Source organism: Burkholderia sp. E168m22, from assembly GCF_001319805.1.
In the GTDB taxonomy this organism is placed as follows: Bacteria; Pseudomonadota; Gammaproteobacteria; order Burkholderiales; family Burkholderiaceae; genus Burkholderia; species Burkholderia orbicola.
In genome coordinates this window covers 1-113,562 of sequence record NZ_BBSK01000050.1, presented here as the reverse complement: position 1 = coordinate 113,562, position 113,562 = coordinate 1, and the positions used below count along the sequence as shown (strand labels likewise).

The window sequence follows — 113,562 nt, the reverse complement described above, 5'->3', positions numbered from 1 at the left end:
GACGTGCTCGTAGACTTCGTCGGACAGCACGACGATGCCCGTGTCGCGCGTGAGTTGCGCGAGGCGTTCGAGATCGTCGGCGGAGAACACCGTCGCGGTCGGGTTGTGCGGCGTGTTGACGATGATCATCCGCGTGCGCGGCGTGATGGCCGCGGCCACCTCGTCCCAGTTCACGCGGAAATGCTCGGGCGACAGCTTGATCGCGACCGGCGTCGCGCCCTGCAGTCGCACGATCGGCGCATAGCTGTCGAACGACGGCTCGAAATAGATCACTTCGTCGCCGGGATGCACGAGCGCGCTGATCGCCGCGTAAAGCCCTTCGCTCGCGCTCGCGATCACCGTGATTTCGGTCGCCGGGTCGTAGCGCGCGCCGTACAGCGCCTCGGTCTTCTCGGCGAGCCGCTCGCGCAGCGCGATCACGCCGGCCATCGGCGCGTACTGGTTGTGACCGTCGCGCATCGCGCGCGCGACGCCTTCGACGAGCGCCGGATCGGGCGCGAAATTCGGCGCGCCCTGCGACAGGTTCAGCGCGTCGTGTTGAGCAGCCAGTTGGCCGATCACCGTGAAGATCGTCGTCCCGACGTCGGGCAGTTTCGAACGGGGCGCGGTGGCGCTTCGCATGACTTCTCCTCCTGATGTCCTTCGGGCGGGCCGCGCCGTGCGCGGCCTGCATCTGCCGCATGATTTAGCCCGAGCCAATATCGGCGGACAATCGAAAGTTCGTCATGGCGGCCATGCATTTTTCTCATGGCTCGCCCGGAGAAGGGCCTGGCGGCAAGGCCGGCCTGCGCGCCTGATATGCGAATCAGGCATTTCCCCGAGGAAAGCTACGCGTCCGCGGCCGCGAGGTACGCGAGCAGCACGGCCCGCAGCTCACGGCGCTGCGCGGCGAAATCGAGCGCCGGCCCGAGCGTCAGCAGCGCCTGCGACAGGCCGCCATAGCAGATCGTGTGGGCCATCCGCGCGAGCCCGTCGAGCCTTGCGGCCGGCGGCGGGTCGGCCGCTTGGGCCAGCGCGTCGCGCCACAGCGCGACATAGGCGTCGTAATGCCGGCGATAGGCGGCGAGCGGCGACACCTGCCGCTCCAGTGCGAGCAGCGCGCCCCACAGCGCCGCGTCGGCGGCGATCGTATCGACCTGGAGGTCGACCAGCGCGACGGCGAGTTCGGCCCGCGGCGCACCGCGCAACCGCTGCACCGTGTCGCGCAGCCGGTCGGCCAGCGCCAGCACGCGGCGGTGGATGCAGAGCGCCGCGAGGCTCTGCTTGTCGCCGAAATACTCGTAGAAGGTGCCGATGCTGACGCCCGCGACGGCCGCGATCTCGCGGATCGTCGCCTTCGCGTAGCCGCGTTCGAGCAAAAGCTGAACGAACGCCTGTTGCAGCGCGTCGGAACTCGCCTGCGCACGCGACTGGCGCGGCCGGCGGCGCAACGCGGGCGCGGGTTGCGCCGCCGGTGAGCCGGGCGGCGCCGGAACCTGAACATGTCGCGGCGGCATATTTGCTACTCTGAATTCAGCAGGGAATACGTTTTACCGGAAGCCGGCATCCGCGGCAAAGCGCCCTCCGCGCGGCATGATGCCGGCTGACCGCGAAGCATGAGACCGGAGACAAACCGGAGACAACCGCGATGACCGACTCGACTCACGCCGTCACGAACCAGTTCGACGAACTCGTCGACTATAACCTCTTCGCGACGGATCTCGCGCTGCGCGACGCGCTCGCCCGGGCCGGCGCCGACTGGGCCGTGCCACAGCTCGACGCGTACGGCGCGCGGCTCGGCAGCGCCGACACCGCGCAACTCGCCGACGAAGCGAACCAGCACACGCCGGAACTGCACGCGTTCGACCGGCGCGGCCGGCGCATCGACCGCGTCGACTTCCATCCCGCCTGGCACACGCTGCTTGGCCAGTATCGTCACGAAGGCTTCGTGTCGCTCGCGTTCCGCGAGTCGCGCCGCGGCCGCTGGGCCGCGACGGCCGCCGGCTTCTACCTGCATGGCCAGATCGAGGCCGGCACGCTGTGCCCGGCCACGATGACGCAGGCCGCGATCCCCGTGCTTCAGAAGGAGCCCGCGCTGTGGGACCTGCTGCGCGACAAGCTCTACAGCGACGACTACGATCCGCGCGACGTGCCGGTCGCCGACAAGCGCGCGATCTGGTTCGGCATGGGCATGACCGAGAAACAGGGCGGCTCCGACGTGCGTGCGAACACGACGCTCGCCACGCCGGTCGGCGCGGGCGGGCGCGGCGGCGAATACCGGCTGCGCGGCCACAAGTGGTTCTTCTCCGCGCCGATGTGCGACGCGCACCTGGTCGTCGCGCGCACCGAGGCCGGCAGCCCGTCGTGCTTCTACGTGCCGCGCTGGCGGCCGGACGGCACGAAGAACGCGGTCGAGATCCAGCGGCTGAAGAACAAGGTCGGCAACCGCAGCAACTCGAGCAGCGAGATCGAGCTGAACGACGCGTGGGGCATCATGCTCGGCGACGAAGGCCGCGGCATTCCCACCATCATCGAGATGGCTACCTACACGCGGCTGAACTGCGTGCTCGGCAGTGCGGCGATGCTGCGCCAGGGCGTCGTGCAGGCGATCGCATACACGCGCCAGCGCCATGCGTTCGGCCGTGCGCTCGCCGAGCAGCCGCTGATGCGCACCGTGCTCGCCGATCTCGCGCTGGAGAGCGAAGCGGCGCTGTCGCTCGCGATGCGGCTCGCCGATGCGTTCGAACGCGACGACTCGCCGCGCGAACGCGCATGGAAACGGATCGTCACGCCCGCCGCGAAATTCTGGGTCTGCAAGCGCGCGGTCGAGCTGACCGGCGAGGTGATGGAAGTGTTCGGCGGCAACGGTTACGTCGACGACGGCCCGATCGCGCGCCTGTTCCGCGAGGCGCCCGTCAACTCGATCTGGGAAGGCTCGGGCAACGTGATGTGCCTCGACGTGCTGCGTGCCGTATCGCGCGAGCCCGACGCGGCCGCCGCGCTATTCGACGAACTGGCCGACCTCGGCGCGGGCGAACCGCGCATTCGTGCCGCGCTCGACGGATTGCGCGCGATGCTCGCCGCCCCGGCCGACACGCTCGAAGCGTCGGGCCGCGTGTTCGCGCAACGGCTCGCGGTCGTCGCGCAGGCGTGCCTGCTGCGCCGCGATGCGCCGGCGGTCGTCGCCGACGCGTTCGTCGCGACGCGGCTCGGCGCCTCCGACTGGGGCCGCATCGCGGGCGGCTTCGATCCGCACGCGATCGACGTCGCCGCGCTGCTGCAGCGCGCGTACCCGGCCTGACGCCGGCCCGTTCACCCAAATCGCATTCGTTCGCCCGCCCGGAGCCTCGATGAACCTCGTCGCCGCCCTCGACCGCGCCGCCCGTGCGACGCCCGACAAGCCGTTCCTCGTCAGCGAATCCGCGACGATCACGTATGCGGCCGCGCGCGAGCGTTCGCACCGCGCGGCGGCCGTGCTGAGCGCGCTCGGCGTCGCGGCCGGCGACCGTGTCGCCGCGATGTGCTTCAACACGCCGGCTTTCGTCGATCTGATGTTCGGCGCATGGCGGCTCGGCGCGGCGTTCGTGCCGATCAACCACAAGCTGCAGGCGCCGGAAGTCGACTACGTGCTCGAACACAGCGGCAGCACCGCGCTGCTGTTCGACGTGGCGCTCGCGCCGGTGGTCGAGCGGATCGTGCATCCGGCGCGGCGGCTCGTGACCGAGGGCGAACTCGACGGCGTGCCGAATTTCGACGCGATGTGCGCGACGATGGACGGCCTCCCGGGCATCGAGCCGGCCGACGACGACGTCGCGCAAATCCTCTACACGTCCGGCACGACCGGCCGCCCGAAGGGTTGCGTGCACAGTCATCGCACGGTGACGCTCGCGGCGATGCAGGCGGCGCTCGCGACGGGGATCGGCCGCAACGAGCGCACGCTGATGGCGATGCCGATCTGGCATTCGTCGCCGCTGAACAACTGGTTCGGCGGCACGCTGGTCGCGGGCGGCACCGTCGTGCTGCTGCGCGAATACCATCCGCTGCGCTTCCTGCAGACCGTCGAGCGCGAACGCGTGACGCTGTATTTCGGTGCGCCGGTGTCGTATACGCTGCCGCTCGACACGATCGACGGCTTCGCGGCATTCGACCTGTCGAGCGTGCGCGCGTGGCTGTACGGCGGCGGCCCGATCGGCGCCACGCAGGCCGAACGGCTCGCGCAAGCGTATCGCAGCCACGCGTTCTTCCAGGTGTACGGGATGACGGAAACCGGCCCGGCCGGCACGACGCTGTATCCGGACGAGCAGATCGCGAAGGCCGGCTCGATCGGCCGCCAGGGCGGCCCGGGCGTCGACCTGCGGGTCGTGCGGATGGACGGCGTCGATGCGCAGCCGGGCGAGACCGGCGAGATCTGGCTGAAGACCGATTGCATGATGCTCGGCTATCTCGACGACGCGGCCGCGACGCGCGCCGCGTTCGCGCCGGACGGCTGGTATCGCACCGGCGACATCGCGCGGATCGATCAGGACGGCTACCTGTTCATCGTCGACCGGCTGAAGGACATGATCGTCACCGGCGGCGAGAACGTCTATTCGAAGGAGGTGGAGGACGTGCTCGGCGCGCACCCGGACATCGCCGAGGCGGCCGTCGTCGGCGTGCCGCATCCGGACTGGGGCGAAACGGTCGTCGCACACGTCGTGCTGCGCGCGAACGCGGCGCGCGATGCGGATGCGCTGCGCACGTTCTGCGGCGAGCGACTCGCCGCGTACAAGATTCCGCGCGAGTTCACGTTCGCGCAGGCGTTGCCGCGCACGCCGACCGGTAAGTTGCAGAAGTTTCTGCTGCGGGTGCGGGGGGACTGAGTATCCGGGATTGAGTCAGCGCACGTGTAACTCGCGCACTCGTACCCTCCTTGAACAATAAATTACGGATAACGAATCATACTTGTCCGATTGATCAACGGTTCTTATCTGGAATAGCGTCTCGGGGCAGGACATTCCGTTTACCGAGACACGGCCGTGGTTGAGCAACGTCGACCAGCAATCAACAATGCCGACAGCATTGCAGGACACGTAATTTACATGCCTAAATTTATTGTTAGCCTATACCTGATCACATCTAGTCCGGTATTCGCATGCATCGCCAGCGAGAACTTCGACATCTACTTTTCGAGAGATAGCTCGCACATCTCGAACGCCGAAATCGTCCGCATTGCAAAATGGACAATCGACCAAAAACTCAATTACGCGAATCACCTGACCAAGGAAACAACGCTGATCAGCGGCCATGCCGAGGAAAGTGAACCGGAAGCACTGGCCCTTGCGCAATCAAGATTGCAAACCGCGTATGCGCTGTTGGAGCAACTCGGTTTTTTACGCGGCACCATCAAGAAGAGCGTCCGCGTCTATTCGCATGGCGACGTCGACAATGGGCGGCGTGTGGAAATTTCCTTCCTGCCCGATTGCCCTAACAAGTGCTGCGACGGCAAGTAACGTCATCCGGCCGCCATCACGGTGATGCGGTATCGACGTCCGCATGCGGCGCCCCTGTTGCACCACTGCCAGCAAGATTCCTATGTCCTGTCGGCCGTGTCCCACCAAAGAAAAAGCCACCGGACCCGTCGGTCCGGTGGCTTTTTACATGAGGCGCGGGGCGACGCGTTACACCGCCGCCCGCGCGTCACATCACATCATGCTGCTTACTTGCCGCCGATGCTCTTCAGCGGCTTCCAGTCGCCCTTCTCGACCTTGTACATCGTGATGCCGCCGTTCTTCAGGTCGCCCTTCGCGTCGTACGCGACGTGCGTCGACGTCACACCGGCCATGTCGGTCTTCGCGAGCACCGGCAGGTACTTCGCCGGATCGGTCGAATCGGCCTTCTTCATCGCGTTCAGCATCGCCATCGCGCCGTCGTACGCGTACGGCGAGTACGTCTGCACGTCTTCGCCGAAACGCTTCTTGTACTTGTCGGCGTAAGCCTTGCCGCCCGGCATTTCTTCCAGCGGCAGGCCGGCCAGCGATGCGATCGTGCCTTCGGCCGCGTTGCCCGCGATCTTCAGGAACGTCGGCGTCTTCACCATTTCGCCGCTCATCAGCGGGGCGGTGATGCCGAGCGTCTTCATTTGCTTGACCATCGGCGCTGCCTGCGAATCCGCGCCGCCGTAGTAGACGAGGTCCGGCTTCGCTGCCTTCAGCTTCGTGAGAATCGCCTTGAAGTCGACGGCCTTGTCGTTCGTGAATTCGCGGTCGACGATCGTCGCGCCGCCGGCCTTCGCGGCCTTCTCGAACTGGTCGGCGAGACCCTGGCCGTAGGCCGTGCGGTCGTCGACGATCGCGATCTTCTTCATGCCGAGATCCTTCGACGCGAACGTGCCGGCCACCGAGCCCTGCTGCGTGTCGGACGTCATCATGCGGAAGGTCGTCTTGTAACCCTGCTGCGTGTATTCCGGCGCCGTCGCCATCGCGATTTCCGGAATGCCCGCGTTCGCGTAGATGCGCGAAGCCGGAATCGTCGTGCCCGAGTTGAAGTGGCCGAGCATGCCCTTGATGCCGTCGTCGACCAGCTTCTGCGCAACCGTCGTACCCGTGCGCGGGTCAGCCTGGTCGTCCTGCGTGTCGAGCACGAACTTCACGGCCTTGCCGCCGATCTTCGGGTTCGTCGCGTTGAAGTCTTCCAGCGCGAGCACGATCCCGTTCTGCATATCCTTGCCGTAGTGCGCCTGCGCGCCCGTCATCGGCCCTGCGTAACCAATCTTCACGTCATCCGCATGAGCCGTCCCCGCCAGCGACATGACCGCGACGAACGTCGCGCCTGCCACCTTTTTCATCGTGTGTTGCATAGCATCTCCTTGGTACCAGGGTAAATGAAGCGGCTTCGGGATCGCCTGGCCGCTTCCTTTGTTTGATCCGAACGGCAAGGATGATCAGCCGATCGTCATCAAATTCGCATTGCCGCCCGCCGCGGCCGTATTCACGCTCACCGAGCGTTCCGTCAGCAGCCGCTCGAGCGCGTAGTCTTCCGCATCGCCGTTCTCGAACGCGCCCGCCGACACGCCCTGCACCGACACGATCGGGCCCGGCCGCTGCGCGACGTCCTTCACGAGCGTCTGCAGTTCGTCGCTGTCGCCTTCGAACAGCACCGCGTCGAACGGCGCGTCGGCCTGCTTGCGCACGGCCGCGTGCGCCTTCAGCGACGGCGGCAGCGCGGCGACCAGCGCCTCGCCCGCCGCGCCGGCGAACAACGCACGGTTGCCCGTCGCCAGCACCGCCGCGAACTGCGCACGCGCGCCGCCCGGCGTCGCCGCGACACACAGCACCGTGCCGCGCGGGCCGAGTGTATACGTGTTTCGCTCGCCCGTCGGGCCGCTCAGCACCGCGGTCGCGCCGGCCGGCACCTGCGCGAGGTAGCCGTCGCAACGCGCGGCCAGCGCCGGCTCGCGCTGCTCGATCAGCCAGTCGCGCAGCATCGTGAGCGCCGCCGCCGGGTTGCCGCGCGCATCGCTTTCGGTCGCGCCGTCCGCCACCAGCGACTGCGCGAGCGCGCGCGGCAGGCCCGACGGACGCGTCGCGAGCAGGCGCTGCAGGTACAGCGCGCCGCCGGCCTTCGGGCCCGTGCCCGACAGCCCTTCGCCGCCGAACGGCTGCACGCCGACCACCGCGCCGATCACGTTGCGGTTCACGTAGATGTTGCCCACGTGCGCATTCGAGATCACGTGCGCGATCGTCTCGTCGATCCGCGTGTGAATGCCGAGCGTCAGCCCGTAGCCGGTCGCGCGGATCTGCTCGAGCAGCTTGTCGAGCTGGCTGCGGCGGTAGCGCACCACGTGCAGCACGGGGCCGAACACTTCACGCTTCAGCTCGTCGATGCTGCCGATCTCGATCAGCGTCGGCGGCACGAACGTGCCGTGCGCGCACGCGTCGGGCATCGGCAGTTGCGTGACCGCGTGGCCCTTGTCCTTCATCGCCGCGACGTGCGTGTCGATCGTCTGCTTCGCCTCGGCGTCGATCACCGGGCCGACGTCGGTCGACAGCCGGTCCGGGTTGCCGAGCGCCAGCTCGTGCATCGCGCCCTTGAGCATCGTCAGCGTGCGGTCCGCGACGTCGTCCTGCAGACACAGAACGCGCAGCGCCGAACACCGTTGACCAGCCGAGTCGAACGACGACTGCATCACGTCCGCGACGACCTGCTCCGCGAGCGCCGACGAGTCGACGATCATCGCGTTCTGGCCGCCCGTTTCGGCGATCAGCGGAATCGGCTTGCCGTCCGGGTCGAGGCGCGCGGCAAGCGTCTTGTTGATCAGGCGCGCGACTTCGGTCGAGCCGGTGAACATCACCGCACGCGTGCGCGGATCGGCGACCAGCGCCGCGCCGACGGTCTCGCCGGTGCCCGGCAGCAGTTGCACCGCGCCGGCCGGCACGCCGGCCTCGCGCAAGAGGCGCACCGCTTGCGCGGCGATCAGCGGCGTCTGTTCGGCCGGCTTCGCGAGCACCGTGTTGCCGGCGGCGAGCGCCGCGGCCACCTGGCCCATGAAGATCGCGAGCGGGAAGTTCCACGGGCTGATACAGACCACGGGGCCGAGCGGGCGGTGCGTGTCGTTCGAGAATTCGCCGCGGATCTGCGCCGCGTAATAGCGCAGGAAGTCAACCGCTTCGCGGATTTCGGCGATCGCGTTCGGCAGCGACTTGCCAGCTTCGCGCACGATCAGGCCCATCAGCGTGTGCATCTGCGCTTCGAGGAGGTCAGCGGCGCGCACCAGGCAATCGGCGCGTGCGTCGACCGGCGTCGCCTGCCAGATCGGCGCGGCGGCCACCGCGTGCGCGAGCGCCGCGCTCACGTGCTCGGACGTCGCTTCGCTGACCGTGCCGACCACGTCGCGCTGGTCGGCCGGGTTACGCACGTCGCGCGCCGGGGCGTCGGCGAGCGCGTCGTCGGCGAGCATCGGCGCCGCGCGCCATGGATGGTGCGCACTCGCGAGCAGCGCGGACGACAGCGACGCGAGACGGTGTTCGTTCGACAGGTCGAGGCCCATCGAGTTGGGGCGCTCGTCGCCGTACAGGTTGCGCGGCAGCGGAATCTTCGCGTGCGGCGCGCCGAGCGGGACGACCTTCGACGCTTCGTCGACCGGATCGGCGACCAGCTCCTTCACCGGCACGGTTTTATCCGCAATGCGGTTCACGAACGACGTGTTCGCGCCGTTTTCCAGCAAACGGCGCACGAGATACGCGAGCAGCGTCTCGTGCGTGCCGACCGGCGCGTACACGCGGCACGGACGATTCAGCTTGTCGCGGCCCGTGACTTCCTCGTACAGCGGCTCGCCCATCCCGTGCAGGCACTGGAATTCGTACTGGCCCGGGTAGTAGTTCTGGCCGGCCAGGTGATAGATCGCGGCCAGCGTGTGCGCGTTGTGCGTCGCGAATTGCGGGTAGACGGCGTCCGGCGCTCCGAGCAGCTTCTTCGCGCACGCGAGGTACGACACGTCGGTGTAGATCTTGCGCGTGTAGACCGGATAGCCTTCGAGGCCGTCGACCTGCGCCCGCTTGATCTCGCTGTCCCAGTACGCGCCCTTCACGAGGCGGATCATCAGGCGGTGACGGCTGCGGCGCGCGAGATCGATCAGGTAGTCGATCACGAACGGGCAGCGCTTCTGGTAGCCCTGCACGACGAAGCCGATGCCGTTCCAGCCCGCGAGCTCCGGATCGAAGCACAGCGCCTCGAGCAGGTCGAGCGACAGTTCGAGACGGTCGGCCTCTTCCGCGTCGATGTTCAGGCCGATGTCGTAGCGGCGCGCGAGCAGCGCGAGTGCGCGCACGCGCGGCAGCAGCTCGCTCATCGTGCGGTCCTGCTGCGAACGCGAGTAGCGCGCATGCAGCGCCGACAGCTTGATCGAGATGCCCGGGCCTTCGTAGATGCCGCGGCCGCCGGCCGCCTTGCCGATCGCGTGGATCGCCTGTTCGTACGACGCGTAGTAGCGCTGTGCGTCCTCTTCGGTCGTCGCCGCTTCGCCGAGCATGTCGTACGAGTAGCGGAAGCCGCGCGCTTCGTACTTGCGGCTGTTCGCGAGCGCTTCGGAAATCGTTTCGCCGGTGACGAACTGCTCGCCCATCAGGCGCATCGCCATGTCGACGCCCTTGCGGATCAGCGGCTCGCCGCCGCGGCCGATCAGGCGCGTGAGCGCCGACGACAGGCCCGCTTCGCTGTTGGTCGTCACGAGCTTGCCGGTGATCATCAGCCCCCAGGTCGCCGCGTTCACGAACAGCGACGGCGCGTGGCCGACGTGCGAGCGCCAGTCGCCCTTGCTGATCTTGTCGCGGATCAGCGCATCGCGCGTCGCGCGATCGGGAATGCGCAGCAGCGCTTCGGCGAGGCACATCAGCGCGACGCCTTCCTGGCTCGACAGCGAGAACTCGTGGATCAGCCCCTCGACGCCGCCGCCCGAGCTCTTCTCGCGCAGCGCCTCGACCAGCTTCGTCGCGAGCGCCTGCACGTCCGCCTGCAGGTTCGCGGGCAGGCGCGCCTGGCCGAGCAGGAACGGCACGCACTCCGGCTCCGGACGGCGGTACGCAGCCGTGATCGCCGCGCGCAGCACCGATTGCGGCTGCACGTTCTGCGCGAACTCGAGGAACGGATGCGGCGAGTTGTCGTCGTCGCCGTCCGTGGCCTGACCATCGGCGAGCTCCGTCACGCCGCTGTGGCCCGACAGCTCGGGCGGCAGCTGGCCGTGCTCGATCCGCTCGAGATACGCGAAGATCGCCTGCTTGATCAGCCAGTGGGGAGTGCGCTCGAGACGCGCCGCCGCGTCTTTCAGGCGCGAGCGGAGAAGGTCGTCGACTTTGACGCCGAGAGTCGTGCTTGCCATGGTGGGTTCGTGCGCCGGTGCGAGCCCGGCAATGTGGTGTAAGAGGATGCGCGAAATCCTACGGCACGCAATAAAAAGGTGCAACCAAATTGAGAGATAGGTTGCACCCATAAGTTAGTCAATATAATCAGCCACTTATGTGGTTGCAACCTAGGGGTTGCCCGTGGTCCGAGGATCGGTGTTTTCCCTGATCGAGACGATTCGACACGCGTGTGCAACCTTTCGCCTGCGCGGACGCGGCCGGAAACGGGTTGCACTGGGGTGGGACGCGGCGCGGTGCCGGTGTCGGGTAGGCGACGGAGGGGATTGGGCACTGGCGCCCAGGTGTTCGGGTCGGGCAATGCGGCGGACGAGGGTTCGGGTACCCGGCGGCAGCCCGGGTGCCGGATATCCCGCAACGCCGCGCGACGGCCGCGCCGGCGCCGCTCAGATATCCAGCGGATCGACCTCGACGCTCCACCGCAGCACGCCCTTCAGCGCGCGCAGTTCCGGCTGCCATGCGCGCAGCGCGTGCTGCAGCGCCGCCCGCGACGCGCTTTCGAGCAGCAGCTGCGCACGGTGGACATTCGCGACCTTGACGATCGTCATCGGCACCGCGTCGTACACGGTCACGCGATCGGCGCCCGGCAGCCCGGGCAACGCGGCCGCGGCCTGCAGCAGGAACGCGAGCGCCGCGTCGAGCGTGCGCCCTTCGGCGCGCAGCAGCGCCTGGTAGACGAACGGCGGCAGGTGCGCGTCGCGGCGCTCGGCGAGCGTCGAATTCGCGAAGCCCACGTAGTCCTGCCGCCCGAGCGCGTGATACAGCGCGTGACGCGGGTAGCGCGTCTGCACCATCACCTCGCCCGGCAGTCCGGCGCGCCCCGCGCGGCCGCTCACCTGCATCAGCTGCGCGAACAGCCTCTCGCTCGCGCGGAAGTCGTGCGAGAACAGCGCGGTATCGGCATTGAGCACGCCGACGAGCGACACACGCTGGAAGTCGTGCCCTTTCGCGATCATCTGCGTGCCGATCAGGATGTCGACTTCGCCCGCGTGCACGTCGGAAAAAAGCGCCTGTGCGCTGCCCTTGCGGCGCGTGCTGTCGGCATCGATCCGCAGAATCCGCGCGCCCGGCACGGCCTCGGCGAGCGCCTCCTCGATGCGCTGCGTGCCGCGCCCGAGCGGCGCGATGTCGACGTTTCCGCACTCGGGGCACGAACGCGGAATGCGCGCTTCCCAGCCGCAGTGATGGCAGCGCAGCGCATGCTCGGGCTTGTGCAGCACGACGTACGCGCTGCAACGCGGGCAGCCGGCCACCCAGCCGCATGCGTCGCACGCGAGCTGGGGCGCGTAACCGCGCCGGTTCAGGAACACGAGACTCTGTTCGCCGCGTTCGAGCCGCGCCTTCAGCGCCGCGACGAGCGGCCCCGACAGCCCGCCCATCGACGCGCGACCGCGCCGCCGTTCCTCTTCGAGATCGATCAGCCGCACGGTCGGCAGCGTCGCGTCGGCCACCGCGCGACGCGACAGCGTGAGCCGCGTGTAGCGCCCCTGCTCGGCCTGCCACCAGCTTTCGAGCGACGGCGTGGCCGAGCCGAGCACGACGGTGATGCCGAGCTGCTTCGCGCGCCACACGGCCAGGTCGCGGGCCGAATAGCGCAGCCCTTCCTGCTGCTTGTACGCGGGCTCGTGCTCCTCGTCGACGACGATCAGCGCGAGCGTCGGCATCGACGCGAGCACCGCGAGGCGCGTGCCGAGCACGATTCGCGCGCGGCCCGTGTGCGCGGCGAGCCAGTTGCGCGCCCGTTCGCCTTCGGCGAGCCCGCTGTGCAGCGTGACGATCGCGTCGTCGGCGAGCGCGCCCGCGAAGCGCGCGCGAAACGCGGCCTCGAACTGCGGCGTCAGGTTGATTTCGGGCACGAGCACGAGCGCCTGCGCGTCCGGCCGCGCGTCGAGCAGCGACGCAAGCGCATGCAGATAGACCTCGGTCTTGCCACTGCCCGTCACGCCGTGCAGCAGGAACGGCGCGAAGCCTTGCGCCGCGCGAATCGCGTCGAGCGCCTCGGCCTGCTGGTCCGTCAACGCCGGCGGCACAGCGCGTCCACTGCTTGTCGACAGGTTATCCACAGGGTTGGCCACAGACGCATCGGCCCAGCCGATCTCCTCCACGTCCACCCAGCCGCGCGCCGCCCAGTCGTCGAGCGTCGCGGCCGCCTTCGGATGCAGCGCGCGCGCGTCCGGCAGCGTTAGCGAGCCGGTATCGACCAGCGCCTGCGCGAGCCGGCGCAGCGCAGCGCCGCGCGCGGGCAACGCATCGGGCAGCGCCGCGCGGCCGGCTTCGGTCGGCCGGTAGCGCACTTCCGGCGCGAGCAGCCGCCCCCAGCGCCCGGCGTCCCGCAGCGCCTGCGGCAGCGCCGGCAACGCGACTTCGCCGCGCCCGCGCTGATAATAGTCAGCGGCGAACGACACGAGCGCGAGCCAGTCCGCCGACAGCGGCGGCAGTTCCGCACAGATCGCGTCGACCGCACGCAGCCGCGACGGCGGGACATCGGTGTGAGTGGTGACTTCGCAAACGAGCCCCACGGCCTGCCGCTTGCCGAACGGCACCTGCACGAGCGTGCCGGGCACGGGCGCCGGCTGCACGTCGCAGCGGTAGTCGAACAGGGTCGCGAGCGGATGGTCGAGCGCCACGCGCAGGTAGGTACCGCTCATCCACACGCTCCGGCAACAGCGGCACGCAGGCGACGGACGGCCAGCATCCGCGGCCGCATCGTGACGGCGAACTTAAAGTAAAACTTCAGATTCGGCGCTAAGTTTTGGATTCGCATTAGGAATCGCCGTATACCCTGCCCAGCCTGTGGATAACTTTGTTGAGAACTCGCCCCTCAACGGCCGCAACGCGCGCGGGGCCGCGCTTTCCGCTGTTTTTCGCCGCTTGCCGAGGGGTCCCGCGAAGCCTTATTCCATAAGGCTGCTATTCAAATTACCGAACCATAGCGAGACAAATTGACCGATACGGGGCTCTACCGCGCTGCAACGTGGAAAATGTGTATAAGTCAAGTCTTGACAAGCACCGAATCGGCAACGGGAGCGGGGTTGCGTCCTGTTTAGTTTCAGAAACGAAACATCGTCATGCCGCAGCGCAGCATGACGGCGCTTGCGTTCAGCCCGCCGCTCCGCTACGGATCGCGCGGCTGTGGGTATGTACTTCGTCGACGAGTTCGGCGACGTGGTCGGGCGACGTGAATTGCGAGATGCCGTGCCCGAGGTTGAACACGTGGCCCGGATGGTTGCCGTAGCTGTCGAGCACCGCGCGCGCCTGTTCGCGCACCGCGGCCGGCGGTGCGAACAGGATCGTCGGGTCGAGATTGCCCTGCAGCGCCACGCGCCCCGCGACGCGCTCGCGCGCGGCGCCGAGGTTGACCGTCCAGTCGAGCCCGACCGCATCGACGCCGGTCGCCGCGATCTCCTCGAGCCACAGCCCGCCGCCCTTCGTGAACGTGATCACCGGCACGCGCTCGCCGTCGTGCTCGCGCTTGAGCTGCGACACCACGCGGCGGATGTAGTCGAGCGAGAAGCGCTGGTACGCGCCGTCGGCCAGCGCGCCGCCCCACGTATCGAAGATCATCACGGCCTGCGCGCCCGCTTCGATCTGCGCGTTCAGGTACGCGGCCACCGCCTGCGCGTTCACGTCGAGAATTCGGTGCATCAGGTCGGGGCGCGAATACGCCATCGACTTCACCGTGCGGAAATCGTCCGAGCCACCGCCTTCGACCATGTAGCACGCGAGCGTCCACGGGCTGCCCGAGAAGCCGATCAGCGGCACGCGCTGCCGGCCCTGGCTGTCGGTGAGCGCGCGGCGGATCTCGCGCACGGCGCCCGTCACGTAGCCGAGCGTCTCGTCGATGTCCGGCACCGCGAGCTTCGCGACGTCGGCCTCGGTGCGCACCGGATGCGCGAACTTCGGCCCTTCGCCGACCTGGAAGTCGAGGCCGAGCCCCATCGCGTCGGGAATCGTCAGGATGTCCGAGAACAGGATCGCGGCGTCGAGCGGAAAGCGCTCGAGCGGCTGCAACGTCACTTCGGTCGCGTAGTCGGGATTCTTCGCGAGGCCGAGGAAGCTGCCGGCGCGCGCGCGCGTCGCGTTGTATTCGGGCAGGTAGCGGCCGGCCTGGCGCATCAGCCAGATCGGCGTGTAGTCGGTCGGCTCGCGCAGAAGCGCACGCAGGAAGGTGTCGTTGAGCAGGTTATGGGCCACGGTAGGAGCGACGATGCGAAGGCAAAGCGGCATTTTACCGGACAGCCGCGATCGGGCTGCGCATGCCGATGCGATGGCGGCCATATGACGCGCGCGATGGCTCCGTTATGATCGGACGCTCATATCCAACCGAACGAAGGAGGAGACCGATGAAGACATTCGCCACGCTTGCCACGCTCGCTGCCGCCGCCGCGTTTTGCTGCGCCGCCGCGCACGCGCAGGGCACGACCACGGGGGCGCCCGCGAGCGCTGCTGCCGCCGGCTCGCGGCTCGACGACGTGCTCGCGCGCGGCGCGCTGCGCGTGTGCACGACGGGCGACTACAAGCCGTATTCGTACTATCGCGCGGATGGCCGCTTCGAGGGCATCGACATCGACATGGCGGAATCGCTCGCGAAATCGCTCGGCGTGAAGACCGACTACGTGAAGACGAGCTGGTCGAACCTCACCAACGACTTCGTCGCGAAATGCGACATCGCGGTAGGCGGCGTATCGACGACGCTCGAGCGCCAGAAGCGCGTGTTCTTCACGCAGCCGTACGTCGTCGACGGCAAGACGCCGATCGTACGCTGCGCGGATGCCGACAAGTACCAGACCGTCGCGCAGATCGACCGGCCCGAGACGCGCGTGATCGTGAATCCGGGCGGCACCAACGAGCGCTTCGCGAAGCAGTTCTTCACGCACGCGAACCTGACCGTCTTCCCGGACAACGTGACGATCTTCAAGCAGATCCTCGCGGGCAAGGCCGACGTGATGGTGACGGATGCGTCCGAGACGCTGCTGCAGCAAAAGCTGAATCCGGGCCTCTGCTCGGTGCATCCGGACAAGCCGTTCCAGTTCGGAGAGAAGGCGTACATGGTGCCGCGCGGCGATGTCGCGTTCCAGCAGTACGTCGACCAGTGGCTGCATCTCGCGCTGTCCACCGGTGAATATCAGGCGATTTCGGACAAGTGGCTGAAGTAAGCTGACCCGCGCCGCGGCGGCCGATCATGGGCACCGACCCCGCGGCCGCCGCGCGCGCCGTTACACATTGCCGTCGCTGCGCCGGACCTTCCAGCGGCGCAAAACCCGACGAATTGGCCGAATGGCCGACTTCCCCGCATTCCGATCACGTTTCAAAATCTTTCCGACGAATGAATCGTCATGCGCGGTATCGATCGCGCCGTGCACTTTCTCGCGTGAAAATCGGCAATTCATCGCGCCCGATACGCATGAAAAACGCATCGTGCGCATACCTTGAAAACGCGGCGGAAAATATGGGTAAAAATGACCTTTTTCAGGCCCCCGAAAACAGCAAAAAATCCCGGAAAGCCTTATCTGGCGGGCGTTACAACCTGAAACACTTTGTTACCGCGACGGGTCATTAATTCGCCCACAATGGCCTCAACGGTTTCAACACGGATGCGGTCTCGTGTGCCAAGTGTGAGCGGACGCGAAGCGCTGCGAGCCAGTCGGTCACGTACCGAAGCCCTTCCGAGGGGCATCCCTGTTGGAGTCGTTTCCGGCCCCCCGCCGGATTCGGTTTCATCTTTGGTCTCCTCGCGCTAACCCCGTAGCGTGTGGTTTTTAGCGGGCTAATAAGCCCGCTTTTTTTCGTCCATCGAAAACGTAGCGACCCGCAGGCCGCCACGTTTTTCCGGCATTTTCGCGCACCGCACCGTCCCGCTTCACGCAGTCTTCTGCACGTCGAGCTTCAGCTCCTCGATCATCCGCTCGCGCATCACGAACTTCTGCACCTTGCCCGTCACCGTCATCGGCAGCTCGTCGACGAAGCGGATATAGCGCGGAATCTTGTAGTGTGCGATCTGCCCGGTGCAGAACGCGCGCACGTCGTCCTCGGTCATCTGCTCGTCCGCACGCAGCACGATCCACGCGCACAGCTCCTCGCCGTACTTTGCATCGGGCACACCGAATACCTGCGCGCTCTGGATCTTCGGATGGCGGAACAGGAATTCCTCGATCTCGCGCGGATAGACGTTCTCGCCGCCGCGAATCACCATGTCCTTCAGGCGGCCGACGATGTTGCAGTAGCCGTCCGTGTCGAGCGTCGCGAGGTCGCCCGTATGCATCCAGCCGTCGACCAGCACCTCGCGCGTCTTCGCGTCGTCGTCCCAGTAGCCGAGCATCACCGAATAGCCCTTCGTGCACAGCTCGCCCGTCGCGCCGACCGGCACGATGTCGCCGCTCGGATCGACGATCTTCACTTCGAGATGCGGCTGGATGCGGCCGACCGTCGTCGTGCGCTTTTCCAGCGGATCGTCGGTCGAGCTCTGGAACGACACGGGGCTCGTCTCCGTCATCCCGTACGCGATCGTGATTTCGGAAAGATGCATCTGCGACACGACGCGCTTCATCGTCTCGATCGGGCACGGCGAGCCGGCCATGATCCCGGTGCGCAGCGTCGACAGGTCGAATGTCGGGAATGCCGGATGATCGAGCTCGGCGATGAACATCGTCGGCACGCCATGCAGCGCGGTGCAGCGCTCCTCGGCCACCGCCGCGAGCGTCGCCACCGGGTCGAACGCTTCGCCGGGGAACACCATCGCGGCGCCCTTCGACACGCAGGCGAGCACGGCCAGCACCATCCCGAAGCAGTGATAGAGCGGCACCGGGATGCAGAGCGAATCCTGTTCGGTGAAACGCATCGCCATCGCGATCGAGCGCGCGTTGTTGACGACGTTGCGGTGCGTGAGCGTCGCGCCCTTCGGGCTGCCGGTCGTGCCGCTCGTGAACTGGATATTGATCGGATCGTTGGCCGTGAGCGCCGCGCCGATCGCATCGAGCAGCGCCGGATCGACGGCCTGGCGGCCGCGCGCCATCAGGTCCGCGAAGCGGAACATGCCGGCAGGCGCCACCTCGCCCATCGACACGATCGTGCGCAGTTTCGGCACGCGCGCCGCATGCAGGTCGCCCGGCGTCGCGGTCGCGAGCTCCGGCGCGAGGGTCTGCAGCATCTCGACGTACGCGGAGCTCTTGAAGCGCTCGGCCGCGATCACGGCCTTGCAGCCAACCTTGTTCAGCGCGTATTCGAGTTCCGACAGCCGGTAGGCCGGATTGATGTTGACGAGCACCGCGCCGATTCGCGCGGTCGCGAACTGCGTGAGCAGCCATTCGCTGCGGTTCGGTGACCAGATGCCGACGCAGTCGCCCTTCACGATCCCGAGCGCGGCGAGGCCCGCGGCCAGCACATCGACCTCGTTTGCGAACGCGCGCCAGGTCCAGCGCACCTGCTGCTCGCGGAACACGACCGCCGGGCGGTCGGGGAAGCGGCCGGCCGTGTCGAGCAGGAACCGGCCGATCGTCGCGTCGGATAGCGGCACGTCGGTCGCGCCGCGCACGTACGACAGTCCGTTTTCGGGCGCGATCAGCGCCCCCTTGCCAAGGTCTGCTGCCATCGATGTCTCCGTCCGTTTTTGTCTGATCGGCCGCGCGCGCCTGCTGCGCGCCTCCGCCGCAACGATCGCGACGGCCGGCCTCACCGCGGATGATGCCGCGCTCCGCTGACGATACTCTGACATCGAATCGCGGCGGACGGGTGAAATAGCACGACCGGCCGATACGATCCGGCCCGCAAAAAGATGGACGAAATGCAGGCGAAAAAAAAGCAGCCCGAAGGCTGCTTTCTTTCGCGGGATACGCGGCGCGGCTCAGTGCCGGCTGCGGATCTTCGCCAGACGCTGGATCGCCTCGAGCTGCGCCATCGCGGTCGCGAGCTCGGATTGCGCTTTCGCGAGGTCGAGATCCGACTTCGCGTTCTGCAGCGTTTCCTCGGCACGCTTGCGCGCTTCCTCGGCTTTCGCCGCGTCGAGGTCCTTGCCGCGGATCGCGGTATCGGCGAGCACCGTCACGGCGCCCGGCTGCACTTCGAGAATGCCGCCTGCGACGAACACGAATTCGTCGTTGCCGCCCTCGACCTCGATGCGCACCGCACCCGGACGAATCCGGGTAATGAGCGGCGTGTGACCCGGCAGAATGCCCAGCTCACCCGTTTCGCCCGGCAGCGCGACGAATTTCGCCTCGCCCGAGAAGATCTGCTCTTCCGCGCTGACGACGTCTACTTTGATGGTTGCCATATCGACTCCAATCTCATCCACGGGTTGAGCGTATTGCGGCCGGCGCAGGCGGCCGGAATACAAGTCATCACTGACTTATCGTTCCGGCCGGCGCTCGCCGGCTTGCGACTCACTCAGCCCTTACTGGATCTTCTTGGCCTTTTCGAAGGCTTCGTCGATCGTGCCGACCATGTAGAACGCCTGTTCCGGCAGGTGGTCGCACTCGCCGTCGACGATCATCTTGAAGCCACGGATCGTTTCCTTCAGCGGCACGTACTTGCCCGGCGAGCCCGTGAACACTTCAGCGACGTGGAACGGCTGCGACAGGAAACGCTGGATCTTACGCGCACGTGCGACCGACAGCTTGTCTTCCGGCGACAGTTCGTCCATGCCCAGAATCGCGATGATGTCGCGCAGTTCCTTGTAGCGCTGCAGCGTCTGCTGAACGCGACGGGTGATCGAGTAGTGCTCTTCACCGATCACGTTCGGGTCGATCTGGCGCGACGTCGAGTCGAGCGGGTCGACCGCCGGGTAGATACCCAGCGAAGCGATGTCACGCGACAGAACGACGGTTGCGTCCAGGTGGCCGAAGGTGGTTGCCGGCGACGGGTCGGTCAAGTCGTCCGCAGGGACGTACACGGCCTGAACCGACGTAATCGAGCCCTTCTTGGTCGACGTGATGCGCTCTTGCAGCTTGCCCATTTCTTCAGCCAGCGTCGGCTGATAGCCCACTGCCGACGGCATACGGCCGAGCAGTGCCGACACTTCGGTACCGGCCAGCGTGAAACGGTAGATGTTGTCGACGAAGAACAGCACGTCGAGGCCTTCGTCACGGAAGTGCTCGGCCATCGTCAGGCCGGTCAGCGCGACGCGCAGACGGTTGCCCGGCGGCTCGTTCATCTGGCCGTACACCAGCGCGACCTTGTCGAGAACGTTCGAGTCCTTCATTTCGTGGTAGAAGTCGTTCCCTTCACGGGTACGCTCGCCCACGCCCGCGAACACGGAGTAACCGCCGTGTTCCTTCGCGATGTTGTTGATGAGCTCCATCATGTTGACGGTCTTGCCCACGCCTGCACCACCGAACAGGCCAACCTTGCCGCCCTTTGCGAACGGGCAGATCAAGTCGATGACCTTGATACCCGTTTCGAGCAGTTCGGTCGACGGCGACAGTTCGTCGAACGCCGGTGCCTTCTGGTGGATCGAACGCGTCACGTCGCTCTCGATCGGGCCGGCTTCGTCGATCGGACGGCCGAGCACGTCCATGATTCGGCCGAGGGTCGGCTTGCCGACCGGCACCGAGATCGGCTTCGCCGTGTTCTTCACGGTCAGGCCGCGGCGCAGGCCGTCGGATGCACCCAGACAAATGGTACGGACCACGCCGTCACCCAGCTGCTGCTGGACTTCGAGCGTCAGTTCCGAGCCATCGAGAATGAGCGCGTCGTAGATCTTCGGCATGCTGTCGCGCGGGAATTCCACGTCGATAACGGCGCCGATGCACTGTACGATCTTGCCTTCTACCAAAGCAGCAGTACTCATCGCTTTTCCTTTAAATACCTGATTCTTTACTCGCGCAAAGGCGCAGTTGTCGTCCCGGGCGCGCGCTTAAACAGCGGCTGCGCCGCCGACGATCTCCGACAGTTCTTTCGTGATCGCGGCCTGACGGCTCTTGTTGTATACGAGCTGCAGTTCGCTGATCACCGTCTTCGCGTTGTCGGACGCGGCCTTCATCGCGACCATGCGCGCCGATTGCTCGGACGCCATGTTTTCCGCGACGGCCTGGTACACCAGCGCCTCGACGTAACGCACGAGCAGTTCGTCGACGACTGCCTGCGCGTCCGGCTCGTAGATGTAGTCCCACGACGTCGCCGGCGTACCGTCATCGGCTTCGAAGTGGTCCGACGACAGCGGCAGCAGCTGCTCGATCACGGCTTCCTGCTTCATCGTGTTGACGAAGCGCGTGTAAGCGATATAAACCGCCGACAGCTTGCCTTCCGAGTACAGATCGAGCTGCGTCTTCACGGCGCCGATCAGCTTGTCCAGGTGCGGGGTGTCGCCGAGGTGCACGACCTGCGACATCACCTTCGCGCCGAAGCGGTTCAGGAACCCGAGGCCCTTGCCGCCGATCGCGGTGGCTTCGACCTTCTGGCCCTTCTCTTCCAGCTCCTTGAACTTCTGCACCGTCGCACGCAGCACGTTGGTGTTCAGACCACCGCACAGACCCTTGTCCGTCGTGACGAGGATGATGCCGGCCGTCTGCGCGCCGTCGTTCGCCACCATGAACGGGTGACGGTACTCGGGGTTCGCACGGCTCATGTGCGCGGCGATGGCACGGACCTTGTCTGCATACGGACGAGCGGCGCGCATGCGTTCCTGCGCGCGACGCATCTTCGATGCAGCCACCATCTCCATCGCCTTCGTGATCTTGCGCGTGTTCTGCACGCTCTTGATCTTGCCGCGAATTTCCTTCATTCCAGCCATAGCTTGCTCCTTGACCAAGGCGGCGCGGGCGCATCAGCACCCGCGCGGCCTCAGTGTGTCACTCGCGGATCAATAGGCACCGGACTTCTTGAAGGCTTCGATCGCCGAGCGCAGCGCGCCTTCGTCGTCCTTCGAGAGATCCTTGGTGTCTTCGATGCGCTTGATGAGGTCAGCGTGGCTGGTCTTCAGGTTGTCGCGCAGGCCCTTCTCGAACGGCAGCACTTGCTTGACGTCGAGATCGTCGAGGTAGCCGTTGTTCGCGGCGTACAGCGACACGGCCAGTTCCCAGACCTGCAGCGGCTGGTACTGCGGCTGCTTCAGCAGTTCCGTCACGCGGCGGCCGCGCTCGAGCTGCTTGCGGGTCGCTTCGTCGAGGTCCGATGCGAACTGCGCGAATGCGGCCAGTTCACGGTACTGCGCGAGGTCGGTACGGATACCGCCCGACAGCTTCTTCACGACCTTCGTCTGCGCGGCGCCACCGACACGCGACACCGACACGCCGGCGTTGATTGCCGGGCGGATGCCTGCGTTGAACAGGTCGGTTTCCAGGAAGATCTGGCCGTCGGTAATCGAGATCACGTTCGTCGGAACGAACGCGGTCACGTCGCCAGCCTGCGTTTCGATGACCGGCAGTGCCGTCAGCGAGCCGCTCTTGCCCTTCACTTCGCCGTTCGTGAACTTCTCGACGTACTCTTCCGACACGCGAGCCGCACGCTCCAGCAGACGCGAGTGCAGATAGAACACGTCGCCCGGGTACGCTTCACGGCCCGGCGGGCGGCGCAGCAGCAGCGAGATCTGACGGTATGCCCAGGCCTGCTTGGTCAAGTCGTCATAGATGATCAGCGCGTCTTGGCCACGGTCGCGGAAGTATTCGCCCATCGTGCAGCCGGCGTACGGTGCCAGGTACTGCATCGCAGCCGAATCCGATGCCGAAGCGGCGACGACGATCGTGTATTCCATCGCGCCCGTTTCTTCGAGCTTGCGAACCACGTTCATGATCGACGAAGCCTTCTGGCCGATCGCGACGTAGATACAGATCAGGTCCTTGCCCTTCTGGTTGATGATCGCGTCGAGCGCCACCGCGGTCTTGCCGCACTGACGGTCGCCGATGATCAGCTCACGCTGGCCACGGCCGATCGGCACCATCGCGTCGATCGACTTGATGCCCGTCTGCACCGGCTGCGACACCGACTTACGCCAGATCACGCCCGGGGCGATCTTTTCGATCGCGTCGGTCAGCTTCGCGTTGACCGGGCCCTTGCCGTCGATCGGGTTGCCGAGCGCGTCGACCACGCGGCCGACGAGTTCCGGGCCGACCGGGACTTCGAGAATGCGGCCCGTCGTCTTGACGATGTCGCCTTCCGAGATGTGTTCGTATTCGCCGAGAATCACCGCGCCGACCGAGTCGCGCTCGAGGTTCAGCGCGAGACCGAACGTGTTGCCCGGAAACTCGAGCATTTCGCCCTGCATCACGTCCGACAGGCCGTGGATACGCACGATACCGTCGGTCACGGAGATCACGGTGCCCTGGTTGCGAACGTCTGCGCTCGCTTCAAGGCCCTGGATCCGGCTCTTGATCAGCTCGCTGATCTCAGAGGGATTGAGTTGCATTATTCGCTCCTGATAGTCAATTCTGTTGCGTGCCGGCGTGGCGCTCAGGCGGTCAAGGCAGCCTGCATCGATGCGAGGCGCGCGCGAACCGAGGTGTCGAGCACTTCGTCGCCGACCGTCACGCGCACGCCGCCGATCAGCGACGAATCGACTTCGACCGTCGGTTTCAGCTTGCGCTTGAACTTGCGTTCGAGGCCCGAGACGAGACTGTCGAGATCCGCGCCGTTCAGCGGGAACGCGCTCACGATCTCGGCGTCGGCTGCGCCTTCACGTTCGTTCTTGAGCGCCTCGAACTGCTCGGCAATTTCCGGCAGCAGCGCGATGCGATGATTGTCGACCAGCATCTGCACGAAGTTCTTCGCTTCGGCGCCGGCCGCGACTGGCGACTTCACCGCAGCAAGCAGCAACTCGGCTACTTGCGTGCGCGTCACCTTCGGGCTCGACGCGACCGACAGTACTTCCGGCAGACGCGCAACCTGGGCCAGCTCTTGCACGAGCGTGGACCAGGCGGCGATGTCACCGCCCTCGGCCACGCGGAACAGCGCTTCTGCGTAAGGGCGGGCGATGGTTGCAAGTTCGGCCATGATCAGAGCTCGGCTTTCAGTTGATTCAGCAGTTGGGCGTGGGCCGTTTGATCGACTTCGCGCTTCAGGATCTGCTCGGCGCCCTTCACGGCCAGCGCGGCGACTTCGCCACGCAGCGCTTCGCGCGCCTTCACGATTTGCTGTTCTGCTTCCGCCTTCGCCTGGGCGACGATGCGGGCGGCTTCAGCCTGGGCGTTGGCCTTGATTTCCTCGGCGACCGCCTGGGCACGCTTTTCAGCGTCGGCGATGCGCTGCTGGCCGTCGTTGCGGGCCTGCGCGAGTTCCTGGTCCACGCGCTTGTGCGCTGCGTCGAGTTCCGCCTTGCCCTTCTCCGCGGCGGCGAGGCCGTCGGCGATCTTCTTCGAACGTTCGTCGAGGGCGTTGATCAACGGCGGCCACACGAATTTCATCGTGAACCACGCGAGGACCAGGAACACGACCATTTGCGCAAACAGAGTTGCGTTGAGATTCACGGTGTTTCCTTATCTGCTATTCCGGAAAAATGAAACGGTAAGGCGCTCATCGAGTTGCATTCGATCAGCGCCCCAAGTCTCCGTTCCGCCCTGCGCCGGCTCACGCCGGACGCATATTTCCGAGGAACCTTAGCCTGCGAGCTTCGACAGGAGCGGGTTCGCGAACGCGAACAGCATTGCGACACCAACGCCGATCAGGAATGCAGCGTCGATCAGACCAGCCAGCAGGAACATCTTCGTTTGCAGCGGGTTGATGAGTTCCGGCTGACGTGCGCAGGCTTCGATGTACTTGCCACCCATCAGCGCGATACCGATACAGGCGCCGATTGCACCCAGGCCGATGATGATGCCGATACCGATGGCGGTCAGACCCTGGATGTTGGCGATGTAAGCTTGCATGATCACTCCTTTGTGAAAAGACTTGGAACTGAGATTTAAAAAACTAAAACGAAGACTCTTTGTTGCACGCCACGCTTAGTGCGTGTCGTGCGCCTGGCCGAGATACACCAGCGTCAGCATCATGAAAATGAATGCCTGCAACAGAACAATCAGAATGTGGAAGATTGCCCAGACGCTACCCGCGATCACATGACCAACGAAGCCGAGGAACGTTGCGTCGCCACCGAAGCTCCACATGCTGCCGAGCAGGGCGATCAACAGGAACAACAGCTCACCCGCGTACATGTTGCCGAACAGCCGCATGCCGAGCGAAACGGTCTTTGCAACGTATTCGACGATGTTGAGCGCGAGGTTCGGGATCCACAGCGCCGGGTGGCCGCCGAACGGCGCCGACAGCAGCTCATGCGCAAAGCCGCCCGCGCCCTTGATCTTGATGCTGTAGTAGATCATCAGGACGAACACGCCGAGCGCGATGCCGAGCGTGCCGTTCAGGTCGGCCGTCGGGACGATGCGATGGTGGGAAATCACGTCCGACAGACCGAGCAGGCCGATCACGCGGCCCGGCAGGTCGACCGGGAGGAAGTCGAGGGAGTTCATCAGCGCGACCCACACGAACACCGTGAGGGCGAGCGGCGCGATGAAGGTACGATTGCCGTGGACGATGGCCTTCGACTGGTCTTCGACCATTTCGACGAGCATCTCGATCGCGCACTGGAAACGGCCCGGCACGCCCGACGTCGCCTTGCGGGCGGCCAGACGCAGCAGGACGATCGTCACGATGCCGCAAACGATCGACCAGAACAGCGTGTCGAGATTCCAGACGTGAATGTCGAAAATCGACGTCTGATGCGAGGTGGAGAAATTCTGCAAGTGGTGCGCAATGTACTCGGACGGATCCGGACCGCGCGTGCCTTCGCTAGCTGCCATATCGTTAATGCCACCCAAATTGTCGAAAATCGTTTTGCCCCGTTCCGCAACACGCTATTGCGGGAACGGGCCGGTGCGGTTCGTTGTCGAAACCGCACGCTGCTTGTTCCTTACCGCCAGGCCAGCGCGATCCAGTACGTCTTCAGCACGACGAGGTACGTGACGAGGAACGGCACCCAGTGCACGCCGGCCCAGCCGAACGCCACCGCGGTGAACATCCCGATCGTCAGAGCCAGTTTCAGGGCTTCGCCCATCACCCAGCTCATCACGGTGGCCGAGCCACCTGCCTTCAGTCGTGCCACGAATACCGCACTGGGCACCCAGCCGATCGCTCCGCCCAGAAACGCGGATTGCGCAGCGGCGCCCGGCGACTTCGAAAACAGCCACCACGCCAGCGTTGCAACCAGGGACAGGACCACTTGCGCGAACACCACCTTGTAGGGGGTCACGCGCGAGGGCTTGCTCACGTTCGGGCCAAACAGCCTTTCGGCCTCGGCCCGCGTCAGCGGAACGATGTTGTTATCTTGCTGCTCGACATCCCAGTCATCGTCGGATTCACGCCGCGCGCCAACCGCCGAAGCGGTGCGTTGCGTGCGCTGATCATCGTGCCTGTCGTCCGGCGCCTGACCCGCCATCGCAATCTTCCGCAGAATCCTTCAAACCGACCCCAAGCTTTCTGAAAGCTTTCAGGGGTGCCTAGCTAACAAATCCGGGCGATTGTAAGCGATAGTTGCAAGTGATTCAAGGCTTTAGACGCGACAAAAACCTGCATAAAACGACGCCTCATGATGTGAAAAAACGCCCGATTCGACGACGTACGATGACAGTTGTAAGGTCGGTTTTTCGCACCGGTATTTCCTGCGCGAAAAAGTCCGGTGACGGGGTAAATGGCGGGGAAACGATGCCTGATGCGGGCCGGGCGGAAGCGGTACGATCGCCGCGGGGAACGGGCTGCAAGCGAGCCATCTCGAATGACTCGGCGCAACGCGGTGGAACAAGCAACGCACGGTGACCGAGCCATCGCGCGCGACGCGCGAAATTCGCCGGATGTTCGCGCATCGATTCATCCAATCAGTTGTCGCGCCGCCACAGATGTTCGACTGTGAGTTGCGGCACTTATCAACAATCCCCGATCACTGCGCACGCTGTGCGCCCTGCCCGTCACCCGAGCGGCATGCCTGTGCCGCACGCACCGGCTCGCTCAACCGTGCATGAGCAACCACGCACCGAGCGCCGCGCTCGCCAGCGCGAACGGAATCGAAACGAGGTGGAACGGCAGCCACATGCGCGGCTCCTTCGCGAGGCGCACCGCGATCAGGTTCGCGAGCGAGCCGATCGCGAAGCCGAAGCCGCCGACCGATACGCCGAACGCAAGCGCGCGCCAGTCGTGCGTGAACTCCGACAGCAGGATTGCGGCCGGCACGTTGCTGATCACCTGTGACAGCACGGCGCCGGCGGCATAGACGCGCAGCGGCGAATCGAGTTGCGCGTGCGCGATCGCGTCGTGCACGACGGGCAGCGCAGCCGCGCTGCGCAGCACGACGAACATCAGCACGAAGATCAGCAGCAGCAGCCAGTCGATCTTCAGGACTGCGTCACGTTTGACGGCGAACAGCACGATGGCGACACCGACGAGGCCCGGCAGCGGATGATGCGCATCGGCGAGCAGCACGAACGCGGCGAACAGCACGGCCGCGATCAGCGCGTGCATGCGTTGTACGGGCAACGCGGCGGCGTCGCCCGACAAGTCGAGCGGCTTCGCGCGAAACATCAACGCGGTCAGCACGAGCAGCAGCGCCATCAGCGCGAGGGCGAGCGGCCCGAGCGTGACCACGAAACGACCGAACGACACGCCGCTCAACTGCCACAGGAAAAGATTCTGCGGGTTGCCGAGCGGTGTCGCGACGGACCCCGCGTTGACGGCCAGCGCGACGACGATCACGAGCCGCCGGAACGGCAGCGGTGTCAGCGCGCGCAGCGACACCATCAACGGCACGACGACGAACAAGGCGACGTCATTGGTGAGCCACATCGACAGCACGGCGGCGAAGCCGACGAGCAGCATCGCGAGCCCGCGTTCGGAATGCACGTGATGCACGATGCGATGCGCGAGCCACATCAGGCAGCCGGACAGCTCGAGCGCCTTGGTCAGCATCAGCAGGCCCCCAAGCGTCGCGACCGTCTGCCAGTCGACGCGATCGGCCAGTACCGAAAATGGTTGCGGACGCACCCATTGCAGCACGATCAGCCCAAGCGCGAGCACCGACAGCACCGGTTCCTGCGCAAGCCAGCCGAGCCACCGGCGCGGTGCCGGTGCCCCCGTTTCCTCCATACCTGCCCCGTTATTCTTCTGTTGCGACGTTGCCGCGCAGCCGCGCGAGAATGCCTTCGAGCGCATCGAGGTTGCCGAAGTCGATCAGCACCTGCCCTCGCCCGCGGCGGCCGAGCTTGATCTTCACCGTCGACGCGAGCAGGTCCGACAACTCCTCTTCGAGGCGACGCGTATCGCGGCCGCCATCGTCCTTCGCACGCGCCTTCACGGCCGGCGCTTCCTTCGTCGTGTGCGAGACGAGCTTCTCGGTCTCGCGCACCGACATGCGCTTGTTGACCACCTGATGCGCGAGCGTGATCTGCGTGGCCGCGTCGACCGCGAGCAGCGCGCGTGCGTGCCCCATGTCGAGATCGCCGGCCAGCAGCATCGTCTGCACCGGCGATGCGAGGTTCAGCAGGCGCAACAGGTTCGATACCGCGCTGCGCGAACGACCGACCGATTCGGCCGCCTGTTCGTGCGTGAAACCGAACTCGTCGAGCAGGCGCTGGATACCGTGTGCCTCTTCGAGCGGATTCAGATCCTCGCGCTGGATGTTCTCGATCAGCGCCATCGCGGCGGCAGCCTGATCGGATACGTCCTTCACGAGCACCGGCACTTCATCGAGACCGGCCAGGCGCGCCGCACGAAAACGCCGCTCGCCCGCGATGATCTCGTATTTGTCTGATGAAATGGGCCGTACCAGGATCGGCTGCATCACGCCCTGCGCGCGAATGCTGGCCGCGAGCTCCTGCAGGCTGCCCTCGTCCATCCGCGTGCGCGGCTGGTACTTGCCGGCCTGCAGCTTGCCGAGCGCGAGCGTGTTCGGTGCCCCTTCGATCTTCACCGCTTCGGTGATATCGGCACTGCCGCCGAGCAGCGCTTCGAGGCCACGTCCCAAGCCCTTCTTCTTTGGTACCGCGTTCATGTCTTTCTTCCTCGCTTCGCTCATGTCCGGATCACGACACCTCGAACGCGCGCACGCGCTCGATCATCTCGGCACCGAACTGGATATACGCTTGCGCACCGCGCGAACTGCGGTCGAACACGACGCCCGGCAACCCGTAACTGGGCGCTTCGGCCAGGCGCACGTTGCGCGGAATCACCGCGTCGAACACCTTGTCGCCGAAGTGCGCTTTCAGTTGATCGGAGACTTGCTGCTGCAGCGTGATGCGCGGATCGAACATCACGCGCAGCAAGCCGATGATCTTCAGGTCGCGATTCATGTTCGCGTGAACCTGCTTGATCGTATTGACGAGGTCCGACAGCCCTTCCAGCGCGAAGTACTCGCACTGCATCGGGATCACGACGCCATGCGCCGCGCACAGGCCGTTCAGCGTCAGCAGCGACAGCGTCGGCGGGCAATCGATCAGCACGAAATCGTAGTCGTCGGCCACGCGCTCGAGCGCGGCCTTCAGGCGGCGCTCGCGGTTGTCGATGCTGATCAGTTCGATCTCCGCGCCGGACAGTTCACGGTTCGCGGGAAGCACGTCGTAGGTGACGCCTTCCGGACGCACGCGCGCATCGGCCACCGACACGCCGTCGACCAGCACTTCGTACACGGTCGCTTCGCAGGCGGCCTTGTCGATCCCGCTGCCCATCGTCGCGTTGCCCTGCGGGTCGAGATCGATCAACAGGACTCGTTGCTCCTGCGCTGCAAGGCTTGCGGCGAGATTGACCGATGTCGTCGTCTTGCCGACGCCCCCCTTCTGGTTCGCAACGCAGAAGATCTTTGCCATCGTTGGTGTGTTCCCTTTACCTTCAAACAAACGGCGCGCTACCGCGCGCCTTCAATTCGCGTCGTCGACGGCCACTTCGAACAGATGTCGCTCCGCATCGAGCATCGGCACCGCCAGCCGGATCGTCTGCGTGACACGGCTGCCTTCCGGCAACCGCGCAATCTCGTCGTCCGGATGAACGCCCTTCATCGCCCAGATCGAACCGCCCGGCGCGACCAGATGTCGAGCAAGTTTAACGAAGTCGGATAGATCCGCGAAAGCGCGGGATACGATCATGTCGAATTTTTCCGGCACTTCGACACCCGGCTGCAGCGATTCGACCCGCCCGGTGACCACCGACAGGTTCGCGAGCTTCAGCTCTGCGCGCATCTGCGTCTGGAAGGCAGACTTCTTCTGCACGATATCGTTCAGCGTGACCTGCCAGCCCGGCTCGACGATCGCGAGCACGATACCGGGCAGCCCGCCGCCCGAGCCGACGTCGAGCACGCGCGCCGACGTACGGCCGCGCAGATGCGGGACGATGGAAAGCGAATCGAGAATGTGCTGGATCAGCATCTGCTTCGGGTCGCGGATCGCGGTCAGGTTGTAGACCGCGTTCCACTTGCCGAGCAGCGCGACATAGTCGAGCAGCTGGTTGCGTTGTGTATCCGTCAGCGTGAGGTCGAGCGCCGCCGTACCTTCGACGAGCATCCCTTCCAGTACGTCCCGATTAACCGCCGGCGCGCGACGCGCCGTCATTGTTGCGTCGGGACGGCGCCGTCCCCCTGCTCCGCGGCCTCTGCGGCCGTACCGTTACGGCGGCCCAGGCCACGACGCTTCAGGTGCACCATCAGCAGCGAGATTGCCGCCGGTGTGACGCCCGAGATACGCGACGCCTGCCCGATCGTTTCCGGCCGGAATTCGTTGAGCTTCTGGCTCACCTCGAATGACAGGCCGCGCACTTCGCGGTAATCGATACCGTCCGGCAGGCGCGTGTTCTCGTTCGCGTCGTTGCGCTCGATTTCCGATGCCTGGCGCTCGATATAGCCCTGATACTTGATGCCGATCTCGACCTGCTCCTTGATCTGCTCGAGCAGCACCGGATCGTCCGCCAGCGGCTCTGCGGGGCCGCACTCGCCGCCCTTCAGTCCGCACACGCCGTCGTAACTCACGCCCGGCCGACGCAGCAGTTCGGCGAGGCTGTACTCGTGATCGATCGCCTTGCCGAGCAATGCCGTCGCCTCTTCCGCCGGCAGCGTCTTCGGCGTGACCCAGGTCGACTTCAGGCGTTCGGTTTCACGTGAAACAGCGTCGCGCTTCCGGCTGAATGCGTCCCAACGCGCGTCGTCGACGAGCCCCAGCTCGCGGCCGACTTCGGTCAGACGCATGTCGGCATTGTCCTCGCGCAGGCTCAGGCGATACTCGGCGCGGCTCGTGAACATGCGGTACGGCTCGGCCACGCCGCGCGTGACGAGATCGTCGACCAGCACGCCCAGATAGGCCTGATCGCGACGCGGGCACCACGCATCCTTCTCCTGCACGTAGCGGCCCGCATTGAGGCCGGCCAACAGCCCCTGCGCGGCCGCTTCTTCGTAGCCGGTCGTGCCGTTGATCTGGCCCGCAAAGAACAGCCCGTTGATCGCCTTCGTCTCGAGCGACGCCTTCAGCGCACGCGGGTCGAAGTAGTCGTACTCGATCGCGTAGCCGGGGCGCAGGATGTGCGCGTTCTCGAGGCCCCGCATCGAATGCACGAGCTCGAGTTGGACATCGAACGGCAGGCTGGTCGAGATCCCGTTCGGGTAGAACTCGTGGGTCGTCAGCCCTTCCGGCTCGAGGAAGATCTGGTGCGACTCCTTCGAGGCGAACCGGTGGATCTTGTCCTCGATCGACGGGCAATAGCGCGGCCCGACGCCTTCGATCACGCCTGTATACATAGGCGAACGGTCAAGACCGCCGCGAATAATGTCGTGCGTGCGCTCGTTCGTATGCGTGACCCAGCACGGCAGCTGCTGCGGATGCTGCTCCGCGCGGCCCAGGAACGAGAACACAGGGATCGGATCGAGGTCGCCCGGCTGCTCGTCCAGCTTCGAGAAGTCGATCGTGCGGCCGTCGATACGCGGCGGCGTACCGGTCTTCAGCCGGCCCTGCGGCAGCTTCAGCTCCTTCAGGCGCGACGACAGCGACACGGCCGCCGGATCGCCCGCGCGACCGCCCGTGTAGTTGTTCAGGCCGACGTGGATCTTGCCGTCGAGGAACGTACCGGCCGTCAGCACGACCGCGCGAGCGCGGAAGCGGATGCCGATCTGCGTGACGGCGCCGACCACGCGGTCGCCTTCGACCATCAGGTCGTCGACAGCCTGCTGGAACAGCCACAGGTTCGGCTGATTTTCGAGCCGATGGCGGATTGCGGCCTTGTACAGGATGCGATCCGCCTGTGCGCGGGTCGCGCGCACGGCCGGGCCTTTCGACGAATTGAGAATCCGGAACTGAATACCGCTTTCGTCCGTCGCGGCGGCCATTGCGCCGCCGAGCGCATCGACTTCCTTGACCAGATGGCCCTTGCCAATGCCGCCGATCGACGGATTGCAGCTCATCTGCCCCAGCGTTTCAATGTTGTGGGTCAGCAGCAGTGTCTTCGCGCCCATACGGGCCGACGCCAGCGCGGCTTCCGTGCCGGCATGGCCGCCACCGACGACGATGACGTCAAATTCTGTGGGAAAAAGCATGGTGGATTCCGTACGCGGAGCTGCGCACGAACCTATCAGAGAAATGTATGGGCCGAATTATAGCGGGTTCGCTTTTCACCCGAAGGCCATCCGAATGGTAGGGCCTGTGCATTTGGGCGTTTTTTTCGCTGTGAGCGAGCGGATTTGTCGTTCCGAGCCGCCGTGGCAATGCTTCGCGCGGTTCAATGCACATCTTCGCGCCTGTGCAAAAACCGGAGTACTAGCCCCCAACAGGCGTGGAACGCCTGACTCGACCCGGCGCCTGTGCCCGGCACAAGAGGCGAACGCGATACCCTGTGCCCCTCATCCACACAGCATTTCTGTCGATTGTCCGGGCGCTTATCCACCGAGATGCGGTGCGTCGCCCAGCCTGCGGGGGCCTAACAGCCGGCACCGCACAGCGCTTCCGATTGTTCCCGCATGACTTATCCCCGGCCTTGAACCGTCGAAGCCTCGACACTCGTGGCTCACAAACAAAAGCGGCGTGTTTCACGTGAAACACGCCGCCCGTTTCCCGCCCACCGCGTCACCAATCAAGCCGTCTTCTTCGCCAACCCCAGATACGTCTCGATCACCTGCGGATTCTGCGCAAGCTCGGCCGCCGGCCCTTCCAGCGCAAACTCGCCCGTCTCCAGCACGTAGCCGTAGTCCGAGATCTGCAACGCAGCCCGCGCGTTCTGTTCGATCAGCAGCGTCGCCACGCCCGTACCGCGCAACGCGCTGATGATATGAAAGATCTCCTTCACGATCAGCGGCGCCAGCCCGAGGCTCGGCTCGTCGAGCATCAGCAGGTCGGGCTTGCCCATCAGCGCACGGCCGACCGCCAGCATCTGCCGCTCGCCGCCGGACAACGTGCCGGCCGCCTGCCTGCGGCGCTCCTTCAGCCGCGGAAACAGCGCGAACACGTGATCGAGCTGATCGAGGAAGTTCGATTCCCCCGCCTGCTTGCGCCGATACGCGCCCAGCACGAGGTTGTCTTCGACCGTCATCGTGCTGAACAGCTCGCGCTTCTCCGGTACGAGGCACATGCCGCGGGCGACACGCTGCTCGACCGGCAACGCGCCGACGTCGTTGCCGCGATACACGACCGCGCCCGACGCATGCCCCGTTACCGGCAGCGCCCCCATGATCGCGTTCAGCAGCGTCGATTTACCGGCGCCATTCGGGCCGATCACGCTGACGATCTGCCCCGCCCCGACCTTGATTGCGGCCCCGTGCAGCGCCTCGACCTTCCCGTACCGCACCGCCAGCCCGCGCACTTCGAGAATCGGCATCGTCGTGTCCGTCATCACTCCACCCCGCCCAGATACGCTTCCAGCACGGCCGGGTCCTGCTGCACATCCTGCGGCAGCCCTTCCGCGATCCGCGTGCCGAATTCCATCACCACCAGCCGGTCGGTGAGATTCATCACGAAATCCATGTCATGTTCCACGAGCAACACGCTCATGCCTTCGGCCTTCAGCCGCCGCAGCAGGTCGGCGAGTTGCTGTTTCTCCTGGTAACGCAGCCCCGCGGCCGGTTCGTCGAGCAACAGCAGCGTCGGATCGCAGCACAGCGCCCGCGCGATTTCGAGAATCCGCTGCTGGCCGAGCGCGAGACTGCCTGCTTCGTCGTACATGTGCTTCTCGAGCCCGACGCGGCGGATCTGGCGCGCGGCTTCGGCCAGCAACTGCGCTTCCTCGTGCGCATTGAGCCGCGCGATGCTGCGCCACACGCCGGTATGACCACGCAGGTGGGCGCCGATCGCGACGTTCTCGAGCACCGTCATCGCCGGCAACAGCTTCACGTGCTGGAACGTGCGACCGATGCCGCGGCGCACGATCTGACGCGACGTCAGCCCGTCGATGCGCTCGCCACGGAACGTGATCGCACCGCCAGTGGGCCTCAGCACCCCGGTCACGAGGTTGAACGTGGTCGACTTGCCCGCGCCGTTCGGGCCGATCAGCCCGATGATCTGCCCCGCTTTCACGTCGAAGCTGACGTCGTTGACGGCCACCAGCCCGCCGAACTGCTTGCGTGCGTTGTCGACGACCAGCAGAGGCTCGCCGGCCACGGGTTTCGCGCGCTGCGGCAGCGGGTCGGCCTGCTCCGGCACATGCGCGCGCGGTCCGCGCGGGAACAGCCTCGCGACGAACGGCCATACGCCCTGGCGCGCGTACTGCAGCAGCAGCACCATCAGCACGCCGAACACGATGATTTCGAAGTTGCCTTCCGAGCCGAGCAGCTTCGGCAGCAGCGTCTGCAGGTAGTCCTGCAGGACGGTCAGGATCGCGGCGCCGAGCACCGCGCCCCACACGTGCGACACGCCGCCCACCACGGCCATGAACAGGAATTCGATCCCGTGGTTCAGGCCGAACGGCGTCGGGTTCACCGCGCGTTGCAGGTGCGCGTACAGGAAGCCCGATACCGCCGCGAGCACGGCTGCGTAGACGAAGATCACGACGCGCATCCACGCGGTGTTCACGCCCATCGCCTCGGCCATCACGCCGCCGCCGCGCAGCGCGCGGATCGCGCGACCCGGGCGGCTGTTCAGCAGATTCTGTACCGACACGATCGCGGCCAGCACCACGGCCCAGATCAGGAAATACAGGCTGCGGCCGCTCTCGAGCACGATGCCGAACAGGTTCAGCGCCGGAATCCCGTTGATCCCGTCGTACTTGCCGAGCAGTTCGAGGTTGCCGAACAGGTAGAACAGCGCGAGGCCCCACGCGATCGTACCGAGCGGCAGGAAATGCCCGGACAGCCGCATCGTCACGGCGCCGAGCACGAGCGCGACGAGCGCCGTCAGCACGACGCCGACGATCAGCGCGAGCCACGGCGACACGCCGTAGCGTGTCGTCAGGAACGCAGTCGCATACGCGCCGATGCCGACGAACGCGGCCTGCCCGAAACTCGTCATCCCGCCGACGCCCGTCAACAGCACGAGCCCGATCGCGACGATCGCGTACAGGCCGATGTAGTTCAGCAGCGTGATCCAGTACTCCGGTACCTGGAGCGCGCCGGGTAGCACCGGCAGCGCGAACAGCACCACGAGAAACAGCCAGAAGGTCTTGTTGCGTACCATCGTCTTCATCGCGTCACTCCTCTTCCTCTTCCGCATGCGGCGTCACGAAGCTCCGCCACAGCAGCACCGGAATGATCAGCGTGAACACGATCACCTCCTTGTAGGCGCTCGCCCAGAACGACGAATACGATTCGAGCACGCCGACGAGCAGCGAGCCGGCGGCCGCGAGCGGATAGCTGACGAGCCCGCCGATGATCGCGCCGACGAAGCCCTTCAGCCCGATCAGGAAGCCCGAGTCGTAGTAGATCGTCGTCAGCGGGCCGACGAGGATCCCCGACAGCACGCCGAGCCCCGCCGCGAACGTGAACGCGAGCCGCCCGGCTTCGGTCGTGCCGATGCCGACGAGCCGCGCGCCGAGCCGGTTCACCGAGGTCGCGCGCAGCGCCTTGCCGGCGATCGTGCGGCCGAAGTACACGTAGAGCGCACCGATCAGCACGAGCGCCGTGACGACGACCAGGACGCTCTGCACCGACACAGTCATGCTGCCGATCGCGAGCGACGCGTCCGAGAACCCGTTGGTGCGCGAGCCTTCCGCGCCGAACATCACGAGGCCGAGGCCGACCATCGCGAAATGGACGGCCACCGACACGATCAGCAGCAGCAGCGTCGTGCCTTCGGCGATCGGCTGGTACACGAGCCGGTAGACGAACGGCCCCATCGGCACGACGATCGCGAGCGTCAGCGCGATCTGCGCGAGCATCGGCATCGGCTGCGCGGTGAAGCTGCGCGTGATCGCGAACACCGCGAGCGGCAGCAGGATGTAGCGGCTGCCGAGCGTCGCGAGCGTGCGGCCGAGCTGATGGCGGCGTTCGCGATGCCGGATCAGGCCGCCGACTTCGAGCAGGAAGCACGCGATGCCCATCACGAACAGCAGCCAGCAGGTGGCGGGGAATTTCTGCGCCTGCAACGCGGCGAGCGTCAGCGCACCGTAGGCGACGAACTCGCCCTGGGGAATGAAGATCACCCGCGTGACGGAAAACACCAGCACGAGCGCCAGCGACAACAATGCATAAATGGCGCCGGTCGTGATGCCGTCTTGCGCGAGGATCGCCGCAATCGAGAGATCCATACGTTTCGTGTATCGAGAGAAGGCTGCGGAGAAACGAAAGGCGGAAACGGCCGGGACGCGCGCGACGCGATCGGCACGTCGCGCGCCATGCGGCGGGCCCCGGTGGTTCCAGGCGGCACGGCGGCGGCCATGAGGCGCACCACCCTGCCGACGGCACACGCGGCGCCGTTCGCGCCGCGCATGCCGGTTTCACGTGATGCTTACTCGGCCTGCAGCTTCCACTTGCCGTCGACGATCTGCACCATCACGCGCGCACGCGTGTCGAAGCCATTGTGATCGGTCGCCGTCATGTTGATCACGCCATGCGAGACCGGCAGATCCTTCACGCTTTCGAGCGACGCGCGCAGCGCTTCGCGGAACGCCTCGGTGCCCGGCTGGCCCTTCTTCAGCGCTTCCGGGATCGCCCGCTGCAGCAGCAGGCCCGCATCCCACGCATGGCCGCCGAACGTCGACAGCGAACCCGCGCCGTAGGCCTTCTCGTACGCGGCCTTGTAGCCGAGCGCCGGCTTCTTCACCGGATTCGAGTCGGGCAGCTGGTCGGTCACGAGCACGGGGCCGGCCGGCAGGATCTCGCCTTCGCAATCCTTGCCGCACACGCGCAGGAAATCGTTGTTCGCGACGCCGTGCGTCTGGTACACCTTGCCCTTGTAGCCGCGCTCCTTCAGCGTCTTGGCCGGCAGCGCCGCCGGCGTGCCGGAGCCGGCGATCAGCACCGCATCCGGGTTCGCGCCCAGCAGCTTCAGCACCTGCCCCATCACCGACGCGTCGGTCCGGTTGTAGCGCTCGTTCGACACGAGCTTCAGCCCGTTCTTCGCGGCCGCCGCGTCGAACGTCTTGTACCAGCTGTCGCCGTACGCATCGGCGAAGCCGATGAAGCCGACCGTCTTCACGCCGTGCTTGGCCATGTAGCCGGCGATCGCGTCGGCCATCAGCTGGTCGTTCTGCGGCACCTTGAACATCCATGCGCGCTTCGCGTCCATCGGCGCGATGATCTGCGCGCTCGCCGCGAGCGAGATCGCCGGCGTCTTGCCCTGCGACACGGGATCGAGCATCGCGAGCGAATTCGGCGTGACGGACGAGCCGATGATCGCGTCGACGTGGTCCTCGTCGATCAGCTTGCGCACGTTCTGCACCGCGCGGCTCGTGTCGGACGCGTCGTCCAGCACGATGTACTGCACGCTCTTGCCCGCGATTTCCTTCGGCAGCAGCGCGATCGTGTTCTTTTCCGGAATCCCGAGCGACGCGGCCGGGCCGGTAGCCGACAGCGTCACGCCGATCTTCACCTGCGCCGACGCCGTGGCCGCCGCACACACGAGACCCGCGGCAAGCAGGGCCTCCATCCATCGATTCATCTTCATTTACGTTGTCTCCAAACGCTGCTCGAAAAAACCACGGTCGCTCGGGCGGCTCCCCGTTCCCAAACAAGTTAATATATTAATTATTGCGTTCATCCGCGCCATGCTCGTTTTCCCGTGAAACGCCGCACCCATGCGTCGCACGCCAGTCGAAACGGTCATTCGACCATCACGATGCGCAGCAGCAATGTCGTCAGGATGAAGCAGACAGAAAAATGCGGAATCGCGAGGAAAATCGGTGCGTGCGCAACGATGGCGGGAACGCCCGCCGTGCCGGCCCGAGGCGGCCGACCACGCGTGTGATGAAACGTCGGAAAGCCGGCGGCTCATGAGAATGCGGATACGGATGCGAACGCAACGACATTCAATGGCATCGGAGCACGCATACAGGCCGCAAAACGGCTCGGTAAAGCCGCGCCGACCATTGCCCCACCCCGCGACGAGCGAACGGCGCCAGCCGCCCTTCCTGCCCCTAACCATCGTCCCGCGCTGCTCATCCAACCGTACTCCCTCTTCTGCATTTTGCTTGTAGGAGAACTGCCGACCGTTTTCCCGACCGCTCGGTCGGCGAAAGCTGAGTGTAACGGACGCGTTTCGCGCACGCCAACCGGGTAAGCCCGGACAGCAGGTACGCGAAGGCGCTGTCTGCAAACGAATTACTGGAACGGAAAAACGGAGAACGCGGCGAAGCGCGGAAAGACGCGGTGCGAACGCAAACGCGGAAGATGGCCGTCACGCGGGCCGATGCACCATCGAGGGAATCCGTGCACGCAAATGAAAAAGCGCTGTTGGATTCCGTCCAACAGCGCTTTGGGGTCCGGGCACTTGGTGCCTCGATTGTCTCCTCGTTCTCCACCTGCAAATTCGTTTCGCGGTGCATCAGAACTAAGGTGAATCTTAAAGAGGCTTAAGCACCACGACAACTTAGCATTTACCCCTATGGTGCATCGCCGCACGAAAATGGGGCACCAATCTGCCGCGCGGTGACGGCCCGAGCCCGCCGCAGCGCCCTTCCCGCGCATGCCGGATGGTGCTTCGCATCAACGCGCGGGCCACGCGCCGCAGGTTCACGACGAGGCCCTGAGCGGCTTGATCCGCGCGACCATCTCGCCGACGATGCCGCGCCGGAACGCCAGCACGCATGCGATGAAGATCAGCCCGGTGACGATCGTCGCCGATTCGCCGAGCGAATGGAACCACGCGACGCCCGTCGTCGACGCGAGCCATTCGCCGATGTCGCCGAGCCGGTCTTCCAGCGCGACGATCAGCGCGGCGCCGAGCAGCGGCCCGAACAGCGTGCCCATCCCGCCGACGAGCGTCATCAGTACGACGAGGCCCGACATCGTCCAGTACGCGTCCGATAGCGTCTCGAAGCCGAGCACCAGCACCTTCAGCGAGCCGGCCAGCCCCGCGAGCCCGGCCGACAGGATGAACGCGAGCAGCTTGAAGCGGTCGGTGTCGTAGCCGAGCGAGATCGCGCGCGCTTCGTTCTCCTTGATGGCGACGAGCACCTGGCCGAACGGCGAATGGACGACCCGCACGATGAACGCGCACGCGGCCACGACCACCGCCAGCACGACGTAGTACAGCGCGACGTCGTTCGACAGGTCGAGCAGCCCGAACAGGCGGCCGCGCGGCACGCCCTGCAGGCCGTCCTCGCCGTGCGTGAACGGCGCCTGCAAATAGATGAAGTAGACCATCTGCGCGAACGCGAGCGTGATCATCGCGAAGTAGATGCCCTGCCGGCGGATCGCGAACAGCCCGACGACGAGCCCGAGCACCGTCGCGGCGACGGTGCCGGCCAGCACGCCGAGCTCCGGCGTGAAACCGAGCGTCTGCATCGAATAGCCGGTCGCATAGCCGGCCGTCGCGAGGAACATCGCATGGCCGAACGACAGCAGCCCCGTATAGCCGATCAGCAGGTTGAACGCCGCCGCGAACAGCGCGAACGCGAGCACCTTCATCACGAACACCGGATACGCGCCGATGAACGGCGCGGCGAGCAGTGCGGCGAGCAGCACGCCGTAGAGCACTTTTCTCTGCATCATTTTTCCTTGCCGAAGAGGCCCGCCGGGCGGAACAGCAGCACGATCGCCATGATCACGAACACGACGGTGGCCGACGCTTCGGGATAGAACACGCGCGTGAAGCCCTCGATCACGCCGAGCAGCAGGCCCGTGACGATCGAGCCGAGGATCGAGCCCATCCCGCCGATCACGACCACCGCGAACACGGTGATGATCATCGGCTGGCCCATCAGCGGCGACACCTGGATCACCGGCGCGGCCAGCACGCCCGCGAACGCGGCGAGCGCGACGCCGAAGCCGTAGGTGAGCGTGATCATCATCGGCACGTTCACGCCGAACGCCTCGACGAGCTTCGGGTTCTCGGTGCCGGCACGCAGATACGCGCCGAGCCGTGTCTTCTCGATCACGAACCAGGTGGCGAGGCACACCGCGAGCGATGCGACGACGACCCACGCGCGATAGTTCGGCAGGAACATGAAGCCGAGGTTGGTCGCGCCGGACAATTGCGACGGCACGTCGTACGGCTGGCCCGACGATCCGTAGATCGACCGGAACACGCCTTCGACGACCAGCGTGAGGCCGAACGTGAGCAGCAGCCCGTACAGGTGATCGAGCTTGTACAGCCAGCGCAGCATCGAGCGCTCGATCGCGATCCCGAACGCGCCGACGAGCACGGGCGCGAGCACGAGCATCGCCCAGTACGGCAGCCCGAAATACGACAGGCCCATCCACGCGAGCATCGCACCCAGCATGAACAGCGCGCCGTGCGCGAAGTTGATCACGTTGAGCAGCCCGAAGATCACCGCGAGCCCGAGGCTCAGGATCGCGTAGAACGAGCCGTTGACGAGCCCGAGCAGCAACTGGCTCAGCATCGCCGGCAACGGAATGCCAAAGATGTCCATCGACTTAGCCGTCAGAATGAGTTTCGTTGCGTGCGCAACGTTCCTGCATCGCGCACGCGGGCGGCGCAGCGGGCACATCGCTGCAGCCGCCACCATGCGACGCGCCCGTGCGCGCCGCTACGCGATGCCTACTTCCACAGCGCGCAGCGCGTTTCCTGCTTGGTGCCGAACGCCTGGTCGCCCGGAATCGTCGCGAGCACCTTGTAGTAGTCCCACGGCTCCTTCGATTCGGACGGCTTCTTCACTTCCATCAGGTACATGTCGTGGATCATGCTGCCGTCCTGACGGATGTAGCCCTTCGCGTAGAAGTCGCTGATCTTGATCTTCTTCAGCTCGGCCATCACCTTGTCGGAGTCGGTCGTCCCGGCGGCCTGCACGGCCTTCAGGTAGGTCGTAACCGACGAGTAGTCGGCCGCCTGCAGGCTCGACGGCATCTTCTTCATCTTGCCGAAGTAGCGCTGCGCCCACTGGCGCGACGCCGCGTCGCGGTTCCAGTACCAGCTGTCGGTCAGCACGAGGCCCTGCGTCGTCTCGAGGCCGAGGCTGTGCACGTCGTCGATGAACATCAGCAGCGCGGCGAGCTTCATCGTCTTCGTGATGCCGAATTCCTTCGCGGCCTTGATCGAGTTGATCGTGTCGCCGCCCGCGTTCGCGAGGCCGAGGATCTGCGCCTTCGACGATTGCGCCTGCAACAGGAACGACGAGAAATCCGACGCGGACAGCGGGTGACGCACCGCGCCGAGCACCTGGCCGCCGTTCGCCTTCACGACGTCCGACGTGTTCTTCTCGAGCGCCTTGCCGAACGCGTAGTCGGCCGTCAGGAAGAACCAGCTCTTGCCGCCCTGCTTCACCACCGCCGAGCCGGTGCCCTTCGCGAGCGCCATCGTGTCGTACGCGTAGTGGACCGTGTACGGCGTGCACTGCTCGTTGGTCAGCGTGTCGGCGCCCGCGCCGATGTTGATGTAGACCTTCTTCTTCTCGGCCGCGACCTGGTTCATCGACAGCGCGGTGGCCGAGTTCGTGCCGCCGACCAGCAGATCGAGGCCGCCGCGGTCCATCCATTCGCGCGCCTTCGACGCGGCGATGTCGGCCTTGTTCTGGTGGTCGGCATAGACGACCTCGATCGGCTTGCCGAGCACCTTGCCGCCGAAGTCCGCGACCGCCATGCGGATCGCCTCGAGACCGCCCTGCCCGTCGATATCCGCGTAAAGCCCCGACATGTCGGTGATGAAGCCGATCTTCACGGTATCCGCCGCGTGGGCGGCGCCGGCGGTGAGCGCGGCGGTCGCGAGCGCGAGACAGGCCTGTGCGAGGGTCTTCATTTTCATTGACGTCTCCTGTTGTTCTGATGCGTTGTGGTTGTTCGAGGGCCGCCACGGCTAGCGGCAAGGGAAACGGGGCGGCGTCACACCCCGAGCAGGTCGTGCAGCGTCGGCATCTTGCCTTCCAGTTCGGAGGCGCGGAAATGCTCGACGATGCTGCCGTGCTCCATCACGTAGAAGCGGTCGGCGAGCGGCGCGGCGAAGCGGAAATTCTGCTCGACCATCACGATCGTATAGCCGCGCGCCTTCAGCGCGACGATCATCCGTGCGAGCGCCTGGACGATCACCGGCGCGAGGCCTTCGGAGATTTCGTCGAGCAGCAGCAGGTTCGCGCCGGTGCGCAAGATCCGCGCGACCGCGAGCATCTGCTGCTCGCCGCCCGACAGCCGCGTGCCCTGGCTCTGCCGGCGCGACGCGAGGTTCGGGAACATCGCGTAGATCTCGTCGAGCGACATCGCGTGCTCGCGCGGCCCGATCAGCGGCGGCAGCATCAGGTTCTCCTCGCACGACAGGCTCGAGAAGATCCCGCGCTCCTCCGGGCAGTAGCCGATGCCGAAATGCGCGATGCGATGCGTCGCGAGGCCGATCGTCTCGTGGCCCGCGACCTTGATCGACCCGCTGCGGCGTCCCGTGAGGCCCATGATCGCGCGCAGCGTCGTCGTGCGGCCCGCGCCGTTGCGGCCGAGCAGCGTGACGACCTCGCCGCGATGCACGGTCAGGTCGACACCGTGCAAGATGTGGGATTCCCCGTACCAGGCCTCCAGGCCCGTGATCTCCAGCGCAGGCGTACCGCTCTCGACGCCGCTCAATTCGCGTTCCTCCCGTTCGCTGTGCTTCATGCGTGCGCCCCCGCGAGCGCCGCGTCGGCGCTGCCCATGTAGGCCTCGATGACGAGCGGATTCTTCGACACTTCCGCATACGAGCCTTCGGCCAGCACCTCGCCGCGTTGCAGGACGGTGATCGTGTCGGAGATCCCCGCGATCACGTTCATGTTGTGTTCCACCATCAGGATCGTGCGGCCGCTCGCGACCTTCTTGATCAGCGCGGTCACGCGGTCGACGTCCTCGTGGCCCATCCCCTGCGTGGGCTCGTCGAGCAGCATCAGTTCGGGCTCCATTGCCAGCGTCGTCGCGATCTCGAGCGCGCGCTTGCGGCCGTAGGCCAGCTCGACGGTCGGCACGTGCGCGAAATCGGTGAGACCGACCTGCGTGAGCAGGTCCATCGCGCGATCGTCGAGCCGCTTCAGCGTGCGTTCGCTGCGCCAGAAATGGAATTCGGTGCCGAGCGCGCGCTGCAGGCCGATGCGCACGTTCTGCAGCGCGGTCAGGTGCGGGAACACGGCCGAGATCTGGAACGAGCGGATGATGCCGCGCCGCGCGACCTGCGCGGGCCGCTCGTCGGTGATGTCGATGCCGTTGAAGACGATCTGGCCGGCCGTCGGCGTCAGAAATTTGGTGAGGAGGTTGAAACAGGTGGTCTTGCCCGCGCCGTTCGGCCCGATCAATGCGTGGATCGCACCGCGGCGCACACGCAGGTTGACACCGTTCACGGCGGTGAAGCCCCTGAATTCCTTCGTCAGTCCGCGTGTTTCCAGAATCGTGTCGCCGAGAATCATGTTCCCTTCCGTACGAAGTCAGGCGAAGCACCGGGAAGCCTGGCGCAAGCGGCCGCGAACAGGTCAGCGGATCAGCGGGCTGCCCCCGGGCGCCGTGGTACGCCTCGAGGGTTGGTCTCCCGCGCCGACGCGTATGCACATTACAGAACATTGTCGCGCCGTTGGTGCAGTGCAATCATCGGGATTTGCACTTATAGGGCTGGCCGCCATATCGGCCGAGACTGCGCGCGGTTATTCACCGCGCTTTTTTGACACGTGCATCATCACGCGTTGACCTGCTGCAGGACCGGGCACACACGCGATGAAAAAAGCCGCGCGACGGCGCGGCTTGCACGGATCTTGCCGTTCGAGCGGATGCGACGGCAGCTTGTTTCGCATAGCGAATCAGCGGGCGTTCGCATGACCGCCCGCTGGCGTGCGCGTCAGCGGGTCGTCATGCCGCCGTTACCGCGGCTTCGGTGCGCACCGCCATCGCTTCGCGCGCCGCACGGCGGTCGGCACGAATCATGTCGCTCGCGCGCTCGGCGATCATCAGCGTCGGCGAATTGGTGTTGCCCGACGTGATGAACGGCATCACCGACGCATCGACGATCCGCAACCCGGCGATGCTGCGCACGCGCAGCCGGCTGTCGACCACCGCGCGCGCGTCGTCGGCGCGCCCCATCCGGCACGTGCCGACCGGGTGGAAGATCGTCGTGCCGACGGCGCCGGCTGCGTCGATCAGTTCGGCCTCGGTCCGGTACTGCGGGCCGGGCAGGATTTCCTCGGGGCGATAGCGTGCGAGCGCCGGTGCGGCGGCGATCCGGCGCGTGAGGCGCAGCGCGTTCGCGGCGACGTGGCGATCGTGGTCGGTCGACAGATAGTTCGGCGCGATCGCCGGTGCGCTGGCCGGATCGGCGCTCGTGACGTGCACGCTGCCGCGCGAGCTCGGCCGCAAATGGCAGACCGACGCCGTAAAGGCGTTGAAGCCGTGCAACGGCTCGCCGAAGCGTTCGAGCGACAGCGGCTGCACGTGGTACTGGAGATCGGGGCGCGTGAGTGCGGGATCGTCCGGATCGGATTTCGCGAACGCGCCCAACTGCGATGGCGCCATCGACATCGGCCCGCGCTGCAGCAGCGCATATTCGGCGCCGATCATCAGCTTGCCCCACCAGCGCGCGGACAGCGTGTTCAGCGTGCGCACGCCGTCGACACGAAACGCCATCCGCAATTGCAGGTGATCCTGCAGGTTTTCGCCGACGCCCGGCAGATCCTGCACGACGTCGATGCCGAGCGCCTGCAGCCGCCGGCCATCGCCGATACCCGACAGTTCGAGCAGTTGCGGCGAATTCACCGCGCCCGACGTCAGCAGCACTTCCGAGCGCGCCCGCGCGACGTAGTCGGTGCCGCCGCCGTGGTACTCGACACCCACCGCGCGCCGCCCGTCGAAAATCACGCGTTGCGCATGCGCGCCGGTGATCACGGTCAGGTTCGGGCGCGCCATCGCGGGCCGCAGGAACGCCTTCGACGTATTCCAGCGCACGCCGCGCTTCTGGTTCACTTCGAAGTAGCCGACCCCGGCATTGTCGCCGCGGTTGAAATCGTCGGTGGCGGGGATGCCCGTCTGCTGCGCGGCCTGCGCGAACGATTCGAGGATTTCCCAGCGCAGCCGCTGCTTCTCGACGCGCCAGTAGCCGCCCGCGCCGTGCGCATCGCTCGCGCCCGCATGATGATCCTCGCTGCGCTTGAAGATCGGCAGCACGCTGTCCCACGACCAGCCGGCGTCGCCGGTTTCCTGCGCCCAGTTGTCGTAGTCCTCGCGCTGGCCGCGCATGTAGATCATTCCGTTGATCGACGAGCAGCCGCCGAGCACACGGCCGCGCGGATACGACAGCGCGCGGCCGTTGAGCGCCGCTTCGGGCTGCGTCTTGTACAGCCAGTCGGTGCGCGGGTTGCCGATGCAATACAGATAGCCGACCGGGATATGAATCCAGTGGTAGTCGTCCTTGCCGCCCGCTTCGAGCAGCAGCACGCTGATGTCGGGATCCTCGGTCAGGCGGTTTGCGAGCACGCAGCCCGCGGTGCCCGCGCCGACGATCACGTAGTCGAATTCGCCCTCGAGCGTGCGTTGAGTACTCACGGCGTGTCTCCTGTCGACCCGAGCGACTGCTTTGGCACTGACTCGGGCCTCATGCTTCGCGGTCGACCCGGACGAGCGCTCCAGCGCTGACTCCGGCCCCTGCGAGCGCGTTGTTGTGTACCGCGCGGCGCGATACCGCGCGTCATTTTCAGCATAGTGCGTCGCGAGCCGCGCCTGCAGCCCCGCGCGCCATGACGACCCGATGAAGCGTACTCCCGCGCCCGGCCGCCGATCCAATGAGTTATGCTGAACTGCGTTATAAGCCACGCTCATATCACGACGATGGATCTCACCCTGCTCCGCGCGTTCGCGACGGTCGCGCGCGAAGGCAACCTGACGCGCGCCGCCGCGCAACTGCACGTCACGCAGCCGGCCGTCAGCCTGCAGATCAAGCATCTGCAGGAAACGCTCGGCGTCGCGCTGTTCACGCGCACGTCGCGCGGGCTCGCGCTCACGCGCGACGGACAGACGCTGCTGCCGCATGCGGAACGCGCGCTCGCCGCGGCGGCCGACGTGCAGCGCGCCGCTGCCGCGCTGCGGCACGAAGTGCGCGGCCGGCTGCGGATCGGCACGATCCTCGATCCGGGCTTCCTGCGGCTCGGCGGCTTCCTGCGCGCGCTGGTCGAGACCCATCCGCAGATCGAGACCGCGCTGCGGCACGGGATGTCGGGCTGGGTGATCGAACAGGTGCGCGCGCAGGCGCTCGACGTCGGCTACTACATCGGCCGCCCCGAAGAGGACTCGCCGCGCGACGACGCGCTGTTCCACACCGTCACGCTCACGCGCTTCGAATATCGCGTCCTGGCGCCGGCCGGCTGGAAGGAGCGCGTGCAGCGCGCGCACGACTGGCGCGCGCTCGCCGCGCTGCCGTGGATCTGGACGCCGCCGGCGTCCGCGCACCATCGGCTGCTGTCGCGACGTTTCGCGGCGGCCGGCGCGCAGCCGGTGAAGGTCGCCGAGGTCGACCAGGAGCAGTCGATGCTCGATCTCGTCAAATCGGGGATCGGCTTGACGCTCGCGCGCGATTCGACCGCGCTGGCCGAAGCGCACGCGCATGCGCTGACGATCGTCGAACCCGTGACGGTGCCGACCGAACTGACGTTCGTGACGCTCGCCGCGCGGCGCGACGAGCCGGCGATCGCGGCCGCGCTGCGGCTGATCGAAGCGCAGTGGGCGATATGAGCGTGGCTGATGTCGAGGTGACCGGTTGCGCAGCGGGTTTCGGTGCCTGATGCCTGCCGCGGATCGCCATCGCGGGCGAAATCGCCGCCGAGCCCGCCCCGCCCCGCGTCGCGTCGCCGCGCCCCGTCCGCTCGTCACGCCACCATCGCAGGCTTTTTGCTAGATTGTGCGTTCGCACACCGCGAGACCCCGATTGAAGGAGACCCGCATGGCCCGCAACATCGAGATCAAAGCCCGCGCCCGCGAATTCGACCGGCTGCGCGAACAGGCGGCCCAACTCGCGACCGAAGCACCGCTGTTCTACCGCCAGCAGGATTTCTTCTATGACGTGCCGCGCGGCCGGCTCAAGCTGCGCCGCTTCGAGGACGGCACGCCGGCCGAGCTGATCTTCTACCAGCGCGACGACCGCGACGGCCCGAAGGCGTCGTACTACACGCGCAGCCCGGTCACGAACCCCGACGCGATGCATTCGCTGCTCGCGACCGCGCTGACCACGCGCGGGATCGTGACGAAGGAGCGGCACGTGTACCTCGCGGGCCGCACGCGCATCCACCTCGACCGCGTCGACGGCCTCGGCGATTTCATCGAGCTCGAGGTCGTGCTCGGCCCCGACGACGACGAAGCGGGCGGCGAAGCGGAAGCGCACGAGGTGTTCGCGAAGCTCGGCGTGGCGCAGGACGACCTCGTCGCGGTCGCGTACGTCGATCTGCTGAACGCCGACACCGAGCCCGAAACGGCCTGATCCGGCCCCACCGAAGGCGGCGCCGCGCGTGCCACCTTCAGCGCCCCTGCCGCTGCCGCCTCCCGGTCACGCAGCGCCGGGCGCCAGATGCGCGAGTGGCAGCGCACCGTTGCGCTTGAAGGTGGTCAGCACGATGTTCGAGCGCACGCTGTCGACGCCCGGCACCCGCATCAGCTTCTTCATCACGAACTGCGACAGCGCGTTGAGATCCGGCGCGACGATCCGCAGCAGGTAGTCGGCATCGCCCACCACCGCATGGCATTCGAGCACTTCGGGCAGCACGTCGATCTGCTGCTGGAACTGCTCGATGATCGAATCGCCGTGATGCTTGAGCTTCAGGCTCGTGAACGCGGTCACGCCGAGCCCGAGTTTTTCGGGGCGCAGCATCACGCGGTAGCCTTCGATCACGCCGGCCGCCTCGAGCCGCTGCAGCCGCCGGCCGATCTGCGACGGCGATAGCGGCACCTCCTCGCCCAGCTGCTGATGCGTCGCGCGACCGAAGCGCTGCAGCACGTCCAGCAGCGCGAGATCGAAGTGATCGAGTTCCAGCATGAGCATTCTCCGCATTGATTCGTGATTTGATGCGCGATTATCGCATCAGTCAGCAAATCGACGCCAACTATGCGCCCAATCCGCGCGCAGCCCGCTCTACACTTGCATGGTTCCAACCCCAGCGTGCAGAGCCTGATCATGTCCACCGTCGTCACCGCGAAACTGCAGGAGCAGTTCGATGCGGGCCTCGAAACCCGCGCCGATTTCACCATCGACCAGCCGCTGCAGCGCTACGGCCAGGTCGATCACGCGGTGTGGCAGCAGCTCTATGCGCGCCAGTCCGCCCTGCTGCGCGGCCGCGCGTGCGATGCGTTCGTCGCCGGACTCGGCAAGATTGCGCTGCCGGCCGATCGTGTACCGTCGTTCGCGGACGTGAACCGCCAGTTGAAGCCCGCGACCGGTTGGGAAATCGTCGCGGTGCCGGGCCTCGTGCCTGACCGCGTGTTCTTCGAGCACCTCGCGAACCGGCGTTTCCCCGTCACCTGGTGGATGCGCCGTCCCGACCAGCTCGACTACCTGCAGGAACCCGACTGCTTCCACGACCTGTTCGGCCACGTGCCGCTGCTGATCGACCCGGTGTTCGCCGACTACATGCAGGCGTATGGCCGCACCGCGCTCGCGGTCGCCGACGACGAAGCGGCACTGGCGCGGCTCGCGCGCCTCTATTGGTATACGGTGGAATTCGGGCTGATCCGCGACCCGCGCGGGACCAACGGGCTGTCGATCTACGGCGCCGGGATCGTGTCGAGCAAGGGCGAAAGCCTGTACAGCCTCGAAAGCGCGGCGCCGAACCGGCTCGGGTTCGACCTCGAGCGCGTGATGCGCACGAAGTACCGGATCGACACGTTCCAGAAGACTTACTTCGTGATCGACGATTTCGCGCAGTTGTTCGCGCTCGCCGACGTCGACGGCCGCGCACTGGCCGATCGGCTCGCGGCGCTGCCCGAATTCGCGGCCGGCGCGGTGCTCGACACCGACCGCGTGCTGCATCGCGGCACGGGCGAAGGCTGGCCCGACGACGCCGACGCGTAACGTACCGCGGCGCCGACCGCCGTCGGCCGACCGCCCGTCACCCTTTGCGCAACTATGAAACAATGAACGATGCCGGCCTCGCCGCGCGGTGCAGCCGCGCGTGGGCGCCGTTACCGAACGAGAGGTGCAAGATGATCCACAAGCTCACATCCGAAGAACGCAAGACCCGGCTCGAAGGCCTGCCGCACTGGACGGCCGTGCCGGGCCGCGACGCGATCCAGCGCCGCCTGCGCTTCGCCGATTTCAACGAAGCGTTCGGCTTCATGACGCGCGTCGCGATCAAGGCGCAGGAGATGAACCACCATCCGGAATGGTTCAACGTGTACAACCGTGTCGACATCACGCTGTCGACTCACGACGCCGACGGCCTGACCGAACGCGACATCGAACTCGCGCGGTTCATCGACGGCGCCGCCGCGCACGCGCAACCGGGCGCCTGAATCCCGAGTCCTGCCTCTACCGCCGCGCATCTTTCCGTGCGCGGCGCGTCAACTTTTCATTTCGCTGAACGTTTTCTAGGATGTACTCAGCGAAAGCCTTCAGCTTTCCAAGCCATCCTTAAGGCGCACGTAAGTCTCGTACGCTTTCCGCGCCTTGGGGTCCAATCCTTCCAGTTGCAGCGCGCTTTCGCGCTGTACAATCAGCAGCGCATACGGCTTGGAGAGCGCGCTGGCCTCTTCGCAGAGTTTGAGTTCGTCGCCGCTCGACGGCGAGCGGGCGCGCCAGAAATTGATCGCGGCTTCGAGGTCGTGGATCGAAATATCGGACATGATTGGATTTAATCGTTCGCTGGCCGCCATGCTTGATGTCAGGCGATGCGGCGTCCCTGTGGAAACGGCTTCGTGCTGTCCGCGTGCCTGAACCGCCAACCCATTGTACTTGAGCGAACTTCATGCGACTCCTTCTGATCGAAGACGACCGCCCCATCGCACGCGGTATCCAGAGCAGCCTCGAACAGGCTGGCTTCACCGTCGACATGGTGCATGACGGCATTTTTGCCGAACAGGCGCTGGCACAGAACCGCCACGAACTCGTGATCCTCGACCTCGGCCTGCCGGGCATCGACGGGATGACGCTGCTCACGCGCTTCCGCCAGACCAACCGCCACACGCCCGTGATCGTGCTGACCGCGCGCGACGAGCTGAACGACCGGATCCAGGGCCTGAACTCCGGCGCCGACGACTACATGCTCAAGCCGTTCGAGCCGGCCGAACTCGAAGCGCGCATCCGCGCGGTGATGCGCCGCAGCGGCCCGCACAGCGACATGCCGCGTCCGGAAGTGTCGCTCGGCGGCGTCCGCCTGTCGGGCGTCGACCGCCGCATCTTCAACGACGACAAGCCGCTCGAACTGTCGCCGCGCGAATTCGCGGTGCTGGAAATGCTGCTGCTGCGTCACGGCCGCGTCGTCAGCAAGGCCCAGTTGCAGGATCACCTCACGCACTTCGGCGGCGATCTTGGCGACACCGCGATCGAAGTCTACGTGCACCGCGTGCGCAAGAAACTCGAGCAATGCCGGGTCGAAATCGTCACGGTGCGCGGCTTCGGCTACCTGCTGCAGGAAATCCGCCAGACGGCGAGCGTCTGAGCGACGCCGCGCGCCGGCCGGCCGCGTGCCGCCGACGCGCATGCGTACGGCTTCCGCGTCGCCGCCCGGCGCACGACCGCGCCGCTCCCCGTGAGCGGCGCTTATCCATTTGCCCGTCGAAATGTCTCCTGATCCGGCTGTGACCACCAGCCTGCGCCGTTCGCTGCTCCGGCGCCTCGCCGCCCCGCTGTCGATGCTCGCGCTGATGAGCGGCCTGATCGCCTACTGGCTCGCGTGGCAATACACGCAGCACGTGATCGACCGCTCGCTCGCCGATCTCGCGACCGCCATCTCCAAACAGATCCAGATCGCCGGCCCCGACGCACCGTTCACGGTGCCGCCGCTCGCGCAGGCGATGTTCTCCGATCCGGCCGAAGCGCTGATCTACCGGATCAGCGATGGCGAGCAGGAGCTCGCCGGCGACCCGAAGCTGCCGCTGCAGGGCATCAACGTGCGCCGCATGCACCACGCGTACGTGTTCGAGGCCGAGTACGACAACCGCGCGGTGCGGGTCGCGCAGGTGCGCGTCGACGACGTCGAGGGCGGCAAGCCGATGGTCGTCGAAGTCGCGCAGCCGGTGCGGCACCGCTACCGGATCGCGGCCGAATTCCTCGTCGCGATCATGATGCCGCTGCTGCTGCTGCTGCTCGCCGGCTGGGGCATCGTGTGGCGCGTGGTGAACCAACAGCTGGGCCCGCTCACGCATCTCGCCGATTCGCTGAACCGGCAGACCCACACGTCGCTGGAGCCGGTCGACGAAACCGACGTGCCGCTGGAGATCCGGCCGCTGACGAGCGCGATGAACGCGCTGCTCGGCCGCCTCAAGACCGCGCTCGACGCGCAGCGCAAGTTCATCGCCGATGCCGCGCACCAGTTGCGCACGCCGCTCACCGCGGTGAAGCTGCATGCCGAGCAGGCGGCCGTCGCGCGCGACCCGCACCAGACCTTCGCCGCGGTGCGCGAGCTGCGCGCAGCGGCCGACCGGGCGGTGCGGCTGTCCAACCAGTTGCTGTCGCTCGCGCGGGCCGAGCCGGGCGAGCAGGCCGCGCGCTTCGTCGACGTCGATCTCGCGGCGATGGCGTTCGAGACGGGCGCCGAATGGGTGCCGCGCGCGCTCGCGTCGCATGTCGACCTCGGCTTCCAGCGCAGTGACGATCCGGGCGACGACGAGAAGCTGATCGTGCGCGGCAACCCCGTGCTGCTGCGCGAGGTGATCGCGAACCTGCTCGACAATGCGCTGAAGTACGTGCCGCTCGCGCGGCCGGACGGCGCGCGAATCACGGTGAACGTCGCGCGCGCCTCGCTCGAGGGCAGCCAGCCGGCCGCCGAGATCGTAGTCGAGGACAACGGCCCCGGCGTGCCCGCGAACCAGCAGGCCGACCTGTTCAAGCGCTTCTTCCGCGGCGATGCGCAAAGCGGCAATGGCGTCGAGACGGGCGCCGGGCTCGGGCTCGCGATCGTGCACGACATCATCGCGATGCATGGCGGCACCGTGTCGTACGAGGATGCATCGGAAGGCGGCTCGCGCTTCGTGGTGAGGGTGCCGCTCGCTGCGCATACGGCGCAGCCGGCCAGCGAAACGCCGGCTGTGGCGCCGACGCACTGAGCAGCGCGATTGTCGGCGGGCAACGGTTGGCCCGTCGACCGGGCCGCCCGCCGGAACAGGAACGGAAAGACGGAAAGCAGATGACGCGCCGCGACGACGCGCCAACCAACCGTCGACTGAAACGACAGCGGCAGCGCGCGATGCGCTGCCGCCTGCATCACTTCTTGCTCTTCTTGTCCTTCGAACCGGACGCCGGCTTGCCGTCCTTCTTGTCCTTCTTCTTTTTCTTCTTCCCGCCTTCGTCGGACGTCGCGAGCAACGTGCCGCGGCACGACTCCGCCCCGCAGTGGCACGCGTATTCGCGCTTGAGCTTCTTCGTCAGCTTCGCGTCGATCACGAGGCCGTAGTCGTAGAACAGCTCCTCTTCCGGCCCGATGTCGCGCAGCGCGTGGATGTACACGCGGCCTTTGACTTCCTCGGCTTCGCAGTTCGGCGCGCACGAATGGTTGATCCAGCGCGCGCTGTTGCCGTCGATCTTGCCGTCGATCACGCCGCCTTCGTCCAGTGCGAAGTAGAACGTATGGTTCGGCTCGCTCGGGTCGTGCGGATGGCGGCGCAGCGCTTCCTTCCACGAGATTCGCTCGCCCTTGTATTCCACTACGCGCTCGCCGGCCTTGATCGGCGCCACGGCGAACACGCCTTTGCCGTGTACTCCCGAGCGGCGCACCGCGATCCTGCGTGAACTCATCGAACCAATCCTTGTGAAGACGACTTGAATGGAAGCGGCCGCGATCGCGGCCGGGCGCCGCGCAAAACGAAAACGCGGCACCGGTCGGTGCCGCGTCGGGGCATGCGGCGAATCATCCGCATCCTACACGTTCACGATTGCTTCGTTCAACATCGCGCGCAATATTGCGCGATGTGCTCAGCGCTGGCCGAACGAGACGTCGCCGAACAGCGCCTTGTGCTCGCGCGGTTGCGAGCGCCAGTACTGCGGCGGCGCCGTCACCTGCGCACCGAGTTCGGCCGCCGCGTGCCACGGCCAGCGCGGGTCGTACAGCATCGCGCGCGCCATCGCGACGAAGTCGGCGTCGCCGGCCTCGATCAGCCGGTTCGCGTGCGCGGGTTCGTTGATCAGGCCGACCGCGATCGTCGGCATGCCGACCGCCCGCTTCACGGCCTGCGCGAACGGCACCTGGTAGCCGGGCGACAGCGGAATCTTCTGCAGCGGCGACACGCCGCCGGACGACACGTCGATCCAGTCACAGCCGCAGCGCTTCAGTTCATGTGCGAACGCGATCGTATCGTCGAGTTCCCAGCCGCCTTCGACCCAGTCGGTCGCGGACACGCGCACGCCGACCGGCCGGTCTTCCGGAAACGCGGCGCGCACGATCTCGAAGATCTCGAGCGGAAATCGCATCCGGTTTTCGCGCGAGCCGCCGTATTCGTCGGTGCGCCGGTTCGCGAGCGGCGACAGGAACTGATGCAGCAGGTAGCCGTGCGCCGCGTGCACTTCGATCGCATCGATGCCGAGCCGTGCGGCACGCCTGGCCGATGCGGCGAAGGCTTCGCGAATGCGGTTCAGGCCCGCCGCATCGAGCGCGAGCGGCGGCGTCTCGCCGTCCTTGTGCGGCACGGCCGACGGCCCGTGCGGCAGCCAGCCGCCGTCGGCGACCGGCACGAGCTGGCCGCCCTCCCACGGCGCCGCGCTCGACGCCTTGCGGCCCGCGTGCGACAGCTGCATCGCGACGCGGATCGGCGAATGCTTGCGGATCGCGGCCAGCACCGGCTTCAGCGCCGCTTCGGTCACGTCGTCCCACAGGCCGAGGTCGCCATGCGTGATGCGCCCGTCGGGTTCCACCGCGGTCGCTTCGATACACAGCAGCCCCGCGCCCGACAGCGCGAGATGGCCGAGGTGAATCATGTGCCAGTCGGTCGCTTCGCCGCGTTCGGCCGAGTACTGGCACATCGGGGAAATCACGATCCGGTTCGGAAGGGTCACCCCGCGCAGCGTGAACGGGGAAAACAGCGCAGTCATGGAAGCCACTCGCCAGGAAAGAGAAAGAGCGGACGAGCGTAGCACGCAGGCTGGAAGCGTGCAGACGGCGCCATCGGCAGTAAGCGGATGGTCAGGTACGGCGCCGGCTGGATGCCGGCGAGGCGCGGAATGAGCGGAATGCGCGACGTACGGCGACGGCGAGGCGTCGGCCCGTAACGGATCCAGGCCGGCTCAAGCCTTTGCAGTGACCGCAGCCGCCCGCGACGTCAGAGCCCGACGCTGCCGAGCCACTCCGCGAACATGTGCCGGGCGGCCGTCTCGAGCGCGGGGCCGTGCCGAACGGTATCGGCCCGCAACTGGCGCGCGTCGACGCCTGGCGTCGCCGCGATTTCGCCGGCATTCGCGATCAGCCACGGTTCGAAGCGATCGGTACGGATTTCGGGATGACATTGCAGCGCCAGCACGTGCTGCCCCCACGCGAAGGCCTGGTGGCGGCAGGCCGGCGTCGATGCGAGATGGATCGCACCGCCAGGCAGGTCGAACGTATCGCCGTGCCAGTGCAGCATCGACGTCGTCGCGCCGTCGAGATGACGCAGCGGCGATGCGCGGCCGGCGTCGGTGAGCGTCAGCGGCGCCCAGCCGAGTTCATGCTGCGCGGCCGGGTAGACGCGCGCTCCGAGCGCCCGTGCGATGAACTGCGCGCCGAGGCAGATGCCGAGGATCGGGAGCCCCGCGTCGATGCGCTGGCGCACGAGCGCCAGGAGCGGCGCGATCGTCGGATACTGCGCGTCGTCGTACACGCTGAGCGGCCCGCCGAGCACGACGAGCAGCGACGGCTCGAGCACGTCGAGCACCTCGACCCGCGACGATCCGACATCGACATAGCGCACCCGCCGACCGCGTTCGCCGAGCACCTGCTCGAAGCTCCCGAGATCCTCGAAATGCACGTGGCGGATCGCCACGACTTCAGCGTTCATCATCGGCCTCCCGGTCGATCGACGGACGTCAGCCTGCGAAAATCTTCCAGGTCTTCTTCTGCGTCGCCGCGTCGGCTTCTTCCTGCACCGAGCAGTCGAGACGCAGATCGCTGTCCGACATCGCGATGTCGAGCACCGCGCAGTGATGCACGGTCTTCTTCGACGGCTTGCTCGGCTGGAAATGCGTGCACGTGAGACACATGCGTTGCGGCGGCGTCGCGCCGGCCACCTGCAGCTCGCGCAGCGTCTTCAGCAGCGCGCGATACAGCGTGCCCTGCTCGTCCGCGCCGAGCTTGCCGACCGCTTTCGTCAGGAATTCAGGCCATTGCAGCGCCTTCTTCGCGGCCGTGCGGCCACGCGCCGACAGGCGTACGGCCAGTGCCCGGCCGTCGTCCAGCGCACGGCGCTTCTCGACGAGCCCCTTCGTCTCGAGCGTGCTGACCGCATCGCTCGTGGTGGCCGCGGTGAGCTGCGTCTCGCGCGCGATCTCGCCGAGCCGCATCGGGCCCTTGCGCTGCAGCAACAGCACGAGAATCTCGCCCTGCGTCGGCGTGAGGCCAGCGCCTTCCGCCCAATCCCATGCCTCGCTCCGCATGGCCGTGCTCAACCGCAGCAGGCTGTGGGTCACACGTCCCGCAGCCTGGTTCCCGTAAACGCCTTCGCTCATAGTCTTTTCGCTTTGCCGCCGCCCGGATGGCCGAGCAGCCGTAGTGTGGAGATCGAATCTATCTCAAAACAGACGCACCCATTCGAATGCATCAGCACGGCCGTCGCGAGGCACACGCGGCGGTCGCGTTCGCGGCGACCGGAGAGACACACGTCGTTCCGGTGTCCGCAAAGCCGACATTCTAAGCGAGAGCGGAAAATCGCACAGCTAAGTTATCCCCTGCATTCTGTGGAAAATCGCTGGATAACCGCAAATTCTTGTTGTGCGTGCAATGTCGCGCGCCCGCGAAACGGGGCGCGCCAGCATTGTCCTGTTCGAATCGGCCATTGGCCGCATGGGAATGATCCACCGGTTATCCCGCCTGCAGAGCGTTGACTTTGCAGTGGAATATCGGGTTATCCACAGATTTTCAGGACGCCTCGCATCGATTTCGGCGGGACACGGCGCCGATTACCGCTCAGCGAATCGCCATGCGGTCGATCCTGCTATCTGCAAAACATATTTTCACTCGCGCCAACGTAAGCACTGCTGCCGGACCGTCTCGTTCAGCGATTTTTCCTGTTTGAAAACGGTTCTCAACCACGATGCGTCGTTCACGCGCGCCTTCGCGAGCGCGCCGATCTCGTCGAGCGCCGCGCGCGAGCCGAGCGCGGCCGCATGCGGCGCGATCCGGTCGAGCGTGTCGAGGATGTCCTCCGCGATCGTGCGGCGCTCGCCCGTCTGAGGATTCACGCAGGTGCCTTCGAGCCCGAAGCGGCACGCTTCGAAACGGTTGAACGTGTAGACGAGGTAATCGTCCTCCGACAGCTTCAGCGGCCGGTCGGTCAGCAGGTAGCGTGCGAGCGTCTGGATGTAGCAGGCGATCGCCGCCGCGCGATCGACGGACAGCGGCGTGTCCATCACGCGCACCTCGATCGTGCCGTAGCCGGGCTTCGGCCGGATGTCCCAGTAGAAGTCCTTCATCGAGTTGACGACGCCCGTGTTCACCATCTTCGTGAAGTATTCCTCGAAGCTGTCCCACGTGAGCACGAACGGCGCGCGGCCCGACAGCGGGAACGCGAACACCGAATTCAGGCGTGCCGAATGGAAGCCCGTGTCGACGTTCTGCACGAATGGCGACGACGCCGACAGCGCGATGAAGTGCGGAATGAAGCGCGACATCGAGTGCAGCAGGAACAGCGCGCTATCGGGATCGGGACAGCCGATGTGCACGTGCTGGCCGAACACGGTGAACTGCTTGGCGAGATAGCCGTACAGCTCGGAAATGTACTGGAAGCGCGGCGCATCGTAGATCTGCCGGTCGCTCCATTGCTGGAACGCATGCGTGCCGCCGCCGGCCAGCCCGACGTTGAGCTGGTCGGCCGCCTTCACGAGCACGTCGCGGATCGCATGCAGCTCGCTGACGGCCTGCTCGTGCGAATGGCAGATGCCGGTCGACAGTTCGATCATGCTTTCGGTGATTTCCGGCGTGATGTTGCCCGGAAAGGTCTCGCCCTGGATCAGGCGCATCAGGTCGGATGCCGCTTTGGTCAGGTCGTAGTTGTGCGTGTTGACGACCTGGATCTCCAGTTCGACGCCGAACGTGAACGGTTCGGAATTGACGAAGGTTTCGAGTGCCATGGCAGGTTCCGGAATCAGTTGCCGTCGCTGCGTTCGCCGACCGCCGACAGGCAGCGATAGACGACGAACGGGCTGACGAGCTGCAGGATCACGATCGAGCACATCACGATCGCGCGCAGGTGCGGGTCGAAATTGGGATAGAGCTGGTAGGTATCGTCGACGAGCAGGTACGACAGCGCGGACATCGGCGTGAGCGCGATGCCGAGCGCGACGCCCTGCTTCATCCCGAGGCCGCTCGGCTTCGCGAACGCGACGACGCCGGCCAGCTTCGCGACGAGCCGCGTGACGATCAGCACGATCGCGAGCAGCCCGCCGAGCGCGATGTCGCCCCACGTGAACGACGTGAGCGTCAGCACGAACAGCACCACCGTCAGCAGCCAGCCGGCCGTGCCGAAGTGCTCGGGCCACAGCTGCGGCCGCGCTTCGAGGTTCTTCACGATGATGCCGGCGAGCAGCAGCGTGAGCAGCGTCGACAGCTTCAGCGCCTGCGCGACGGCGATCGCGAGCATCACGAGCCCGAACAGCGCGACGAACGAATGCTCGTCGCGCATCGTCGCGGTCATGTGACGGAACAGGTAATTGCACGAACGCGCGACCAGATACGCGACGATGAACGAACCGGCGAGCAGGTAGAGCGGCTGCAGGATCGTCGCGAAAACGTTGCCGTACGCTTCCTGGTGCAGCCAGCTCGTCACGAGCTTGGTCAGTACGATCGCATACACGCTGTTGAGCGCGGTGAGCGTGATCAGGCGCTGCGACACCTGCCCTTCCGCACGCAGTTCGGTCTTGAGCTGGATCACCATCGACGGCGACGTCGCGATCGCGATCGCCGACAGCACGAGGGCGACCATCCCCGATACGCCGAGCGCGAGCATCACGAACAGCACGAGCACGAAGGTGAGCGTGGCTTCCGCGAGGCTCGACGCGACGAGCCACGGATTGCGCCGGATCCAGCGCAGGTCGAGGCGGCTGCCGAGCTCGAACAGCAGCAGGCCGAGCGCGACGTCCATCAACAGTCGCGAGGTTTCGTCGGTGCTCGTGTCGATCACGCCGAATCCGAACGAACCGGCGATCAGGCCGATCACCGCATAGCCGGTGATGCGCGGCAAGCGCCACGCGCGATAGCACAGCTCGCCGCACAGGCCGGCTGCGAACAGCGCGAGCCCGGCCCAGAACACGGCATCCGGCGCGAGCGGCCAGTTGGGCAGGAATGAGAACGCCGACTTCATCGTGGTGACTTCTCCTTTGGAAGCAACCGCCAGCGACGCGGGGTCAAGCGACAGGAATGGATGCGCGCCGGCTGGGTATCGCCCCGAATGTGATTGTTGTGCTCGACGATGGCGGTACATGGGGTCCGCCTGTTCCGCCACAAGGCGGAACGTCGTTCAGGTTGCCGATCTGGATTGTCGGCCTGGTGTGTGAACGGACTGCGCAGTCTCGAAGATTCAGATTCGAAATCGTGCCGACCGTTCCGTTGAAGCATGTCCGGCGCTTGGCCGAACGAACGCGAAGGAAACCGATTGTGCCACAGCTTTTTCGTTCCGGAACCGACTGAATCGACTCGCGGCGCTGTGCGGCGCCACAGGTCTTTGGTTTCAAAGGTTTACCTGTATATATACGTAGTAGAAGTTAACAAAGGACGCACAGTTCTGTGGATAACTCCGGTTTACGTTGGAAGATCAAGGTGTTGGCGAAACCATAACCGGTTGCACAGGCTGTTCGCTCACAGGCGTTTGAGTTGAGCAACTTTCGGGCCGCTTCACAGCTGTGCAGAGTTACCCAGTTTACGTCCACTGTGATTGCACACGAAGTGCGCGCGGATTCCGCGCGGTTATCCACAGCATCGCGTGGATAACCTTGCGCGGAAAAATCGGGAAACTGTGAGCGGCGCGCGCGAGGTCAGCCCGCCGAGCCGACGCGGCGGGCGCGCAGGGCGCGGATCAGGAAGCGGGCGGGATCGACGGCGTCGGCGAGTTCGCGCTCGAGCGGCCAGGGCTCGCCTTCGAGTTGCGAGGCGATGAGTTCGGCGCCGAGCGCGGCCCACACGAGGCCGCGCGAACCGAAGCCGAATGCGCCGTAGAGGCCCGGCATGCGCGGCAGGTCGCGCGCCTGCGCACCGCCCAGCGCGCGTGCGTTCGCGGTGGCCTGCGCTTCGTCGGCGAGCGGGCCGATGAGCGGCAGGCGGTCGCCGACGACCCAGCGGAATGCGACGCGGCCGTGCAGCGTGGCGGGATCCGGCAGCGCGCCGATCAGGCCCGGCAGCAGGTGCCGCACGCGATCGAGGTTTTCGGCGTGGCCGGCCGCGCGCATCGCGGGATCGGTGTCGTCCGGTTCGAAGGTGGCGCCGATCAGCAGCGTGCCGTCGTCGAGCGGGACCGCGTAACCGTCGCCGATCGCCGGGCACGGCAGCGGCGCCGTCGTGCCCGGCGGCAACAGCGTGAGCTGGCCGCGCACCGGTTGCAGCGCGACATGCCGCAGCCCGGCAAGACGCGCTGCGTCGCCCGCGTTCGCGAGCACGACGACGGACGCATCGGCCAGCGTGGCGCCCGTATCGTCGAGCGCATGCCAGGTGTCGTCCCGCCGTTCGAGCCGTGCGACGCAGGTGGACGCCAGCAGCCGCACGCGCTCGCCGGCCGCCGCATACTGCGCGGCGCACAGCCCGGCCGGCCATACGGCGCCGCCGTGCGGAAACAGCAGGCCGCCCTGCGCGACCGGCAGATTCAGGTGCGCCCGCGCGGCATCGGCATCGAGCAGCGTTGCATAGTCGGACGGCGCCCCGAAAGCGTCGAACGCGTCGCGCATCCGCGCGAAATCGTCGGCCGATTCGGCGAGATGGAGCATCCCGTGCGTGCTGCGTGCGAATGCATGCCCCGCGCGTTCGAGGGCGCGCCAGCGGGCGAGCGCGTGCAGGAAGCCGCCGCGCGTGAGCCGGCTCGCGACGTTGTCGTCGCGCGTCATCAATGGATGGAACACACCGGCCGGATTGCCCGACGCTTCGCTCGCGATCCGTTCGTGCCGTTCGATCAGCGTGACGTCCCAGCCGCGCGCGGCCAGACGTTCGACGACCGCGCAGCCGGCGAGACCCGCGCCGATCACGATCGCGCGGCGCGCGGCAACGGGCAGCGCGCGCGGCGGCTCGTGCCGGCGCGCGCGCCAGCGCGGCGCATAGTCGCCGACGAGCCGATCGTCGACTTCGCGGAACGTGAAACCTGTTTCGCCGAGCGCGTGTTTCACGTCGTCGGACTTTGCATGCGTCGCAAACGTCGCGTGTTCGCCGGCGAGTTTCGCGAGTGCGCGAATCCCGTCGCTCGATGCCGCGGCGCCTTCGAGAAAAAACGCATCGGCACGCGCGACGAGCTTCTTCAACAAGTCGATCGCATCGCCGAACGCGAGCGTGAGCACCACGCGCCCTGCGTCGAATTCGAGCCGATGCAGGCCCGGCACGAGTATCGGCCAGGCATCGAGCAACGCGTCGACGTCTGCCGATATGGTTGTGTCTACAACCATATGCGAGACCGCGCGGTGCAGGTCGTCGCGTGAGAACGGATGCGGTTCGATCGCGACGACGTGCAGCCGTTCGCAGCGCGCCGGATCGTCGCGCCACGCGGCCCAGGCCGCGAGGAAGCCGGCGCCCGCGCCGAACGCGGTCGTGACGATCGTGAACGTTCGGCGGCGCTGCCAGCGCGCGGGCAGCCCGTTGCCCGCGACGAACGTGCGATGCGCGCGAGCGAGCGTGCCGGATGCACCGCGATGAAGCTCGCCGAACTCGGGCGAGACGAGCGTGCCGTCGTCGCGAAGCGCGAGCGTGGCGGAAACAAGTCGGTCGGGCATGCGAAACAAAAAACGTGGCAGCCAAGCCTGGCAAGGGATTGCGGGAGGCCGTCCAACCGGCCGTTGGAAAGGGGCAACGGCGCGACGATCGGGCGGACCACGCCGCGGACCCTGTCCGGTTGGCGCAGGTCAAAAAATGGGCAGTCGACGATTCATTCGGCGAAATACCGATGAAAATCTTTGAAACCCTTGTCGTTATTGGGTTTGCGCTGCGCTATCATAGCAACGCCGTACCGCGGGGTGGCCGCCGGCAAGCCGGAGGGCGCGTCGCGCGGGCCAGGATTCGGCGCTGTGTCGTCGGAGTCTGACTCTCGACGGCACGGTTCGCGCACGTATAATCGGCGCGTTCGCGCTGTTCGTGTCAACCTAACCTGATAAAGGAACCTTAATGAACAAACAGGAACTGATCGACGCCGTCGCCGCCCAAACGGGCGCCAGCAAGGCTCAAACCGGCGAAACGCTGGACACGCTGCTCGAAGTCATCAAGAAGGCCGTGTCGAAGGGTGATGCGGTTCAGCTGATCGGCTTCGGCAGCTTCGGTTCGGGCAAGCGCGCAGCACGTACGGGCCGCAACCCGAAGACGGGCGAAACCATCAAGATCCCGGCAGCCAAGACGGTCAAGTTCACGGCTGGCAAGGCGTTCAAGGACGCCGTCAACAAGCGTTAAACCCGCGCCTGTTCCATGAAAAACCCGCCTTTCGGCGGGTTTTTTGTTGGGCGCGCGCGGCATTTTCGCCACAGTTCGCGCCGCTCTTGCAAAAGTTAACGGTTATTTTACAAGCCGTTACCACGCGATCATGCGTGCACGATCTGCGTGTCGCCGTGATCGTCGTCGTGCGAATCGACGTCCCACGCCGGGAACGGATCGTCGAACGCCGCCCATCCCGCCGCGCCGAGTGCGAACTCCGCATCGGTCAGCAGGCATGCATCGAGTTTCGCGCGCCACGCATCGGCGTCGAGCGCGATGCCGATCAGCACGAGTTCCTGGCGGCGATCGCCGACCGTGCGATCGTCGAGATCGCCGAGCCATTCGGTGCGGATTTCAGCGAGCAGTTCGTCGTCGTCCGGCCATTCCGTGCGATCCTGCGCCGCCCACCACAAACCTGCCGGGCCATGCCGGCATACGCCGCCCGCCTGCGACAGCGAACCTGCGATGTCGTTGCGCGTCGCGAGCCAGAAGAAACCCTTGCTGCGCAGCACGCCAGGCCACTCCTGATGCAGCAGCGCCCAGAGCCGTGCCGGGTGAAACGGCCGGCGCGCACGGTAAACAAAATTGCCGATGCCGAATTCGTCGGCTTCGCCGTGCACGTGCGCATGATGGTCGTCATGGCAGTCCGGGTCGTCGCAATGCGTGTGATCGTGATCAAGCGACGCGAGCCAGCCCGGCGCGTTCGCGGCTTCGTCGAAATCGAAGCGGCCGGTGTTCAGCACTTCGTCGAGCGGCACGTTGCCGAACGTCGAGACGACCTGGTGCGCACGCGGATTGAGGCGCGCGAGGATGTGCTGCAGGCGGGCGAGATCGTCCGCGCCGACGAGGTCGGCCTTGTTGATCACCAGCACGTCGCAGAATTCGATCTGCTCGATCAGCAGCTCGACGAGCGTGCGGTCGTCGTCTTCCGACGCGGCGATGCCGCGTGTCGCGAGCGCGTCGTCGGAGCCGTAGTCGCGCAGGAAGTTGTACGCGTCGACCACGGTGACGAGCGTGTCGAGCCGCGCGATGGCCGACAACGACGTGCCGTCGTCGTCGACGAACGTGAAGGTCTCGGCGATCGGCATCGGCTCCGCGATACCGGTCGATTCGATCATGATCGCGTCGAAGCGGCCTTCGGACGCAAGGTTGCGGATCTCGACGAGCAGATCGTCGCGCAGCGTGCAGCAGATGCAGCCGTTCGACATTTCGACGAGGCGTTCCTCGACGTGCGACAGCGCCTGCGCATCGCGCACGAGCGACGCGTCGATGTTGACCGCCGCGAGATCGTTGACGATCACCGCGACTTTCAGGCCCGCGCGGTTCGCGAGGACGTGGTTGAGCAGCGTGGTCTTGCCGGCGCCGAGGAAACCGGACAGCACGGTGACGGGCAACGGCTGTTTCATTGCCGGATTCATGATGATATGCACCAACGGAAGAGATGAAAAAGCGGCCGCGGCGCCCTGCCGGGGCGCGATCGGCCCGCGCACGGGCGAAACGGCGGCGTCAGCCCGCATTGTGCATCAAACGCGCGCGGCCGGCCCGGCGTCAGCCGGCGACGCGGCGCGGAATCACTGAGCGGCTTGAGGCGCTTGAGCGGCCTGGGTGGTCTGCGCGGGCGGCAGCAGCTTCCATTGCGTCAGGATGCCGGCGATCTGCCGCGCGTACTTGTCGCGCAGCGACGGCGTTTCCGAATGATAGGCGCCGACTGCCTGCCAGGTGTTGCCGTAGCGGTTCATCTTCTGCTTGAGATGCCACGCGGCGATGTACACGTTCTTGCACGGCTCCATCAGCGTGTCGCGGCCGATCCCGTAGCGCGACAGCGTCGGCAGGTGGATCGAATTGATCTGCATCAGGCCGTAGTCGACCGAGCCGTTCGTGTTCTTGTTCAGCGCCTCGGGCCGGTTGCGCGATTCCTGCCACGCGATCGCGCGCAGGATCAGCGGATTGACCTGCTGATATTTGGCCGCTTCGTCGAAACAGTCCGCGCGTGCGTTGCCGCTGGCGAACCACGCGCCGGCGGCGATCAACGCGATCGAAGCGAACCGTCTGTTCATCGTGCGGAAACGAAAGGAAATTGCGCGAAGCTCGGGAAAACCCGTGCCTGTTATTAGTGCGACGAGAAACGCGCCGCCCGTATCATACCGGCAGACCGTCAGATTGCGACAGGCAGGAATACGGCAGCCCGGTTATACCGCATTTCCGTGTCGGTTCATCGCGAAAACCAGGGAGAGGGCCGGCATGCGGAGGGTTACATCTATCCTTACATCTTGCATACGATTCGTCGGATACCTGTCGTATGTGAGACAGTCTTCGGATCAATGTGATATTTCGGACATGAAAAACTGCTAATGTCGCCTCTTTCGGACTTGGATCCCAGCACTACCGCCGGAAGTGGCCTGAGCCGGCATCGACCCATTCATCCATGACAAGAAATCGCTTCGTTATGCGGCGTATCGCCACGACCCTGCTCGTGGCAGGCATCATCGTCTCGCAGGCCGCCTACGCTCAGGTCACGCTCAATTTCGTGAATGCGGATATCGACCAGGTCGCGAAAGCGATCGGCGCCGCGACCGGCAAGACCATCATCGTCGACCCCCGCGTGAAGGGGCAGCTCAATCTCGTGGCCGAACGGCCGGTGCCGGAAGACCAGGCGTTGAAGACGCTGCAGTCGGCGCTGCGCATGCAGGGCTTCGCGCTCGTGCAGGATCACGGCGTGCTGAAGGTCGTGCCGGAAGCCGACGCGAAGCTGCAGGGCGTGCCGACCTACATCGGCAATGCGCCGCAGGCGCGCGGCGACCAGGTGATCACGCAGGTGTTCGAGCTGCACAACGAATCGGCGAACAACCTGCTGCCCGTGCTGCGGCCGCTGATCTCGCCGAACAACACGGTGACGGCCTACCCGGCGAACAACACGATCGTCGTGACCGACTATGCGGACAACGTGCGCCGCATCGCGCAGATCATCTCGGGCGTCGACAGCGCCGCGGGCGCGCAGGTGCAGGTCGTGCCGCTGCGCAACGCGAACGCGATCGACCTCGCCGCGCAACTGCAGAAAATGCTCGATCCGGGCGCGATCGGCAACAGCGACGCCACGCTGAAGGTATCGGTCACGGCCGACCCGCGCACCAACGCGCTGCTGCTGCGTGCGTCGAACGCGTCGCGCCTCGCGGCCGCGAAGCGTCTCGTGCAGCAGCTCGACGCGCCGAGCGCGGTGCCCGGCAACATGCACGTCGTGCCGCTGCGCAACGCCGATGCGGTGAAGCTCGCGAAGACGCTGCGCGGGATGCTCGGCAAGGGCGGCAACGACAGCGGCTCGTCGGCGTCGTCCAACGATGCGAACAGCTTCAACCAGAACGGCGGCTCGTCGTCGAGCGGCAACTTCTCGACCGGCACGTCGGGCACCCCGCCGCTGCCGTCGGGCGGCCTGGGCGGTTCGTCGTCGTCGTCCGGGTATGGCGGCGGCTCGTCCGGCGGTGGCCTCGGTACCGGCGGCCTGCTCGGCGGTGACAAGGACAAGAGCGGCGACGACAACCAGCCGGGCGGGATGATCCAGGCCGACTCGGCCACCAACTCGCTGATCATCACCGCGTCCGATCCGGTGTACCGGAACCTGCGCTCGGTGATCGACCAGCTCGACGCACGGCGTGCGCAGGTCTATATCGAAGCGCTGATCGTCGAGCTGAACTCGACGACGCAGGGCAACCTCGGCATCCAGTGGCAGGTCGCGAGCGGCCAGTTTCTCGGCGGCACGAACCTGGCGCCGACGGCTGGCAACGGTTTGGGCAACAGCATCATCAACCTGACGGCCGGCGGCCTGACCAACGCCGCCGGCGGGATCACCGGCGGCGGCCTCGCGTCCAATCTCGGGCAGCTGTCCCAAGGCCTCAACATCGGCTGGCTGCACAACATGTTCGGCGTACAGGGGCTCGGCGCGCTGCTCCAGTATTTCGCGGGCGTGAGCGACGCGAACGTGCTGTCGACGCCGAACCTGATCACGCTCGACAACGAGGAAGCGAAGATCGTGGTCGGCCAGAACGTGCCGATCGCGACCGGCTCGTATTCGAACCTGACGAGCGGCACGACCAGCAACGCATTCAATACGTACGATCGCCGCGACGTCGGCCTGACGCTGCACGTGAAGCCGCAGATCACCGACGGCGGAATCCTGAAGCTCCAGCTCTATACCGAGGATTCGGCCGTCGTCAACGGCACCACCAACTCGCAGACCGGCCCGACCTTCACGAAGCGCTCGATCCAGTCGACGATCCTGGCCGACAACGGCGAGATCATCGTGCTCGGCGGCTTGATGCAGGACAACTACCAGGTGTCGAACAGCAAGGTGCCGCTGCTCGGCGACATTCCGTGGATCGGCCAGCTGTTCCGTTCGGAATCGAAGGTGCGCGCGAAGACCAACCTGATGGTGTTCCTGCGTCCGGTGATCATTTCCGATCGCAGCACCGCGCAGGAAGTCACGTCGAACCGCTACGACTACATCCAGGGCGTGACGGGTGCGTACAAGTCGGACAACAACGTGATCCGCGACAAGGACGACCCGGTCGTCCCGCCGATGCCGATCGGTCCGAGCCAGGGTGGCACGGCCGCAGGCAACCTGTTCGATCTCGACAAGATGCGTCGCCAGCAGTTGCAGCGCCAGGTGGCGCCCGTGCCGGCCCAGCCGCTGCCGGAGGCGACGCCCGCGCAGCCGCTGACCACCGCGCCGGGAGCCTCGCAGTGAGCGACGTGCTCGCGTCCTCCGCCCACGACGGCGCGCCGGGCGAACGCCAGCCGCCGTCGCCGCTCGCCGCGCGCCTGCTGCCGTACGGCTTTGCGAAGAGCGGCCAGGTGCTGATCGCGCATCAGCTCGACGACACGCTCGAGGTGTGGATCAGCGAACGCACGAGCGACGCCGCGCTCGCGGAAATCGCGCGCAACTTCGGCTCGATCGCCGTGCATCGCGTGCCGGCCGACGAGCTCGCGCAGGCGATCAACCAGGCCTACGCGCGCCAGGACGGCAGCGCCGCGCAGGTGGTCGGCGAGGTCGAAGGTGAAGTCGACCTGTCGCGGCTGATGCAGGACATCCCCGAAGTCGAGGATCTGCTCGAATCGGAAGACGACGCGCCGATCATCCGGATGATCAACGCGCTGCTCACGCAAGCGGCGCGCGAACAGGCGTCGGACATTCACATCGAGCCGTTCGAGAATGCGTCGGTCGTGCGCTTTCGCGTCGACGGCACGCTGCGCGACGTCGTGCGCCCGAAGAAGGCGCTGCACGGCGCGCTGATCTCGCGGATCAAGATCATGGCGCAGCTCGACATCGCGGAGAAGCGCCTGCCGCAGGACGGCCGCATCACGCTGCGCGTCGGCGGCCGGCCGGTCGACGTGCGCGTGTCGACGCTGCCGACCGGGCACGGCGAGCGCGCGGTGCTGCGTCTGCTGGAAAAGGATGCGCAGCGCCTGAACCTCGAAGCGCTCGGGATGGGCCGCGACACGCTCGTCCAGTTCGACAAGCTGATCGGCCGCCCGCACGGCATCGTGCTCGTCACCGGCCCGACCGGTTCGGGCAAGACGACCACGCTGTACGCGTCGATGTCGCGGCTCGAAACCGCGACGACCAACATCATGACCGTCGAGGACCCGATCGAATACGACCTGTCCGGCATCGGCCAGACGCAGGTGAACGAGCGGATCGGGATGACCTTTGCCCGCGCGCTGCGCTCGATCCTGCGCCAGGACCCGGACGTGATCATGATCGGCGAAATCCGCGACCTCGAAACCGCGCAGATCGCGGTGCAGGCGTCGCTGACGGGCCACCTCGTGCTCGCGACGCTGCACACGAACGACGCGGCGTCCGCCGTCACGCGCCTGACCGACATGGGCGTCGAGCCGTACCTGCTCGCGTCGTCGCTGCTCGGCGTGCTCGCGCAGCGCCTCGTGCGCCAGCTCTGCCCGGTCTGCAAGGAAGAGCGGCATGAGGACGGCCGTACCGTGTGGCATCCGGTCGGCTGCGCGAAGTGCGGACATTCTGGTTATGCGGGCCGGCGCGGTGTGTACGAACTGCTGGTGATCGACGATTCGATCCGCTCGCTGATTCACCGCAACGCGGCCGATGCCGAGATCCTGGCCGCCGGCCGCGCGGAAGGCATGCGCACGCTGCGCGACGACGCCGAGCGCTGGCTCGCGTCCGGCGCGACGTCGCTCGAGGAAGTGCTGCGCGTGACGGGAGGCGCATAGCGCGATGCCGGCATTCCGTTTCGAAGCAATCGATGCGGCGGGACGCGCGCAGAAAGGCGTCATCGATGCCGACAGCGCGCGCGCCGCGCGCGGCCAGCTGCGCACGCAGGGGCTCACGCCGCTCGTCGTCGAGCCGGCCGCGAGCGCGACGCGCGGCGCGCGTTCGCAGCGGCTCGCGTTCGGCCGCAAGCTGTCGCAGCGCGAACAGGCGATCCTCACGCGCCAGCTCGCGAGCCTGCTGATCGCCGGGCTGCCGCTCGACGAGGCGCTCGGCGTGCTGACCGAGCAGGCCGAGCGCGACTACATCCGCGAACTGATGGCCGCGATCCGCGCGGAAGTGCTCGGCGGCCATTCGCTCGCGAATGCGCTCGGCCAGCATCCGCGCGATTTTCCGGAAATCTACCGCGCACTCGTTGCCGCGGGCGAGCACACCGGCAAGCTCGGCATCGTGCTGTCGCGCCTGGCCGACTACATCGAGCAGAGCAATGCGCTCAAGCAGAAGATCCTGCTGGCGTTCACGTATCCGGGCATCGTCACGCTGATCGCATTCGGCATCGTCACGTTCCTGCTGAGCTACGTCGTGCCGCAGGTCGTCAACGTGTTCGCGAGCACGAAGCAGCAGCTACCGATCCTCACGGTCGTGATGATGGCGCTGTCGGAATTCGTGCGGCACTGGTGGTGGGCGATCCTGATCGCGGTCGCGCTCATCGTGTGGTTCGTGAAGGCGACGCTGTCGCGCGCCGGGCCCCGGCTCGCGTTCGATCGCTGGGTGCTGACCGCGCCGCTCGCGGGCAAGCTCGTGCGCGGCTACAACACGGTGCGTTTCGCGAGCACGCTCGGCATTCTCACCGCGGCCGGCGTGCCGATCCTGCGCGCGTTGCAGGCGGCCGGCGAGACGCTGTCGAACCGCGCGATGCGCGCGAACATCGACGACGCGATCGTGCGCGTGCGCGAAGGCTCCGCGCTGTCGCGCGCGCTGAACAACGTGAAGACGTTTCCGCCGGTGCTCGTGCACCTGATTCGTTCGGGCGAGGCGACGGGCGACGTGACGACGATGCTGGATCGCGCGGCCGAAGGCGAAGCGCGCGAGCTGGAGCGCCGAACGATGTTCCTGACGAGCCTGCTGGAGCCGCTGCTGATCCTCGCGATGGGCGGCATCGTGCTCGTGATCGTGCTGGCCGTGATGCTGCCGATCATCGAGCTGAACAACATGGTGCAGTGACGGAGCGGCCCGATTCTGCTTGCCGGGCCGCCGCCGTTCAGCGCATGTAGATCGCGGGGGACGGCGTGTTCGCCGGGAGCTGGATTTCGGCGCGGGCGCCGTTGCGGTCGACGATGATCGAGCGCGGGCGGACTTCGGCGAGCTTCGCGCCGGACGTGACGTCCGCGCCGAGCGACACGGCGCGCGGCGGTTCGCCGCCGACGCTGACGATCGCGGCGCCGCCGTGGTCAAGCGCGAGAATGCCGAACAGGTGGATGTCCTGGACGGGATTCTTGTCAAGCTGACCGCCGAAGAGCGCCGCGGCGTCCTCGGTGCGGATCGGCAGCCGCGCGGCGGCGGCGGGCAGCGGCGCTTCGCGAGCGGACAGCGTGACGACCCAGTAGGTGGCCGTCGCGCACAAACCCGCGAAGAGGGCGAGGGAAAGGATCCGGATCGAGAGCGCGTTCATGCGCGCTATTGTACGGATGTATATGAAATTTGCGTTGGGTGAAAGCCCTCGGCGATGCGCGCCTTACAATGCGTGCTCCGCGCCCGCCGGTCCGGAAGGTTGCCGTCAGGCAATCGTCCGGTGCGCCGGGTGCGTCACTCAATCGACGACATTTTTTGGAAAGAGGTAGTCAGTCATGCAAACGTGGATCACTCGCCGCAACGCGGCCGTGCGTCGTCAGCGCGGTTTCACGCTGATCGAGATCATGGTGGTGGTCGCGATCCTCGGGATCCTGGCAGCGCTGATCGTGCCGAAGATCATGAGCCGCCCAGACGAGGCGCGCCGCATCGCCGCGAAGCAGGACATCGGCACGATCATGCAGGCGCTCAAGCTGTACCGTCTGGACAACGGCCGCTATCCGACCCAGGAGCAGGGCCTGAATTCGCTGATCCAGAAGCCGACCACCGATCCGATCCCGAACAACTGGAAGGACGGCGGCTATCTCGAGCGCCTGCCGAACGATCCGTGGGGCAACGGGTACAAGTACCTGAACCCGGGCGTGCACGGCGAGATCGACGTGTTCAGCTACGGCGCCGACGGCAAGGAAGGCGGCGACGGCAACGATACCGACATCGGCTCGTGGCAATAGGCCGGCACTGATCGGCCCGACGTTTCATTCCCGTTCTTCATGCTCGCCATTCGCACGACCTCCCGCTGCGGCCGCGATTGCCGTGTGCGTCGCGGTGCGGTGCCGTTCGTACTGGCACGTGCCGATGGCGGCCTGATGAAGCACGGCGCGGCACGACGTCGCACGCGCGGCTTCACGCTGCTCGAAATGCTGGTCGTGCTGGTGATCGCGGGGCTGCTCGTGTCGCTCGCATCGCTGTCGCTGACGCGCAATCCGCGCACCGACCTGCGCGAGGAAGCGCAGCGTATCGCGCTGCTGTTCGAGACGGCCGGCGACGAAGCGCAGGTGCGCGCGCGGCCGATCGCGTGGCAGCCGACCGCGCACGGTTTCCAGTTCGACGTGAGCTCGCCCGACGGCTGGCGCACGCTGCGCGACGACCTGCTGCGTCCGCGCGACTGGGACGGCGGCGTCACCGGCGCCGACATCGATTACCCGGGGTCGGACACGCGCGCGAGCCGCGTCGTGTTCGGCACCGAGAGCATCGACACGCCGGTGCGCGTGACGCTGCATTCGGCCGCCGGCAGCGCGACGATCGTCGGCACCGGCAACGGCCGCTACGAGGTGCAATGACGATGCGTCGTCGCCTGCCCTTCCCCGTTTCTTCCGCCTGCGGCTTCACGATGATCGAGGTGCTGGTCGCGCTCGCGATCATCGCGGTCGCGCTCGCCGCGTCGATCCGCGCGGTCGGCACGATGGCGACCAACGCGTCCGAGCTGCATCGCCGGCTGCTCGCCGGCTGGAGCGCCGACAATGCGCTCGCGCAGCTGCGGCTCACGCATGCGTGGCCGGAGGTCGGCGAACAGAGTTTCGACTGCTCGCAAGGCAACGTGCAGCTCGTCTGCACGCAGCGCGTGAGCACCACGCCGAATCCGGTGTTCCGGCGCGTGCGGATTTCGGTGAGCATGCCCGGCCGCGCCGGCGTGCTCGCGCAGATGGTGACGGTGGTCGCGAATGAAACCAGCCGTCCGCTCTGACGCGCCGATGCGCCGCGCGTCCGCCCCCTCGTCCCGTGCTGCCCGCGGCTTCACGCTGATCGAGCTGATGATCGCGATCGCGATCCTCGCAGTGGTCGCGATTCTCGCGTGGCGCGGGCTCGACCAGATCATGCGCGGTCGCGACAAGGTCGCGGCCGCGATGGAGGACGAGCGCGTGTTCGCGCAGATGTTCGACCAGATGCGCATCGACGCGCGGCTCGCCGCGACCGACGACGAGGCCGGCCAGCCGGCGATCGGCGTCGCCGGCAATACGCTGCAGATCGTGCGCGAACTCGACGTGCCGGGCGTCGCGCCGCGGCTGCAGGTGGTCCGCTACCGGATCGCCGGCGGGCGCGTCGTGCGCTACGCATCGCCGCCGATCGACGACACGAACCGGTTGCGCACCGTGCTGAAGGACAGCAGCGTCGACGGCTGGAGCTGGGTCGCGCTGATGGGCGGCGTCGGCGCGATCGACGCGAAGCTGTACGTGCCGCGCGTGGGCTGGACCACCAACCTGCAGACGGCCGACGACGCGCTCGCGCAGAACAACGACGCGCTCAAGGTGCCGCAGATCGGCAACGCGCCGCCGGCGCGCGCGGTGACCGGGCTGCAGGTCAGCATCGGCGCGACGTCGCTGCGCGTGCCGATCACGCGCATCTTCCTCGTCGGGGAATGACGATGCGCGCGCGCCCTTTCCGTCGAATGCCTGCCCGCCGCCAGCGCGGCGCCGCGATCATCACCGCGCTGCTCGTGGTCGCGCTGTCGGCGATCCTCGTGTCGGGGATGCTGTGGCGCCAGCAGGTTCAGATCCGCCGCATCGAGAACCAGCGCGTGATCGCGCAGGCGCAGTGGGTCGCGCGCGGCGCGCTCGACTGGACCCGGATGATCCTGCGTTCCGAAGGCGACACGGCGCCCGGCATCACCTATCTCGGCGGGATCTGGGGCGTGCCGATCGCGAAGACGAAGCTGTCGGATTTCCTCGGCCGGATCGGCGCACCGAACGACACGGACGCCGAAGACACCTATCTGTCCGGCTCGATCGAGGACGCGCAGGCGAAGTTCAACCTGCGCAACCTCGTGTCGTCGCCGGCGCCCGGCGTGCTGCAACTGAACGTCACGCAGATGCAGGCGTTCCAGCGCCTGCTGACGACGCTCGGCTACGACAGCGCGTTCGCGAAGCGCATCGCGCTGCAGGTGCGCGCGGGGCTGCTGCATTCGGCCACGCGGTTCCAGATGCCGAACCTGCCCGGCGGCGGCGGGACCGCCGCGAACGCCGCGACCGCGCCGGTGACGAGCGGCGACATGCAAGGCAGCGGCTTCACCGACGATCCTGGCATGGCCGGCGGCGACCGCGGACCCGCGCCGCTGATGATGACGCGCGTCGACAGCCTGCTCGACGTCGACGGCGTGACGCCGGAGATGGTCGCGCGGCTGCGCCCGTTCGTCACGGTGCTGCCGACCACCACGCCCGTGAACATGAACACCGCACCGGCCGAAGTGATCGCCGCGCTGATACCGGGGATGAGCGTGTCGTCCGCGCAGGCGCTCGTGTCGCGCCGCGAGACCGTATTTTTCCGCAACGTGGGCGACGTGCAGCTCGCGCTGCGCGGCGCCGGCGCGCCGCCGAACGTGACGATCGACTCGAGCCTCGTCGACGTCAATTCGAGCTATTTCATCGTGCATGGCCGGATTCAGCACGAACGCGCGGAGGTCGACCGCACCTCGCTCGTGTATCGTGATCCGACCACGCACTCGACGCGGGTCGTGCGCATCCGCGACCAGCTATAACGACGCCAATCGGGAGAGGAGCTCTTGTGAGCACGTTGATTGTTTCTTTGCCGCCGCGCGAGCCTGCCGTGCCGTTGCAGGAATGGCAGTGGCCCGAGCTGCCGTTCACGCTCGTCGACAAGGCCGGCCAGGTGCAGCGCGCGGGCCGCGCCGCGCTCGCGCTGCTGCCGCGCGCGAACGCGACGGTGCTGATCGTCGCCGCGCGCGACGTGCTGCTGCTGGCCGCGACCGTGCCGCCGCTGAAGGGGCCGAAGCTGCGCCAGGCGCTGCCCAACATCGTCGAGGATCAGCTGATCCAGGACCCGCTCGGCTGCCACATCGCGCTCGATCCGGCCGCGCTGCCCGACGGGCGCCGCGTGCTGGCCGTCGTCGACCGCGCATGGTTCCGCACGATCTGCGACGCGTTCACCGCGGCCGGCCACCGGCACCTGAGCGCGGTGCCCGCGACCCGCTGCCTGCCGGCGCCGCGCGCGTCGGCCGACGCGGGCTCCGCCGTGCCGGCCGACGGCGAGCCCACCGACGCCGCCGCGCTCGTCGCGGACGTCACCGAGCCGCCTGCCCGCCCGCCGACGGTCGCCGCGGTGCTCGGACTCGCGACGGCGGTCGAACCGGTGCTCGTCGAAGCCGGCGCGCTGCCGGCCGCGGCCGGGGCGCCGCGCCTCGAACTGGCGGTCGCGCGCGGCGCGCTCGGCGAAGGCTTCGCGGCGCCCGCATCGCGCGCGGCCGGCACGCTGGCCGCGCTCGCGGGCGGCGGTGACGTCGAACTGTACGAACTCGGCGAACCGGGCGCGGAGCCGCGGCTCGCGTCGGTCGGCCGCACCGACGCGCCGCTGCTGCCGGGCGCCGCGCCGCTGTCGTTCGACACGTTCGCGCGCCGGGCGCTGACCGAACCGTTCGATCTGTGCCAGTTCGAATTCGAATCGCAGCCGTGGCGCTTCGACCGCGCGACGGTGAAGCGCCTGCGCGTACCGATCGCGCTGGCCGCGGCGACGCTCGGCGTCGCGGTGATCGGGATGAACCTGCACTGGTGGAAGCTGTCGCGCGAGCGCGATGCGCTGTCCGCGCAGATCACCGAGACGCTGCTGTCTGCCTTCCCGAAGACGACCACCGTGCTCGATCCGCCCGCGCAGATGCAGCGCCAGCTCGACCAGCTTCGGCTCGCTGCCGGCGAGCTGTCGCCGAACGATTTCCTCGCGCTATCGAGCGGCTTGTCGCGCTCGATGGGCGCGCTGCCGCTGAACGGCATCGCGTCGCTCGACTATCACGACCGGCGGCTCGACGTCGGCTTCAAGCCGGAGGTCAAGGTCGATCCCGATTTCACGCAGCGCCTCGCGCGTAACGGACTGTCCGGCGAAGTCGACAGCAACACGGGCAAATGGACGATCCGGAGCCGCTCATGAAAACCGAACAACTGAACCAGACGCTGGCCCAGTTCTGGGGCGAGCGCACGCCGCGCGAGAAGACGCTGCTCGGCTGGGGCGGCGCCGTGCTGGCGGTCGCGATTGCGTATTCGGTGCTGTGGTCGCCCGCGCAGGAAGGCCGCGCGCGGATTCAGCGCGAACTGCCGGCGATGCGTCACGAACTCGCGCAGATGACCGCGCAGGCGAACGAGGCGAAGTCGCTGGCTGCCGCCGCGCAGGGTGTCGCGCCGACCGGCCTCGCGCTGAAGGATGCGCTCACTGCATCGCTGTCCGATCACGGGCTGCAGGGCGCGCAGGTGCAGATCGTCGGCAACGGCGTGCAGATCCAGATGAAGAACGTGTCGTTCCCGGCATGGACCCAGTGGCTCGACGATGCGCGCCGGCAGTTCAAGGTGCAGGTCGGCGAGGCGCATGCCACGGCGCTGAAGGAAGACGGCCAGGTCGATCTGACGGCCGTGATGCAACCTTCCGTCCAGAAATAGATGACGGCGGTGAATGACGCAAACGAAGGCCGGCCGATGCGGCCGTGGGTGAGACGGCTCGTCACCGTGTTGCCGTGGGTGCTGGCAGGCGGCCTGGCCACGGCGGTGACGCTCGTCGCGCTCGCGCCGGCCGCGTGGATCGCGCCGCAGTTCGCGCGTGCGACCGGCGGCCACGTGAATCTCGCCGATCCGGACGGGTCGCTGTGGCACGGCTCCGGCACGCTGATGCTCGCGCCGGGCGCCGACCAGAGCGCGGCGACGCTGCTGCCGGGCCGGGTCGAATGGACCACGCGCTTCTGGCCGTTGCTGACCGGGCGTGTTCAGATGCGCATGCGGCAGACCGAAGCGATGCCCGATGCGGTCACGCTCGATGCGACGTGGCGCGGCGCGGTGCTGTCGGCGGGCACGATGGCCGTGCCTGCGTCGCTGCTCACCGGGCTCGGCACGCCGTTCAACACGCTCGACCTGCAGGGCGACGTGCGGCTCGGCTGGAGCGACTGGCGGCTGATCGGCAACAACGCGTTCGGCCAGCTGACGGTGACGATCGATTCGATGAGTTCGCGCGTGTCGCGCGTGAAGCCGCTCGGTTCGTACCGCGCGGTATTGCAGGCGAAGGGCGCGGGCGCCGATCTCGACCTGTCGACGACGCAGGGCCCGCTGTTCCTCGACGGGCACGGCAGCTTCGGCCCCGGCCAAGGATCGTTCCGCGGGACCGCGCATGCGGCGCCGGAGCAGCAGGCAAACCTCGCCGGACTGCTGAACCTGCTCGGCCACCCGATCGGCAACAACCAGGTGTCGCTGATCTTCGGCGACGCGCAGCGCTGATTCTGATTGCGCGCGTCGCCCGCTTCCCTTTCTACTTCTGCGCGAGCGGCGCGGCGGCCGACGGTGCGGTGGCCGCGGGCGCGGCCGCACCGGACGCCGGCAAGGGCGCCGGCGCCGCCATGTCGCCGTTCTCGTGCGCCATCTCCGATACGTTCCAGCCGCCGCCGAGCGCCTTCACGAGCCCGACCGACGACACCATCCGCTGCCCGGCGATCGTCGCGAGCTTTTGCTGCGCGGTGAACGCGGTGGTCTGCGCGGTCAGCACGTTCAGGTACGCGACCGTGCCGGCCTTGTACTGGTTCGTGACGATCGCGAGCGCGTGCTCGGCGCTGTCGACCGCCTGCCGCTGCACGTCGATTTCCTGCGCGAGAATGCGCTGCGACGCGAGGTTGTCCTCGACGTCCTGGAACGCGGTGAGTACCGCGAGGCGATAGGCGGCGACGTCCTGGTCGTAGGTCGCGCGCGCGGCGTCGGTCTGCGCGGCGCGCAGCCCCGCGTCGAACAGCGTGGCCGCGAGCTGCGGGCCGACCGTCCAGAAGCGCGCCGGCAGCGTGAACAGCTGCGACCACACCGAGCTCTGTAAGCCGCCGGTGGCCGACAGCGTGAGCGTGGGGAAGAACGCCGAGATCGCGACGCCGATCTGCTCGTTCGCGGCCGCCGCGCGGCGCTCGGCCGCCGCGATGTCGGGCCGGCGCTCGAGGATCGCGGACGGCACGTCGACCGGCGTGACCGGCGGCTCGGCCGCGAGCGGGTTCGGCGGCAGCGAGAAGGTCGACGCGGGCTCGCCGATCAGCGTCGCGATCGCGTGCTCGTACTGCGCGCGGGCGACGCCGTTGTCGATCTGCGCGGCCTGCGCGCTCTGCAGCTGCGTTTGCGCCTGGATCACGTCGGCGCGCGCGGCGACGCCCTGCGCGTACTGGTTCTGCGTGAGCTGCAGCGAGCGTTCATACGACTTCACGGTGTCGTCGAGCAGCTTTTGCAGCGCATCGGACGTACGCAACTGGAAATAGGTCTGCGCGAGCAGCGCCTGCTGCGACAGCCGCGCGTTCGCGAGGTCGGCCGCGGCGGCCGCTTCGCCGGCGCGCTGCGCGCTGACGGTGCGGCTCACCTTGCCCCACAGGTCGGGTTCCCAGCTGGCGTCGAGGCCGACGCTGTAGCTGTTGTTGATCGATCCGGTCGACCCGCTGCCGAAATTCGACGACGAACCCGACGACAGCGACGTGCGCGGCGTCCGTGCGCGCGAGCCCGAGGCGGTCAGCCCGACGGTCGGGAAATACGCGGCGCGCGCCTCGGTGACGAGCGCGCGCGCCTGCCGGTAGGCGGCCGCCGATTGCGCGATGGTCTGGTTCGACGCGTTGAGCTTGCCGATCAGCGCATCGAGCTGCGGATCGTTGTAGACCGTCCACCACGCGCCGCGGTCGGCGCGATCGGCGGGTTGCGCGACTTTCCAGCCGGCCGGCGCTTCCTTGAACGCGGCGGGGATCGACGTGTCGGGGCGGTGATAGTCGGGCCCGACGGCGCAGCCGGCGAGCAGCACGGCCGTCGCAATGGCGACGGCGGCGCTCAGCGGGCGAACGGCGCGCGGGAGGGAGGCGTACGGCATGGTGGTTTTCCTGTCTGGGCGTGACGGCCGGCGAGCGGCGCCGCGCGATGCGGTCGTCATGCCGCTGGCGGACAAATGGTAACTGACGGCGGGAAAGCTGCGCAGCCCTAAGGGTACGGTGCGCGGCAGCCGGAATGTGTTACCGGCGCGGCCGGCCGGTTTACCGGCCATTACGGCCAGCTTGCGGGAAAACGGGCGGGCGAATCGGCGTACGGCACCGGCCGCGCGTGACGCGGCCGGCGATCAGGCGGGATCGTGCGGACAGCGGCGGGAGTGCTGCGGCGTCAGTGGCAGCGCACGGGCACCGGGACGGGTTCGGCGGCGGCAGCCCGCCATGTCGACGGCTCCGTCGCGGCCGGCTGGCTCGTGCGGCGGGCGGCATTTTTCGCGTTGCGCTGCCGGCGATGATCGAACCATGCGAACCCGAGCGCCGCGAGCGAGCCGCCAGGCACGACCAGCATCGTCACGTACAGCGCGATCTTCCAGCCGCGGTGCGGGCCGGAGAACACATGATGAGCGGTATCGGTCAGGTTGCGGCACAGCGCGCCGGCGGCATTTTTCAGGAACAGCATCGCGAACATCCTCGGGTGCCCGGCAGCGCGGGCCAATCGGTCAGAACATAGTCTCCGGCAGTGCAACATGCACGTCGTAACTGGTTGACTCAAATAATATTGACTAAGCAATCATTTTTCAAGATACTGGGCGCGTTTTAACCCGAAACGCACTATTGCTGCGCGCGCAATCGTATGACCGGCGGCCTCTACGATCCCGAGAACATCGCGCTGGAAACGAGCCTCGGCTATTACCTGTCGAAGGCGAAGCAGGCGCTCGTCGAGCGGATGGATCGCGCGCTCGAGCCGTTCGACCTCACCGCGCAGCAGATCGGCGTGATCCTGCTGCTGTCGCGCGGCTACGCGCGCACGCCGTTCGAACTGTCGCGCAAGATGTCGTACGACAGCGGCTCGATGACGCGCATGCTCGACCGGCTCGAACGCAAGGGGCTGATCGCACGGGCGCGCAGCGAGCAGGACCGCCGGATGATCGAGCTGACGCTGACCGAACGCGGCATCGAAGCCGCCCGCGCGCTGCCGTCGCTGGTCGCGACCGTGCTCAACGCGCAGCTCGAAGGCTTCTCGGCCGACGAACTCGCGACGCTCACCGGCCTGCTGCAACGCTTCATCGCCAACGGGCCCGGTTCGACCGGCTGCCCGAAGCCCGACGAACCCGACTGCTGACGCGCGCGGAGCCCCATGTCTAGGTTAAACACTCGCTTATTTCTCTGTCTGGGCAGAAGATGACAAGGCACCCGCTCCGCTTTTCCCCTTTTTCCTTCCACCCGGCCGGGCCGCGCTGCGTCGCGCGCCCGTGCGTTGTGCCGGCGCGTCGCGCGCGCCGCGTCTAGGAGATTCCGATGTCCGCCACCACGGCATCCGCCCCCTCCCCTGCTGCCGAACCGGCGCCGCTGACCGGCGGCGCACTCGCGCTGCTGACCGTCGGGCTCGCGCTCGGCACCTTCATGGAAGTGCTCGACACGTCGATCGCGAACGTCGCGGTGCCGACCATCTCGGGCAGCCTCGGCGTCGCGACGAGCGAGGGCACGTGGGTGATCTCGTCGTATTCGGTCGCGTCCGCGATCGCGGTGCCGCTGACCGGCTGGCTCGCGCGCCGGGTCGGCGAGGTGCGCCTGTTCACGCTGTCGGTGCTCGCGTTCACGATCGCGTCGGCGCTGTGCGGCTTCGCGACCAACTTCGAGACGCTGATCGCGTTCCGGCTGCTGCAGGGCCTCGTGTCCGGGCCGATGGTGCCGCTGTCGCAGACGATCCTGATGCGCAGCTACCCACCGGCGAAACGCGGGCTCGCGCTCGGGCTATGGGCGATGACGGTGATCGTCGCGCCGATCTTCGGCCCGTTGCTGGGCGGCTGGATCAGCGACAACTACACGTGGCCGTGGATCTTCTACATCAACCTGCCGATCGGTGTGTTCTCGGCGACCTGCGCGTATTTCCTGCTGCGCGGCCGCGAGACGAAGACGTCGAAGCAGCGGATCGACGCGATCGGCCTCGCGCTGCTCGTGATCGGCGTGTCGTGCCTGCAGATGATGCTCGACCTCGGCAAGGACCGCGACTGGTTCAACTCGACCTTCATCGTCGCGCTCGCGCTGATCGCGGTCGTGTCGCTCGCGTTCATGCTCGTGTGGGAGGCGACCGAGAAGGAGCCGGTGGTCGACCTGTCGCTCTTCAAGGACCGCAACTTCGCGCTCGGCGCGCTGATCATCTCGTTCGGCTTCATGGCGTTCTTCGGTTCGGTCGTGATCTTCCCGCTATGGCTGCAGACGGTGATGGGCTACACGGCCGGCAAGGCCGGCCTCGCGACCGCGCCGGTCGGGCTGCTCGCGCTGGTGCTGTCGCCGCTGATCGGCCGCAACATGCACCGGCTCGACCTGCGGATGGTCGCGAGCTTCGCGTTCATCGTGTTCGCGGGCGTGTCGCTGTGGAACGCGACGTTTACGCTCGACGTGCCGTTCAACCACGTGATCCTGCCGCGGCTCGTGCAGGGCATCGGCGTCGCGTGCTTCTTCGTGCCGATGACGACGATCACGCTGTCGAGCATCTCCGACGAGCGGCTCGCGAGCGCATCGGGGCTGTCGAACTTCCTGCGCACGCTGTCCGGCGCGATCGGCACCGCGGCCAGCTCGACGTTCTGGGAGAACGACGCGATCTACCATCATGCGCGGCTGTCGGAATCGGTGAGCATCTACGCGCAGAACACGACCGACTACCAGGGCGCGCTCGCGCAGCTCGGCATCGTCGGGCAGACGGCCAATGCGCAACTCAACCAGCTCGTCACGCAGCAAGGCTTCATGATGGCGACCAACGACTTCTTCCATCTGTCGGCGGGCGTGTTCGTCGCACTCGCGGCGCTCGTGTGGATCACGAAGCCGAAGAAGGGCGCGGGGCCCGCGATGGGGCATTGAGGGGGCGCGAGCAGCCCTGTATGCAGCCGACGACAGGTCTTGCGGGCATTCTCTATATGAACTAAGCTAGAACACTGACTGAACTTAGTTTATTTGAGGGATGCCATGCAGACCTACAACATGCATGACGCGAAGACGAACCTGTCGCGTCTGATCGACGAGGCAGTTCACGCGGGTGAACCGTTCGTGATCGCGAAGGCCGGCAAGCCGCTCGTCAAGGTTGTGCCGATCGATGCGCCCGAGGCGACGCGGCCGGCGCGGATCGGTTTCATGAAGGGTCAAATCGTGGTGCCGGCCGACTTCGATACGATGGGTGACGATGCCATCCGGAAGCTGTTCGAGGGCGACGCGTGAAACTGCTGCTCGACACGCACCTGATTCTTTGGGCGGCCGCGGACGCGACCGAATTGCCCGATCGAGCCCGTACGCTCATCGAGGATCCCGCCTATACCCTGTTGTTCAGCGTCGCGAGTCTCTGGGAGATCGTGATCAAGCGTGGGCTCGATCGCAATGATTTTCAGGTCGATCCGCACGTGCTGCGTCGCAATCTGCTCGACGCCGGCTACGTCGAATTGCCGATCACGAGCGCACATGTCCTCGCAGTCGAGCAACTGCCGCTGGTGCATCGCGATCCGTTCGATCGGCTGCTGATTGCCCAGGCGATTGCAGAAGGCGTTACGTTTCTCACGCACGACCATACGGTTGCCCGGTATCCGGGCCCGATTCGGCACGTCTGATCACGCTGAGCGGGGGCGCAACCGTCACTCCCTCGCCCGCAATCCCCCGAACGCCAGATCGTCGGCCGGCGCGAGCGGCAGCGTCGCCCGCGCGACGTCGAGCCACGCGCGCGCCGCATGCGACAGGTAGCCCTTCTTCAGCCAGCCGAGCGCGATCGCCCACGTGATTTCCGGCTCGACGATCGGCCGGCACGTGAACTGGCTCGCGTCGAGCCGCCGGCAATACGGCTCGGGCAGCAGCGCGATGCCGACGCCCGCATGCACGAGCGCGGCCATGAAATCCCAGTGGCCGCTGCGGCTCACGATCGACGGCGTGAAGCCGGCCTGCCGGCACGCATCGAGCACCGCGTCGTGCAGCGCGAGGCTTTCCGCATAGAACACGAACGATTCGCGCGCGAGATCCGCGAGCGGCACGGCCGCGTGCTCCTCCCAGCGCGACTCGCGCGGCGCGACGAGCCACAGCGGCGCGCGCACCATCGGCAGCCGCTCGAACGTGCCGGGATCGACCGGCTCCAGCAGGCCGCCGAGTTCCAGCTCGCCCGACATCAGCGCGGCCTCGATCATCCGCGCGCCCTGCTCGAACAGCTTCAGCTCGATGTTCGGGTAGCGCTGCTTGTACGCGGCGATGATCGGCGTGAACAGCGAACCGCCGAGCGGCGGGATGCCGATCGTCAGCTCGCCGCGCCCGAGCGTGCCGAGATCGTTCAGCTCCGACTGCAGCTGCGCCTGCGCGGCGAGCACGTCCTGGCCGCGCTGGAACACGATCCGCCCGGCGTCGGTCAGCACCATCTGCCGGCCGTCGCGCAGCAGCAGCGGCGAACCGATCTCGTCCTCCAGCGCCTTCACCATCTTGCTGATGGTCGGCTGCGTGACGAACAGCCTGTCGGCCGCCGCGGTGAAGCTCTGCTGGCGAACTACCTCGACGAAGTACCGCAACGCGCGCAATTCCATCGATCACTCCCCAAATTGGTGCGGCTGAATGCAAGCGAATTCCGAATTGGAATGACAAGGATAGAGACAAGTCATTTTATTTATGGTTAGGGGAAACCCTATACTTGCTCCATTGACAGAAACATCTGTATGGAGCCAGCCATGAACAAGCCGACCGCCACTGCCGCCGCCCGCCCCGTCGCTTCGGGCAGCCTCGCGCACACGGGCCGGATCGTGCTGCAGGCCACCGCGCTCGGCGTGCTGTGGATGGCGGTCGACTGGGCCGTGCGCACGGTCGGGCTGCCGATTCCGTCCGGCGTGATCGGCCTCGCGGTGCTCCTCGTGCTGCTGTTCTCGGGCCGCGTCGCCCCGGCATGGGTGAAGGACGGCGCGAACTGGCTCTTGTCCGACATGCTGCTGTTCTTCGTGCCGGCCGCCGTCGCGGCCGTGCAGTACGGCGGGCTGTTCCGCGAGGACGGCTGGCGCATCGCGCTGGTGATGCTCGCCGGCACCGCGTTCGTGATGGTCGCGGTGGCCGTCGCGGTCGATCTGGCCGCGAAACTCGAACGCCGGCTCGCCGCGCAGCGCGTGTTCGCCGAGCGCCGCCGCGCGCGCCTGAGCGCCGTCGCTCACTGAGCGGGAGCCTGCCATGCTCGCCGCGCTATCGAACCTGCCCGCCGACCGGGTGAATACCGCGATCTCCGTCGGCTGCTTCGTGCTGACGATCGTGCTGTATTTCGCGTCGAAGCGGCTCTACGCGTACAAGAAGACGCTGCTGTTCTCGCCGCTCGTGTTCGTGCCGGGCGTGCTGGTGCTGCTCGTGCTGCTGACCGGCATCCCGTATTCGGTCTATTTCCGCGACACGCGCTGGCTGATGTGGCTGCTCGGCCCGGCGACGATCGCGTTCGCGGTGCCGATCTACGACTATCGTGACCTGATCCGCCGCCACTGGCTGTCGTTGTCGGTCGGCGTCGCGGTCGGGATCGCCGCGGGCGTATGCGGGTCGCTGCTGCTCGCGAAGCTGCTGCACCTGTCGCCCGAGCTGCAGCGCTCGCTGATGACGCGCTCGGTGTCGACGCCGTTCGCGCTCGCCGTGTCGGACAAGATCCACGCGCCGAAGGATCTCACCGCCCTGTTCGTGATCGCGACCGGCATCTGCGGGATGCTGCTCGGCGAGCTCGTGCTGGCGCTCGTGCCGATGCGCACGCGGCTCGCGCGCGGCGCGCTGTTCGGCGCGGCCGCCCATGGCGTGGGCACCGCGAAGGCGCGCGAGATCGGCAACGAGGAAGGCGTCGTGTCGAGCCTGACGATGATGATCGCGGGCGTCGCGATGGTGCTGATCGCGCCGTTGCTCACGCTGCTGCCGATCTGACAGAAGTGCGGGCGGGCGCCGCTGGCCGCCCTGCCGCGCTTTCCGCCTGACGGCCCGGTTCCCGCCAGCCGCCCCCCGCCTGAGCGTTTCCTCCTCTGCATTCCTGCGCGACATCGCGCCGGCACCCGGCCGACCATCGGCTGAGATAGCCGCAATTCCCCCCTCTTTTCCGCCCATCGGCCTCGGCCCGGATGCCGAACAATGCATGCTACGAGACATCACGCACGCATTCACATGGCCACGACTGCAACTCCGACCGCCGACAAGCCGGCTTCGTCCGGCAAGTTCAAGCGCATCGCGCTCATCGCCGTCATCGCGCTGGGCGCGGCTGCCGCCGCCGCCGGCGGCATGTACGTGTTCCTGAACAAGGCAGGCGTCGGCCATCCGAGCGCGCCCGCCGAGCCGGCGCCGCTTGCCGCGCCGGTGTTCTTCCCGCTCGACCCGCTGACCGTGAACCTGCAGTCCGACGACGGCGCGCAGCACTACCTGCGCGTCGGCCTGTCGCTGAAGCTCACCGATCCGAAGGCGCAGGAGCAACTGACCGCGCGGATGCCGGAAATCCGCAGCCGGATCCTGCTCGCGCTGTCGAACAAGCATCCCGAGGAGCTCGCGACGCCGGAGGGCAAGCGTTCGCTCGCGACGGAGCTGCGGGAGCTGATCGAACAGCCGACGCAGCCGGGCAACCAGCGCGCGAAGGTCGACGACGTCCTGTTCACCGAGTTCGTCGTCCAGTAACGCGGCCGCGAAAGGAGCGCGTATGGGTCACCAGGAGTTCATGTCCCAGGAGGAGGTCGATGCCCTCCTCAAGGGCGTCACGGGCGAAACCGATGCAGTCGACGAGCAGCGCGACACATCGGGCGTCCGCCCCTACAACATCGCGACGCAGGAGCGGATCGTCCGCGGCCGGATGCCCGGCCTCGAGATCATCAACGACCGCTTCGCGCGCCTGTTGCGGATCGGCATCTTCAACTTCATGCGGCGCACGGCGGAAATTTCCGTCAGCCAGGTGAAGGTGCAGAAGTACAGCGAATTCACCCGCAACCTGCCGATCCCGACCAACCTGAATCTGGTGCACGTGAAGCCGCTGCGCGGCACGTCGCTGTTCGTGTTCGACCCGAACCTCGTGTTCTTCGTCGTCGACAACCTGTTCGGCGGCGACGGGCGCTTTCACACGCGCGTCGAGGGCCGCGACTTCACGGCCACCGAGCAGCGGATCATCGGCAAGCTGCTGAACCTGGTGTTCGAGCACTACACGACCGCGTGGAAGAGCGTGCGGCCGCTGCAGTTCGAATTCGTGCGCTCGGAGATGCACACGCAGTTCGCGAACGTCGCGACGCCGAACGAGATCGTGATCGTCACGCAGTTCTCGATCGAGTTCGGGCCGACCGGCGGCACGCTGCACATCTGCATGCCGTACTCGATGATCGAACCGATCCGCGACGTGCTCAGCTCGCCGATCCAGGGCGAGGCGCTCGAAGTCGACCGCCGCTGGGTGCGCGTGCTGTCGCAGCAGGTGCAGGCCGCGGAAGTCGAGCTGACCGCGAATCTCGCCGAGATCTCGTCGACGTTCGAGAAGATCCTGAACCTGCGCGCGGGCGACGTGCTGCCGCTGGAGATCGAGGACACGATCACCGCGAAGGTCGACGGCGTGCCGGTGATGGAATGCGGCTACGGAATTTTCAATGGTCAATATGCGTTGCGCGTGCAGAAGATGATCGGCGCGAGCGATTCGATGAAGGAAGGTGGATATGAGTGAGCTGAACCAGACGCCCGACGACGACATCCAGGCGATGGCCGATGCGGCCCTCGCGGCGTCGGCCGCCGACGCGAAGGCGCCGGCCGCGGCCGAGGAAGATCCGGGCATGGACGACTGGGCGGCCGCGCTCGCCGAGCAGAACGAGCAACCGGTGCAGGCGGGCGCGACGGGCGCCGGCGTGTTCCAGCCGCTGTCGAAGGCCGCGGCGAGCTCGACGCACAACGACATCGAGATGATCCTCGACATCCCGGTCAAGATGACCGTGGAGCTCGGCCGCACGAAGATCGCGATCCGCAACCTGCTGCAGCTCGCGCAGGGGTCGGTCGTCGAGCTCGACGGCATGGCCGGCGAGCCGATGGACGTGCTCGTGAACGGCTGCCTGATCGCGCAGGGCGAAGTCGTGGTGGTCAACGACAAGTTCGGTATTCGCCTCACCGACATCATCACGCCGGCCGAACGCATCCGGAAGCTGAATCGATGAACGTCGTGATGTCCGGCCGGCGCGCGTGCCGCGCGATTGCGGCGGCGGCACTCGCCACTGTCGCGTCGCTCGCATGCGCGCCGGCCGGCGCCGCCGACATGAACGCGGTGAACCACCCCGGTTCGATCGCGTCGAGCGTGACGGTCGGTTCGGCCGCGCCGTCGCTCGGCATCGGCGCGGTGCTGCAGACGCTCGTCGGGCTCGCGGTCGTGATCGGCCTCGTGTTCGCGTGCGCATGGCTCGCCCGCCGCTTCGGCTTCCAGCCCGCGCGGCGCGGCGGCCCGCTGAAGGTCGTGTCGAGCGTGGGGCTCGGCGCGAAGGAAAGCGCGACGATCGTCGAGATCGGCGATACCTGGCTCGTGCTCGGCGTCGCGCCGGGCAACGTGCGATTGCTGCATACGCTGCCGGCCGGTTCGGTGGCGGCCACCGCGACGGCGACTGCGGGCTCGGCCCCGGCCGACGCGTCCGTCGGCGGCACTTCGTCCGACGCCAGCCTGCCCGGCACGTTCGGCTCGCGGTTTCGCGACGCGCTCGCGGGCGAAGCCGCGAAACGCCTCGGGCGCGGCAAGGACCGCTGACATGGCGCCGCGCCCTCTTCCAGTCTCCGCATTCCGATGAAACACGCATTCCTGCGTCACGCGGCGCGCGTCGCGCCCGTGTTGATCCTCTGTCTCGCCCCGGCGCTCGCGTATGCGCAGGCGAACGGCCTGCCCGCGTTCAACGCGAGCCCGGGCCCGCACGGCGGCACCACCTATTCGCTGAGCGTGCAGACGATGCTGCTGCTCACGATGCTGTCGTTCCTGCCGGCGATGCTGCTGATGATGACGAGCTTCACGCGCATCATCATCGTGCTGTCGCTGCTGCGCCAGGCGCTCGGCACCGCGACGACGCCGCCGAACCAGGTGCTCGTCGGCCTCGCGATGTTCCTCACCTTCTTCGTGATGTCGCCGGTGCTCGACCGTGCGTACAACGACGGCTACAAGCCGTTCTCCGACGGCTCGATGCCGATGGAGCAGGCCGTGCAGCGCGGCGTCGCGCCGTTCAAGACCTTCATGCTGAAGCAGACCCGCGAGACCGATCTCGCGCTGTTCGCGAAGATCTCGAAGGCCGCGCCGATGCAGGGCCCGGAAGACGTGCCGCTGTCGCTGCTGGTGCCCGCGTTCGTCACGAGCGAGCTGAAGACCGGCTTCCAGATCGGCTTCACGGTGTTCATCCCGTTCCTGATCATCGACATGGTCGTCGCGAGCGTGCTGATGTCGATGGGGATGATGATGGTGTCGCCGTCCACCGTGTCGCTGCCGTTCAAGCTGATGCTGTTCGTGCTGGTCGACGGCTGGCAGCTGCTGATCGGCTCGCTCGCGCAGAGCTTCAGTTAAGCGGAGGAACACGCGCGATGACGCCCGAACAAGTGATGACGCTGGCGCACCAGGCGATGATGGTCGGCCTGCTGCTCGCGGCCCCGCTGCTGCTGGTCGCGCTCGCGGTCGGCCTCGTCGTGAGCCTGTTCCAGGCCGCGACGCAGATCAACGAAGCGACGCTGTCGTTCATCCCGAAGCTGCTCGCGGTCGCTGCGACGCTCGTGATCGCCGGCCCGTGGATGCTGACGACGATGCTCGACTACCTGCGGCAGACGCTGCTGCACGTCGCGACGCTCGGCGCCGGCTGAGCCGCGCTCGGCCCCCTTCTCCCGTATGTTCTCGGTCACCTACGCGCAGCTCAACGGCTGGCTCACGGCGTTCCTGTGGCCGTTCGTGCGGATGCTCGCGCTGGTCGCGACGGCGCCCATGGTCGGCCACGCGGCCGTGCCGGTGCGCGTGAAGATCGGCGTCGCCGCGTTCATGGCGCTCGTCGTCGCGCCGACGCTCGGCGCGATGCCGGACGTCACCGTATTCTCCGCGCAGGGCATCTGGATCCTCGTCAATCAATTCCTGATCGGCGTCGCGATGGGTTTCACGATGCAGCTCGTGTTCGCGGCCGTCGAAGCGGCCGGCGATTTCATCGGGCTGTCGATGGGGCTCGGCTTCGCGACCTTCTTCGATCCGCATTCGAGCGGCGCGACGCCCGCGATGGGCCGGTTCCTGAACGCGGTCGCGATGCTCGCGTTCCTCGCGGTGGACGGCCACCTGCAAATGTTCGCGGCGCTCGCCGCGTCGTTCCAGTCGCTGCCGGTGTCGGCCGACCTGCTGCACGCGCCGGGCTGGCGCACGCTCGCCGCGTTCGGCGCGACCGTGTTCGAGATGGGGCTGCTGCTGTCGCTGCCGGTGGTCGTGGCGCTGCTGATCGCGAACCTCGCGCTCGGCATCCTGAACCGCGCGGCGCCGCAGATCGGCATGTACCAGATCGGCTTTCCCGTAACGCTGATCGTCGGGCTGTTGCTCGTGCAACTGATGATCCCGAACCTCGTGCCGTTCGTGTCGCATCTGTTCGACATGGGGCTCGATGCGATGGGGCGGGTGTTGATCGGCTGGCGCTAGACGCGCGGCCGGCCGCTTTCGACTCGCTTCGGCGCCTGTCGCCCCGTTCCGCCCTCCGTTGCTGGAAAACCCCTAAACGAACCGCTACCCCGCGAAAGGTTGCAGAAGGTTTCGCCTCCCTATACTCGTGATGACGATGCAGCACGCATCGCGCCATACGAATACAACGAAGGAGACGACCCCGATGCGACCTATCCTGCGCACCCTCGCCGTGGCAGCCAGCCTGAGCTGCGCGCTCGCCGCTCACCCCGCTTTCGCCGACGACGGCGGCAAGATCACGATCATGGTCGGCGGGATCGCGAAGCTGATCTACCTGCCCGCGCGGCTCACGCAGGAGCTCGGCAACTTCAAGGCCGAAGGGCTCGACGTCGAGCTGCTGTCGCAGCCGGCCGGCGTCGACGCCGAGAACGAGCTGCTCGCGGGCGCCGTGCAGGGCGTCGTCGGCTTCTACGACCACACGGTCGACCTGCAGAGCAAGGGCAAGGACGTGAAGGCGATCGCCGTGCTCTGCCAGGTGCCGGGCGAAGTCGAGATGGTGTCGACCAAGGCCGCGCCGACCTTCAAGTCGATGGCCGACGCGAAGGGCAAGACGCTCGGCGTGACGGGCCTCGGCTCGTCGACGAGCTTCCTCACCCAATACCTCGCGCTGCAGCACGGCGTGCCGTCGACGCAGTACACGATGCTGCCGGTCGGCGCCGACGCGAGCTTCATCGCCGCGATCAAGCAGGGCCGCATCGACGCCGGGATGACGACCGAGCCGACGGTGTCCGCGCTCGAGAAGATGGGCGACGCGAAGGTGCTGGTCGACCTGCGCACGCTGGAAGGCACGCGCGCCGCGCTCGGCGGCACCTACCCGGCCGCGAGCCTGTACGTGCAGTCGGCGTGGGCCGATGCGCACAAGGCGGAAGCGACCAAGCTCGCGCACGCATTCGCCAAGACGATGCAGTTCATCCACACGCACAGCGCCGAGGAAATCGCCGCGAAGATGCCGGCCGACTACCAGAAGGACAAGGCGCTGTACGTGGCCGCGCTGAAGGCGTCGCTGCCGATGTATACGGCCGACGCGAAGATGCCGGCCGACGGCCCGGCGATCGTGCTGAAGGTGCTGTCGGCGTTCAACCCGTCGGTGAAGGGCAAGCACATCGACCTGGCGCGCACCTACACGAACGATTTCGTGAACGCGAAGTAATCGGGCTCGGCAGTCGCGCCGGCGGCGGCGATCCCGCCGCCGTGCGTTCCCCGTTCCGGCCCGGTTGACCGGCCCGGCGCCGCCCCGCTGCGGCGCCTTCCTCACCCGCAGGATCAATGCGATGAACCAGGCAGTTTCCCCGAGCACACCGGCGATCGAGTTTCGCAATGTGTCGTGCCGCTTCATTTCGCCGGAAGGCAAGGCCACCGTCGCGCTGCGCGACTTCAGCATGAGCGTCGCGCGCGGCGAGTTCATCGCGATCGTCGGCCCGACCGGCTGCGGCAAGTCGACCACGCTGAACCTGATCACCGGGCTGCTCAAGCCCGCATCGGGCGAAGTCCGCGTGATGGGCCGCCCGGTCGACGGGATCGACCCGCGCATCGGCTTCGTGTTCCAGGCGGACGCCGTGTTCCCGTGGCGCAACGTGATCGACAACGTCGCGGCCGGCCCGCTGTTCCGCGGCCGCTCGAAGGACGTCGCGTACGCGCAGGCCGAGGAATGGATCCGCAAGGTCGGCCTCGACAAGTTCACCAAACACTACCCGCACCAGCTCTCCGGCGGGATGAGAAAGCGCGTCGCGCTCGCGCAGACCTTCATCAACCAGCCGGAAATCCTGCTGATGGACGAGCCGTTTTCCGCGCTCGACATGCAGACCCGCACGCTGATGCAGGACGAGCTGCTGCAGCTGTGGTCCGCGAACAAGGGCTCGGTCGTGTTCGTCACGCACGATCTCGAAGAGGCGATCGCGCTTGCCGACCGCGTGTTCGTGCTGACCGCCCGCCCCGCGACGCTCAAGCGCGTCGTCGAGATCGACCTGCCGCGCCCGCGCGTCATGTCGGAAGTGCGCTACGACGCGCGCTTCATCGAAATTTCCAGGGACATCTGGCACGACCTGCGCGAAGAAGTGCAGATCGGCTGACGCATACGCCGCACGGCAGGCTACGGCACGCCATCGCAAGAAACAGCAAGGACAGGAGCATGACCGACATGACGCTTCCCCCCACCGCCCTTCCGGCGACGACGCTCGAGGACGAGTCGCGCGCCGCTCAAACCCGGCTGCGCCGCCGCCGGCAACTGATCATCGGCCTGCGGATCGCCGTGCTCGTCGTCGTGCTCGGCGGCTGGGAACTCGCCGCACGGCTGAAGTGGATCGACCCGTTCTTCTTCTCGATGCCGTCGCTGATCTTCGCGCAGATCCAGGACTGGTTCGTGAACGGCACGTCGCAAGGCCCGCTGCTCACGCAGGTGTGGGTCACGCTCGAGGAAACCACGATCGGCTTCCTGATCGGCTCGGTCGCCGGCGTGATCTGCGGGATCGTGCTCGGCCGCAACAAGCTGATGGCCGACGTGTTCGGCCTGTACATCCAGATCGCGAACTCGATCCCGCGCGTCGTGCTCGGCTCGGTGTTCGTGATCGCGCTCGGCCTCGGGATGGCATCGAAGATCGCGCTGGCCGTCGTGATGGTGTTCTTCGTCGTGTTCGGCAACGCGTTCCAGGGCGTGCGCGAAGCGGATCGTTACCTGATCGCGAACGCGCAGATCCTCGGTGCGTCGCGCCGGCAGATCACCACGTCGGTCGTGATCCCGTCCGCGCTCTCGTGGATTCTCGCGAGCCTGCACGTGAGCTTCGGCTTCGCGCTGGTCGGGGCGGTGGTCGGCGAATTCCTGGGTTCCAAGCAAGGGATCGGGCTGTTAATCTCCACCGCCCAGGGCGCGTTCAACGCGAGCGGCGTGTTCGCGGCGATGATCGTGCTGGCCGTGGTCGCGCTGGCCGCCGACTACCTGCTGACGCGGATCGAGAAGCGGCTGCTGAAGTGGCGCCCCGCGGCGTTCTGAACGCCGTCGATCGGCGCCTGACATGACACCCCCGACCGCGCCGGCGCCCCCGGCGCGGTTCGGCATTTCGGAGAAGGAGCGCGAGAGGATGGCGCACAGCCTGCGCGGGCGGCTCTTGTGGTGGCTGCTGCTGCCGCTCGCGGTGTTCGTGCTGATCGCCGGCGCGATGTCGTACGACACCGCGCGGACCACGGCCGCGCTCGTGCAGGACAGCGCGCTCGTCGCATCCGCGCGCACGATCGGCGAAGACGTCGAATGGCGCAACGGTCGGCCCGCGGCCGACGTGCCGCCCGCCGCGCTGGAGATCTTCGAATCGCCGTCGGGCGACTCGGTGTTCTACAAGGTGATCGACGGCCACGACCGCCTGCTCACCGGCAATCCGGCGCTCGACCTGCCCGCGCGGCACGGCACCGAGCCGACGCTGTACGACACGTCGCTTGACGGCGTGCGGCTGCGCGCGGTGGCCTACGACCGCCAGCTATATGACGAGGGGCAGGTCGAGACGGTCACGGTGGTGGTCGCGAAAACGACGCGTTCGTACGGCGCGATGGTCGCGACGATCTGGCGGCCGCAGCTCGTGCGCCTGTCGTTGATGCTGGTGCTCGCGGTGGTGCTCGTCTATCTCGGCCTCACCTTCGAGCTGCGCCCGCTGATGAAGCTCAAGGACGACGTGGCCGACCGCGGGCCGATGGAGCTGGAGCCGATCCGCCCCGAACGGCTCCAGCACGAGCTGCGGCCGATCGTCGACGCGATCAACCAGTGCATCGCGCGCCTGAACATGCATACGGCCACGCAACGCCGCTTCATCGCGGATGCCGCGCATCAGTTGCGCACGCCGATCGCGGTGCTCGATACGCAGATCCAGTACGCGCAGCAGCGCGGCAACGGCGATCACGAACTCGCGTCCGTGCTCGACAGCATGCAGCGCAGCAGCCGCAAGATGGCGGATGTGACCGACAAGCTGCTGCTGCTCGCGCATGCGGAAGCGACGCCGTCGACCTTGCTCACCCACCGCGTCGATCTGGCCGCGGTGGTGTCGAGCGTGCTGGAAGAGACGATCGTGCTCGCGCAGCGGCGCGACATCGACCTCGGCGCCGACCTCGGCGAGCGGCTCGACGTCGCGGGCAGCGACAGCCTGCTCACCGCTCTGGTGATGAACCTCGTCGACAACGCGGTGCGCTACACGCAGCCCGGCGGCTGCGTGACGGTCTGCGCGCGGCGCGACGGCGACACGATCGTGCTCGACGTGGTCGACGACGGCCCCGGCATCCCGGCCGAAGCCCGACCGCACGTCTTCAAGCGGTTCTACCGCGTGTCGGCCGATACCGAGGGGTCGGGCCTCGGGCTCGCGATCGTGCGCGAGATCGCGCTGGCGCACGGCGGCAGCGCATCGCTCGCGCCGGGGCCCGGCAATCGCGGTGTCGTCGTGACCGTGCGCCTGCCCGCTTTCGATTGAAGAGAACGCCGTCATGAAACTTTTGCTGGTCGAAGACAACGCCGAGCTCGCGCACTGGATCGTGAACCTGCTGCGCGGCGAGGATTTCGCGGTCGACTGCGTCGGCGACGGCGAGCGGGCCGACACGGTGCTCAAGACCGAACGCTACGACGCGGTGCTGCTCGACATGCGGCTGCCCGGCATCAGCGGCAAGGAAGTGCTCGCGCGGCTGCGGCGCCGCAACGACAACGTGCCGGTGCTGATGCTGACCGCGCACGGCTCGGTCGACGACAAGGTCGACTGCTTCGGCGCGGGCGCTGACGACTACGTCGTGAAGCCGTTCGAGTCGCGCGAACTGGTGGCGCGCATCCGCGCGCTGATCCGCCGGCAGGCCGGCGTCGGCACGACGCAGCTCGTGTGCGGCGACCTCGTCTATGCGTTCGGCACGCGCGAATTCCGCTGCGGCGACGCCGTGCTCGCGCTGCGGCGCCGCGAGCATGCGATCCTCGAAACCCTGATGCTGCAGCAGAACAAGACGGTATCGAAGGCGCGGCTGATGGACAGCGTGTTCGCGCTCGACGACGAGCCGAGCGCCGACGCGATCGACATCTACATTCACCGGCTGCGCAAGCATCTCGCCGGCAGCACGGCCGAGATCATCACGCTGCGCGGGCTCGGCTACATCCTGCGGATGAAGAGCGCGCACGGTTGACGCGGCGCGCTTCCCGCTTTCCACACATCAATTCGTAGCACGAATCATCATTGAAGCCTGCCGGACGTCCGGCAGGATCGCTTCCGCACGCGTGCCCGATCCACGATCATTGCGCGTTCGGTGTTTTCACCGATCCGATTCTTTCCTCCGGGAAAGCGTCGTGAAGGATTGCACCCTCTACGATGCTACGCGTCGGCCCGCTCGCTGTGGCCGGCAAGCGTCGGCATACATTACGTACTGCCAACGACCGGATTTCAATGCGGCAGTTCGGAGGAGACGATCTTGAAACGAAAAACCCTTGCCCTTTCCATCGCGGCGGCGGGCCTGTGCGCCGGCCACGCGCATGCGCAGTCGAGCGTGCAGCTCTACGGCCTGATGGACCTGAGCTTTCCGACCTACCGGACCCACGCCGATGCGAACGGCAAACACGTGATCGGGATGGGCAACGAAGGCGAACCGTGGTTCAGCGGCAGCCGCTGGGGCCTGCGCGGCGCCGAAGACATCGGCGGCGGCACGAAGATCATCTTCCGCCTCGAAAGCGAATTCGTCGTCGCGAACGGCCAGATGGAAGACGAAGGCCAGATCTTCGACCGCGACGCATGGGTCGGCGTCGAGGACGAGCGCTTCGGCAAGCTGACGGCCGGCTTCCAGAACACGATCGCGCGCGATGCGGCGACGATCTACGGCGACGCGTACGGGTCCGCGAGGCTGTCGACCGAGGAAGGCGGCTGGACCAACTCGAACAACTTCAAGCAGATGATCTTCTACGCGGCCGGCCCGACCGGCACGCGCTACAACAACGGCGTCGCGTGGAAGAAGCTGTTCAGCAACGGCATCTTCGCGAGCGCCGGCTACCAGTTCAGCAACTCGACGTCGTTCGCGACCGGCTCCGCGTACCAGGCCGCGCTCGGCTACAACGGCGGGCCGTTCAACGTGTCGGGCTTCTACAACCACGTGAACCACAACGGCTTCCGGAACCAGACGTTCTCGGTCGGCGGCAACTACACGTTCGACATCGTGCGGCTGAATGCCGGCTACTTCCGCTACAACGGCGACCAGGGCCCGCTCGGCCAGCGTCACGACGATTCGTGGACGGTGTCGATGAAGATCGCGCCGAAGGGCGCGCTCGACTACGAGCTCGGCTACCAGCAGATGCGCATCAAGAACGCCGCGAACAACGCGGACGGCTTCACGCCGAACGCCAACCTCGGCGCGTTCAGCCTGACCAACGGCGTCGCCAACGGCTTCAAGGAGACGATCTACGGGTCGGTGTTCTACCACCTGAGCAAGCGCACCGAGGTGTACCTGGCCGGCGACTACATGAAGCTGCACGGCGGCTACACGGTGTCGTCGACGTTCGGCGCGAAGAACCAGCTCGAACTGACGTCGGGCATCCGCACGCGCTTCTGACCCGAGGCGGTCATCCGGGCAGGGCCCGTCGGGCCCTGCCGCACGCTCCTTCCGGGATTCTCCATGCGGGCACGCCGGCGAACGACGCTGACCGTGCCCTTTTTTTCATCCGTTGTTCGTCCTTTTCGCGGCGTCGCCGAATGTCCGCCGCACGGCCGCCGGCCGGCCCGTGCGACAACCGGCCCGAACCCGCTGGCGGCCCGTCCGGCGGGCGATCGCGGCCGATGCGCGCATGCTCGGCTCACATCGGCGCTTGACCTGCGCCGACCGACTCGCTAGCGTTTCGGGTTTGCCCGGGCGGCCATTGCCGCCGGTGCCGTGAGCGCGCCCGACGTCCTGGCGCGCACGGCCGGGCTCCGATGGAAAAGACGATGCAGAAACTCGATGCGGCCAGCCCGCAGGCGATGTCGACGGATTTCACCGCCGACAACGTCGCGCGCCTGAAGGCGCTGTTCCCCGAACTCGTGACCGAAGGCCCGGACGGCGCGTCGGTCGACGTCGACGTGCTGAAGGCGCTGGTCGGCGAGCGCACGGTCGGCGACGCCGACGAGCGCTACGGCTTCCACTGGCACGGCAAGCGCGCCGCGCGCCAGGCCGCGCTCACGCCGTCGACGGGCACGCTGCGGCCCTGCCCCGACGACAGCGTCGCGTGGGACGACACGCGCCATCTGGTGATCGAGGGCGACAATCTCGACGTGATGAAGCTGCTGCACAAGAGCTACGCCGGCAAGGTGAAGCTCGTCTACATCGACCCGCCGTACAACACCGGCAGCGATTTCGTCTATCCGGACGACTTCAGCGACAGCATCCGCCACTACCTGGCGATGACGGGCCAGACCGAAGCCGGCGTGAAGCGCAGCACCAACACCGAGGCGAACGGCCGGTTCCACACCGACTGGCTGAACATGATGTATCCGCGCCTGAAGCTTGCGCACGCGCTGCTGTCCGACGAAGGGCTGATCGCCGTGCACATCGACGAGCACGAAGTGCATGCGCTGGTGCTGATGCTGCGCGAGATCTTCGGCGAGGAAAACGAGCTCGGCGTGGCCGTGTGGGACAAGCGCAACCCGAAGGGCGACGCGCGCGGCGTCGCGTACCAGCACGAATCGCTGGTGCTGTTCGCGCGCAACGCCGAGACGCTGCTCGAACGGGCGCCGCTCAAGCGCCCGAAGCGCAACGCGCAGCGCATGCTCGACGCCGCGCACGACGCGGTGTACCGCAGCGGCAACCCGAAGGACGCGCAGAAGGCGTACCGCGCGTGGATGAAGGCGCAGACCAACCTGTCCGGCGGCGAGGTGATGTACGACCGGCTGTCGCCGGAGGGTCGCGTGTACCGCCTCGTGTCGATGGCGTGGCCGAACAAGAAGAAGGCGCCGGACGAATATTTCACGCCGCTGATCCACCCGGTCACCGGCAAGCCGTGCGCGATGCCGGCGCGCGGCTGGCGCAACCCGCCCGCGACGATGCAGGCGCTGCTCGAGCGCGGCCAGATCGAATTCGGCCCGGATGAAACCACGCAGCCGCAGCGGATCTACTACCTCGACGAGAACATGTACGAGAACGTGCCGTCGGTGCTGCCGTTCGCGGGCTCCGACGACGCGCTGTTGAAGACGCTCGGCATCCCGTTCGATCTGCCGAAGCCGGTCGACTTCGCGGCGGCCGTGATCGGCTGGTGCACGCGCGGCGACGACATCGTGCTCGACTGCTTCGCCGGCTCCGGTTCGACCGGCCACGCGGTGATGCAGGTGAACGCGACCGACGGCGGCGCGCGCCGCTATATCCTCGTGCAGCTGCCCGAGGCGCTCGACCGCCGCGACAAGACGCAAACCGCGGCCGCCGATTTCTGCGCGAAGCTGAAAAAGCCGCTGACCCTCGCCGAAATCACGAAGGAACGCCTGCGCCGTGCCGCGCAACAGGTCGCGCGCGACTATCCGGAAAGCTATGGCGACCTCGGTTTTCGCGTATACCGGCTCGACACGACCAACGTGATCGAGTGGGACCCGCGCCGCGACGACTTCGACCATGCCCTCTTCGCGTCCGTCGAACACGTGAAGACCGGCCGCACCGAGGACGACCTGCTTGCCGAACTCACCTTGAAGCTCGGTCTCGACCTGTGCACGCCGGTCGAGCATCACCAGGTGGCCGGCAAGACCGTGCACCTGATCGGCCGCGCGATCGTCGCGTGCTTCGATGCACGCATTTCACGCGACGACGCGGGCCCGCTCGCCGACGGCATCGTCGACCTGCTCGATGCGAGCGGCGCGTCGCGCGACGTCACGTGCCTGTTCCGCGACAGCGGCTTCGTCGACGACGTCGCGAAGCTCAATCTCGCCGCGCTGCTCGAACAGCACGGCGTGAAGCGCGTGCGGAGCCTGTGATGCGCCTGCATTTCGAAGCGGATCTCGACTACCAGCGCGAGGCGATCGACGCCGTCTGCGACCTGTTTCGCGGCCAGGAATCGTATCGCGGCGACTTCAGCGTGCTCGCGAACGCCGCGCCCGGCACGACGGCCGCCGCGCAAGGCTCGCTCGGCTTCGCGGTATCGGAGCAGGGCGTCGGCAACCGGCTGTCGCTGACCGACGACGCGCTCGCGCGCAATCTCGCCGACGTGCAGCTGCGCGGCGGGCTGCCGCCATCCGGCCTGCCCGGCTCGCGCGACTTCACCGTCGAGATGGAAACCGGCACCGGCAAGACCTACGTGTACCTGCGCACGATCTTCGAGCTGAACCGCCGCTACGGCTTCACGAAATTCGTGATCGTCGTGCCGTCGATCGCGATCAAGGAAGGCGTGCACAAGACGCTCGCGATCACCGAGGATCACTTCCGCGCGCTGTACGCGGGCGTGCCGTACGACTACTTCCTGTACGACTCCGCGAAGCTCGGCCAGGTGCGTCACTTCGCGGCGAGCGCGGCGATCCAGATCATGGTGATGACGGTCGCCGCGATCAACAAGAAAGAGATCAACAACCTCTACAAGGACAGCGAGAAGACCGGCGGCGAGAAGCCGATCGACCTGATCCGCGCGACGCGGCCGATCGTGATCGTCGACGAGCCGCAAAGCGTCGACGGCGGCCTCGAAGGGCGCGGGCGCGAAGCGCTCGCCGCGATGGCGCCGCTCTGCACGCTGCGCTATTCCGCCACGCACGTCGACCGCCATCACATGGTGTACCGGCTCGACGCGGTCGACGCGTACGAGCGCAAGCTCGTCAAGCAGATCGAGATCGCGTCGGCGATCGTCGAGGATGCGCACAACAAGCCGTACGTGCGGCTCGTCGGCGTGTCGAACCGGCGCGGCGCGATCAGCGCGCGCATCGAGCTCGATGTCGCGACCGCGGCCGGCGTGAAGCGCCAGATCGTGTCGGCCACCGACGGCGACGATCTCGAGCGCCTGACCAAGCGCGCGCTGTACGCGGGGCTGCGGATCGGCGAGATGCATGCGGTCAAGGGCGCCGAATACGTGGAGCTGCGCCATCCGGAAGGCGAGGCGTTCCTGTCGCTCGGCGAGGCGTTCGGCGACATCGACACGCTCGCCGTGCAGCGCGAGATGATCCGCCGCACGATCCGCGAGCATCTCGACAAGGAGCTGCGCCTCGCCGAGCGCGGCGTGAAGGTACTGTCGCTGTTCTTCGTCGATTCGGTCGAACGCTATCGCCGCTACGACGAGAACGGCATGCCGGTGAAGGGCGACTACGCGCTGATCTTCGAAGAGGAATATGCGCGCGCGGCCCGTGTGCCGGCCTACCGTGCGCTGTTCGACGGCGTCGACGTCGCGCTCGAGGTCGAGCGTGCGCACAACGGCTACTTTTCGATCGACCGCAAGGGCGGCTGGACCGACACGAGCGAAAGCAGCGCGGCGGCCCGGGAGAACGCCGAGCGTGCTTACGGCCTCATCATGCGCGAGAAGGAAGCGCTGCTGTCGTTCGACACGCCGCTGAAGTTCATCTTCTCGCACTCGGCGCTGAAGGAAGGCTGGGACAACCCGAACGTGTTCCAGATCTGCACGCTGCGCGACATCCAGACCGAGCGCGAGCGCCGCCAGACGCTCGGCCGCGGGCTGCGCCTCGCGGTCGATCAGGATGGCGAACGCGTGCGCGACCCGGGCGTGAACACGCTCACCGTGATCGCGACCGAGCGCTACGAGTCGTTCGCCGAGAACCTGCAGAAGGAAATCGAGGCCGATACGGGCATCCGTTTCGGGATCGTCGAGGAGCACCAGTTCGCGGCGCTGCCGGTGCAGGAAGACGACGGCCCCGCGCATGCGCTCGGCATCGAGCTGTCGCGCGTGCTGTGGAACCATCTGCACGAGCAGGGCTACGTCGACGCGCAGGGCAAGGTGCTCGACCGGCTGAAGGATGCGCTGCGCCAGAGCGCGCTCGTGCTGCCGGATGCGTTCGAACGGCTGCGTGCGCCGATCGTCGCGACGCTGCGCAAGCTGTCGGGCCGCTTCGCGGTGCGCAACGCCGACGAGCGCCGCGCGATCGCGTTGCGGCGCGATGCATCGGGCAAGGCCGTCGTGTTCGGCGAGGATTTCCGCGCGCTGTGGGATCGCATCCGCCACCGCACCGTGTACCGCGTCGAGTTCGACAACGCGAAGCTGGTGCGCGACTGCACGGCCGCGCTGCGCGACGCGCCGGATATCGCACGGGCGCGGCTGCAGTGGCGCAAGGCCGAGATCGACATCGGCAAGGCCGGCATCGAGGCGATCGAGGTGGCCGGCGCCGGCACCGTGCTGCTCGACGAAGGCGAATTGCCGCTGCCCGACCTGCTCACCGAACTGCAGGACCGCACCCAGCTCACGCGCCGTTCGCTTGCGACGATCCTCGCCGACAGCGGCCGGCTCGACGATTTCCGCGTGAATCCGCAGCAGTTCATCGCGGTCGCGGCCGACGCGATCAACCGCTGCAAGCGGCTCGCGCTCGTCGCCGGCATCGCGTACCGCAAGCTCGGCGAGCGCCACGTGCATGCGCTCGAATCGTTCGAGAGCGAGGCGCTCACCGGCTACTTGCGCAACCTGCGGCCGGACGCACGCAAGTCGATCCACGAAGCGGTCGTGTGCGAGACGGACGCCGAGCGCGCGTTCGCCGATGCGCTCGAAGCGCACGACGGCGTGAAGCTGTACGCGAAGCTGCCGGCGTGGTTCCGCGTGCAGACGCCGCTCGGCAGCTATCACCCCGACTGGGCCGTGCTCGCGGAACAGGACGGCGGCGAGCGGCTGTACTTCGTCGTCGATACGCCGAATGCCGACGGCCACGTGCCGAGCGAGCACGAGCGCGCGAAGCTCGCGTGCGGCGAAGCGCATTTCCGCGCGCTGGTCGATGGCGACGGCGCGGCGCGCTTCGTGCGGGTCACGCAGGCCGATGCGTTGTTCGAACCTGCAGCGCCGACGGCGGGCGCGGGGCGGTGAGACGAAGGGCGGCGACGAGCCGCCCTTTTTTATCGGCGTGGCCGGGCCTTTACCGATCGTGCCGAGTGCCCGCGGCGCCTGTTGCTCCGGCCGGTTTTCATCCTGTCATTCGCATGAAAGCCATCCGTATTCTCGCGGGCGGGCGACGCAGTTACGGCTGGTTGCAAATCGGGTCGGCATGATGTTTCCGGTCGGCAGCCTCGTTGCGTTTTCACCATGAAAAAAGGGCGCCGAAGCGCCCTTCTCCTGCATTCGCCGGCCGTGCTTACAGCGTGCGGCCGAATGCATTCCGATGCGAATGATGCGTGGACGTCGACGCATGCGCGGTATGGCCATGCCCGTGCGTGTGACCCCGGCCCGGCTGCGTGCCGGCGCGGTCGGCGATCGTATCGGAACGGTCGGCCGCGCGCGAGAGGCCCTTGTCGCGGTCGCCCGCGTGCATGCCGTTCGAGTTGCTCAGCGCCTGGCCGCTCATGTGGCCGCCGGACATGCCGCCCGCGTTGCCACCCGAGCCGCCAGCGCCATGACCGCCACCGTTGCCCCCGCCATTGCCGCCGGCCGCCGCATGGGCGGATACCGAGCCGAGCGCGAGCAGCGCGGCCGTCAGGACGGACAGATATCGTTGCTGTTTCATCTTGTGCTCCCTGGAGCGCGTTTGTGTGACTGCATTTTATGAACGCGCACAATTCGCGCTGCACGACGTTGTAAATGATCGTAACGACGCGTGCGGCACGCATTCGTCGGATCAATTCGGTGCGTGCATGAACGCGGGAACGGAGCACCGGAGCGACGCCACGGCATCGCCCCGGTGACGAGGTCGCTTACTGCGCCGCCTGCATGCCCTGCGCGGCGGCCTTGTGCTGCGCGGCCTGCTCTTGCGCCTGCTTCTTCGCCATGTGATGGCCGACGATACAGCCGCCGACCGCGCCGACCACTGCGTGGTGCCCCGCGTAGTGGCCGGCCACACCGCCGACCACCGCGCCCTTCATGCAGCCCGCCGCATGCGCGCTGCCGATCGTTGCGAGCGCAACGACTGCGGCGGCTGCGTACCGTCCGATGTACCGGATGGGATTCATGTGATCACTCTCCTCAGGTCGTCGTGATCAGTGCGCTCGTGAGCCGGTCGCGCTCAGTCCCAACGGCCGCGCCAGCCGCCACCGTCACGCCAGGCGCGCTCGCGCCACTCGTGCTCGCGCCATTCACGGCGGCGCCACTCGTGTTCACGCCATTGCCGCGCACGCCAGTCGTCATCGCGATAGCCGACCGGCGCGTACATCACCGGCGGAGGCGGCGCGACGTAGACGGGCGCCGGCGCCGTGTAGACGCCCGGCACGCCGATACCGACCGACAGGTCGACGTGGGCCGATGCGACGCCCGAGGCTGCCAGCGCCGCTACACCGAGAACTGCACCGAGAATAAGTTTCTTGCTCATTTCGCGACTCCCTGCACGTGTCGTGCGTCATGTGACTACGGTTCGGAGTCTAGGCACCAGGCGCTGACACAGGTGAAACGGGTATGCGAGACAGGTAACGGACGTTTACGAGTACCCGCAAAGCCTGATGGAGCAAGGCAAAGGCGGTATTCCACACACCGTTGCAGCGATGCATCGGGTCGGTAAAAAGGGGATTTTCGGCACGAAACCGGCGATCGGATCGCACCCGCCGGTGTGCATGGCGAGCGAACCGCCCTCGCCTTCGCGGCGCGAGCGGTTCGCGGCAATGCGCGTTACGCGCGGATATCGTCGACGCTGCGCAGCCAGTGGACGCTGAACAGGTTGTCCGCGTCGGTCCACACGGTATCGGGTTCGAACCCGGCGCGGCGCGCGATCGCATGAAAGCCGTCGATCGTGAATTTGTGCGAGTTCTCCGTATGGATGCGTTCGCCGGCTTCGAAACGGAACACGTGGCCGCGCACGTGCACGGTCTGCGCGACGTCGCTGACCAGATGCATCTCGATGCGCTGCCGCCCGCGATCGTAGAACGCGCAGTGCGAGAACGCGTCGACGTCGAAATCCGCGCCGAGCTCCGCGTTCGCGCGCGCGAGCAGGTTCAGGTTGAACTGCGCGGTCACGCCCTGCGCGTCGTTGTACGCGTGATGCAGCGTGCGCTCGTCCTTCACGAGATCGGCGCCGACCAGCAGGCCGCCGCCGCGCAGCAGCCGCGCCGCGTCGCGCAGGAACGTGTCGGCCTCTTCCGGCGAGAAGTTGCCGATCGTCGAGCCGGGAAAGAAGCCGATGCGCCGCCGCGGCGTCTCGGTCAGCGCGGCCAGTTGCTCGGCCTTCGTGTAGTCGGCCGCGAGCGGCGCGACGTCGAGCCACGGATAGGCCGCCCGCAACCGCGCGGCCGCGCCGTGCAGGTAATCGGCGGAGATGTCGACCGGCACGTAGCGCGCCGGTGCGTTCGCATAGTTGTCCGCGAATGCGTCGAGCAGCACGCGGATCTTCTCGAGCGAACCCGCGCCGAATTCGACGATGTCCGCATGCGGGCCGACGCGCCGCACGATCTCCGCCGCGCGATCGCGCAGGATGCCGAGCTCGGTGCGCGTCGGGTAGTACTCGGGCAGTTCGCAGATGCGGTCGAACAGCGCGGAACCGGCCGCATCGTAGAAGTATTTCGGCGGAATGCTGCGCGGCGTGCGCGACAGTCCGTCGATCAGGTCGCGCTCGAACGCGCTCGGCCGCGAATCGCGGGCGGGTTGCAGGCCACCGCTCGTGGCCGTCAGGTCAGACGTCTCGCGCAAGTCGCACTCCCGTGAATTGCCAGCGTGCCGCCGGCGGAAAGAAATTGCGGTACGTCGGCCGTTCGTGTCCGGGCGGCGTCGCGATGCTGCTGCCGCGCAGGACCTGCTGGCCGACCATGAACTTGCCGTTGTATTCGGCCGCGACCCCGGCGAGCGGCCGAAAGCCCGGATACGGCTCGTAGGACGAACGCGTCCATTGCCAGACGTGCCCCAGCATCTGCCGGATGCCGTCCGCCGCGAACGCGGTTTCCCATTCGAATTCGGTCGGCAGCCGCGCGCCGGCCCATTCCGCATACGCGGCCGCTTCGTAGAAGCTCACGTGGCACACCGGCGCGTCGGGCGCGAGCGGCTCGACGCCATGCAGGCCGAACGTGCGCCGCACGCGCGTGGCGGCCGCATCGTCATCGTCCGGCATCCAGTACGCGGGCCCTTGCCACCCTTCCCGCTGCACCGTGGCCCAGCCGTCGGACAGCCAGAACTCGGGCCGTGTATAGCCGCCGTCGGCGATGAATGCGGCGAATTCCGCGTTCGTCACCAGGCGGTTCGCGATCTCGTACGGCCGCACGAGCGCGGTGTGGCGCGGCCGTTCGTTGTCGAACGAGAACGCATCGCCATCGTGGCCGATCTCGACGAGCCCGCCCGGCTGCGGCAGCCAGCGCAACGGGCCGGCGTCGCCCGCGGCGAGCGCGCATCCGGCTTCGTCGCCCGTGCGCGGCCGGAATGCCGGGCGCAGCGGGTTGCACGAGAACGCATGCAGCATGTCGGTGACGATCAGTTCCTGGTGCTGCTGCTCGTGATGCAGGCCGAGCACGAGCTCGGGCGCGATCGCGTCGAGCAATGCCGCGTCGGCGCCGGCCAGCGCGCGCAGCATCGCGTCGTCGACGTATTGCCGGTACGCATGCACCTCGTCGAGCGACGGACGCGTGAGCAGCCCGCGCTGCGGCCGCGGATGGCGCGGCCCGAGCGCTTCGTAATAGGAATTGAAGAGGAACTGGAATGCGTCGTCGAACGGCGCGTAGCCGGGCACGCGACGCATCAGCACGACGGTTTCGAAGAACCAGGTCGTATGCGCGAGATGCCATTTGGTCGGACTCGCGTCGGGCATCGACTGCACGGCCTGGTCTTCGGCGGACAGCGTCGCGGTCAACGCGATGCTATGGGCGCGCACGTCCTGGTAACGGCGCTGAAGCTGGGATGCAAGGAGGCTCATCGGTTTACCGTTCACGTCGCGATTCGCTGCGTTGCGTTGCCGGAAAAGGGAAAGCCTTGCGCTCGAATGCGCGCGGCTGACGTGCGATTTGCTGCTGCGTCGTGGGGCAGCCGGCGCGCGCGCCGGGCCGCGGATGCGGCGTCACTTCATCTGCCCGTGCAGAACAGTATGGTCCAGAAATGTGAACGTCGCGAATCGGATTTCGGGTGAAACGAAGACGAAAGAAAAATGAAAGCATGCTTGGTGTGGGCGTCGCGCGTTTCATGCACCGTCGACGCCTGTCGTGACGGGGTTCGGCCGGCAGAGGCAATGCGCGTGCCCGCGGCTGCGTGCTACTGACGTCCGGTGACAGCCGCCCGGCGTGCGTGAAAGGTCGATGGCGCGCGTTCGTCGAAGGAGCGGCCTTATGCAGCCGATTCGTCAGTCGATATCGCGTCCTTCTCGGTGCCCTGCTCGACGGCCCTGCCCTTCGCTTGCCGTCGCTTTCTTCTCCGGCCGCAAAAAATTTTTCGCGTCGATGTCACACGCGCGGGGTGTTCGCTCGTCATATCAGCGGAACCCACACGAAAGGAGAAGGAACCATGACTGCGAAACTCAATCCGTTTGCCGCCGCCCCTGCGCTGATGAAGAGCTGGATGACCGTGTCGGTCGCCGCGGCCGGGAGCCTCGAGCCGACGCTGATCGAGCTGGTCAAGATCCGTGCATCGCAGATCAACGCGTGCGCGAACTGCCTTAACATGCACACCGTCGAGGCGCGCGAGCAAGGCGAGACCGAGCAGCGCATCTACCTGCTGTCCGCGTGGCGCGAAGCGCCCTGCTACACCGACCGCGAACGCGCGGCGCTCGGCTGGACCGAGGTGCTCACGCGGCTGTCGGAGGGCCATGCGGCGCACGAAGCGGCCTACGCGGCGCTGAACGACCATTTCAGCGAGGAAGAACAGGTGAAACTCACGGTGATGATCAACGTGATCAACGGCTGGAACCGGCTCGCCGTCGGCTTCGGGCTGTGGGTCGACCCGGCCGACGCGAAGGCCGCCGCCGCGAAGATGGTGGCTTGATGCCGAACCTCGACCCGGCCAGCGGCAGCGCCGACGAACGGGCCGACGCGGCGGCGAGCTTCGATCCGCTGCGTCGCACGCTGATCCGCGTCGCGTACCGGATGCTCGGTTACGTCGCGGATGCCGAGGACATGGTGCAGGAGGCGTTCATCCGCTGGATGGACGTCGACCGTACCGAGGTGCGCGTGCCCGAGGCGTTCCTGCGCCGCATGGTGATGCGCATGTGCCTCGACCAGCTGAAATCCGCGCGGCACCAGCGCGAGACCTATATCGGCCCGTGGCTGCCCGAGCCGGTCGTCGAGGAAGACGAACCGGACGACGTCACGCTGCCGCTGCTGCTCGCGCTCGAACGGCTCTCGCCGCTCGAACGCGCGGCGTTTCTGCTGCACGACGTGTTCGGCCTCGAATTCGACGAAGTGGCCACGACGATCCAGCGGGACCCGGCCGCGTGCCGGCAGCTCGCCGCGCGGGCCCGCACGCACGTGCGCGACGCGCGACCGCGTTTTCATGTCGAGAAGCAGCGCGGGATCGAGCTCGCCGAAGCGTTCTTCGCGGCGTCACGCAGCGGCGACATGCGCGCGCTCGGCGCGATGCTCGCCGAGGACGTGAGCCTGCATTCCGATGGCGGCGGCAAGCGCACGGCGGCCGGCAAGCCGGTATTCGGCTTCGAGCTCGTGATGCGGGTGCATGCGTACCTGGCCGAGCTGTTCGCGACGCATGCGTCGAAGCTCGTGCGGGCCGGGTTCATCAACGGGCTGCCGGGTTTCATCACGCTTGAAGCCGACGGCGAGCTGCAGACGACTGCGCTCGAGATCGACGACGGCAAGATCGTCGCGATCTATGTCGTGCGGAATCCTGACAAATTGAAGCATCTGCATTGAGGGCGGCGCGAGCATGCGCCGGGGGCGACGTGCGATATGAATGCATGGCGCCGGTGTCGCCCTCTTCTTTCTGCCTGCATTGCCGAGCGCCGGCTACCGCGATCAGTACATCGCGCCTCCGGCGTTGCCCATCATGAACAGCAGGACGCCGAGCAGCGGCGTCGCGACGGCGAAACCGGCCGCCGCCAGCCAGTTCGTGCCGCCTTGCGCCTCGAGCAGCGCGAGAAACGATTCGCGGGACGTCGCGTTCGGGCGCAGTTTTTCGATCTGGCGCTCGACGTGCCGCTTGTAGAGGCCGTTCCCGTACCAGCCGAGCGACACCGCGATCGCGATCGTGGCCGGGTCGAGCACGCTCGATTCGAAGTATCCCGGGAAGTACAGCAATTCGACCAGCGTGATGCCGAGCGTGACGGCGAGCACGGCGGCCGCCTGCCAATACATGCATCGATACGCCAACCAGACCGGGCCGAGAAAGCACGCGGCCCAGTTCCACGACTGCCGGCTCTTGCGCGAGTCGGCGATCGCCCATTTTCGTTCGAACCAGGCGGCGTTCTTGCCGACGTAAGCGGCGATTTCGTCGTTGCTCGCGGACGATGCGGCGGTCGTGACCTCGGACATGATCGTGTGCTCTCAGTCGCGCGGATCGCGCGTCGTTGTCTTAATGACGTGGAGATCGAGCGACGCGCGAAATCGCCGCGTCGATGCGCAGACGATTCTACGCGCCGTGCAGCGGCAGTTGTGTGGCGGATCGGATGGTCAATGACGATGCGATGCCGGGCCGCGTATCGCGCAACGCATCGAGGCTTCATGCGTTGCTTTGCGTTGTTCTGCGTCGTTTCGGACCGGAAAAGAAAAACGCCACGCGAAGTTGCCGCGTGGCGTTTGTATGTTTGGCGAGCCGCGTTGCCTGTAGGCAAGTTGTGCTGCCGGACCCCTTCATTTTGTTCGTTGGTAGGCTCGATTGGATTCGAACCAACGACCCCCACCATGTCAAGGTGGTGCTCTAACCAACTGAGCTACGAGCCTAAGAAGCCGCGAATTATAGAGAGGGTTTTGGAGGAGCACAACCCCCTTCGTGAAAATTTTTTGAATCGACGTGTGCAGTGGGCTGACGATCGATGTTGCCTCGCGATGCCGCGAGCGTGAGCTTCACCTGTTCGCATCACAGCAAAACGCGTCGATGTGATGCGGTGTTATCCACATTGCCCTCTGGATAACCGTCCGGGAAATCTCTGGATTCACAGTGGAACGATTGAGGATATGTCGGCGAGTCTGTGAATCGACGAAAAGTTGTTCTGTGCTGCCGGACGCTGTTCACGTCGCGCACCCAGGGTTATGCATTTCGCTTCGCGTTGAAAATTCAGTGCGTTACGGAGGTTATCCACTGTGGGACACAGCGCTTGTTAACTATCACTACGTATATATACGAACCCTGTTAACACCTTTGGATAAGCACAGTCCGTCGACTGTGATCCGCTCAGGATATGCACTGCGTACAGCGGCTGGATGAACGAAGCGGAACGCTGTGAAGCGCTCTAGCGATGCGTGAGCCGTCATGTCTGTAGAATCGCAGGCATCCCGAATGCAAAGGCCCGGCGAACGGGCTCACGGCAAATGACCGATGCTTTATCGCCCCGTCTCCAGGCACTCGATATCGATACGGTCGTACGCAGGATGCAGCACCATCCAGGCGACATCGTGTTCGAGCAACGCGTGTCGATACCGGAGGCCGAGGTCCTGTGTTGTCGCTACGAGGGCGAGCGATTCAACGTGAAGTTCGATCTCGACTACGGCATGTTTGTCGAGCGTGTTGGCATGCTGTCCGCCGAGGACGTCGCGAAGATCGTTGGATGGCTCACGAAGGAGGCAGGGTGATCACGGCAGACGATACGGGGCGAAGCGATCGATGAAGGCACCTGTCAATGAGATGCTGGTGACGGATATCGCAGGCCGCGTTGCGGTCGTCGTGACCGAGCTGGCAGCTGCCGCCGATGTGCTGAAGCAGTTGGGCTTCGCTCGACAATCCGAGCGCTGGGAACGCGCGATCGCAGACGATACCGACCGCCAGACACTCGTAGCCGCGCTCATCGATCTCGATGCGTTGTTTTCCGCAGGCCGTGACTGGAGCCCGCAGGCACTCGTCGAGTATTACCGGGAGATCGGTGTCGTTCGAAGTGGTTACCGTTCGGTTGCATGGCGCGGGCCGTCGCAATACGTGGTCGAACGACATGATTGAATCACGCGAGGCAACGCGATGACGTACACGGTCCTGATGGTGTCGCGCGGCGAAATCGTGCTGTCCGACGGAAAGCGGACCGTGCGGGCGCCTGGCGAGGCATTGTCGTCCGGCGTGGACAACGGTCCCGCATTCGTCGTCTATGTCGATTCGATGAAGTACGTCGAGCCCCAAGGCGATGGCGAGACGATCGATAACGCCACTCGCGAGGCGGTGATCTCGGCGATCACCGACTATTTTTTGTCGCGACGTACAACGGTTGATTTCGAATCCTGAGCCAGTCACGAAACCCGGGAAAGAGCGGGGTGATGCGAGCGGCGCTTGCAAAGGGAGCAGGTAATGGGACCGATCATGTGCCGCCCGCACGGACACGATAACGGGATCACGATATCCGCGGGCATTGCCGCGCGCATCCGGCAGTGCGGACAGTTTTCGCCCGGTGATATTCGGAGAACACGATGAGCACGTTGAATTTCGGCACGGTCGACCAGTGTTCGGTCACGCTCAACACAGCGACGCTGCTGGGCCTGAAGGCTGCCTACGAAGACTTTGCGGCGACCGGGCAGGATCTGCATAACTTCGAGATCTGCATCACGGATAAAAGGGCATCCACGGTGGACCCCATGCCAGATGACGATGTCATCACCATCACGTTCGTGGCAAAGCTGATTCCGGGCATGCGCGGACTGGGCAACGCAAACCGGCTCGGAAAGTCGATCCACTACGTCATCGCGCCGGAAACCGGCGAGATTCTCGGGAGAGTTGGGACGAAGTGACCCGACGCGCGAGCGGCGGTGTGTGGATAACCGGCGCACGATCCAGTTGAAACCCTGTGCATCCAACCGGTGAGCGTCCCGGTTTCGATGGGCTCGTTGGCCTGAATGCGTTGCCCGGCAAGGCTTTGCCGACCATGAAAGAGGGCAGCGAACGAATCGGCGGCGACGTCCGGACGTCGAATGCCGTGTGGATATCGTTGACTCGAAGCCACTCGAAACCGGCTGCATTCAACGGGTGAGCGTAGTCGAACCCGGCGAAGACGATCGGTCAATCACCCGGGTTGTGGATATCGATGGCCAAAACAACGAGAAACGCTGTGCATGCCAAAGGTGAGCGAACCCATCGAAGTCAGCATGCAGCACCATCAGGAGAGGTGTGGATATCCCGTTCCGCGGCGACTCGAAACCCTGTGATTTTAAAGGTGAGACTGCCGGAGGAGTTTCGATGTGAATAACAGCCGAGGAAAGTCAGTCGAAACGCTGTGCATTCGAGTGGTGAGCGTGCACCCGTTCAAGCCGGCCGAGCCGCGCCACAAAAGGCGCTGGCGGCCATCGCCGACCACCAGTCGGGCGCGCGCATCCTACCACTTCAAGTCTGCTGATCGAGCGCCTGCACGACCGCCTTCTCGCCAAGACTCCCCGCCGGCCCGACCACCGCATAGTTGAGCCCGTTCACCGAGCCATACCGCGCCAGCAGCGCGCCATCCACCCGTTGCCCATTCGGCAGCAGCCGATGTTTCGATTCCGCCGGCCGGAGATAGAAGCTCAACGTCCGTCCCGCGTCATCCTGATAGAGCACCATCGCAGCAGTAGCGCCGCTATCCGTCGTGAACAGCCGCCCACCGACCGGCCTGAACCCCGCTGCGCTCAAATCCGGCAGCTTCGCCGATGCGCCCACGCCTTTGGTGAGCCACCCCTGCAAATCGCCCGCACCGCTCGGCCGGTAATCGACCTTGGCCGTCCGATCGACCACCATCATCTGGTAAGCCTTGACCGCATCGCTCATCGGCGCGATGGGCGGCGGCGCGTTCCACCCGCGCGCCTGCCACCCGCCGAACGTCCCGAGCCCCACGCAGAACACGAACGAAGCCGCCATCGCGAACCGCATCCTCGAGCGCTCGGCCCGCCGGCCGCGAATCGTCGCTGGGTCGAGCGCCGGGTTGTCCGCCGGCATCCGCACGCTCTCCAGCGCAGCCCGCAACCGCTGCGCGTCCTGCTGCCATTGCTTCACCTGTTCCGCGCGCTCAGGATGCAGCGCGAGATAGCGCTCGACCGCGGCACGCGCATCGTCGTCGAGCTGGCCGTCGACATAGGCCTGAAGGTCATGTTCGTTCGGAGGGGTGTTCATTTCTTCATCAGCCGCAAGGAAGGAGCAGGAAGTTCGCCGTCGCTGAGCTGGCGCAGCGCCTGGCGCGCGCGGGAGAGCCGCGACATCACCGTGCCGATCGGCACCTCGAGCAGGTCGGCGACTTCCTGATAGGTGAAGCCTTCGACCGCGACGAGCAACAGCAGGCTGCGCTGCTCGTCCGAGAGCCGGCCGAACGCTTCGAGCGTCGCGCGCGCCGCGAATTCGCGTTCGGCGGATGGCCAGTGCGCTTCGTCGTCGTCGCGAATGCGGCCGAGCAGCCAGCTGTAGCGCTTCGCGCTGCGTTTGCCGTCGAGAAATTGCCGGTACAGGATGGTGAAGAGCCAGCTGCGCAGCGATGCGTCGTCGCGGCGGCTCGTCCAGCGCGACAGCGCGCGCTCGAGTGTCGACTGGACGAGGTCGTCGGCCGCGTGGACGTCGCGCGCCAGCCAGAGCGCGAAGCGTCGCAGCCTGGGGATGAGTTCGCGCAATGCTTCGTCGTCGAGGGCGGTGGAGGGCATGGCCGGGCCGGTTGCCGAAAGGGTCGTAGATGCCGCGTAGGACGCCGGCCGGCATCGGTTATTCCCTCCAGCATACGAAAAAATTCTTCATGGAATAAAGCGGCGTGGGGGGCGTCCTACGCGCGTTCGACAATGATCTGACGATCGGGAGTGCATTCATGAAGCAATCTTCTTCTTCGCCGCAGCGCGAGCCCGGGCGCGGCTGGTGGCGCTGGGCCGTGATCGGCGGCGCGGTGGCCGGCGTGGCCGCGGCGTTCGGGTATGCCGGCGGGTGGCTCGCGCCGGCGCGTCTGACCCCGCACCGGCTCGTCGACGCGCTGCAGACCAACAGCGGCGTCCATCCCGGTTACCGGCGCAATCACGCGAAGGGCGTGTGCGTGACCGGCTACTTCGAAGGCAACGGCGCCGCGAGCGCGTATTCGGTCGCGCCGTTCTTCAAGGCGGTGCGCACGCCGGTGGTCGGGCGTTTCGCGTTGCCGGGCGGGAATCCTTATGCGCCGGACAGCAGCGTGCCGATCCGCAGCCTTGCATTGAAGCTGACCGCGCCGGACGGCGAGCAATGGCGGACCGGGATGAACGCGATGCCGGTGTTTCCAGTGGCGACGCCGCAGGCGTTCTACGAGCAGACGCTTGCGACCCGGCCCGATCCGAAGACGGGCAAGCCGGACCCGGCGAAGGTGAAGGCGTTCTTCGGCGCGCATCCGGAGGCGGGCGCGTTCCTGCAATGGGTGAAGGGTGCGAAGCCGAGCGCGAGCTACGTCACCGAAAGCTATTACGGGCTGAACGCGTTCTACTTCGTCGACGCGGCCGGCAAGCGCCAGGCAGTGCGGTGGCGCGTCGTGCCGGAGCAGACGGCCGGCGCCGGCGATGTCGCGACGGCCGCGGACCCGAACGTGCTGCAACAGGACGTGACGCAGCGCATCGCGGCCGGCCCGCAGAAGTGGAAGCTGCTGGTCACGCTGGCGGAGCCCGGCGACCCGGTGGACGACGCGACGAAGATCTGGCCCGCGCAGCGCACGACGATCGATGCGGGCACGCTCGTGCTCGACCGCGTGGAGGTGCAGGACAGCGGCCCGTGCCGCGACGTGAACTACGACCCGACGGTGCTGCCGCAGGGGATTCAGTTGTCGGGAGATCCATTGCTGGCGGCGCGCTCGGCCGCGTATGCGGATTCGTATCTGCGGCGCACGAGTGAAGAGGCCGGCGTGGCAGGCGTGGCGCGAGTGAGTGGGGAGGGACGGTGATGAAGGCTTCGACGACGTTTAGTTTGCCGGCGCGGGTGCTGCACTGGGTGATGGCCGCGATGATCCTCGCGATGCTGTTCATCGGGGTGGGGATGGTGGCGTCGGTTTCCGGGCGGCACGAGATCCTGGTGGCGATTCACAAGCCGCTGGGTGTGGCCGTACTGGTGCTGGTGTGCGTGCGAATCGTGGTGCGGATGCTGTCGAAGCCGCCGGCGTTGCCCGACGATCTGCCATGGTGGCAGAAGGTGGCCGCGCACGGGTCGCATCTCGTGCTGTATGCGCTGATGGTCGCGATGCCGCTGATCGGCTGGGCGATGCTGTCGGCGGGCGGATATCCGGTGACGCTGGGCGGCGGCGTGCAGCTCCCGGCGCTGGTGTCGGCTGATCCGGTGACGTTCGCGTGGCTTCGGGTTGCGCATCGCGTGCTGGCCTATCTCTTCTTCCTGACGTTCCTCGCGCACTTTGCCGCGGCGCTGTATCACGGGCTGATTCGGCGGGACGGCGTGGTGAGGGCGATGGTGGGGCGGTAATCGACGGAGGGTTGTGTTCGATGCGGTGGGGCTGTTCACGGGCGACCGAGACTGCGCCTGCCGTGTCGCTTATATATGAGCACTAGGAGGTGCTCAGCGGTCCCCGCCATACCATGTCAAAAATATTTCACAAAAGGGGTTGCGGAGACCGGGGCGGATGCATAGAATCACGCCTCTTTCGCGCTAACGGAAACACGGCGCGGGGGAAGAAGAGGGAAGCGGGTGCTGTTGAAGTCGGTTTTATCGATTCCAGTGCGTGCGAAATTAAACCGCAGTCGTCGCAACGAAGTAGTTAAAAAAGTTGTTGACGAGTTTCAAAAAACGGTTGATAATCTCGCTTCTCTGCTGCTGAAAACGCAGCGCTGCTGAAGGGTTCAGATCTCTCGCAGAAATGCTCTTTAAAAATTAACAGCC

At 66.7% G+C, this 113,562-nt stretch carries 106 protein-coding genes and 1 tRNA gene (1 of these 107 only partly in view); 52 read left to right on the top strand and 55 right to left on the bottom strand.

What is annotated here, in order from left to right:
• Both AP428_RS14055 and AP428_RS14050 read right to left on the bottom strand, forming a co-directional pair.
• A protein-coding gene (locus AP428_RS14055) for a pyridoxal phosphate-dependent aminotransferase (RefSeq protein WP_011694020.1) crosses the window boundary here: on the bottom strand, window positions 1-621 show its 5' portion. 534 nt of this gene lie to the left of the window's left edge; 621 of the gene's 1,155 nt are visible here — the first part of the coding sequence; the start codon lies at window positions 619-621; the stop codon falls past the left edge of the window.
• 206 nt (window positions 622-827) lie between these two features.
• On the bottom strand, window positions 828-1,496 hold the full coding sequence (locus AP428_RS14050; protein ID WP_011546789.1) for a TetR/AcrR family transcriptional regulator: 669 nt from the start codon (window positions 1,494-1,496) through the stop codon (window positions 828-830).
• 131 nt (window positions 1,497-1,627) lie between these two features.
• On the opposite strand from AP428_RS14050, the gene AP428_RS14045 reads away from it, so the two are divergent.
• From AP428_RS14045 to AP428_RS14035, 3 genes are all read left to right on the top strand, one after another.
• Entirely contained in the window at window positions 1,628-3,280 is a 1,653-nt protein-coding gene (locus AP428_RS14045; RefSeq protein ID WP_054928214.1) for an acyl-CoA dehydrogenase family protein, read from the top strand.
• A 49-nt stretch (window positions 3,281-3,329) separates the two neighbouring features.
• On the top strand, window positions 3,330-4,838 hold the full coding sequence (locus tag AP428_RS14040; RefSeq protein ID WP_054928213.1) for a class I adenylate-forming enzyme family protein: 1,509 nt from the start codon (window positions 3,330-3,332) through the stop codon (window positions 4,836-4,838).
• A 156-nt stretch (window positions 4,839-4,994) separates the two neighbouring features.
• Window positions 4,995-5,468 carry a hypothetical protein gene (locus tag AP428_RS14035; protein WP_226292261.1) on the top strand — a complete coding sequence of 158 codons (474 nt, stop codon included), beginning with the start codon at window positions 4,995-4,997 and terminating at the stop codon, window positions 5,466-5,468.
• Window positions 5,469-5,674: 206 nt separating this feature from the next.
• On the opposite strand, the gene AP428_RS14030 is transcribed toward AP428_RS14035, so the two are convergent.
• From AP428_RS14030 to hemE, 4 genes are all read right to left on the bottom strand, one after another.
• Window positions 5,675-6,814: a branched-chain amino acid ABC transporter substrate-binding protein gene (locus AP428_RS14030; RefSeq protein WP_011546793.1), complete on the bottom strand. Its 1,140-nt coding sequence runs from the start codon at window positions 6,812-6,814 to the stop codon at window positions 5,675-5,677.
• 84 nt (window positions 6,815-6,898) lie between these two features.
• Window positions 6,899-10,831 carry a trifunctional transcriptional regulator/proline dehydrogenase/L-glutamate gamma-semialdehyde dehydrogenase gene (gene putA / locus AP428_RS14025; protein ID WP_054928212.1) on the bottom strand — a complete coding sequence of 1,311 codons (3,933 nt, stop codon included), beginning with the start codon at window positions 10,829-10,831 and terminating at the stop codon, window positions 6,899-6,901.
• A gap of 426 nt (window positions 10,832-11,257) precedes the next feature.
• On the bottom strand, window positions 11,258-13,519 hold the full coding sequence (locus AP428_RS14020) for a primosomal protein N' (protein WP_054928211.1): 2,262 nt from the start codon (window positions 13,517-13,519) through the stop codon (window positions 11,258-11,260).
• A gap of 451 nt (window positions 13,520-13,970) precedes the next feature.
• On the bottom strand, window positions 13,971-15,065 hold the full coding sequence (gene hemE / locus AP428_RS14015) for a uroporphyrinogen decarboxylase (protein ID WP_279608536.1): 1,095 nt from the start codon (window positions 15,063-15,065) through the stop codon (window positions 13,971-13,973).
• 149 nt (window positions 15,066-15,214) lie between these two features.
• On the opposite strand from hemE, the gene AP428_RS14010 reads away from it, so the two are divergent.
• Window positions 15,215-16,027, top strand: coding sequence for a transporter substrate-binding domain-containing protein (locus AP428_RS14010; RefSeq protein WP_054928209.1), 813 nt, complete (start codon window positions 15,215-15,217; stop codon window positions 16,025-16,027).
• Between the two features lie 26 nt (window positions 16,028-16,053).
• Window positions 16,054-16,431, top strand: coding sequence for a hypothetical protein (locus tag AP428_RS36715; protein WP_156349317.1), 378 nt, complete (start codon window positions 16,054-16,056; stop codon window positions 16,429-16,431).
• A 300-nt stretch (window positions 16,432-16,731) separates the two neighbouring features.
• Here the strand turns inward: AP428_RS36715 and AP428_RS14005 are convergent, their stop codons facing one another.
• From AP428_RS14005 to AP428_RS13885, 25 genes are all read right to left on the bottom strand, one after another.
• Window positions 16,732-18,459 (bottom strand): AMP-binding protein, encoded by a 1,728-nt coding sequence (locus AP428_RS14005; protein ID WP_054928208.1) that lies wholly within the window; start codon window positions 18,457-18,459, stop codon window positions 16,732-16,734.
• Between the two features lie 252 nt (window positions 18,460-18,711).
• A complete protein-coding gene (locus tag AP428_RS14000) occupies window positions 18,712-19,137 on the bottom strand; it encodes a F0F1 ATP synthase subunit epsilon (protein WP_006477288.1) in 426 nt (141 codons plus the stop codon).
• 120 nt (window positions 19,138-19,257) lie between these two features.
• Complete coding sequence (gene atpD, locus AP428_RS13995) at window positions 19,258-20,652, bottom strand: F0F1 ATP synthase subunit beta (RefSeq protein ID WP_006477287.1); 1,395 nt, start codon at window positions 20,650-20,652, stop codon at window positions 19,258-19,260.
• A gap of 66 nt (window positions 20,653-20,718) precedes the next feature.
• Window positions 20,719-21,594 carry a F0F1 ATP synthase subunit gamma gene (gene atpG / locus AP428_RS13990; protein ID WP_006482709.1) on the bottom strand — a complete coding sequence of 292 codons (876 nt, stop codon included), beginning with the start codon at window positions 21,592-21,594 and terminating at the stop codon, window positions 20,719-20,721.
• Between the two features lie 69 nt (window positions 21,595-21,663).
• The gene (gene atpA / locus AP428_RS13985) at window positions 21,664-23,205 is read right to left on the bottom strand and encodes a F0F1 ATP synthase subunit alpha (RefSeq protein ID WP_006477285.1); all 1,542 of its coding nucleotides are present in this window, start codon (window positions 23,203-23,205) and stop codon (window positions 21,664-21,666) included.
• Window positions 23,206-23,249: 44 nt separating this feature from the next.
• Window positions 23,250-23,789: a F0F1 ATP synthase subunit delta gene (locus AP428_RS13980; RefSeq protein WP_006477284.1), complete on the bottom strand. Its 540-nt coding sequence runs from the start codon at window positions 23,787-23,789 to the stop codon at window positions 23,250-23,252.
• A 2-nt stretch (window positions 23,790-23,791) separates the two neighbouring features.
• A complete protein-coding gene (locus AP428_RS13975) occupies window positions 23,792-24,262 on the bottom strand; it encodes a F0F1 ATP synthase subunit B (protein WP_006477283.1) in 471 nt (156 codons plus the stop codon).
• A 129-nt stretch (window positions 24,263-24,391) separates the two neighbouring features.
• Window positions 24,392-24,661, bottom strand: a complete 270-nt coding sequence (gene atpE / locus AP428_RS13970) for a F0F1 ATP synthase subunit C (protein WP_006482730.1) — start codon at window positions 24,659-24,661, stop codon at window positions 24,392-24,394.
• Between the two features lie 75 nt (window positions 24,662-24,736).
• Window positions 24,737-25,588: a F0F1 ATP synthase subunit A gene (gene atpB / locus AP428_RS13965; RefSeq protein WP_006477281.1), complete on the bottom strand. Its 852-nt coding sequence runs from the start codon at window positions 25,586-25,588 to the stop codon at window positions 24,737-24,739.
• A 110-nt stretch (window positions 25,589-25,698) separates the two neighbouring features.
• Window positions 25,699-26,223: an ATP synthase subunit I gene (locus tag AP428_RS13960; protein ID WP_006477280.1), complete on the bottom strand. Its 525-nt coding sequence runs from the start codon at window positions 26,221-26,223 to the stop codon at window positions 25,699-25,701.
• 566 nt (window positions 26,224-26,789) lie between these two features.
• Window positions 26,790-27,920, bottom strand: a complete 1,131-nt coding sequence (locus AP428_RS13955) for an SLC13 family permease (protein WP_011546802.1) — start codon at window positions 27,918-27,920, stop codon at window positions 26,790-26,792.
• A 10-nt stretch (window positions 27,921-27,930) separates the two neighbouring features.
• Window positions 27,931-28,824 carry a ParB/RepB/Spo0J family partition protein gene (locus AP428_RS13950; RefSeq protein ID WP_011546803.1) on the bottom strand — a complete coding sequence of 298 codons (894 nt, stop codon included), beginning with the start codon at window positions 28,822-28,824 and terminating at the stop codon, window positions 27,931-27,933.
• A 31-nt stretch (window positions 28,825-28,855) separates the two neighbouring features.
• The gene (locus tag AP428_RS13945; RefSeq protein WP_011546804.1) at window positions 28,856-29,635 is read right to left on the bottom strand and encodes a ParA family protein; all 780 of its coding nucleotides are present in this window, start codon (window positions 29,633-29,635) and stop codon (window positions 28,856-28,858) included.
• Between the two features lie 51 nt (window positions 29,636-29,686).
• Window positions 29,687-30,373, bottom strand: coding sequence for a 16S rRNA (guanine(527)-N(7))-methyltransferase RsmG (gene rsmG, locus AP428_RS13940; RefSeq protein ID WP_027808854.1), 687 nt, complete (start codon window positions 30,371-30,373; stop codon window positions 29,687-29,689).
• Window positions 30,370-32,340: a tRNA uridine-5-carboxymethylaminomethyl(34) synthesis enzyme MnmG gene (mnmG, locus tag AP428_RS13935; protein WP_054928207.1), complete on the bottom strand. Its 1,971-nt coding sequence runs from the start codon at window positions 32,338-32,340 to the stop codon at window positions 30,370-30,372. Before mnmG ends, rsmG begins: the two co-directional genes overlap by 4 nt.
• Window positions 32,341-32,873: 533 nt before the next feature.
• Window positions 32,874-33,629 carry an ABC transporter ATP-binding protein gene (locus AP428_RS13930; RefSeq protein WP_011546807.1) on the bottom strand — a complete coding sequence of 252 codons (756 nt, stop codon included), beginning with the start codon at window positions 33,627-33,629 and terminating at the stop codon, window positions 32,874-32,876.
• Window positions 33,629-35,413, bottom strand: coding sequence for an ATP-binding cassette domain-containing protein (locus AP428_RS13925; RefSeq protein WP_011694017.1), 1,785 nt, complete (start codon window positions 35,411-35,413; stop codon window positions 33,629-33,631). Before AP428_RS13925 ends, AP428_RS13930 begins: the two co-directional genes overlap by 1 nt.
• 4 nt (window positions 35,414-35,417) lie before the next feature.
• Window positions 35,418-36,473, bottom strand: coding sequence for a branched-chain amino acid ABC transporter permease (locus tag AP428_RS13920; protein ID WP_054928206.1), 1,056 nt, complete (start codon window positions 36,471-36,473; stop codon window positions 35,418-35,420).
• 200 nt (window positions 36,474-36,673) lie between these two features.
• Complete coding sequence (locus AP428_RS13915; protein ID WP_011546810.1) at window positions 36,674-37,831, bottom strand: ABC transporter substrate-binding protein; 1,158 nt, start codon at window positions 37,829-37,831, stop codon at window positions 36,674-36,676.
• Between the two features lie 1,064 nt (window positions 37,832-38,895).
• The gene (locus AP428_RS13910; protein ID WP_006477270.1) at window positions 38,896-39,873 is read right to left on the bottom strand and encodes a branched-chain amino acid ABC transporter permease; all 978 of its coding nucleotides are present in this window, start codon (window positions 39,871-39,873) and stop codon (window positions 38,896-38,898) included.
• Window positions 39,873-40,757 carry a branched-chain amino acid ABC transporter permease gene (locus tag AP428_RS13905; protein ID WP_012327599.1) on the bottom strand — a complete coding sequence of 295 codons (885 nt, stop codon included), beginning with the start codon at window positions 40,755-40,757 and terminating at the stop codon, window positions 39,873-39,875. The genes AP428_RS13910 and AP428_RS13905 overlap by 1 nt, the downstream gene beginning before the upstream one ends.
• A gap of 128 nt (window positions 40,758-40,885) precedes the next feature.
• Window positions 40,886-42,085, bottom strand: a complete 1,200-nt coding sequence (locus AP428_RS13900) for an ABC transporter substrate-binding protein (RefSeq protein WP_011546813.1) — start codon at window positions 42,083-42,085, stop codon at window positions 40,886-40,888.
• Window positions 42,086-42,162: 77 nt separating this feature from the next.
• Entirely contained in the window at window positions 42,163-42,918 is a 756-nt protein-coding gene (locus AP428_RS13895; RefSeq protein ID WP_006477267.1) for an ABC transporter ATP-binding protein, read from the bottom strand.
• A complete protein-coding gene (locus AP428_RS13890) occupies window positions 42,915-43,694 on the bottom strand; it encodes an ABC transporter ATP-binding protein (protein WP_006477266.1) in 780 nt (259 codons plus the stop codon). Before AP428_RS13890 ends, AP428_RS13895 begins: the two co-directional genes overlap by 4 nt.
• Before the next feature lie 433 nt (window positions 43,695-44,127).
• A complete protein-coding gene (locus AP428_RS13885; protein ID WP_041489276.1) occupies window positions 44,128-45,813 on the bottom strand; it encodes a GMC family oxidoreductase in 1,686 nt (561 codons plus the stop codon).
• 282 nt (window positions 45,814-46,095) lie between these two features.
• On the opposite strand from AP428_RS13885, the gene AP428_RS13880 reads away from it, so the two are divergent.
• Both AP428_RS13880 and AP428_RS13875 read left to right on the top strand, forming a co-directional pair.
• Window positions 46,096-46,995 (top strand): LysR family transcriptional regulator, encoded by a 900-nt coding sequence (locus AP428_RS13880; RefSeq protein WP_041489277.1) that lies wholly within the window; start codon window positions 46,096-46,098, stop codon window positions 46,993-46,995.
• 208 nt (window positions 46,996-47,203) lie between these two features.
• Complete coding sequence (locus tag AP428_RS13875; RefSeq protein ID WP_011546816.1) at window positions 47,204-47,737, top strand: class IV adenylate cyclase; 534 nt, start codon at window positions 47,204-47,206, stop codon at window positions 47,735-47,737.
• Window positions 47,738-47,803: 66 nt separating this feature from the next.
• Here AP428_RS13875 and AP428_RS13870 read toward each other — a convergent pair whose 3' ends face one another.
• On the bottom strand, window positions 47,804-48,289 hold the full coding sequence (locus AP428_RS13870) for an Lrp/AsnC family transcriptional regulator (RefSeq protein ID WP_006408082.1): 486 nt from the start codon (window positions 48,287-48,289) through the stop codon (window positions 47,804-47,806).
• Between the two features lie 138 nt (window positions 48,290-48,427).
• On the opposite strand from AP428_RS13870, the gene phhA reads away from it, so the two are divergent.
• The gene (gene phhA / locus AP428_RS13865) at window positions 48,428-49,321 is read left to right on the top strand and encodes a phenylalanine 4-monooxygenase (protein ID WP_041489343.1); all 894 of its coding nucleotides are present in this window, start codon (window positions 48,428-48,430) and stop codon (window positions 49,319-49,321) included.
• Between the two features lie 62 nt (window positions 49,322-49,383).
• Window positions 49,384-49,761, top strand: a complete 378-nt coding sequence (locus AP428_RS13860; RefSeq protein ID WP_011546818.1) for a 4a-hydroxytetrahydrobiopterin dehydratase — start codon at window positions 49,384-49,386, stop codon at window positions 49,759-49,761.
• A 99-nt stretch (window positions 49,762-49,860) separates the two neighbouring features.
• On the opposite strand, the gene AP428_RS13855 is transcribed toward AP428_RS13860, so the two are convergent.
• Entirely contained in the window at window positions 49,861-50,091 is a 231-nt protein-coding gene (locus AP428_RS13855) for a DUF3717 domain-containing protein (RefSeq protein ID WP_006401493.1), read from the bottom strand.
• Between the two features lie 122 nt (window positions 50,092-50,213).
• On the opposite strand from AP428_RS13855, the gene AP428_RS13850 reads away from it, so the two are divergent.
• Window positions 50,214-50,906 carry a response regulator transcription factor gene (locus tag AP428_RS13850; protein ID WP_006401494.1) on the top strand — a complete coding sequence of 231 codons (693 nt, stop codon included), beginning with the start codon at window positions 50,214-50,216 and terminating at the stop codon, window positions 50,904-50,906.
• 121 nt (window positions 50,907-51,027) lie between these two features.
• Window positions 51,028-52,512 carry a sensor histidine kinase gene (locus tag AP428_RS13845; RefSeq protein WP_006477258.1) on the top strand — a complete coding sequence of 495 codons (1,485 nt, stop codon included), beginning with the start codon at window positions 51,028-51,030 and terminating at the stop codon, window positions 52,510-52,512.
• Between the two features lie 157 nt (window positions 52,513-52,669).
• On the opposite strand, the gene AP428_RS13840 is transcribed toward AP428_RS13845, so the two are convergent.
• The 7 genes from AP428_RS13840 to mnmC all read right to left on the bottom strand — a co-directional run bounded on the left by AP428_RS13840 (window position 52,670) and on the right by mnmC (window position 61,546).
• Window positions 52,670-53,200, bottom strand: a complete 531-nt coding sequence (locus AP428_RS13840; protein WP_027808863.1) for an SET domain-containing protein — start codon at window positions 53,198-53,200, stop codon at window positions 52,670-52,672.
• Window positions 53,201-53,377: 177 nt separating this feature from the next.
• Window positions 53,378-54,490 carry an NADH:flavin oxidoreductase/NADH oxidase gene (locus tag AP428_RS13835; RefSeq protein WP_054928205.1) on the bottom strand — a complete coding sequence of 371 codons (1,113 nt, stop codon included), beginning with the start codon at window positions 54,488-54,490 and terminating at the stop codon, window positions 53,378-53,380.
• A 227-nt stretch (window positions 54,491-54,717) separates the two neighbouring features.
• Window positions 54,718-55,428 carry a glutamine amidotransferase gene (locus tag AP428_RS13830; RefSeq protein ID WP_027811016.1) on the bottom strand — a complete coding sequence of 237 codons (711 nt, stop codon included), beginning with the start codon at window positions 55,426-55,428 and terminating at the stop codon, window positions 54,718-54,720.
• A 28-nt stretch (window positions 55,429-55,456) separates the two neighbouring features.
• Entirely contained in the window at window positions 55,457-56,095 is a 639-nt protein-coding gene (locus tag AP428_RS13825) for a MarR family winged helix-turn-helix transcriptional regulator (protein ID WP_006477254.1), read from the bottom strand.
• 504 nt (window positions 56,096-56,599) lie between these two features.
• Entirely contained in the window at window positions 56,600-57,715 is a 1,116-nt protein-coding gene (locus tag AP428_RS13820) for a YbdK family carboxylate-amine ligase (RefSeq protein WP_006490006.1), read from the bottom strand.
• A gap of 14 nt (window positions 57,716-57,729) precedes the next feature.
• A complete protein-coding gene (locus AP428_RS13815; protein ID WP_012327590.1) occupies window positions 57,730-58,944 on the bottom strand; it encodes a cation:proton antiporter in 1,215 nt (404 codons plus the stop codon).
• Window positions 58,945-59,614: 670 nt separating this feature from the next.
• Window positions 59,615-61,546 (bottom strand): bifunctional tRNA (5-methylaminomethyl-2-thiouridine)(34)-methyltransferase MnmD/FAD-dependent 5-carboxymethylaminomethyl-2-thiouridine(34) oxidoreductase MnmC, encoded by a 1,932-nt coding sequence (gene mnmC / locus AP428_RS13810; protein WP_054928204.1) that lies wholly within the window; start codon window positions 61,544-61,546, stop codon window positions 59,615-59,617.
• 388 nt (window positions 61,547-61,934) lie between these two features.
• Between mnmC and AP428_RS13805 the strand changes: the two genes are divergently transcribed.
• Window positions 61,935-62,213, top strand: a complete 279-nt coding sequence (locus tag AP428_RS13805) for an HU family DNA-binding protein (RefSeq protein ID WP_006401505.1) — start codon at window positions 61,935-61,937, stop codon at window positions 62,211-62,213.
• 128 nt (window positions 62,214-62,341) lie between these two features.
• Here the strand turns inward: AP428_RS13805 and AP428_RS13800 are convergent, their stop codons facing one another.
• Both AP428_RS13800 and AP428_RS13795 read right to left on the bottom strand, forming a co-directional pair.
• Complete coding sequence (locus tag AP428_RS13800; protein WP_054928226.1) at window positions 62,342-63,652, bottom strand: GTP-binding protein; 1,311 nt, start codon at window positions 63,650-63,652, stop codon at window positions 62,342-62,344.
• Between the two features lie 153 nt (window positions 63,653-63,805).
• Window positions 63,806-64,291 (bottom strand): lytic transglycosylase domain-containing protein, encoded by a 486-nt coding sequence (locus tag AP428_RS13795; protein ID WP_023476565.1) that lies wholly within the window; start codon window positions 64,289-64,291, stop codon window positions 63,806-63,808.
• A gap of 368 nt (window positions 64,292-64,659) precedes the next feature.
• Here AP428_RS13795 and gspD point away from each other — a divergent pair, with 368 nt between their 5' ends.
• From gspD to gspF, 3 genes are read left to right on the top strand one after another with little or no spacing between them, the layout of a single operon-like run.
• A complete protein-coding gene (gene gspD, locus AP428_RS13790; protein WP_054928203.1) occupies window positions 64,660-66,972 on the top strand; it encodes a type II secretion system secretin GspD in 2,313 nt (770 codons plus the stop codon).
• Window positions 66,969-68,468, top strand: a complete 1,500-nt coding sequence (gene gspE / locus AP428_RS13785; protein WP_006490004.1) for a type II secretion system ATPase GspE — start codon at window positions 66,969-66,971, stop codon at window positions 68,466-68,468. The genes gspD and gspE overlap by 4 nt, the downstream gene beginning before the upstream one ends.
• A 4-nt stretch (window positions 68,469-68,472) precedes the next feature.
• Window positions 68,473-69,690: a type II secretion system inner membrane protein GspF gene (gene gspF, locus AP428_RS13780; RefSeq protein WP_006477248.1), complete on the top strand. Its 1,218-nt coding sequence runs from the start codon at window positions 68,473-68,475 to the stop codon at window positions 69,688-69,690.
• 37 nt (window positions 69,691-69,727) lie between these two features.
• Here gspF and AP428_RS13775 read toward each other — a convergent pair whose 3' ends face one another.
• Window positions 69,728-70,138, bottom strand: a complete 411-nt coding sequence (locus tag AP428_RS13775) for a type II secretion system protein N (protein WP_011544450.1) — start codon at window positions 70,136-70,138, stop codon at window positions 69,728-69,730.
• A gap of 175 nt (window positions 70,139-70,313) precedes the next feature.
• Between AP428_RS13775 and gspG the strand changes: the two genes are divergently transcribed.
• From gspG to AP428_RS13735, 8 genes are read left to right on the top strand one after another with little or no spacing between them, the layout of a single operon-like run.
• On the top strand, window positions 70,314-70,766 hold the full coding sequence (gspG, locus tag AP428_RS13770) for a type II secretion system major pseudopilin GspG (protein WP_006477246.1): 453 nt from the start codon (window positions 70,314-70,316) through the stop codon (window positions 70,764-70,766).
• 39 nt (window positions 70,767-70,805) lie between these two features.
• Complete coding sequence (locus AP428_RS13765) at window positions 70,806-71,375, top strand: GspH/FimT family pseudopilin (RefSeq protein ID WP_054928202.1); 570 nt, start codon at window positions 70,806-70,808, stop codon at window positions 71,373-71,375.
• Entirely contained in the window at window positions 71,372-71,779 is a 408-nt protein-coding gene (gspI, locus tag AP428_RS13760) for a type II secretion system minor pseudopilin GspI (RefSeq protein WP_063934015.1), read from the top strand. Before AP428_RS13765 ends, gspI begins: the two co-directional genes overlap by 4 nt.
• The gene (locus AP428_RS13755; protein ID WP_125380906.1) at window positions 71,757-72,455 is read left to right on the top strand and encodes a type II secretion system protein J; all 699 of its coding nucleotides are present in this window, start codon (window positions 71,757-71,759) and stop codon (window positions 72,453-72,455) included. The genes gspI and AP428_RS13755 overlap by 23 nt, the downstream gene beginning before the upstream one ends.
• A gap of 2 nt (window positions 72,456-72,457) precedes the next feature.
• On the top strand, window positions 72,458-73,567 hold the full coding sequence (gene gspK, locus AP428_RS13750) for a type II secretion system minor pseudopilin GspK (protein WP_054928224.1): 1,110 nt from the start codon (window positions 72,458-72,460) through the stop codon (window positions 73,565-73,567).
• Between the two features lie 26 nt (window positions 73,568-73,593).
• Window positions 73,594-74,967, top strand: coding sequence for a type II secretion system protein GspL (gene gspL / locus AP428_RS13745; protein ID WP_054928200.1), 1,374 nt, complete (start codon window positions 73,594-73,596; stop codon window positions 74,965-74,967).
• Complete coding sequence (gene gspM / locus AP428_RS13740) at window positions 74,964-75,470, top strand: type II secretion system protein GspM (RefSeq protein ID WP_054928223.1); 507 nt, start codon at window positions 74,964-74,966, stop codon at window positions 75,468-75,470. Before gspL ends, gspM begins: the two co-directional genes overlap by 4 nt.
• A 36-nt stretch (window positions 75,471-75,506) precedes the next feature.
• On the top strand, window positions 75,507-76,295 hold the full coding sequence (locus AP428_RS13735; protein WP_012327580.1) for a type II secretion system protein N: 789 nt from the start codon (window positions 75,507-75,509) through the stop codon (window positions 76,293-76,295).
• A 31-nt stretch (window positions 76,296-76,326) separates the two neighbouring features.
• Here the strand turns inward: AP428_RS13735 and AP428_RS13730 are convergent, their stop codons facing one another.
• Together AP428_RS13730 and AP428_RS13725 are read right to left on the bottom strand one after the other, a co-directional pair.
• Window positions 76,327-77,898, bottom strand: coding sequence for an efflux transporter outer membrane subunit (locus AP428_RS13730; protein WP_054928199.1), 1,572 nt, complete (start codon window positions 77,896-77,898; stop codon window positions 76,327-76,329).
• A gap of 284 nt (window positions 77,899-78,182) precedes the next feature.
• Window positions 78,183-78,470 carry a multidrug ABC transporter ATPase gene (locus AP428_RS13725; RefSeq protein ID WP_082409373.1) on the bottom strand — a complete coding sequence of 96 codons (288 nt, stop codon included), beginning with the start codon at window positions 78,468-78,470 and terminating at the stop codon, window positions 78,183-78,185.
• A 174-nt stretch (window positions 78,471-78,644) separates the two neighbouring features.
• Here AP428_RS13725 and AP428_RS13720 point away from each other — a divergent pair, with 174 nt between their 5' ends.
• The 4 genes from AP428_RS13720 (at window position 78,645) to AP428_RS13705 (ending at window position 81,609) form a co-directional block, all read left to right on the top strand.
• Complete coding sequence (locus AP428_RS13720) at window positions 78,645-79,133, top strand: MarR family winged helix-turn-helix transcriptional regulator (RefSeq protein WP_011544460.1); 489 nt, start codon at window positions 78,645-78,647, stop codon at window positions 79,131-79,133.
• A 176-nt stretch (window positions 79,134-79,309) separates the two neighbouring features.
• Window positions 79,310-80,872 carry a DHA2 family efflux MFS transporter permease subunit gene (locus AP428_RS13715; RefSeq protein WP_011544461.1) on the top strand — a complete coding sequence of 521 codons (1,563 nt, stop codon included), beginning with the start codon at window positions 79,310-79,312 and terminating at the stop codon, window positions 80,870-80,872.
• A gap of 105 nt (window positions 80,873-80,977) precedes the next feature.
• Complete coding sequence (locus AP428_RS13710; RefSeq protein ID WP_006477238.1) at window positions 80,978-81,226, top strand: type II toxin-antitoxin system Phd/YefM family antitoxin; 249 nt, start codon at window positions 80,978-80,980, stop codon at window positions 81,224-81,226.
• Complete coding sequence (locus AP428_RS13705; protein ID WP_006477237.1) at window positions 81,223-81,609, top strand: type II toxin-antitoxin system VapC family toxin; 387 nt, start codon at window positions 81,223-81,225, stop codon at window positions 81,607-81,609. The genes AP428_RS13710 and AP428_RS13705 overlap by 4 nt, the downstream gene beginning before the upstream one ends.
• Window positions 81,610-81,633: 24 nt before the next feature.
• Here AP428_RS13705 and AP428_RS13700 read toward each other — a convergent pair whose 3' ends face one another.
• Window positions 81,634-82,560 carry a LysR family transcriptional regulator gene (locus AP428_RS13700; RefSeq protein WP_054928197.1) on the bottom strand — a complete coding sequence of 309 codons (927 nt, stop codon included), beginning with the start codon at window positions 82,558-82,560 and terminating at the stop codon, window positions 81,634-81,636.
• Between the two features lie 141 nt (window positions 82,561-82,701).
• On the opposite strand from AP428_RS13700, the gene AP428_RS13695 reads away from it, so the two are divergent.
• The 17 genes from AP428_RS13695 (at window position 82,702) to AP428_RS13615 (ending at window position 100,608) form a co-directional block, all read left to right on the top strand.
• A complete protein-coding gene (locus AP428_RS13695) occupies window positions 82,702-83,175 on the top strand; it encodes a CidA/LrgA family protein (RefSeq protein WP_054928196.1) in 474 nt (157 codons plus the stop codon).
• Window positions 83,176-83,188: 13 nt separating this feature from the next.
• Window positions 83,189-83,911, top strand: a complete 723-nt coding sequence (locus AP428_RS13690; RefSeq protein WP_011544465.1) for an LrgB family protein — start codon at window positions 83,189-83,191, stop codon at window positions 83,909-83,911.
• A gap of 234 nt (window positions 83,912-84,145) precedes the next feature.
• Window positions 84,146-84,646 (top strand): flagellar basal body-associated protein FliL, encoded by a 501-nt coding sequence (gene fliL, locus AP428_RS13685; protein WP_023477391.1) that lies wholly within the window; start codon window positions 84,146-84,148, stop codon window positions 84,644-84,646.
• Window positions 84,647-84,668: 22 nt separating this feature from the next.
• The gene (gene fliM / locus AP428_RS13680) at window positions 84,669-85,667 is read left to right on the top strand and encodes a flagellar motor switch protein FliM (RefSeq protein WP_006477232.1); all 999 of its coding nucleotides are present in this window, start codon (window positions 84,669-84,671) and stop codon (window positions 85,665-85,667) included.
• Window positions 85,660-86,148: a flagellar motor switch protein FliN gene (gene fliN, locus AP428_RS13675; RefSeq protein ID WP_011544466.1), complete on the top strand. Its 489-nt coding sequence runs from the start codon at window positions 85,660-85,662 to the stop codon at window positions 86,146-86,148. The genes fliM and fliN overlap by 8 nt, the downstream gene beginning before the upstream one ends.
• Complete coding sequence (gene fliO, locus AP428_RS13670; RefSeq protein ID WP_054928195.1) at window positions 86,145-86,726, top strand: flagellar biosynthetic protein FliO; 582 nt, start codon at window positions 86,145-86,147, stop codon at window positions 86,724-86,726. The genes fliN and fliO overlap by 4 nt, the downstream gene beginning before the upstream one ends.
• A gap of 36 nt (window positions 86,727-86,762) precedes the next feature.
• Window positions 86,763-87,524, top strand: a complete 762-nt coding sequence (gene fliP, locus AP428_RS13665; protein WP_006477229.1) for a flagellar type III secretion system pore protein FliP — start codon at window positions 86,763-86,765, stop codon at window positions 87,522-87,524.
• A gap of 17 nt (window positions 87,525-87,541) precedes the next feature.
• Window positions 87,542-87,814: a flagellar biosynthesis protein FliQ gene (gene fliQ, locus AP428_RS13660; protein WP_006401718.1), complete on the top strand. Its 273-nt coding sequence runs from the start codon at window positions 87,542-87,544 to the stop codon at window positions 87,812-87,814.
• Window positions 87,815-87,839: 25 nt separating this feature from the next.
• Complete coding sequence (fliR, locus tag AP428_RS13655; RefSeq protein WP_027809606.1) at window positions 87,840-88,622, top strand: flagellar biosynthetic protein FliR; 783 nt, start codon at window positions 87,840-87,842, stop codon at window positions 88,620-88,622.
• 184 nt (window positions 88,623-88,806) lie between these two features.
• A complete protein-coding gene (locus AP428_RS13650; protein ID WP_027812877.1) occupies window positions 88,807-89,811 on the top strand; it encodes an ABC transporter substrate-binding protein in 1,005 nt (334 codons plus the stop codon).
• A gap of 121 nt (window positions 89,812-89,932) precedes the next feature.
• Entirely contained in the window at window positions 89,933-90,730 is a 798-nt protein-coding gene (locus AP428_RS13645) for an ABC transporter ATP-binding protein (RefSeq protein ID WP_006477226.1), read from the top strand.
• Between the two features lie 59 nt (window positions 90,731-90,789).
• Window positions 90,790-91,647 (top strand): ABC transporter permease, encoded by an 858-nt coding sequence (locus AP428_RS13640; protein ID WP_143275922.1) that lies wholly within the window; start codon window positions 90,790-90,792, stop codon window positions 91,645-91,647.
• An 88-nt stretch (window positions 91,648-91,735) separates the two neighbouring features.
• Window positions 91,736-93,103 carry a sensor histidine kinase gene (locus AP428_RS13635; protein ID WP_054928194.1) on the top strand — a complete coding sequence of 456 codons (1,368 nt, stop codon included), beginning with the start codon at window positions 91,736-91,738 and terminating at the stop codon, window positions 93,101-93,103.
• Between the two features lie 13 nt (window positions 93,104-93,116).
• Window positions 93,117-93,794 carry a response regulator gene (locus tag AP428_RS13630; RefSeq protein WP_011544471.1) on the top strand — a complete coding sequence of 226 codons (678 nt, stop codon included), beginning with the start codon at window positions 93,117-93,119 and terminating at the stop codon, window positions 93,792-93,794.
• Between the two features lie 282 nt (window positions 93,795-94,076).
• Window positions 94,077-95,204, top strand: a complete 1,128-nt coding sequence (locus AP428_RS13625) for a porin (RefSeq protein WP_011694010.1) — start codon at window positions 94,077-94,079, stop codon at window positions 95,202-95,204.
• 359 nt (window positions 95,205-95,563) lie between these two features.
• Window positions 95,564-97,582, top strand: a complete 2,019-nt coding sequence (locus tag AP428_RS13620) for a site-specific DNA-methyltransferase (RefSeq protein ID WP_011544473.1) — start codon at window positions 95,564-95,566, stop codon at window positions 97,580-97,582.
• On the top strand, window positions 97,582-100,608 hold the full coding sequence (locus AP428_RS13615; protein WP_054928193.1) for a type III restriction-modification system endonuclease: 3,027 nt from the start codon (window positions 97,582-97,584) through the stop codon (window positions 100,606-100,608). The genes AP428_RS13620 and AP428_RS13615 overlap by 1 nt, the downstream gene beginning before the upstream one ends.
• 265 nt (window positions 100,609-100,873) lie before the next feature.
• Here AP428_RS13615 and AP428_RS13610 read toward each other — a convergent pair whose 3' ends face one another.
• The 5 genes from AP428_RS13610 to egtB form a co-directional block, all read right to left on the bottom strand.
• Complete coding sequence (locus AP428_RS13610) at window positions 100,874-101,242, bottom strand: hypothetical protein (protein WP_054928192.1); 369 nt, start codon at window positions 101,240-101,242, stop codon at window positions 100,874-100,876.
• Between the two features lie 187 nt (window positions 101,243-101,429).
• On the bottom strand, window positions 101,430-101,684 hold the full coding sequence (locus AP428_RS13605) for a hypothetical protein (RefSeq protein WP_027812181.1): 255 nt from the start codon (window positions 101,682-101,684) through the stop codon (window positions 101,430-101,432).
• Window positions 101,685-101,737: 53 nt separating this feature from the next.
• A complete protein-coding gene (locus tag AP428_RS13600; RefSeq protein ID WP_006477218.1) occupies window positions 101,738-102,040 on the bottom strand; it encodes a hypothetical protein in 303 nt (100 codons plus the stop codon).
• Between the two features lie 293 nt (window positions 102,041-102,333).
• Complete coding sequence (gene egtD, locus AP428_RS13595) at window positions 102,334-103,347, bottom strand: L-histidine N(alpha)-methyltransferase (protein WP_054928191.1); 1,014 nt, start codon at window positions 103,345-103,347, stop codon at window positions 102,334-102,336.
• A complete protein-coding gene (egtB, locus tag AP428_RS13590) occupies window positions 103,331-104,557 on the bottom strand; it encodes an ergothioneine biosynthesis protein EgtB (RefSeq protein WP_027809612.1) in 1,227 nt (408 codons plus the stop codon). The genes egtD and egtB overlap by 17 nt, the downstream gene beginning before the upstream one ends.
• 581 nt (window positions 104,558-105,138) lie before the next feature.
• Here egtB and AP428_RS13585 point away from each other — a divergent pair.
• Both AP428_RS13585 and AP428_RS13580 read left to right on the top strand, forming a co-directional pair.
• Window positions 105,139-105,615, top strand: a complete 477-nt coding sequence (locus AP428_RS13585) for a carboxymuconolactone decarboxylase family protein (RefSeq protein ID WP_054928190.1) — start codon at window positions 105,139-105,141, stop codon at window positions 105,613-105,615.
• Window positions 105,615-106,496 carry a sigma-70 family RNA polymerase sigma factor gene (locus AP428_RS13580; RefSeq protein ID WP_054928189.1) on the top strand — a complete coding sequence of 294 codons (882 nt, stop codon included), beginning with the start codon at window positions 105,615-105,617 and terminating at the stop codon, window positions 106,494-106,496. The genes AP428_RS13585 and AP428_RS13580 overlap by 1 nt, the downstream gene beginning before the upstream one ends.
• Window positions 106,497-106,598: 102 nt before the next feature.
• On the opposite strand, the gene AP428_RS13575 is transcribed toward AP428_RS13580, so the two are convergent.
• On the bottom strand, window positions 106,599-107,114 hold the full coding sequence (locus AP428_RS13575; RefSeq protein ID WP_027812177.1) for a DUF2628 domain-containing protein: 516 nt from the start codon (window positions 107,112-107,114) through the stop codon (window positions 106,599-106,601).
• A 331-nt stretch (window positions 107,115-107,445) separates the two neighbouring features.
• A tRNA-Val gene (locus AP428_RS13570) sits at window positions 107,446-107,522 on the bottom strand.
• A gap of 588 nt (window positions 107,523-108,110) precedes the next feature.
• Here AP428_RS13570 and AP428_RS13565 point away from each other — a divergent pair.
• The 4 genes from AP428_RS13565 (at window position 108,111) to AP428_RS13550 (ending at window position 109,508) form a co-directional block, all read left to right on the top strand.
• A complete protein-coding gene (locus AP428_RS13565; RefSeq protein ID WP_054928188.1) occupies window positions 108,111-108,371 on the top strand; it encodes a hypothetical protein in 261 nt (86 codons plus the stop codon).
• Between the two features lie 31 nt (window positions 108,372-108,402).
• Window positions 108,403-108,732: a hypothetical protein gene (locus tag AP428_RS13560; RefSeq protein ID WP_054928187.1), complete on the top strand. Its 330-nt coding sequence runs from the start codon at window positions 108,403-108,405 to the stop codon at window positions 108,730-108,732.
• An 18-nt stretch (window positions 108,733-108,750) separates the two neighbouring features.
• On the top strand, window positions 108,751-109,008 hold the full coding sequence (locus AP428_RS13555; RefSeq protein WP_011544485.1) for an Imm74 family immunity protein: 258 nt from the start codon (window positions 108,751-108,753) through the stop codon (window positions 109,006-109,008).
• A gap of 182 nt (window positions 109,009-109,190) precedes the next feature.
• The gene (locus tag AP428_RS13550) at window positions 109,191-109,508 is read left to right on the top strand and encodes a hypothetical protein (protein ID WP_054928186.1); all 318 of its coding nucleotides are present in this window, start codon (window positions 109,191-109,193) and stop codon (window positions 109,506-109,508) included.
• Between the two features lie 589 nt (window positions 109,509-110,097).
• Here the strand turns inward: AP428_RS13550 and AP428_RS13545 are convergent.
• Window positions 110,098-110,856: an anti-sigma factor gene (locus AP428_RS13545; protein WP_027809620.1), complete on the bottom strand. Its 759-nt coding sequence runs from the start codon at window positions 110,854-110,856 to the stop codon at window positions 110,098-110,100.
• Complete coding sequence (locus AP428_RS13540; protein ID WP_011544488.1) at window positions 110,853-111,374, bottom strand: sigma-70 family RNA polymerase sigma factor; 522 nt, start codon at window positions 111,372-111,374, stop codon at window positions 110,853-110,855. Before AP428_RS13540 ends, AP428_RS13545 begins: the two co-directional genes overlap by 4 nt.
• Window positions 111,375-111,532: 158 nt before the next feature.
• On the opposite strand from AP428_RS13540, the gene AP428_RS13535 reads away from it, so the two are divergent.
• Window positions 111,533-112,618: a catalase family peroxidase gene (locus AP428_RS13535; RefSeq protein ID WP_054928221.1), complete on the top strand. Its 1,086-nt coding sequence runs from the start codon at window positions 111,533-111,535 to the stop codon at window positions 112,616-112,618.
• A complete protein-coding gene (locus tag AP428_RS13530) occupies window positions 112,618-113,148 on the top strand; it encodes a cytochrome b (RefSeq protein ID WP_172843425.1) in 531 nt (176 codons plus the stop codon). Before AP428_RS13535 ends, AP428_RS13530 begins: the two co-directional genes overlap by 1 nt.
• The last annotated feature ends 414 nt before the right edge of the window (window positions 113,149-113,562 follow it).

Coding starts and splice junctions, on each gene's coding strand:
- AP428_RS14050 (WP_011546789.1), bottom strand. CDS start 1,496: ATGCCGCCGCGACATGTTCAGGTTCCGGCGCCGCCCGGCTCACCGGCG.
- AP428_RS14045 (WP_054928214.1), top strand. CDS start 1,628: ATGACCGACTCGACTCACGCCGTCACGAACCAGTTCGACGAACTCGTC.
- AP428_RS14040 (WP_054928213.1), top strand. CDS start 3,330: ATGAACCTCGTCGCCGCCCTCGACCGCGCCGCCCGTGCGACGCCCGAC.
- AP428_RS14030 (WP_011546793.1), bottom strand. CDS start 6,814: ATGCAACACACGATGAAAAAGGTGGCAGGCGCGACGTTCGTCGCGGTC.
- putA (WP_054928212.1), bottom strand. CDS start 10,831: ATGGCAAGCACGACTCTCGGCGTCAAAGTCGACGACCTTCTCCGCTCG.
- AP428_RS14020 (WP_054928211.1), bottom strand. CDS start 13,519: ATGAGCGGTACCTACCTGCGCGTGGCGCTCGACCATCCGCTCGCGACC.
- AP428_RS14010 (WP_054928209.1), top strand. CDS start 15,215: ATGAAGACATTCGCCACGCTTGCCACGCTCGCTGCCGCCGCCGCGTTT.
- AP428_RS36715 (WP_156349317.1), top strand. CDS start 16,054: ATGGGCACCGACCCCGCGGCCGCCGCGCGCGCCGTTACACATTGCCGT.
- AP428_RS14005 (WP_054928208.1), bottom strand. CDS start 18,459: ATGGCAGCAGACCTTGGCAAGGGGGCGCTGATCGCGCCCGAAAACGGA.
- AP428_RS14000 (WP_006477288.1), bottom strand. CDS start 19,137: ATGGCAACCATCAAAGTAGACGTCGTCAGCGCGGAAGAGCAGATCTTC.
- atpD (WP_006477287.1), bottom strand. CDS start 20,652: ATGAGTACTGCTGCTTTGGTAGAAGGCAAGATCGTACAGTGCATCGGC.
- atpG (WP_006482709.1), bottom strand. CDS start 21,594: ATGGCTGGAATGAAGGAAATTCGCGGCAAGATCAAGAGCGTGCAGAAC.
- atpA (WP_006477285.1), bottom strand. CDS start 23,205: ATGCAACTCAATCCCTCTGAGATCAGCGAGCTGATCAAGAGCCGGATC.
- AP428_RS13980 (WP_006477284.1), bottom strand. CDS start 23,789: ATGGCCGAACTTGCAACCATCGCCCGCCCTTACGCAGAAGCGCTGTTC.
- atpE (WP_006482730.1), bottom strand. CDS start 24,661: ATGCAAGCTTACATCGCCAACATCCAGGGTCTGACCGCCATCGGTATC.
- atpB (WP_006477281.1), bottom strand. CDS start 25,588: ATGGCAGCTAGCGAAGGCACGCGCGGTCCGGATCCGTCCGAGTACATT.
- AP428_RS13960 (WP_006477280.1), bottom strand. CDS start 26,223: ATGGCGGGTCAGGCGCCGGACGACAGGCACGATGATCAGCGCACGCAA.
- AP428_RS13955 (WP_011546802.1), bottom strand. CDS start 27,920: ATGGAGGAAACGGGGGCACCGGCACCGCGCCGGTGGCTCGGCTGGCTT.
- AP428_RS13950 (WP_011546803.1), bottom strand. CDS start 28,824: ATGAACGCGGTACCAAAGAAGAAGGGCTTGGGACGTGGCCTCGAAGCG.
- AP428_RS13945 (WP_011546804.1), bottom strand. CDS start 29,635: ATGGCAAAGATCTTCTGCGTTGCGAACCAGAAGGGGGGCGTCGGCAAG.
- rsmG (WP_027808854.1), bottom strand. CDS start 30,373: ATGACGGCGCGTCGCGCGCCGGCGGTTAATCGGGACGTACTGGAAGGG.
- mnmG (WP_054928207.1), bottom strand. CDS start 32,340: ATGCTTTTTCCCACAGAATTTGACGTCATCGTCGTCGGTGGCGGCCAT.
- AP428_RS13930 (WP_011546807.1), bottom strand. CDS start 33,629: ATGACGGACACGACGATGCCGATTCTCGAAGTGCGCGGGCTGGCGGTG.
- AP428_RS13925 (WP_011694017.1), bottom strand. CDS start 35,413: ATGAAGACGATGGTACGCAACAAGACCTTCTGGCTGTTTCTCGTGGTG.
- AP428_RS13920 (WP_054928206.1), bottom strand. CDS start 36,473: ATGGATCTCTCGATTGCGGCGATCCTCGCGCAAGACGGCATCACGACC.
- AP428_RS13915 (WP_011546810.1), bottom strand. CDS start 37,831: ATGAAGATGAATCGATGGATGGAGGCCCTGCTTGCCGCGGGTCTCGTG.
- AP428_RS13910 (WP_006477270.1), bottom strand. CDS start 39,873: ATGCAGAGAAAAGTGCTCTACGGCGTGCTGCTCGCCGCACTGCTCGCC.
- AP428_RS13905 (WP_012327599.1), bottom strand. CDS start 40,757: ATGGACATCTTTGGCATTCCGTTGCCGGCGATGCTGAGCCAGTTGCTG.
- AP428_RS13900 (WP_011546813.1), bottom strand. CDS start 42,085: ATGAAAATGAAGACCCTCGCACAGGCCTGTCTCGCGCTCGCGACCGCC.
- AP428_RS13895 (WP_006477267.1), bottom strand. CDS start 42,918: ATGAAGCACAGCGAACGGGAGGAACGCGAATTGAGCGGCGTCGAGAGC.
- AP428_RS13890 (WP_006477266.1), bottom strand. CDS start 43,694: ATGATTCTCGGCGACACGATTCTGGAAACACGCGGACTGACGAAGGAA.
- AP428_RS13880 (WP_041489277.1), top strand. CDS start 46,096: ATGGATCTCACCCTGCTCCGCGCGTTCGCGACGGTCGCGCGCGAAGGC.
- AP428_RS13875 (WP_011546816.1), top strand. CDS start 47,204: ATGGCCCGCAACATCGAGATCAAAGCCCGCGCCCGCGAATTCGACCGG.
- AP428_RS13870 (WP_006408082.1), bottom strand. CDS start 48,289: ATGCTGGAACTCGATCACTTCGATCTCGCGCTGCTGGACGTGCTGCAG.
- phhA (WP_041489343.1), top strand. CDS start 48,428: ATGTCCACCGTCGTCACCGCGAAACTGCAGGAGCAGTTCGATGCGGGC.
- AP428_RS13860 (WP_011546818.1), top strand. CDS start 49,384: ATGAACGATGCCGGCCTCGCCGCGCGGTGCAGCCGCGCGTGGGCGCCG.
- AP428_RS13855 (WP_006401493.1), bottom strand. CDS start 50,091: ATGTCCGATATTTCGATCCACGACCTCGAAGCCGCGATCAATTTCTGG.
- AP428_RS13850 (WP_006401494.1), top strand. CDS start 50,214: ATGCGACTCCTTCTGATCGAAGACGACCGCCCCATCGCACGCGGTATC.
- AP428_RS13845 (WP_006477258.1), top strand. CDS start 51,028: ATGTCTCCTGATCCGGCTGTGACCACCAGCCTGCGCCGTTCGCTGCTC.
- AP428_RS13840 (WP_027808863.1), bottom strand. CDS start 53,200: ATGAGTTCACGCAGGATCGCGGTGCGCCGCTCGGGAGTACACGGCAAA.
- AP428_RS13835 (WP_054928205.1), bottom strand. CDS start 54,490: ATGACTGCGCTGTTTTCCCCGTTCACGCTGCGCGGGGTGACCCTTCCG.
- AP428_RS13830 (WP_027811016.1), bottom strand. CDS start 55,428: ATGAACGCTGAAGTCGTGGCGATCCGCCACGTGCATTTCGAGGATCTC.
- AP428_RS13825 (WP_006477254.1), bottom strand. CDS start 56,095: ATGAGCGAAGGCGTTTACGGGAACCAGGCTGCGGGACGTGTGACCCAC.
- AP428_RS13820 (WP_006490006.1), bottom strand. CDS start 57,715: ATGGCACTCGAAACCTTCGTCAATTCCGAACCGTTCACGTTCGGCGTC.
- AP428_RS13815 (WP_012327590.1), bottom strand. CDS start 58,944: ATGAAGTCGGCGTTCTCATTCCTGCCCAACTGGCCGCTCGCGCCGGAT.
- mnmC (WP_054928204.1), bottom strand. CDS start 61,546: ATGCCCGACCGACTTGTTTCCGCCACGCTCGCGCTTCGCGACGACGGC.
- AP428_RS13805 (WP_006401505.1), top strand. CDS start 61,935: ATGAACAAACAGGAACTGATCGACGCCGTCGCCGCCCAAACGGGCGCC.
- AP428_RS13800 (WP_054928226.1), bottom strand. CDS start 63,652: ATGAATCCGGCAATGAAACAGCCGTTGCCCGTCACCGTGCTGTCCGGT.
- AP428_RS13795 (WP_023476565.1), bottom strand. CDS start 64,291: ATGAACAGACGGTTCGCTTCGATCGCGTTGATCGCCGCCGGCGCGTGG.
- gspD (WP_054928203.1), top strand. CDS start 64,660: ATGACAAGAAATCGCTTCGTTATGCGGCGTATCGCCACGACCCTGCTC.
- gspF (WP_006477248.1), top strand. CDS start 68,473: ATGCCGGCATTCCGTTTCGAAGCAATCGATGCGGCGGGACGCGCGCAG.
- AP428_RS13775 (WP_011544450.1), bottom strand. CDS start 70,138: ATGAACGCGCTCTCGATCCGGATCCTTTCCCTCGCCCTCTTCGCGGGT.
- gspG (WP_006477246.1), top strand. CDS start 70,314: ATGCAAACGTGGATCACTCGCCGCAACGCGGCCGTGCGTCGTCAGCGC.
- AP428_RS13765 (WP_054928202.1), top strand. CDS start 70,806: ATGCTCGCCATTCGCACGACCTCCCGCTGCGGCCGCGATTGCCGTGTG.
- gspI (WP_063934015.1), top strand. CDS start 71,372: ATGACGATGCGTCGTCGCCTGCCCTTCCCCGTTTCTTCCGCCTGCGGC.
- AP428_RS13755 (WP_125380906.1), top strand. CDS start 71,757: ATGAAACCAGCCGTCCGCTCTGACGCGCCGATGCGCCGCGCGTCCGCC.
- gspK (WP_054928224.1), top strand. CDS start 72,458: ATGCGCGCGCGCCCTTTCCGTCGAATGCCTGCCCGCCGCCAGCGCGGC.
- gspM (WP_054928223.1), top strand. CDS start 74,964: ATGAAAACCGAACAACTGAACCAGACGCTGGCCCAGTTCTGGGGCGAG.
- AP428_RS13735 (WP_012327580.1), top strand. CDS start 75,507: ATGCGGCCGTGGGTGAGACGGCTCGTCACCGTGTTGCCGTGGGTGCTG.
- AP428_RS13730 (WP_054928199.1), bottom strand. CDS start 77,898: ATGCCGTACGCCTCCCTCCCGCGCGCCGTTCGCCCGCTGAGCGCCGCC.
- AP428_RS13725 (WP_082409373.1), bottom strand. CDS start 78,470: ATGCTGTTCCTGAAAAATGCCGCCGGCGCGCTGTGCCGCAACCTGACC.
- AP428_RS13720 (WP_011544460.1), top strand. CDS start 78,645: ATGACCGGCGGCCTCTACGATCCCGAGAACATCGCGCTGGAAACGAGC.
- AP428_RS13715 (WP_011544461.1), top strand. CDS start 79,310: ATGTCCGCCACCACGGCATCCGCCCCCTCCCCTGCTGCCGAACCGGCG.
- AP428_RS13710 (WP_006477238.1), top strand. CDS start 80,978: ATGCAGACCTACAACATGCATGACGCGAAGACGAACCTGTCGCGTCTG.
- AP428_RS13700 (WP_054928197.1), bottom strand. CDS start 82,560: ATGGAATTGCGCGCGTTGCGGTACTTCGTCGAGGTAGTTCGCCAGCAG.
- AP428_RS13695 (WP_054928196.1), top strand. CDS start 82,702: ATGAACAAGCCGACCGCCACTGCCGCCGCCCGCCCCGTCGCTTCGGGC.
- AP428_RS13690 (WP_011544465.1), top strand. CDS start 83,189: ATGCTCGCCGCGCTATCGAACCTGCCCGCCGACCGGGTGAATACCGCG.
- fliL (WP_023477391.1), top strand. CDS start 84,146: ATGGCCACGACTGCAACTCCGACCGCCGACAAGCCGGCTTCGTCCGGC.
- fliM (WP_006477232.1), top strand. CDS start 84,669: ATGGGTCACCAGGAGTTCATGTCCCAGGAGGAGGTCGATGCCCTCCTC.
- fliN (WP_011544466.1), top strand. CDS start 85,660: ATGAGTGAGCTGAACCAGACGCCCGACGACGACATCCAGGCGATGGCC.
- fliO (WP_054928195.1), top strand. CDS start 86,145: ATGAACGTCGTGATGTCCGGCCGGCGCGCGTGCCGCGCGATTGCGGCG.
- fliP (WP_006477229.1), top strand. CDS start 86,763: ATGAAACACGCATTCCTGCGTCACGCGGCGCGCGTCGCGCCCGTGTTG.
- fliQ (WP_006401718.1), top strand. CDS start 87,542: ATGACGCCCGAACAAGTGATGACGCTGGCGCACCAGGCGATGATGGTC.
- fliR (WP_027809606.1), top strand. CDS start 87,840: ATGTTCTCGGTCACCTACGCGCAGCTCAACGGCTGGCTCACGGCGTTC.
- AP428_RS13650 (WP_027812877.1), top strand. CDS start 88,807: ATGCGACCTATCCTGCGCACCCTCGCCGTGGCAGCCAGCCTGAGCTGC.
- AP428_RS13645 (WP_006477226.1), top strand. CDS start 89,933: ATGAACCAGGCAGTTTCCCCGAGCACACCGGCGATCGAGTTTCGCAAT.
- AP428_RS13640 (WP_143275922.1), top strand. CDS start 90,790: ATGACCGACATGACGCTTCCCCCCACCGCCCTTCCGGCGACGACGCTC.
- AP428_RS13635 (WP_054928194.1), top strand. CDS start 91,736: ATGGCGCACAGCCTGCGCGGGCGGCTCTTGTGGTGGCTGCTGCTGCCG.
- AP428_RS13630 (WP_011544471.1), top strand. CDS start 93,117: ATGAAACTTTTGCTGGTCGAAGACAACGCCGAGCTCGCGCACTGGATC.
- AP428_RS13620 (WP_011544473.1), top strand. CDS start 95,564: ATGGAAAAGACGATGCAGAAACTCGATGCGGCCAGCCCGCAGGCGATG.
- AP428_RS13615 (WP_054928193.1), top strand. CDS start 97,582: ATGCGCCTGCATTTCGAAGCGGATCTCGACTACCAGCGCGAGGCGATC.
- AP428_RS13610 (WP_054928192.1), bottom strand. CDS start 101,242: ATGAAACAGCAACGATATCTGTCCGTCCTGACGGCCGCGCTGCTCGCG.
- AP428_RS13605 (WP_027812181.1), bottom strand. CDS start 101,684: ATGAATCCCATCCGGTACATCGGACGGTACGCAGCCGCCGCAGTCGTT.
- AP428_RS13600 (WP_006477218.1), bottom strand. CDS start 102,040: ATGAGCAAGAAACTTATTCTCGGTGCAGTTCTCGGTGTAGCGGCGCTG.
- egtB (WP_027809612.1), bottom strand. CDS start 104,557: ATGAGCCTCCTTGCATCCCAGCTTCAGCGCCGTTACCAGGACGTGCGC.
- AP428_RS13585 (WP_054928190.1), top strand. CDS start 105,139: ATGACTGCGAAACTCAATCCGTTTGCCGCCGCCCCTGCGCTGATGAAG.
- AP428_RS13580 (WP_054928189.1), top strand. CDS start 105,615: ATGCCGAACCTCGACCCGGCCAGCGGCAGCGCCGACGAACGGGCCGAC.
- AP428_RS13575 (WP_027812177.1), bottom strand. CDS start 107,114: ATGTCCGAGGTCACGACCGCCGCATCGTCCGCGAGCAACGACGAAATC.
- AP428_RS13565 (WP_054928188.1), top strand. CDS start 108,111: ATGACCGATGCTTTATCGCCCCGTCTCCAGGCACTCGATATCGATACG.
- AP428_RS13560 (WP_054928187.1), top strand. CDS start 108,403: ATGAAGGCACCTGTCAATGAGATGCTGGTGACGGATATCGCAGGCCGC.
- AP428_RS13555 (WP_011544485.1), top strand. CDS start 108,751: ATGACGTACACGGTCCTGATGGTGTCGCGCGGCGAAATCGTGCTGTCC.
- AP428_RS13550 (WP_054928186.1), top strand. CDS start 109,191: ATGAGCACGTTGAATTTCGGCACGGTCGACCAGTGTTCGGTCACGCTC.
- AP428_RS13545 (WP_027809620.1), bottom strand. CDS start 110,856: ATGAACACCCCTCCGAACGAACATGACCTTCAGGCCTATGTCGACGGC.
- AP428_RS13540 (WP_011544488.1), bottom strand. CDS start 111,374: ATGCCCTCCACCGCCCTCGACGACGAAGCATTGCGCGAACTCATCCCC.
- AP428_RS13535 (WP_054928221.1), top strand. CDS start 111,533: ATGAAGCAATCTTCTTCTTCGCCGCAGCGCGAGCCCGGGCGCGGCTGG.
- AP428_RS13530 (WP_172843425.1), top strand. CDS start 112,618: ATGAAGGCTTCGACGACGTTTAGTTTGCCGGCGCGGGTGCTGCACTGG.